Here is a 112742-nt window from a genome sequence, read left to right as displayed (position 1 = left end):
CGTCCTGCGTACTCCCTTCGCCACGCTGCCCGGCACCTACACCACGTGGCAGCGCTCGCTGGATCTGCTCAAAGACCGCGGCTTCCGCCTCATCTCGTTGACGCCGGCCGGTGATGAAACACTTGCCGACGCCCTCGCCGGCGCCGACAAGGTCGCACTCCTCTTCGGGGCCGAGGGGCCCGGGCTGACCGAACACGCCATGAAGGCCACCGACCACCGCGCCGCGATCCCGATGGCCGAGGGGACGGACTCGCTCAACATCGCGACCAGCGCGGCCGTGGCGTTTTATGAGCGGCTGCGGAGCAGCCACCCGTACGCCTAAACCCTAAGGCCGATCCGTGTGCCGCAACCGCTCGTTGAGCGCCCGGCCGAGCTTGACCCCGCGCCTTTTGACGCCGCGACCGACGCGTCGCAAAGCGGCACCTGCCGCCTCGGCGAGGCGGACGAACTCGTCGCCGTCACCGCGCGCCGGGGCGATCTCGTAGTCGTCGTAGGTGAGGATCTCCACCCCGGACTCCTCCGGCGGGGCGGGCTTGTGCTCGTCGAGCTTCGGCTCGGGGCGCCCGTCGACCGCGTAGCCCACCACCTGGATGTCCGGGCCGTCGGGGGAGACGTCGACGCCCACCCAGTGGCGCTCGGCGGCGCGGGCGATGTCCTGCGGCCAAAACGGCAGCGCCGGCCCGCCGAGCTTCTCAGTGGTCTCGCCGGCCCAGTAAGGCAGCTCGAAGGGCTCGGGCAGGCCGATGTCTTCCTGCAGCTGGTTGCGATCCCCACTGAGCGCCCGCTTGACCACGCCGCCGGAGTAGTGGACGAAGCCGCCGAAGTCGTTGCCGTCGCCGATCGCGATGACATAGACATCGGGTGCGGGGCGAGACGAGAGCATCTTCTCGTCGAGCTCGCTGAGCAGGCCGACATCTTCCACCCAGGTCTGCACCACCGTCACGCCGGGGTAGCCCGCGATATAAAACTCGCCCGCCGAGACCTCCGAGGAGCGGTTTAAGGGGAAAGAACCGATCGGGGTGATCGGCCACGCCGGATTGAGCTGCGCGAGATACTTGCGGCCGAAACCTCGATCGGCGCGCGGCTCGGAGCGCAACACCTTGCCCGGCTCCAGCGCGGTGACGAACCAGTACGTCAGTACTGCCGGTGTCTGCTGTGTGCTCGGTTCTTCCATCATCTACTTCCTGGGCCGCTTGGTGTTGGTACGTACTCCCAGCAGCACATCCTCCCAGTGCGGGGTGACGGCTTTACGGCGGCGTCGCGAAGCCTTCGCCGGGCGCTCCTCCTCGCCGGGGTGCTGCGGGAATTCTTCGGTGTCGCGGTCGTCGTTGTCGTCCGCGTCGGCGCCGTCGAGCTCCCCGTCGTACTCCAGCTCCTGGTCGAAGGGCTCATCGTCGGAGGTGCTTGTCGACGGCAGCGGCTCCTCGTAGCGCGTCCCTCGACTGACCGAGGTCAGCGAGCGGACAGGCTGGACGAAGTCGGGGTCGGTGAGGTCGGCGGCGACGGCGTTGCGGGGCTCAGCCGTCGAGCTGGAGGTGGAGTGGCGGTGGAAGGTCCACTCGGCCTCGTTCTCGCTGAGGCCGGCCTGCCAGCGCACGCGGATGACCCACTCGCCGTCAGGCTCCTTGAAGGCATCCCAGGTGGCCTCCGAGAGGCTGTGCCCGCGCGCGCCGAAGGCGGCGGCCAAGACCTCCGCCAGGGTCAGCTTCGCCGGCCCGTCCTCGCGCACCGGGTGCGAGCTGCGGGCCAGCTCCGTGATCTGGGCGCGCTCGAGCAGCACCGGGTGGGCATAAGGCTCCACGCGGGAGGCGGCCACACCCATGTCGGCGGCGAGCTCCTCCACGCTCGCGCCGGCGCGAATGCGCATCTGGATCTCGCGCGGGCGCATCGACAGCGGCGTGGACTGCAGTGGGTCCGGCTCCGGCAGCTGGCGGGGCGTGGCCGGATCCGCGTTCGGATCCGGCTGGCCGCTCACCCGCCTGGGGGTGGAGCCGTCGACGGGCTCCGCGGTGGGCTTGGACTCGCTGACCACGGTGACGGCGGAGTCCTGGGGCTCGGCGTCGGTGCCTGTGCTTGTTTCACGCGCGCCGAGCATCTCGCGGAGCGTATCCGTCACGGGCAGGACGAACTGCTCACCGGAGTCGGCCTCGAGTACCAGGGAGGTAGGCGTCGATCCATCCCGGACGAGTGTCAGCTCTCGCATGCGTGTCCCTTTCCTTGCCGGCAGGTGGCTATTACCACACCTTAACGCACATATGCGCCGGGCCCGTGAGGCTCGGCGCATATGTTTGGTTCGGTTTAGTAGTTCGGGTTTAGCACTTCAGGTTTAGCGCTTCGCGCCCACGCCCTCGTCGAGCAAGTAATCGATCGCCTGGGTCAGCTTTTCGACATCCGCCGTCTCGATCGCCGGGAACATACCGATACGCAGCTGGTTGCGGCCCAGCTTGCGGTAGGGCTCCACATCGAGGATGCCGTTGGCGCGCAGGGCCTTGGCGAGCTCGGCGGCGTCGATGGACTCGTCGAAATCAATGGTGCCGACGACCAACGAACGGGTGGTGTCGTCCTGCACATAGGTGCTCGCCTCCGGGCGCTGCGCGGCCCAGTCGTAGAGTGCCTGAGCGTTGGCGCGGGTGCGCTCGACCATGCCGTCGAGCCCGCCGTTGTCGTTCATCCAGCGCACCTGTGCGTCCAGCATGAGCAGGGTGGCTACGGCGGGGGTGTTGTAGGTCTGGTTCTTGCGCGAATTATCGACGGCCGTCTGCAGATCCAAAAACGCCGGGATGAAACGGCCGGACTCTTTGATCTTCGCGATGCGCTCGATTGCCGCCGGGGACATCGCGGCTATCCACAGCCCGCCGTCGGAGGCGAAGCACTTCTGCGGGGAGAAGTAGTAGATGTCGACCTCGCGGAGATCGACCGGCAGCCCTCCGGCACCCGAGGTGGCGTCGATGACGACGAGGGCGTCAGTATTCGGGCGCTTGACCGGCACCATGGCGCCGGTGGAGGTCTCGTTGTGGGCCCAGGCGACGACGTCGGCATCCACGCCGTCGAGCGCCGAGGTGGCCGGGGCGCTGCCGGGGGCAGCCTCGATGATCTCCGGGTCCTCGAGCCACGGGGCGAGCTTTGCAGTCTTGGCGAACTTCGAGGAGAACTCGCCGTAGCTCAAGTGCGCGGAGCGCTTCTCGATGAGACCGAAGGTCGCGGCATCCCAGAACGCGGTGGCACCTCCCAGCGACAGGATGATCTCGTAGTCCTCCGGCAGCTGGAAAAGCTGGGCGAGGCCCTCGCGCACCGAGCCGACTAAGTCCTTGACCGCCGGCTTGCGGTGCGAGGTGCCGATGACCGTGGTCGCGCCGTCGACAATGGCGTCGATCTGGGCGGGGCGCACCTTCGACGGGCCGCAGCCGAAACGCCCATCGGCGGGGATGAGTTCAGCGGGCAGGGTGGGGGTGGCAGCAGTCATGGTCGACTAGATCTCCTGGTTGGACGATGATGAACTGACTGGGACTTTAATGCGTTCGGACATTTTTGCGTCAGATAAATCTGGTTTTTGGGCCCAAACGGGGGTAAGGCGGCGATGTCGCGGGCGGGAAAATTCCTCTGGAGTGACTATCGCAACATTTGCTAGGCTGTGGAGTGGTCGACCAGTGCGACGGTTACTGTCGGGCGACAGTGCCCGTCGCATGGAGGTCCAGGATAGGCTTAGTGAAAGTTATCCGGTGCGAAATCGACCCTGGAGCGACTAGCGTCGCTCTTGAGATCGACGCCTGTACATCACGGGCCGAAGACCGGCCCCAACGTTCGAAAGGTTTTAACGTGGTAAGCGACAACAAGGGCAAGGCAGTACTTCACTACCCCGGTGGCGAGTATGAGATGGACATCGTCCGCGCCACCGAGGGCAACTCCGGTTTCGCCCTGGGCAAGATGCTCAACGAGACCGGCCTGGTCACCTTCGACCCCGGTTATGTCTCCACTGGCTCCACCGAGTCGAAGATCACCTACATCGATGGTGAAGAGGGCATCCTTCGTTACCGCGGCTACGACATTGCTGATCTCGCCAACAACGCCACCTTCAACGAGGTGTCCTACCTCCTGATCAACGGCGAGCTGCCGACCCAGGACGAGCTGGCGAAGTTCAACAATGAGATCCGTCGCCACACCCTGCTGGACGAGGACTTCAAGTCCCAGTTCAACGTCTTCCCGCGCAACGCCCACCCGATGAGCGTGCTGGCTTCCTCGGTCAACATTCTGTCGACCTACTACCAGGACCAGCTCAACCCGCTCAACGAGGAGCACATGCACAAGGCGACCGTCCGCCTCATGGCGAAGGTCCCGATGCTGGCGGCATACGCCTACCGTGCGTCCAAGGGCACCCCGTACATGTACCCGGACAACTCGCTGAACGCCCGCGAGAACTTCCTGCGCATGATGTTCGGTTACCCGACCGAGCCTTATGAGATCGACCCGGTCGTCGTCAAGGCCCTGGACAAGCTGCTCATCCTGCACGCCGACCACGAGCAGAACTGCTCCACCTCGACCGTGCGCATGATCGGCTCGGCGCAGGCCAACATGTTCGTCTCCATCGCCGGCGGCATCAACGCCCTGTCCGGCCCGCTGCACGGTGGTGCCAACCAGGCCGTCCTCGAGATGCTCGAGGACATCCAGAACAACCACGGCGGCGATGCCACCGACTTCATGAACCGCGTGAAGAACAAGGAAGACGGCGTCCGCCTGATGGGCTTCGGCCACCGCGTCTACAAGAACTACGACCCGCGCGCCGCCATCGTGAAGGACACCGCCCACGAGATCCTCGACCACCTCGGCGGCGACTCCATGCTGGATCTCGCCATGGAGCTGGAGGAGATCGCCCTCAAGGACGACTACTTCATCGAGCGCAAGCTCTACCCGAACGTCGACTTCTACACCGGCCTGATCTACCGCGCCATGGGCTTCAACACGGACTTCTTCACCGTCCTGTTCGCCATCGGCCGCCTGCCGGGCTGGATCGCTCACTACCGCGAGCAGCTTGAGCTCAACACCAAGATCAACCGCCCGCGCCAGATCTACACCGGCGCTACCAAGCGCGAGTTCGTCCCGCGCGACCAGCGCTAACGCAGGCGGTATGAACACGGCATAAGCGCCGCCTCAACGCCGGGATCTTCGCGAATCACCCTTCTGGTTCGCTAAGATCCCGGCTTTTTGCCTATCATGGCACCGTTAACCATTCCTGCGCACTTATAAGGAGTTCTTCCCCATGGAGAAGCCGACCGTCGAGATCCCGGATACCCCCGCTCCGGCAGAACTGGTGATCGAGGACCTGGTGGTCGGTGATGGCGCCGAGGCCCGCGTCGGGGGCATGGTCGAGGTCCACTACGTCGGCGTGGACTATGACACCGGCAAGGAGTTCGACTCTTCCTGGGATCGGGGCCAGTCCATCGAGTTCCCCCTCAACGGCCTCATCGCCGGCTGGCAGGAAGGCATCCCCGGCATGCACGTGGGAGGCCGACGTCGCCTGACCATCCCGCCGGAGCTCGCCTACGGCCCCGCCGGCGGGGGACACCCGCTGGCCGGGCTGACTCTCGTGTTCATTATCGACCTTTTGGACGCGAACTAGTACCCATCTGGGGCACAATGGGGATATGACCAACGCGCAGATCCCCACCGTGGAACTCAACGACGGCACCGAGATGCCCCTCGTGGGCATGGGCACCTACAAGCTGCACGGCGAAGAGCTGAAGGCCGCCGTGCGTGCCGCCCTCGAGGCGGGCTACCGCCACATCGACACCGCCTCCTTCTATGGCAACGAGGAAGATCTCGGGGCGGCGGTCAACGATGCTATCGCCGCCGGCGACGTCGAGCGCGAGGAGCTGTTTATCGCCACCAAGGCGTGGAACGACGAACAGGGAGCGGAGGAGATCCCGCAGGCGTTTCGCCGATCGCTGAAGCGCTTGGGCCTCGACTATCTCGATCTCTACCTGCTGCACTGGCCGTGGCCGCAAAACGGGACGTACAACGAGAGCTTCGAGGCGATAGCCCGCATCCAGGGCCTGGGTGATGTCCAGTCGATTGGCGTGTGCAACTTCTACGAAGAGGTGCTCGAGGATCTCGTATCAAAGACCGGCGTCACCCCCGCCGTCAACCAGGTGGAGATGCATGTCGGTTTCACCCAGCCGAAACTGCGCGCGCTGCACGACAAGCTCGGCATCGTCAGCCAGGCCTGGGCGCCGCTCGGCCGCGGGGTGCCGCTGAATGATCCGGACATCAAGGCGATCGGCGCGCGTCATGACGCCAGCTCCGCTCAGGTCGTGCTGAGCTACCTGCTACATCTCGGGGTCTCGGTGATTCCGAAGTCCGCTGATGCGCAGCGGGTGGTGAACAACCTCGGTGCCGCGGGGGTGGAGCTGGACCGTAAGGATCTCGACGTCCTCGATGCGCTGGAGGGTCGCGCGGAGTACGGAAGGCTCTCGAACGACCCGCGGACCTATCCGGGATAGCGTTTACAATCCCACGCAGAGCTGTGAAGCCCTGATTCGCAAACATTGCGAATCAGGGCTTTTGTTGAAGGTGGGGGTATGCGGTGCGGTCTTATTTATGCTGGATATAGAGGTTCAGGGGGTGGTGAACCTAGCTAATTTTCTGTTTGCAACTAGCCCGGTGGACCTTGCAATGTGGCGTAGGTTACTTTTACAACTGCACAAATTGAGTGTGTGCTGTCACATTCGTGTTGAGCATGCGACCAAGGCTTCACCGAGAAAGGAGGACCGCCATGGCAGAGAAAGCCGCGGCAGTCCCTGGGCGTCGGCGCCAGCCCACGCAAGATGAATTTATCGAGATGCAGGAGAGCTCGCAGTTTCAAGATCTGCGTAAAACCTTCCGGGGATTTACCTTCCCCGTGTTCATCGCCGCGATGATCTGGTTCCTCTTCTACATGATGGCCGCATTGTGGATGCAGGACTTCATGGCCCAGCCGCTCTGGGGCATGAACATCGGCCTGTGGCTGGGCGTGGCCCAGTTCGTCACCACGTTCGCGATTACGTGGGTATACATCGTCTACGCCAACAAGAATCTCGAGCCCCGCCAGGCTGCGATTCGTGAACAGATGGAGGGCTAGATCCCATGAATGATCCGATGATCCTCGCGCAGAGCCTGGATGCGGGTAACCCCATCCTGAACATTTCCGTCTTCATTGCCTTCATCGTGGTGACGATGTACTTCGTCACCCGCGCGGGCAAGACGACGAAGGAGGCCGGTGACTTCTACACCGGTGGTGGTCAGTTCTCCGGTACCCAAAATGGTCTGGCCATCGCCGGTGACTACCTCTCGGCGGCCTCGTTTCTGGGTATCGTCGGCGCGATCGCGCTGAACGGTTATGACGGCTTCTTGTACTCGATCGGCTTCTTCGTCGCCTGGCTGGCCGCCCTGTTGCTGGTCGCCGAGCCGATGCGTAACGTCGGCCGCTTCACCATGGCGGACGTGCTGTCTTTCCGCCTGAAGCAGAAGCCGGTGCGCGTGGCGGCGTCGATTACCACGCTGTTCGTCTCCCTGTTCTACCTCATCGCCCAGATGGCCGGCGCCGGTTCGCTGGTCTCCGTCCTGCTGGATATTCACGACTTCTTCTGGCAGGCCCTCGTCGTCGGCGTGGTCGGCATCATCATGGTGCTCTACGTCATCATCGGCGGTATGAAGGGCACCACCTATGTCCAGATGATCAAGGCCGTCCTGCTCGTCGCCGGCATCGTCGTCATGACCGCGCTCGTGTTCGTCGCCGTGCGTGGCGGCATGGGCGAGCTGCTGGAACGCGCCGTCGGCATGCACGCCGACTCCGAGTACCTCAGCGAGCAGGGCTACGCGGCGGGCGAGCTGCTGGAGCCGGGCCTGCAGTACGGCGGCACGCTTGTCGACGACCTCGCTTTCATCTCCCTCGGCATGTCCCTGGTGTTGGGCGTGTGTGGCCTTCCGCACGTGCTCATGCGCTTCTACACCGTGCCGACCGCCCAAGCCGCCCGTAAGTCCGTGACCTGGGCGATTATCCTGATCGGTTCCTTCTACCTGATGACCCTGGTCCTCGGCTACGGCGCCGCCGCCCTCGTCGGGCCGGATGCCATCCAGGACGCGCCGGGCGGCGCCAACGCGGCGGCGCCGCTGCTGGCCCTCGAGCTCGCCGGCCCGATCTTCATGGCCGTGATCGCCGCCGTCGCGTTCGCCACCGTGCTCGCCGTCGTCGCTGGCCTGGCCATCGCGGCCTCCGCCTCTGTGGCACACGACATCTACCACGCTGTGATCCGCAACGGCGAGTCCACCGAGGCCGAGCAGGTCCGCGTCTCGCGCATCACGGTCGTGGTCATCGGTGTGGCAGCCATCATCCTGGGCATCCTCGCGATGGAGCAGAACGTCGCCTTCCTGGTGTCGCTGGCCTTCGCCATCGCCGCGAGTGCCAACGTCCCGACGATCCTGTACTCCCTGTACTGGAAGCGCTTCAACACCACCGGTGCGGTGGCCTCCATGTACACGGGCCTGATCTCGGCGCTGGTGCTGATCTTCTTCTCCCCGTCGGTCTCCGGTTCGCCGACCGCCATGATCCCGGATGCCGACTGGGCGTGGTTCCCGATGACCAGCCCGGGCATCGTCTCGATCCCGCTGGGCTTCTTGGCTGGTATCGTCGGCACCTACCTGGGCAAGCCCGACAACCTGCGCGCCCTGCAGGCCGAGATGGAGGTTCGCTCCATGACCGGCGTCGGCGTGGAGGCGCCCGTCGACCACTAAGCGCGATCTAGCTATGAACGAATAGCCGTCGGTTCCAGCAGACTGGGCCGGCGGCTATTACGATGTGTACCCGTGTCCAGTAATCGCCGTTTCCGCAGCACCGCCCCCACGGTGCTGTTGAGCGTGCTGTTGATCGTCGCGCTGGCGCTCATCCCCGTCGCTTGGGTGCAGGGCAGCCAGAACGCGGAGGCGGAACCCTTCACCGAGCGCCCGGTGAGCACCACGACGTCGACCGTGACCTCCGAGGTGACGAAGACCGCGTCAAAGAAGTCTTACTCTGAAGGTTCAGAGGAATCCGGTGCTGGTGGCGCGGACGACAGCGTTGTCGATTTCGTCGAGAACGCCACCGGTTCCCAGGCGACCTTCGTGCGGCTCTCCGACGGCGAGCACATCGGTACCGCGACGGAGCGCTTCGCCCGCCCAGCGTTGAGCCTCATCAAGCTGTACATGGCCGAATACGTCCTCGAGCACGGCGACAAGGAGGATCGCTACGACGCCATCAAGATGATCAGCGACTCCAACGACCGCACCGCCGAGGAGCTCTACGATAAATACCCGGAGTCCATCGACCATGTCGCGGACGAATACAACCTGATCTCCACCCGGGGTGCTAAGCGCTGGGGCGAGTCGACGACCTCCACCTATGATGTCGTGCAGTTCATCGCCGCGCTGCTGGAGAAGGACCCCTCGCACCCGATCCTGGTGGCGATGACCCTTGCCGACGAAGTCGCCGCCGACGGCTACGACCAAAACTTCGGCACCACGGTCCTGCCCGGAGTGATCGGCACCAAGTGGGCCTGGTCGGATGACCGCAGCCTGCACTCCTCGGTGAGCTTCGGCGAGGGCTGGGTGGCGGCCGCCGCCGTGACCGGCTCCGCGGAGGATCTCACCGAGTTCGTCGAGGCCCAGATCGAGGAAGCAGCCTCCGACGACTAGTTCAGCCGGCTGGACAGCTGGCTGGCGATGTCCAGGCCACGCTGGATCTGCTCGCTGCTTATCGACGAGCCGTTAATCGTCACACTCGGAATCGAACTAGAGTTGCTCGGGTTGCTGGGCTGGCTTGGCGTGTTCGGCTGGCTTGGGGCGTTCGGCTGGCTTGGGGCGGGTGCTGCCGGCTGAGTATTCGTGCGCTTGCCGGGCTGCCACTGTCCCCAATCGGCCTGGTAGACGCGGTTGATATCGACGCCCACGCCGTCCACCTGGTCTTTGTCGATGCGCTCCTGGTGGAGGTGTACCTGCGGGTGCAGGCGCCCGTTGGAGCCCCAGTTGTGCTGCCAGTAGTACGCGCCGATACCGTCCTGGATCGCCCAGTTGATGGTGCTGTAGTTGCCGTAGATGCCGAGGCGGAGATCGGCCGCGGCGAGCCGCTCGCGGAAGGCCTGCAGGTAGGGGCGGATCTGCTGGTCGTACTGTGCGCGGGTGGGGTTGTCGTCGATGGCGACGTAGATCGGCACGCCCTTCGGCCCGCCAGCGGCTTCGTGCAGGGAAATCGCCTGCGGGGCGTGGGTGGCCGCTGCCGCCGCGCCGCCATGCCAGTCGGCGCTATCGGCCTTGCCGTACTGGTAGACGCTGGCGACCGACAGGCCGTGCTCGGCGAAGTCGCGCGTTTCCTTTAAGGTGACCGGCTTGCCGAGCATCCACGACTCCGCCCCCGGCCGCGGCCGAGAAACGTAGCGCACCGCGCCCATATGCCCGGCCCGCTTCACTGCGGCCGCCGAGGGCACGCCCGCCGCGTAATCGATCACGGTCCCCAACGCCCGGTTTTGCGCATAAGCCTGAGGCTGCACGCGGGTGGTCACAGCACCTGCGGCGACCGCAATCGCGGCGGCTTTCAACAGGCGCCGGCGGGAGAGAAACTGCTTATCGATGCTCACGGCGGGCTGACTCCTTTGCTGCATGGCAGGGGAGTGCCGTCTTGTCACATACTCCCCACTGATGACATCTCGTAACAATAGTCCCACGCGGTGGGCGATGCTAGGGGAGAGGCGATGCTTGGGGATTGTCTGGTGGCATGTGTGCTGGGTCTTATTCGAAAAGGAGTTCGTAAATGCTTGTAGGAAGAAGCTTGAAGGGGGCGTCCTTTAAGAATTTGTGCACGGAAAATGTCCCGAATTTCCGTCCCTCAAGGTTCTTCCTTTAAGCATCTGTGTTCGAGTGTGTCGGACGCGGTTTGTTGGTGGCGCTTCTCCGGGAAGGCGGTAGCCCTGGTTTCCGGGTAAGTGGTAGCAGCCATCCGGCCCTGTTTACTAAGCTCTAGGCCCTGGCGGCGCAGCAGGCTTTCCGCCCGCAGGGTCCGAGCGTGGTGGCATCGGTGCTCGCCGCACTGAAAAATCGGCAACGGGGACGCTCGCAAGGGGTAACCGACGGAGGTTTTTACGCACGTGCGTAAAATCCGGTCCGTACTATGCGGCGGCATAGCCGCGTAGGTGGGTTTCCTAGCTCAGCACCCCTAGTCGGCGGTCCTGTAATTCTTTTCCGCCCGCGTGTTCACGGGGGTCGATTTGCCGGCTCGGTGAATCAGGTCATCCCGGTAACTGCGAGGAGGGGCCATGTGATCCAACCCGGCACGCTAAGCAGGCAAGCGAGCAGGGTCATGAAGATCATGACGTTCGCTAAGTGGGCGGGCCTATTCCTTGCCCTCTTTCTCGTCTATCCGGCCTTTGCGAGTATTCAGGAAAGGATGGGAGATTCTACCGACAATCCACCCGCACCCTAAGAGATGTCCACGAGATCCGGCAGGGCAGGCATTCATACAGGAAGCGCACTGTAGGCGGGCTATCTTATAAGCGCCCCAGGCAGGATTCGAACCTGCGACACCCGCTTTAGGAGAATCGGGGTCACCTCACTGACTATCGGAAAACCGCAGGTCACCTAGATCACGTGGGCCATGACAGGCCATCCTGACCACGGGGACCGGCCCCGCCGGGACCACCACGGGACCACGCCAGGCATGAGAGGAACGGACATCTCATGTCATCCGCAAACCATTCTTACGACCGCGTCCGCGTCACCAACGCCGGCGTCGACCACGCCGCCGACAAGTTTATCCCCGCGCCGCCCACAAGCAGCGACGCGACCACAGCGACCAACGCGCAGCGCCGCGAAGGAGCGACCGCCGACGGAGGGTGCGGCGCGAACGGCCGTCAGGCCGCAGCGCAAGCCGCAAGTGCAACGACCCCGACCGGCAGCGACGCACGCGGCGCAAGCAACGGGAGCGACGGAAGCAGAGCGATCAGCGCAGTGGGCGTTCCCCCGAAGGGGGAGAAAGGCACCGGTGCTGGCAAGCTTGATAGTAATAGGAGTTACTGCGTGGAAACCGCTGGACCAGCGGAAACGAAAAGCAGTATTTCGGACATTCACCGACGCCGTCGAGTTCGTTATGTCGCTCGTGCCGCGCTTTGGGGAGCGAGCACAATGCGTGGAGTGCGACAGTGCGGACGGATGTTACGCCTGGACCCTGACAGTGGTGCGCCCGCTGCGGACCGGGTCGGTATCCGGCGTGGCCAGACTGGGGCAGGCTACTCGGGACTTCTGCACTGCGGTAGCGTCTGGGCCTGCCCACGATGTTCCGCGGTGATTGCCATGAGGCGTTCGTTGGAGATTGGCGCGGCGCTGGACCAAGTGCGACGAACCGGGGGACAGGCATGGATGGCTACACTTACGGTCCGCCATCACGCCAGCCACAGCCTGGACCAAGTCTGGGAGGCTGTTTCGGCAGGCTGGCGAGAAGTGGTGGGCACGCACGCCTGGACGGGAACTAAAGCGCGTACGAAGCGCGTGAAGGGCAAGTTGTACGAGTACCCGGAGAAACAGGGGGACCGGGACCGGCTTGGTATCGGTGGAACCATCCGTGCTGTGGAAGTTACATGGGGTGATCCGAAAGAAGGCGGCAGTGGTTGGCACGTCCACATTCACACGGTGATCTGTTCTTATCGCCCGATCTCTGAGGCCGTGACCTGCCGTGTCGTTGCCGACCTTCTGGACATTGACGTCGACGACGTCACTGACGTTCATCGTCAGTTTGTGGCGGGTGGATACCTCGGTTATAGCTGGTTTTATCGCTGGACCAAGGGGGTCGTCAAGGCCGGGATGCCGACCCCCGGTTCATCCGGTTTTGATCTACGTCCCGTTGACGACGGGGGAGCTGATTTTATCGGTAGCTATCTGCAGAAGGCGACGATGGACGTGGCCGCGAAGATTGGCGCGGAAGTCGCTGGAGGTGTGAACACTAAAGAAGCGCGGGGGAGAAACATCACTCCCTTCGAGTACCTCAACGACCTAGTGGAGAGTGACAACGTCCCGCGCTGGTTTTGGAAGAATCCGCGCACTTGGGATGCGTGGCTCGAAGATGATGGCCTCGCCGTCGCTGACATGGAAAACGGTGAGGTGAACACGGTGAGCATCCCCGCCCACTGGCGTATCTGGCTCGAATGGGAACAGGCCAGCAAAGGGAAGCGGCAAATTTTATGGTCTCAACGGACTGATGACGACGTAGCGACCGCCCGGCAAAAATGGTGGAATGAGGTCCTCGACGCCCGTGGACGAGAGCAGACCGATCAAGAGATCGCGGACCAAGAGCTTGATGGCGGTCTCGTCGCTGAAATCCACTCATCGACGTGGTGGCGTCACATGGTGCATCGCCCTAGAGCGTGTCTGACAATTTCCGCAGCCACATCATGACCGCGACGGCCATCACGCCCGCCCGGTAGACGAGTGCGAGTTTGTCGAACCTGGCGGCCAGGCCTCGCCACTGTTTGAGGTTGCCGAAGAACCGTTCCACCACGTTACGGCCCTTGTAGGACTCGGCGTCGAAGGAGGGCGGCCGCCCACCCTTCGAGCCTTTCCGCCTGCGGGCCGCGATGACGTTCTTCTTCTCCGGGATGGTTGCCGTGATTCTGTGTTCGCGCAGGTATCTGCGTACAGCCCGCGACGAGTAGGCCTTATCCGCCCGGAGTTCATCGGGCTGGGTGCGCGGGCGGCCCACTGTCCTGGGCACCCGCAGGCGTTCCAGCAATGGGATCAATACCGGGCAGTCACCGCGCTGACCTGCGGTCAGGATGATGGTCAGGGGTAGCCCGTGACCGTCGACCAGGGCGTGGATCTTGGTGGACAACCCACCCCGGGATCGGCCGACCGCGTGATCAGGCGGCTCGGCCAGGGGGTTGTTGTAATTCGACGAAGCCCCCTGTGACCCGCGTGATGTTGGTGGCGTGCTGGTGCGCCCGGTTGATCGTGGAATCCACCGACACCGACCAGTCGATTAGGCCTTCGGCGTCAGCCTGGGCGATCATACGCTCGAGGATGACATTCCAGGTGCCGTCTCTGGCCATCCGGTTGTGCCAGGTGTAGACCGTCTGCCAGGAACCGAAACAGTCCGGCAGATCCCGCCAGGGGATGCCCACCCGCAGGCGGTAGAGGATGCCTTCGAGCATCTGCCGGGGATCGGAGAAGGGTCGGACTTTTCTGCCCGTACGACGAGGTAGGAGGTCGGCGACCATCTCCCACTGGGCATCAGTCAACAATTGGAAACGCGACACGGGAGCCAGGATCCCATGCCGTGCTTTCCCTCAATTGTCAGACACGCCCTAAGTATCCGAGGCGTGCGCGCCGCCGTTTTCCCGCCCTGGGGGTCAGCCTTGCGCTGATCCTAACCGTGGCGACGGCCGCGATCCCGATTGTGTGGGCGCAGGGCGCGACCGCCAGTAGCGAGGACGAAGAACGCCCGTTGTCCGCGACCATCGTAACCGCGCCGGCGGCCGACGAGGAGGAACCCGTGCCCGCCCCGAAGCCGGATGTCCGCGAACCCGACGAGTTTGGCGGCGATCTGCCCGAGCTGGAGCCCACCGAGGTGGACTACGAGGAAAATTGGGACGGCGCCCAGGCGACGTTCATCAACTTGGAGACGGGCGAGATCACCGGAACCGCGACGCAGCGTTTCGCCCGCCCGGCGCTGAGCCTGATTAAGCTCTACCTGGCTAACTACGTCCTCGACCACGGAAAGCCGCAGGAGGCGACGAGCGCGCTGGAGATGGTCAGAGACTCCAGCGACCGCACCGCCGAGAAGTTGTTCCGCAAGTACCCCGACGCCATCGACCACGTCGCCGAGGAATACGGGTTGTCGTCGACCAAATCGGGAGACCGGTGGGGAGTGTCGCGGACCTCGACGTACGACGTGGCGATGTTCATCGCGGCGCTGCGCCAGGACAATCCGGCGCATCCCATCTTGTTGGCGATGGCGACGGCCGACTCAGTGGCGGCCGACGGTTACGCGCAGGACTTCGGCACGGTGGAACTCGACGGCGAGATCGGCTCGAAATGGGCGTGGTCGGACGCCCGCGACCTGCACGCCTCCGTCAGTTACGGCGACGGATGGGTGGCCGCCGCGGCCGTCAACGGCACCGCAGACGAGCTGACGGAGTTCGTCGACGCGCAGCTCGCCGGCAAGATGGACTAGCGGTTCTCGGCCGCAAGCTGGCTGCCGAGCGTTATGCCCCCCTCGGCTAGCGTAGGTGCTGCGCGAGCTGCGCGGCGATGTCGGCGCCCTGCTTGATTTGTTCGCCGGAGACGGACGAGCCGTTGATGTTGATGTCCGGGATGCTGGAACCGTCCGCGCCCGACCGGGTGCCGGTCGCCGGTGTCGGCGCCGGCCGGTTGTTTTCCTGCCGGGGCGGCGCGGGATGGGCTGCCGCGCCGGGCTGCCATTGGCCCCAGTTGGCCTGGTAGACGTTGTTGATGCCCACGCGCACGCCGCCGACGGTGTCTTTGTCGATGCGGACCTGGTGCAGGTGGATCTGCGGGTGGATGCGGCCGCCCGAGCCCCAGTTGTGCTGCCAGTAGAAGTCGCCGAGGCCGTCGGCGATCGCCCAGTCGATGGTGCTGTAGTTGCCGTAGATCCCCATGCTGTAGCCCGCGGCCGCGAGGGCTGTTTCGAAGGCGGCGAGGTACGGCTTGATCTGGTTGGTGTACTGAGTGCGCGTGGGGTTGTCGTCGACGGCGACGTAGATGGGCACTCCGGTCGGACCGCCGGCGGCGGCGTGCAGGGCGATGGCCTGCGGCGCGTGGACGGTCGCTCCGGCGGCACCGCGCAACCAGTCGGCGGTGTCCCTTTGCCGTACTGGTACACGCTGGCGGTGTAGAGCCCTTGGGCCGCGAAGTCGCGGGTTTCGTTCAGCTTCACGGGCTTGCCGGTCATCCAGCTTTCGGTGCCCGGCCGCGGCTGGGAGACGTAGCGGACGGCGCCCACGTGTCCGACCGCTTTCACGGACGCGGCACTGGGGACGCCGGCGGCGTAGTTGATCACGGTGCCCAGAACGCGGTTTTGCGCGTGGGCGCGGGGGAGGGCGCTGCTGCCGACGGCGCCGGCGGCGAGCGCGATGCCGGCGGCTTTCAAGATGGAACGGCGGGAAAGGATGTGCTTATCGTCGGTCACGGGCCTGTGGACTCCTGTCAGTGCTGGAGATGCAGGTAGAACACATGTATCCCAATCTAAACAACTGCTTACTCGAGTCTCACTGACAACAGCTGGCTAGGTGAGGGGGGAAGGAATCTGCCGGCAGCGATGCGCGGCGAATCGCCGAAGCGATGTTGCCGCCCGCCGCCGCGCTGGCCGGAGACGCGAAAAGCGCCTCCGCCCCTGGTTGGGCGGGAGGCGCTCGTCGGTGGCAACTGGTGTCACAGAGGGGCTTTCTCGGTTTAGGCGAGGAAGCGGCGCGCGGCGAAGGCTGCGGCGCCGATCAGTCCGGCGAAAGCGAGGGACGCCAGGCCGACGGCGAAGGCGTTGCTGCCGGTGTTGGCGCTGATGCCGCGCTCGTCGTCGTGGGCGGCATCGTCGTGGTCGGCGTGAACGGCTGCGTCGTGTCCGTCCTTGCCGGCCGGGGTGTCGGCGACGGGCTTGGCGTGCTCGGCGGTGTGCTCGTCCGGGGTTGCTTCGGCCTGCTTGATGACCTCGTCGGCGTTGTCTTCGAGCAGCTTGTCGGAGACGGTCTTTTCTTCCTCGGTCGGGGTCTTGTGGATGCGGTCCTCGGAGGAGACGTAGGTCGAGCCGTCCTGGTTCAGGAACCAGTAGCTGGAACCGATCAGGAGCAGCGCCGGCAGCAGGAGACCGGCGGAGGAGCGGTCGGTGCCGGTCTCGCCGTTGCCTTCGTCATCGTTGTCGTTGATTTCCTCTCCAGGGACGGTCACCATTGCACATTCGGCGTAGGCGCCGCTCCAGGGTCCTGGATGGAAGTAGCTGAGCACGTAGGTGCCAGGCTTGATCTCTTTGTTGAAGTTGAGGGTGTCACCTTCGACCGCTCCGAAGGCGTCGCTGATGAAGTAGGTGTTCTCGTACTCTTCATCTTCGGGGTCGAACAGCGTGACGGTTTGCCCCTCCTCCGGGTAGCAGTTTTCTGGCAGGGTGACAAGGCCATCCCGGGTGGCGGTAGTGGGGTGCGGGAAAAGTCGCTCCAGTTGTTTCCGAACTCGTACGGGCCGTCCTTATCGATTGGTTCGCGCTCGGGGCCAGTGCGTTCGACGCTACCGTCGTCGTTCACCGTGATCGTTTCCCAGTAGTAGTCGGCTGCTAGCTCGCCGCTGCCGTCACGTACTTCGATTCTGTAGTCGCCGGATTCGCTCGGCGGGGTGAAGGTTAGGCTCGCCCTGCGCTGATCACGCGTCAACTGTCCGTCTAGCGGGGTTGTTCTACCGGTTTCGTCGATGGTGACCCAAGATTTTCCGAAATCGCCGACGTAGTGGCTGTCGCAGGAAATGCGAAAAGTTGCCGTGTATTCGTCGGTCAGTGCGCCTGCTGCCGGTGCAACTGCGAGTGCGAGTGCGCCAGAGGTCAGCGCGGCAGTGGTTACCTTGCCGATGTGCTTCATGTGCTCTTCCTTCCAAGAGTATGAGAATGGTCTGGCGTACTCCTTGCGGTAAACACCAGTAGTCGCATTAGTCACATAGGAAACATTGGTTGTTTCTTATCGCGCGTGTCGCACAAGGTTTTCTGAACTGTTTCTCTGTCTCTTAAAGGCTTTATCACAGAGGCTGTCATTCGAGGTGGAGGTAACGATGGGACTTGCTGTGGGGGGATCGGCGGGGTAGCGGCATCGTTCAAGTGTTTGACCCTTCGGTGCGGGGATCAAAGGGGAGCGGTTTCGGGGAACTACGGGTTTGAATTTGGGGTCCCACGGTTGAAATGCTCGCTGTCATGTCTGGCTAGCGCTCACAGGTTCGCCGAACAATGTGTGCCGGTCGGGGCTCGACAGCTGTAATCCTGGTGGATTCTGGAGCTGAAATGACGACTGTGTGGCAGAGATTTTTCGAGCCCGATTTACTTTGAACGGAACTAGCGAGGGTCTGCCGTCGACACTCTTCACACTGGGGCAAGTCCACGCGGGTAAGCTCTTTGCGCCGGGAAATCAGGAGGTGAAACGCGAAAACGCCACCGCCCCGAGCGTGGGGAGGTGGCGTTTAGTTAGCGCCGGTTAGCGCCGCCGGATCTTTTTAGGCGAAGAAGCGGCGCGCTGCGAAAGCGGCGGAGCCGATCAGGCCGGCGAGAGCCAGCGCGGCGACACCGACTGCAACGGAGTTGTTACCGGTGTTGGCGCCGATACCACGGTCGGTGGTGGCGGCAACTTCGTCAGCGTGGTCGTGCTTCTCGGCGTGGTGGTGGTTCTCGGCGTGGTGGTGGTTCTCGGCGTGGTGGTGGTTCTCGGCGTGGTGGTGGTTCTCGGCGTGGTGGTGGTTCTCGGCGTGGTGGTGGTTCTCGGCGTGGTGGTGGTTCTCGGCGTGGTGGTGGTTCTCGGCGTGGTGGTGGTTCTCGGCGTGGTGGTGGTTCTCGTCGTGGTGGTGGTTCTCGTCGTGGTGGTGGTTCTCGTCGTGGTCGTTGTCCGGCTCGTCAATTATGACGGTGGCCTCGTCGCATTCAAAGGTCACGGCCTGGTACGCAGGGTTGTAGATTCCAAAGGTGTATTCTCCTGCTTCAGTACCTTTAGGAATGGTGAAGGTTACATCCCAAGGCCCCCGGTCGCCTTCGGCTTCGATGTCGATGTTAGACAGTTGGACTCGACCGTCTGATTCGTAAATATGGTCCAGTTCGTCCAGTTCGTGCAGGAGAAATCCAGTTCGGTCTTGGTGATGTACGATTCTATCCGGAAAGCAGCTGGGGGGAAGGGACAGCGTGTGCTTCTGGCCTGCAACCTGGGTGCCTGCTGCCGGTGCGACTGCAAGGGCGAGTGCGCCAGAGGTCAGCGCGGCGGTGGCTACCTTGCCGATGTGCTTCATGTACTCTTCCTTCCAAGAGGGTAAAAATGGTCTGGCGTACTCCTTGTGAGTAGCAACGCGTCTAACACTATACACATCGATGAAGAGTGCAAGGAAGTTACGAGCGGTTCTCAAATATTTTGAGTGAAGATAATTCCAAACAGATAACAGGTTGCTTATATGGAGGAAACGTCTGTCACGCGGCCACGTCGACGAGACCGGCATATTCCCAGCCCACGACGGCATTTTCGAGAGACGGGGCGAACGGGTTCAGCGGCTGCACACAGCTAATCGTCAGCAAGCGACCGGGTGTGGGTTCACTACCCCATATTTCGGTTGATTGTGCGAGCACTTCTTTCTGAGGTGTGTGCAAATCGGTGGCGCGGTAAGACAGCCATTGATCGCCGGAGGTAACTGTGCGAACGAGCAATTCGTCGCCGATTTCGACGGTGTGCTCGTCGGCGTCACCGTCGTAAAGATCGTCGAAGACACCGGGAACTCCTGCGCCGGTATGGCCTGCGAGGACCACGATATCCTCGGCGTCGCTACCCGGAAGAGAGTACGGCTTGTCGTCGGAGGTGTATGCGCAGGCTAGGTCCATGGTCACTGGATCGATCAGCCCGTCTTTTACCCGACAGGGACCCGACTCGAAGCCGGCGTGCATGTCGAGGCTGGGTATGTACATCTCCACAGGTGCGGAGGTGTCCACGTAGCCGCCGGCGGGCCCGACCTCCGGTTCTTCCGCGACGTTTTCCGGGGTGGCGGGAGGTTGTTCGGCGGCCTCTTCAGTCGGTGTGCTGGACTGCTGGAAGAGGGCAAACGCCGCGCCCACTGCGGCGATCACAGCGATCGTCGCAACAATCCACAGCATCGGACGTCGGGGCTGCGTGGTGTCGTCGTCGAGATCGGCATCGTCGACTGGTTGCGAATTAGTGTTCATTTCTCGCGGTTTTGTCCTCTCGAGCTAGGGTCCTGATCCGCGGTGGGCGGGGTGGTGAGTAGGTGCCAAAGCGTAGCAGAGGAGTCTGTGAACGCCTTCCAGATGGCTTTATTGAAAACAAAACCCGCCTGCGGAGGGTGTCGGTGGTGGCGGCCGGGGGTGCGATCGGGTGTGGCGTGGTCTGGTGGCTTCTGGTTTATGGCGGGCTGGTGTCCAGTGGTTCCCTGCGCTCTCGGCGGCGCCGCTCTGGGGGCTGTTTTGTATTGTTTTATTCCACGCAATACCGTGTTCTTCTGAATTGAAAGGTCATATTTTCAATAGAGGTTCGGGATAATTTTCCTTGAAAAGTGCTTAAAGGCAGAAACTAGTTTGTTGATTTGAGCACCTCTCGTGAAGGGGCATTGGTTGTCTCTTCGAGGGAGTTCGTGCTGACTGCCGATCTTGAAGGGCGTGGGTAGGAGAGAGTCGGGGCGGATAGCGTCGGGGAAGTCCGTCGTATAGACGGTTGCTGGACGCGGTGCCGAAACAATCGCAGCCAGGCCGGGTTAGTGGCGCCACGCCGATCGGCAAGGGGGCCGCACACGTTGTTCGAGGTTTATCTGCGCACGGCCGAGGTGAAGTTGGCGGCTGTGTACGTCGGCAAGCGGCAGCCGTCGGTGGGGTGGCAGGGGCGTGGATTCGGAAAATGGGTACTAGCCAGTGGGTGGAACCCCACTGTGCTTGCGTAGGTTCTCTGCTGAATCCACGTGTGATGGTGCCCAAAATGGTTCCCAACACCGGTAAGAGCGCTCGGCAGAGCAGTCTCCTCCGGCTGGCTGATGTCCAATCTGTCCACCGGGAGAACCGCGTGCCCGTGCTGTGTGAGTTCGGTAGGCCTTGGGCGGTGATCGCCGTTTTCGGCGTGCTCGAGATCGCGGGCGGGGCTGCGTCGAGAAGCTCTGGCGGTCCGTGAACTCGTTGGGGCGGGTCCAGTGCGAGGAAAGTGAAAACGCCACCGCCCCGAGGGAATGGGGAGGTGGCGTTTAGTTAGCGCCGGTTAGCGCCGCCGGATCTTCTTAGGCGAAGAGGCGGCGAGCTGCGAAAGCGGCGGAGCCGATCAGGCCTGCGAGAGCCAGCGCGGTGACATCGAGGGAGATGGAGCCGTTGCCGGTGTTGGCGCCGATACCGCGGTCGGTGGTGGCGGCAACCTCGTCAGCGTGGTCCTGCTCGTCGGCGTACTCGTGGACGGCCTTGGTAGCCGGGGTGTCGACGATCTTCTTGGCGTGAACCGGAGCCTCCTTGGCCGAGACCTCCTTGGCCTGCTTAGCCGGGGCTTCTTTGGCCTGCTTGACGACCTCGTCAGCGTGTTTCTCGAGGAGCTTGTCGGAGACTTTCTTCTCTTCCTTGGTCGGGGTCTCGTGGACGCGGTCCTCGGAGGAGACGTAGGTCGAGCCGTCCTGGTTCAGGAACCAGTAGCTGGAACCGAGGATGAGCAGACCCGGGAGCAGGAGGCCAAGACCGGAGGAACCCTTCGGCTCCTTCTTGTCCTTGTCCTTGTCGCCCTTGCCTTCGCGGTCCTTGTTCTTGTCCTTGCCGGAGTTGCCTTCGTTGCCCTGGTTGTCCTGGTTGCCCTGGTTGTTTTGAGCGGTGGTGCCGAACTGCTCGACGACGGCGCTGTCAACCGAAACCGCCGGTTCAGTGTGGGCTCCTGCTGCCGGTGCAACTGCGAGTGCGAGTGCGCCCGAGGTCAGTGTGGCGATGGCGACTTTTCAGATGTGCTTCATGTGCTCTTCCTTGCAGACGTATGAGAATGATCTGGCGCACTCCTTGTGAGTGGCACCTTGTCCAACACTAAATACATCGAAGAATTATGTAAGGGGGGGGTTACGGGCGACCCTCAGATATTTTGGACTAAAAATTAGTGTGGAAAAATGGAAGATACTTATGTAGGTAAAAGGGTTGCGCGCGCGAAACGCGGTGGCGTCTCGGGAATTCCAGTACACGGCCATATTTTCTAAGGGTGAGTGGATGGGCATCGTGGCTGCATGAACAGTCGTTTCCGCGTTTTCGGCCCGGGGGTAGGGCCTGCTACCTCTGTAGTTGCCGGTTACGCGGTAACTACTTTTGGGGGTAAATATTGAGTGCCGGGCCGATTAGCCAAACGCTACTTACCGGAGCAAACGGCGGGGTAACGGAAATTCGATGCTGACATGCGCCGTGTGTTCGGCGTCGCGACTTAAGCAAGACGTGCTTCGTCGTTGCACAAGAACACGAACGGCACACCCGCCGTTACCCGACCTCAGTGTCCGCTCTGAAGGATGTATGCGGGTGCTTTCCCGCAAGTGGGCGGGAACCGGGGCAGCTACACGTCGAAACTTAATCGCAAAAGGACGAGCGCCGAGGAGTCGACCGAATTCGAGGATGCCTCCGGCTCGATCCGTGTTTGACGGGCAACCGTTGTCTTCGCCCGGGTGCCCGTAATCCGGGCGTCCCATTGCGCCGGCAATCCTTCTCTGCCTCACCGGAGAAATTCTTTCCTCCGAGAAACGGGCGCGCCCCGTGGTGCGCGGGATCGGAGATTATCGAGCACAGATAATACTTCCAAGAGCTGCGCGAGGGCCCGGGCAGGATCACGTCGAAAAGCATCCGAACCCACGTAGATTATTCGCCGTATTCATGGGGCCGGACCACGTGCCGGCCGGTGGGCTAACTGTCAACCATGTCGCGACGGATAGTGTCAACAATATCCCGACTGATCGCAAAGCGCCCCAGGCAGGATTCGAACCTGCGACACCCGCTTTAGGAGAGCGGTGCTCTATCCCCTGAGCTACTGGGGCCGTGCTCGCTCAGGGTACCCGACGGATGCGCGTGAGCGAAAAACCACTAGTCTGGAAAGGTCAGTTACTTAGGGAAGTGAAAGGAACCCTCCCCATGAGCTCTCAGCCGACCTTCACCGATGTCCAGCGCCGCGAGATCTTTACCGAGATCATCACGAAGGATGGGGTGCCGGCTTTGGCCGTCGAGAAGCGCCTGCCCGGCGGTTCCTCGAAGCGCCTCCTGCTGCTCAACAAGGTTGATGCGCAGCAGATGATCACGAAGCTGGACAACTTCCTCAACGAGATTTACGCCCAGGAGCTCGCGGGCGTCAACGCCACGCTGTCGCCGGCCGACATGGTGGCGCTGTTCGGTGAGGATCCCGACGATTACGCCGTCTAAGAGCCGTCTAAGCGCCCTTTAAGCCTCTTCGAGCTCGGCGATCTTGCGGCGCACCGCGGAGGCTGCCGGGTTCGTGGCGTAGGTGCCGTCGGAGTACTTGACGGTGGGCACCACGCGGTTGCCGTCGTTGACCGACTCGACCCACTCGGCGGCCTCGGGGTTTTCCTCGACGTCGATGACGTCGTAGGCGTGCTCGGTGCGGTCGAGGCGCTTCTTCAGGTTCGCGCAGTGCGGGCACCAGCTGGTGGCGTAAATGGTCACGTGGGACATGACTTAATCGTCCTTCCTTAGGTAGGTCTCGAAGCGATACGTTACTTCTCCGGCGATCCCTTCCACACTACCTTTCGCGGAGCTCAGCGGTCCCGCCACCTCGGTGCGCTCAAATTCTGCGGGGATGGCTGGGGCGTAGACGGGATCGTCGATAAGCCCCGCCAACTCAGCTTCGATGACGGTGACCTCCAGGCGATCCACCAGATCCAGCGTCGCCGCGTAGAGCTGGCCGCCGCCCATGATCCAACCGGAGTAGTCGGCGACCTCGGACAGGCTGATCACTTCGGCACCCGCGGACCACTCGCCGGGAGCGCGTGAACTCACAATGAGATTTTGCCGGCCGGGCAGCGGACGGAAGCGCTCCGATAGAGAAAACCAGGTGTGGCGCCCCATGATCACGGGATGATCGAGGGTGGTCGTTTTGAAATGCGCGAGATCTTCCGGGATGTGCCAGGGCATCCCGGTGCCGTCGCCAATCACCCCGTCGGCGGACTGCACCCAGATAGCCCCCAGCACTAGACCGACACCTGCGCCTTGATCGTCGGGTGCGGGTCATAGCCTTCGACCGAAATGTCGTCGAAGGTGTAATCCAGAATCGAGGCCGCCTTGTTGAGCTTCAGCTGCGGATACGGGCGCACCTCGCGGGAAAGCTGCTCGCGGACCTGCTCGAGGTGGTTGTCGTAGATGTGGCAGTCACCGCCGGTCCAGATCAGCTCACCGACCTCGAGGTCGGCCTGCTGGGCGAACATGTGCGTCAGAAGCGCATAGGAGGCGATGTTGAAAGGCACGCCCAAGAACATGTCCGCCGAGCGCTGATAGACCTGCAGGCTGAGACGGCCGTCGACGACGTAGAGCTGGAACAGCAGGTGGCAGGGCAAAAGCGCCATCTCGTCGAGTTCCGAGACGTTCCACGCCGAGACCAGGTTCCGACGCGAATCCGGGTTCGTCTTCAAAGTCTCCACCGCGCGGGTGATCTGGTCAATGTGCTCGCCATCCGGGGTCGGCCAGGAACGCCACTGCACGCCGTAGATGGGGCCGAGCTCACCATCGTCATCAGCCCACTCGTTCCAGATGCGGATGCGGTTGTCCTGCAGCCACTGTACGTTCGACGAGCCGGATAAAAACCACAAAAGCTCGCCGACCACAGCGTGGAAGTAGACCTTCTTCGTGGTCAGCAGGGGAAAGGCCGAGGAGAGGTCGTAGCGGATCTGGCGGCCGAAGACGCTGCGGGTGCCAGTGCCGGTGCGGTCGCCCTTCTGTGCGCCGTTGGTGTAGACGTCACGCAGCAGGTCCTCGTAGGGGGAAAGGGTATCGCTCATGACTCTACACCTTATTCAAGACTGCTAGCGCAGGTAAGACTGCCTACTTCAGAAACGACCCGTGCTCATCCAAGTAGTCGGAGGCGAGGGAGAGGATGTCGTCGGCGAGTTCGGGGCGGCAGATGAGCAGGTCCGGGATGTAGGTGTCGCGGTTGTTGTAGCGCAGCTCCTCGCCGTTGAGGCGGGAGGCGTGCAGGCCCGAGGCCAGCGCCACGCCCACCGGCGCCGCCTGGTCCCACTCGTACTGGCCGCCGGCGTGGATGTAGGCGTCATGATCGCCCAAGAGTACGTGCATGGCCTTCGCGCCCGCGGAGCCGAAACCTTCGGAGGTAAAGCCCAGTTTCTCGGCGATGTGGTTGGCCACCTTCGGCGGGCGGTTACGCGAGGCGATGATCTTGCGGGCGAAGGGCCCCTCGACGTGGCGGGCGTCCGAGGAGGAGAACACCACACCTAGATCCGGCAGCCCCACCGCGGCGTGGGTGGGCCGGCCGTTTTCGACGAGCGCGATGTGCACCGCCCAGTCCTGGCGGCCGGTGGCGAACTCCTTCGTGCCGTCGAGCGGGTCGATGATCCAGACCCGGTCCTTGGACAAACGCTCCGGGTTATCGGCGGCCTCTTCGGACAAGAAGCCATCGTCGGGACGGTGCTGGGCGAGCACGCGGGCGATCCAGTTCTGGGCGAGGTCATCGCCGGCCTCGCCGAGGTCACGGCCGCGGAGCAAGCCCACCCCGCGGACACCCTTAAGAATCTCGCCGGTGCCCTGTGCGAGCAGGTCGGTCAGCCTGGAATCGGAGTACTGGGCGGTCATGAAAAACAGTCTAGCCACACCTATTAAGTTGGGCAGCATGACCGAACAGATCCTGGACCGCTTCCGCCCGCAGGTGGCCGGCTGGTTCCGGGACGTCTTCACCCAACCCACCGAGGTGCAGGCCCGTTCTTGGCAGGCGATCTCGAATGGCGAGAACGCTCTGGTGGTCGCGCCGACCGGCTCGGGCAAAACGCTCGCGGCGTTTTTGTGGTCGCTGAACTCGCTGGTCGAACGCGCCGGCCAGCAGGCGCTGCCGGTAGGCAGCCCGAGCGACGGCTCGGGCCCCGGTCGCAGTGGAGGTGGGGTCAAGGTGCTCTACATCTCGCCGTTGAAGGCTTTGGGTGTCGACGTCGAAAACAACCTGCGCGCCCCCTTGACCGGAATCGCGCGCACCGCGCAGCGGCTCGGCCTGGATCTGCCGGATGTGACGGTGGCGGTGCGTTCGGGGGATACGTCGGCGTCGGAACGCGCCCGCCAGCTGCGCCGCCCGCCGGATATCCTCATCACCACCCCGGAGTCGGCCTACCTGATTCTCACCTCGAAGGCGGCCGGCATCTTAGAGGACGTCGATACCGTGATCGTCGACGAGATCCATGCCCTAGCCGGCACGAAGCGCGGGGTGCATCTGTCTTTGACGCTGGAGCGCCTGGCGAAGGTCGCCGGCGAGTTCCAGCGCATCGGGCTCTCGGCCACCGTGCGCCCGCTGGATACCGTGGCGAAGTTCTTAGGCGGGGACCGGCCCGTCGAGATCATCGCCCCGCCGGCGCAGAAGCGCTGGGACCTCGCGGTGCGCGTGCCGGTCGAGGACATGGCGGATTTGCCGGTACCCGAGCAGGGCTCGACGATCGGCGAGGCGGTCATCGGCGACCCGCTCGGCCTCGCCGAGCCACTCGAGCAGGACCCTGCCGAAGGGCCCAGCAGAACCGATACCGCCGAGTCCGCGCTGCCACAGCAGTCGTCGATCTGGCCGTTTATCGAGGCCGACCTCTACGACGACGTCATGGCGCACAGCTCGACGCTCATCTTCGTCAACTCCCGGCGCACCGCCGAGCGCCTGACCAGCCGGCTCAACGAGATTTGGGCGCAGCAGAACGATCCGGAGGCGCTGTCGGCGCCGCTGCGTCGCGACCCGGCGCAGCTGATGAAGTCCATCGATGTCGCCGGCAAGGCCGACGCGGTCATCGCCCGGGCGCATCACGGGTCGGTGTCGAAGGATGAGCGCGCCGAGACCGAGCGCCTGCTCAAAGAGGGCGCGCTGAAGGCCGTGGTGGCCACGAGCTCGCTGGAACTCGGCATCGACATGGGCGCGATCGATCTGGTGGTCCAGGTCGAGGCGCCGCCGTCGGTGGCCTCCGGACTGCAGCGCGTCGGGCGCGCCGGGCACGAGGTCGGCGCCGTATCGCACGGGATCATGTACCCGAAGCACCGCTCGGATCTGGTGCAGTCGGCGGTCGTCGTCGAGCGCATGCGCGCCGGCGCGATCGAGGAGCTCAAGGTCCCGCAGAACCCGCTCGACGTGTTGGTGCAGCAGGTCGTCGCCACGGTGGCGGCCGGAGATATCACCGCTGACGACCTTTTTGATCTCGCCCGCCGCGCCTACGCCTATCGCGACCTGCCGCGCGAGGTCTTCGACTCCGTGATCGACTTAGCCAGCGGTGTCTACCCCTCGACGGACTTCTCCGATCTGAAACCCCGCGTCGTCTACGACCGCACCACGGGGTTGCTCAGCGCTCGGCCCGGTGCGCAGCGCGTCGCGGTGACTAACGCCGGCACGATTCCCGATCGCGGCATGTTCGGCGTCTTCCTCGTCGGCTCGACGGAGGAGGGCGCTGGGTCCGGCTCACCGCGCCGGGTGGGCGAGCTCGACGAGGAGATGGTCTATGAATCCCGAGTCGGCGACGTGTTCACCCTGGGCGCATCCAGCTGGCGCATCGAGCACATCACCCGCGACCAGGTCCAGGTCACCCCCGCCCCCGGTCACACCGGCCGCCTGCCGTTTTGGAGCGGCGACGGCCCGGGCAGGCCCTATGAGCTCGGCAAGGAGCTCGGCGCTTTTCGACGAGCCGCCCACGCCGGCACCGCCAACACCAACGATCTCGACGAGAAGGCCCGCACCAACCTTAGGCAGTTCTTGGATGAGCAAGCTGAGGCGACCGGGGTGCTGCCGGACGAGAAGACCCTCGTGCTTGAGCGCTTCCGCGACGAGCTCGGCGACTGGCGCGTCGTGTTGCACACCCCGTTCGGCAAAGGTGTCAACGCAGCGTGGGCGCTCGCCGTCGGCCACCGCGTCAACGAGACCACCGGCATGGACGCCCAGGCCGTCGCCGGCGATGACGGCATCGTCATCCGCCTCCCCGAGGCCGACCGGGAGCCGGATGCCTCGCTTTTTGTGTTCGACGCCGACGACATCGAGCAGATCGTCACCGAGCAAGTCGGCGGATCTGCGCTGTTCGCCTCCCGTTTCCGGGAGTGCGCGGCCCGCGCGCTGCTGTTGCCCCGGCGCAATCCCGGCAAACGTGCCCCGCTGTGGCAGCAGCGCCAGCGGGCGGAGCAGCTACTCGACGTCGCCAAGCACTACCCCAGCTTCCCGATCATCTTAGAAACCGTTCGCGAGTGCCTGCGCGATGTCTACGACCTGCCGGCGCTGACCGAGGTCATGCAGGAACTCAGCCTGCGGCGCATCCGCGTCGCCGAGGTCACCACCGACACCCCGAGCCCTTTCGCCTCGTCGCTGCTGTTCAACTACACCGGCGCGTTCATGTACGAAGGCGATACCCCCGCCGCGGAGAAGCGTGCCGCGGCGCTGGCGCTGGATCCGGCGTTGCTCGCGAAGCTGCTCGGCACCGTGGAACTGCGCGACCTGCTCGATCCCGGCATCATCGCCGAAGTCCACGACCAGCTGCAGTGGCGCCACCGAGCGCGCAACCCGGAGGAGGTCGCGGACCTTTTGCGTATCGTCGGCCCCGTCGAGGCCGCGAGGATTGGCGAACACACCGCCTTCGAGACCACGGCCGCAGAGCTCCTTAAGATCCTCGACGGCCGCATCATGAGCGTGCGCATTGGCGGGCGTGACCACCTCGCCCAGGTTCCCGACGCGCCGCTTCTGCGCGACGGCCTCGGCGTGCCCGTCCCGCCGGGCGTGCCGGCGCAGACCGCCACGATCACCGACGCCCTCGAGCAGCTCATCAGCCGCTGGGCGCGCACCCGCGGGCCTTTCGTGCTGCGCGAGCTCGCCGACGCCTTCGGTCTCGGCGCCGGCGCCGCCCACACCGCGCTGCGCCCGCTTCTCGACGCCGGCAAAATCGTCGAAGGCCGCTACCGCCAGGGCATCGACGAGCCCGAATACCTCGCCAGCGAGGTGCTCAAGGTCATCCGCTCGCGCTCGCTGGCGGCGGCGCGCTCGCAGACGCGGCCCGTGAGCCAGTCCGCGTTCGCCCGTTTCCTCACAGGGTGGCAGCAGGTGGCGGCCGTCGATACGCGTGCCGAACTCGCCGGCGCCGACGGCACCTTCCAAGCCATCGAACAACTCGCCGGGCTGCGCCTGCCGGCCAGCGCGTGGGAGACGCTGATCCTGCCGGCGCGCGTGGGCAATTACTCGCCCGCGCATCTCGACGAACTCACCGCCTCCGGCGAAGTCCTCGTCGTCGGTGCCGGCCAGGCCGGCAGCCGCGACCCCTGGATTATGCTGCTGCCCGCCGACATGGCGCCTTTCCTGCTGGATACCCCCGAAGAACCGACGCTGTCGATGACCCAGCACGCCATCCTCGAGCGCCTCAGCGGGGGAGGGGCGTTTCCCTTCCCGGACTTAAGCCGCGATCTCGCCGCCACCACCGACGAGGTGCGCGAAGCGCTTTGGGGGCTTATCGACGCCGGCCTCGTCGCCCTCGACAGCTTCGCCCCGGTGCGCGCCCGGCTCGCGGGCGGGAGTTCTAGCGGTGGGCGCACGGCGCATCGGGCGCGGCGCCGGCCGGCGCGCTCGCGGGTGCGCATGGGCCGCGCCGGGATCCCGCGCCAGCAGATCCCGCCGGATATGGTGGGCAGGTTCTCGCTGGTCGATACGCCTGCCGACGACGCCACCGAGCGCTCCCTCACCCGCGGCGAAAGCTGGCTCGAGCGCTACGGCGTGGTCACCCGCGGCTCCGTCGTCGCCGAGAACGTCCCCGGCGGCTTCGCCCTCGCCTACAAGGTGCTCAGCGAATTCGAGGCCGCCGGCAAGGCCCTGCGCGGCTACCTGATCGACGGTCTGGGCGCAGCGCAGTTTTCGACCCCCGCCATCATCGACAGGCTGCGCAGCTACTCCGACAGCCCGGAGGTGAGCGGGTGGCCGTCGGGAAGCCAGGACCCGGCCGTCTACGTCCTCGCCGCCACCGACCCCGCCAACCCCTATGGCGCCAGCCTGGCCTGGCCGGAGAAGGGGCCGAGCCGGGCGGCCGGCGCGCTGGTCGTGCTTATCGACGGACTCCTCGCCGCCCACCTCACCCGCGGCGGCAAGACACTGCGCACATTCTTCGACGGTCTGCCGGACGGCCTCCCCGTTGAGCGCGACGGGCTGCTGGCGATGGTGATCGCCGCCCTGCAGGCGGCGGTGGCGAAGAATGCGTTGTCGGCGCTGGTCATCGAGAAGATCGACGGTGAGGCGGTGCTGCAGTCCGCGAAGCTCGACGTCATGCGCCGCGCCGGCGCCACCATCACCCCGCGCGGGGTGCGGATCTCCGCGAAGTCCGCGGCTCCGCGGGTAAGCCGGCGCGGGCGAAGCGTCTCGGAGACTATCGAAAAGCTGGCGGATGCGGAGGCTTCGCGGGGCTTGAGCTTCGACGATTAGGAGCCGGTGTTGGGCTCGCACGCACTTGTTTCACAGGTACTGACCAGTTATACTGTGCGTTGACACCAATTAAAGCAGGGTTGTTACTTCCCTTTCAGGGAAGGCAAGACCTGGGGTGAAACACACACGTGCCTCGCTCCGGGTCTTTTGTCGTCTCTGGGGAAAACGATTTCTGCAAGAACAAGAAAGACACGGTCATGGCCACGAGGACTGATACGGCCCGGGAGATCGTCGAGAAGCTGGGCGGGCCCGGGAACATCAGCAGTTTTACGCATTGCGCCACCCGGTTGCGCCTGCAGCTGGTGGATGCCGGGGAGGTGGATACGAGTGCGCTCGACGAGATCCCCGAGGTCCTCGGCGTGCTCGACCAGGGTGGTAACCGCCTCCAGATCGTGATGGGCGGGGCGGTCGAATCGACCTACGCCGCCATCCGCAACCTCCCGGAGATGAAGGGCGCGCAGGAAAAGTCGGACGCTGACATCAAAGCCGAGCAGCGCGCCAAGGCGAAGGGGAAGAGCGCTTGGCTGGATAACTTCTTCGAATACCTCGCCGATTCCTTCCGCCCGATCATCGGCGTGCTCCTCGGAGCCTCGCTGATCATCGCGTTCGCCTCCTTCCTGGACGCCCTCGGCGCGATCGACTTCCGCGCCGACGACAAGGCCGCCGGCTGGGTGTTCGTCGACGCCATGTGGTCCAGCGTCTTCCACTTCCTGCCGATCCTGGTGGCGTATAACGCGGCCTCGAAACTCAAGGTCGACCCCTGGCTGGGCGGGGTGATCATGGCGGCGGTGATGACGCCGAACTTCGCGGATCTTAGCGACGCCGCCGGCACCGTCTGCACCCTCAACGAGCAACTGGGCACCGAGCAGTGCGTCGCCGACATCTTCGGTCTGCCGATGCAGCTCAACGACTACTCCGGCCAGGTCTTCGTGCCGTTGATCATGGTCGCGATCCTCGCGCTGCTCTACCGGGGGCTGAAGAGGATCATCCCGGAGATGGTGCACCTCGTCTTCGTGCCTTTTATCTCCATGGCGATCATGATCCCGGTCACCGCGTTCCTCATCGGCCCGCTGGGCATCTGGCTCGGCAACGGCCTGGGCGTGGGCCTGTCGTGGATGAACACCAACGCGCCTTTTGTCTTCGCGATCCTCATCCCGATGCTCTACCCGTTCCTCGTGCCGCTGGGCCTGCACTGGCCGCTGAACGCGCTGATGCTCATCAACCTCCAGACCCTGGGCTATGACTTCATCCAGGGCCCGATGGGCGCGTGGAACTTTGCTTGCTTCGGCGCCACCGCCGGCGTGCTGTTCATCTCCCTGCGCGAGCGGGACTTCCAGATGCGCCAGACCTCCTTCGGCGCCCTGGGCGCCGGCCTGTTCGGCGGCATCTCCGAACCCTCGCTCTATGGCATTCACCTGCGGTTTAAGCGTATCTATCCGCGCATGCTGCTTGGCTGCTTCGCCGGTGGTCTCACCATCGCGGTCCTGGGGCTGCCGAGCAACGGCGTGCAGACCGACGTCTTTGCCTTCACCTCGCTTCTGACCATCCCGGTCTTTAACCCGATGGCCACCTACGCCATCGCCATCGCCGTCGCTTTCTTCGTCGCCATGTTCGCGATCGTGCTTACCGACTACCGCACCCCCGAGGAGCGCGCTGAGTTCCGTGCTGCCCGCGACGCCCGCGAAGCCCGCGAGGCGCAGGCCGCTGCCGACGCCGACACCGACACCACCGCCACCGATGCCGTGGTGGCCGCACCGCTGGACGGCAACGTCGTCACGCTGGAGGAGACCGGCGATAAGGTCTTCGCCTCCCGCGCGCTGGGCGAAGGCGTCGGTATCGTGCCGGAGTCTCAAGGCACGGTCGATATTGTGGCGCCGGCGGCGGGCACGCTGATGACGGTCGTGAAGACTGGGCACGCTTTTGGCCTGCGCACCGACGACGGGATCGAGATCCTGGTGCACGTGGGCGTCGATACCGTCAAGATGGACGGGGAGGGCTTTGCGGTGGCCGTCGAGAAGAAGCAGCAGGTGGCCGCCGGCGAGAAGCTCGCGACGGTGGATCTGGCCGCGATTGCCCGCGCCGGCTACAGCCCGATTACGATCGTGACCGTCACCAACAGCAAGAAGCTGGGCACGGTCACCCCGATCACCGACGCACAGGTCGCCGCCGGGGACCCGGTCATCACCGTCGCCAAAGCCGAGGAGGCGGCCGAGGCCAACGCCTAGCACCTAAGGCGGTTCAGCGAAGCGGATGAAGATCCTGCGCGTATTCAACAACAATGTCGTGCTGGCCACGGGCGCCCGCGGCGAGGTCATCGCCACCGGGCGGGGCCTCGGCTTCGGCGCCCGTGCCGGAGACGTGCTTGACGACGCCAAAATCCACCGCCTCTTCATCCCCGCCGATGGCCGCGACCCCGATCATTTAGGCCAGCTGCTCGCCGAGATCCCCATCGAGCTGCTCACGCTGGCCGCCGATGCGTTGCGCGCCACCGACCTGCCGGAGGCGAGCCTGACCAGCCCGACGCTGCTCATGGGCCTGGCCGATCACCTCCACTTCGCGCTCGAGCGCGCGCAGACGCGCACCACCATCGCCTACCCGCTGCTGAGCGAGGTACAACACCTCTACGCCCGCGAATACGCCCAGGCGCGAACGATCGTGGCCTATGTCAACGACGTGATCGGCCGCCGCGGGCAGCGTGAGCTTCCGGAAGACGAGGCCGTCGCGATCACCCTGCACCTGGTCAACGCGGGTTTTTCCACCGGGGATCTGTCGTTTACCTACACCATGACCGGGGTGCTCCAGCAGCTCATCGACGCGGTGGGCAAAAGCTTCGGCATCGACTTGGAGACCTCGACGGTCAACGTCGGGCGCTTTATTACCCACCTGCGCTATCTGTTCGTGCGCATCCACCAGCATGCCCAGCTCGACTCCGAGCCGAGCACGATCGCCCACGCGATTCGCACCACCCACCCCGAGGCCTACCGGTGTGCCCGGGATCTGGCCACGCTCATCGAGATCCGGATGGGCGCCGAACTCACCGAGGATGAAATCACCTACCTCACCTTGCACGTGGCGCGGATTGTGGAGGTGGCGGGGCCGTCGCGAAGCGAGACCGCGCTGAGCCGCGAGGTAACCGTGCCCGCCGGCGATGGGCTGCAGGCGCGCGCCGCCGGGCTGCTCGCCGATACTGCCGCGGCCTCCGGGCTGCCCGTGCAGCTGAGCTACGGCTCGGCCACCGTCGATGCGACCAGCGCGCTCGCTGTCATGGGCCTGGGGGTGCCGGGGGAAGCGCGGGTGCGTTTGAGCTCGCCGGATCCCGCGGCGCGCCCGCTTATCGACGCCCTCGCTGCCCTCATCGCCGCCGGGGCGTAACCTCGCCGACATGCCCGAAGGAGATTCCGTCTATCAGCTCTCGCGCCGACTGCAGTTTTTAGTCGGCCGCGAGGTGCTCTCCACCTCGCTGCGAGTGCCGCGCTATGCCACCACGCGTTTCGACGGCAGTACCTGCGAGCGCATCTGGCCTTATGGCAAGCATTTGCATATGCAGTTCGGTACGCAGATTCTGCATACGCACCTCAAGATGGAGGGCACCTGGTCGATGCACCTCGCCGGCGATAAGTGGCGCAAACCCGGCCACACCGCCCGGGTGGTGCTGCGCTTCGAGGGCGCACCGAAGCCTAGGCCCATCGAGATCGTCGGCCATGAGCTCGGTCTCGTGGAGGTCTACCCGGTCAGCGAGTACGCCGAGCGCATCGCCTACTTAGGCCCCGACATCCTCGACCCGGCGTTTGATATCGACGACGGCGCCCGACGACTTGCCGCCGACCCCTTAAGGCCGGTGGGGCTGGCGCTTCTGGATCAACGCGTGATCGCCGGTCTCGGTAACGAATACCGCGCCGAGATCTGCTTTCTGGCCGGGGTGCATCCGGCGGTGCCCATGCGCGAGGTCGACGCCCGCGCGGTGGTGGAGCTGTCGCATAGGCTGATTACGGCGAATAGGAACTCGCCGATTCGCGTGACGACGGGTGTGCGCCGCGCCGGCGAAAACTCCTACGTCTTCGGCCGCAACCATCGTCCGTGCCGGCGCTGTGGCACGCTCATCGAGCAGTCTTTTCTCGGCTCGAGCGGAACGGAGCGCGTTATTTGGTGGTGTCCTCACTGTCAGCCGGCGCCTTCTTCTTTTTCCGCGAGCGGCGGATGAGATAGATCAGCACGCCGACGGCAATGAGCGCCAAGATGCTGTAGACGACGGTCGAGTACTGTCCGACATACTTCTCGACCACATCATAAGACTCACCCAGCCACATGCCGGCGCCGATGAGCAGGGCGTTCCACCCCGCCGAGCCGGCCGTGGTCCAGAGCGTGAACGTGAGAAGATTCATCCGGTCGATGCCGGCGGGAATCGAAATGAGCGAACGCACCCCGGGGATGAAACGCCCGATAAACACCGAGGCGCCGCCGTAGCGGTCGAACCACTTCAGCGACTTATCGACGTCTGAGACCTCCACCAGCCACATCCAGTCCGCGACGCGGCGCAGCCTCTCGGCGCCGACCAACGCGCCGATGGCATAGAGCAGCCACGCGCCGGCGACCGAACCGATGGTCGCCCAGATAAGCGTCGACCAGAAGTTCAGATCGCCCTGCGAGACCGTGAAGCCCGCCAAGGGCAGCACCACCTCCGAGGGGATCGGCGGGAAGACGTTCTCCAAGAAGATGGCGATGCCCACGGCCGGGGCGCCGAGGATTTCGGTGAGTCTGACGACCCAGTCAACAAGGGACTGCACTACAGAGTTGTCCTTTCCGAGGCGCTTGCGGTTCTACTCGTGGTTCTCATAACGCCGATAAGATTAATTGTATGAATCTACTCTTGAATCTCATCTGGCTGATATTCAGCGGCCTCTGGCTGGCGATTGCATATGTGTTTTTCGGCATCCTCGCCTGCATTCTCATCATCACGATACCGGCCGGCGTGGCCAGCTTCCGGATGGCGAAGTTCGCGTTGTGGCCCTTCGGGCGCAGCGTCGTCGAACCCGAGAAGGGGGCCGGCGGCTTGAGCACCCTCACCAACGTGATCTGGTTTATCATCGCCGGCCTGTGGCTGTCGATCGGGCATCTGACCACCGCGGCCGCGCAGGCCATCACGATTATCGGCATCCCGCTGGCTATCGCCAACATCCGCATGATTCCGGTGACGTGCTTCCCGTTCGGCCGGCGCATCGTGCCGAGCGATCGGATCCCCGCCGGGTGGCGGCCGATGATCCGTTTCTAAAAAAACTCTTAAGTTCTGTGAAGTCTGTTGACAGACGTCTGATGACCTCTTAGCTTTGAAAGTGGCCCGCATCACTTTGTGGGCCGGAAAGCTAAGGAGTCACATCGAATATGGGAAAACTGTATAAAGCTTGTGCCGGGATAGTTGCTACCTCGCTGGCGATCACCACGGCCGGGATGCCGATTGCTACCGCGCAGTCGAGCCTGAGCTCGTCGCTGGCGGGTGAGGCCACGTCGATCGTCGACGCGGATGCTGATCCCGCTGCTGAGCCGCGGGAGCCGGAGCTCACCCTCTTGCGCGATACCGGCGAGAACTACAACATCCGCATCCCCGCGATCGCGCTCGCACCCAACGGCGACCTGCTCGCCTCCTATGACTACCGCCCGCGCGACGGCATGACCGACGGGGGGAGACTCACCGAACGAGAACTCCGTCCACCAGCGCCGCTCCACAGACAATGGCGCCACCTGGGAGGAAGAAACCGTCGTCGCCCAAGGTGCGGTCAGCGACGAAGACCCGCGCGGTTTCTCCGATCCCTCCTACGTCGTCGACCGCGAAACCGGCACCATCTTCAACTTCTTCGTTGCCAGCCGGAAGTCCGGGATCTTCGCCAACAACCCGGCATACCCCCTGCGTGACGACGGCACCATCGACGAAGACAGCCCCCACGCCGTGAACTTCGGGCTCGCTGTCTCTCACGACAACGGGCACACCTGGGAGCAGCGCATTATCACCAATGAGGTGCTCGGGCCGCTCGTCGAAAAGCATAAGATCATATCGTGTTTCGCCACCTCCGGGGCGGGCACGCAGAAGAAAACCGAGCCGCACGCCGGGCGCCTGCTGCAGCAGGCCGCGTGCATCACCGATACCAACGGCAACGGCATCCCGGAGAACAACAACGACGACGTCATCGCGCTGACCCTGTACTCCGACGATCACGGCGAGACCTGGCAGGCCGGCAACCCCACCGACCCCCAGGGCATCGCCGGCGAGCGCATCCGCTTCGACGAGAACAAGGTCGCAGAGTTAAGCGACGGCTCGCTCATGCTCAACTCCCGCACCCAGGCCTGGCACGGCGCCGGGCACCGCATCGTCGCGATCTCCCGCGACGGCGGCGTGACCTGGGGCGACTACCGTATCGACGAGTCGCTCGTCGATCCTGCCAACAACGCCCAGCTCATCCGGGCGTTCCCGAACGCCGCGCCGGGCACGCTGCGCTCCAAGGTGCTGCTCTTCTCCAATACCGACACCACCGGCCAGCGCGTGAACGGAACGCTGCACATCTCCTATGACGACGGTGCGACCTGGGCGAAGAAGAAGACCTTCCGTGAGGAAGGCACCGGATACACCACGATGGCGATCCAGGAAGACGGCTCGATCGGCATCCTGCTCGAGCCCGCCGTGGCCAACCAGATCGGCTACATGAACACCACCTTGCGCTGGCTGGACCCGGACCTGCAGACGGAGCTGAAGGCGAAGGAGAACACCGAGGTTAGCGTGGCGGACGATGGGACGATCGAGACGCTTCAGCTCGTCGAGCTCTTCGAACGCAACGACCCCCTCCTCGAGGACACCTTCGAGGTCAAAGGCTTGCCGGAGGGGCTGGACTTCGACGCTTCGGCGGGCACGATCACTGGTGCTATAAGCGGTTCTGGCCGTGGGCCCGTCGAGGTCACCCTCACCGAGGCTGACGACGGCACCGGTCACCCGCGCACCGCCACGGCGACGGTTGTGTTTGAGGGCGGGCCGGAAGGCGCTGATGAGATTGATGCGGGCCTGGAGGGTTCTGCTGGTGGGAGCTCTAGCTCCGCGGGAGCAGGGGCCGGACTCGTCGCAGCTCTCGGGCTGGCGCTCGGCATCGGTGGGCTGATCCACAACCCGGCCGTGGTCCAGCAGGCGCGAGACTTCTTTGCCCAGTTCGGCATCCGGATCTAGGGTTCTCGTGAGCGTTGTGTAGAGGATGCTTTGGGCTCGGGAAACCGGAAAGGAAAATCCTGAGCCCGCACATCTAGTCGGAGAACTCCGCGCGGTCTATAGCAGGGCGTGTCTTTTTGGTAGTGATTCTTTGGCAAGACGGTTGGAGCGGTTTCCGGGTAGTTGGTAGCAGCCATCCGGTACCGGCTGCCACGTCTCGGCCTCGGCGGCGCAGCAGGCTCACCAGCTTGCAGTAAACCCCGAACGCGGCGGCATCAGTGCTCGCTGCACGGCGCAGGTGACGGTGTGTCTCGCGCGCCTATGAGTTACCCGAGATCCATTGATTTTCGATTACGCACGTGCGTAGAGCCGGAGATCTCAGGTGACAGTGTTCCTCGTGTACCTATGAGTTACCCGAGGTTTATCTATTCTCGATTACGCACGTGCGTAAAACCCGGCCCGCACTATGCCGCGACATAGGGATTCTGGGGCTGTTCTGCTTGCGGGGGCGACTCCGTGACTCCGATGGAGTCTCGTGTACCTATGAGTTACCCGGGATCCATTGATTTTCGATTACGCACGTGCGTAAAACCCGGTCCGCACTATGCCGCGGCATAGAGGGCCTAGGACTGTTCTGCTTGCGGAGCCGTTGCGGTGGGCCTGTTGGGGCGAAGAGTGAGGGGTCCGACCCTGTTTTACGCACGTGCGTAAAAACCCGAGGCCTTAGGCGACAGGCCTAGGTGACAGTGCGCCTCATGTACCTACGCCTGGGTAAAACCTCCGCATTCGCGGTGTGTGGACTCATTTTCTCGGGAGCTGGGCTTTTCGTATATTCGTTCAGCTCCAATACGTTTGGGTGACCACCCTGGCCGTGGTCGTGGGAACCGTTGCTCAAATCCTCACTGTTAAGGGACAGCAGGCGAAGGGCAGCGCCGGCCGCAGCCTGTGGCCGCAATGTGAAGGCCACAGACAGTTAGACCGATGGCCCCACAACCTAGCGCACCGACCGGTACCAGGTGATGGCTTCGTCGGTGGAGGAGTCGCCGGAGTTGGGGTCCTCGGCGCCGCTGACCGCCGGGGCGAGGTCGTTGGCCTGCTGCTTGCCCAGCTCGACGCCCCACTGGTCGAAGGAGTTGATGTCCCAGATGACGCCCTGGACGAACGTGATGTGCTCGTAGAGCGCGATCAGCGCGCCCACCACAGCCGGGGTGAGCTCCTCGGCGAGGATCGTGGTGGTCGGCCGGTTGCCCGGCATGACCTTGTGTGGGGCGAGGGTGGGGTCGACGCCTTCGTCGAGAATTTCGGCCTCGGTCTTGCCGAAGGCCAGCACCTTCGTCTGGGCGAAGAAGTTGCCCATGAGCAGGTCATGCATGGAGCCTTCGCCGGTGGCGGTGGGCAGGTCCTGCTTGGGGCGGGCGAAGCCGATGAAGTCGGCGGGGATGAGCTTGGTGCCCTGGTGCATGAGCTGGAAGAAGGCGTGCTGGCCGTTGGTGCCGGGCTCACCGAAGTAGATTTCGCCGGTGTCGTAGGAGACGCTGGTGCCGTCGTGACGCACGGACTTGCCGTTGGATTCCATGGTCAGCTGCTGCAGGTAGGCGGGGAAGCGGCCCAGATCCTCCGAGTAGGGGAGCACGGCGTGGGTATGTGCGCCGTGGAAGTTGGTGTACCAGATCCCCAGCAACCCCATGAGCACGGGGATGTTCTCGTGGAACGCGGCGGTGCGGAAGTGCTCGTCCATGGCGTGGAAGCCCTCGAGCATCCGCATGAAGTCCCAGGGGCCGATCACGGTCATCAGCGACAGGCCGATGGCGGAGTCGAGGGAGTAGCGGCCGCCGACCCATTCCCAGAAGCCGAACATGTTGTCAGTGTCGATGCCGAACTCGGCGACCTTCTCGGCGTTGGTGGACACGGCGACGAAGTGCTTGGCGACGGCCGATTCGTCCCCACCCATCTTCTCAATGAGCCAGCGCTTCGCGGCGTGGGCGTTGGCGAGGGTCTCCTGGGTGGTGAAGGTCTTCGAGGAGATGACAAACAGGGTGGACTCGGGATCTAGGCCCTCGAGGATAGAGGTCATGTCGGCGGGATCGACGTTGGAGACGAACTCGCCGGTAATGCCGGCGGTGGCGTAGGAGCGCAGCGCGCGCGTCGCCATCGCGGGCCCGAGATCGGAGCCGCCGATGCCGATGTTGACCACCTTCTTGATCGTGCGTCCCGTATGACCCAGCCATTCGCCGGAGCGCAACGCGGAGGCGAAGTCACGCATGCGGCCCAAGACTTCGTGGACGTCGGCGGCGATGTCCTGGCCGTCGACGGTGAGGTCCTTTTCCGCCGGCAGGCGCAGGGCGGTGTGCAGGACTGCCCGGTCTTCGGTGTTGTTAATGTGCGCGCCGGTGAACATCTTCTCGATGGCCTCGCCCAGCTGCGCGGTCTCGGCTAGCTCGATGAGGGCGGCCTGGACGTCGTCGTCGATGAGGTTCTTCGACAGGTCAACCCGCAGGCCTGCGGCCTTATGGGTGTAGCGGGTGGCGCGGGAGGCGTCGGCGTCGAAAAGCTCGCGCAAGTTGAGCGGGTGATCGTGCGACAGGGAGGACAGGCGCTCCCAGGCGGAAGAGTGGGTGATGTCGGACATGCGGGTTCGTGCTCCTTCGCGTCTCGCCAGTAGGAAAGGTCCCTGACAACGAATCTAATCAAAACCGGGTAGTAGTGGGGGCATGAGCGATACCGAGATTGATCTGCACGCACTGATCGATAACACCCCGAAACAGCTGTTTATCAACGGCGAGTTCGTCGACGCCGAAGGTGGAAAGACGTTTACGGTCCTCAACCCGTCGACAGGCCAGCCGCTTACCGAGGTCGCCTCGGCCTCCGAGGCGGATGCCCTAAAGGCCTTCGACGCCACCTGCGAGGCACAGAAAGAGTGGGCGGCGACCCCGGCGCGTGAGCGCAGCGAGATCCTGCGCCGCACCCACGATTACTTAAAGGAGCACACCGAGGAGCTGACGTATCTGCAGTCGGCAGAGCTCGGCCGGGCGCTGGGCGATTCGCGCGGCGAGGTCGCCTATGGCTCGGAGTTCTTCCGCTGGTTCGCGGAAGAAGCGACGCGGATTCGCGGCGATTATCGGCACGCGCCGGCCGGCTCAGGCCGCATCATCGTCCACCAGCAGCCGGTCGGGCCGTCGCTGGCGATTACCCCGTGGAACTTCCCGCTGGCGATGGGCGCGCGTAAGATCGCCGCTGCTCTGGCCGCCGGGTGCACGATGACGCTGAAGCCCGCCTCGAAAACCCCGCTGACCATGCTGTTTTTGGCGAAGGCGCTCAAGGAATCCGGGCTGCCGGACGGGGTGGTCTCCATCGTGCCGACGGGAAAGTCGAGCAACGTCTCGAAGCTTCTCGACGACGACCGCCTCCGCAAATTCACCTTCACCGGCTCCACCGAGGTCGGACAGATGCTCGGGGCGAAGGCCGCCGAGAAGTCCATCAAGACTTCCCTGGAGCTCGGCGGCAACGCCCCCTACATCGTGTTGGACGACGCCGATCTCGACACCGCCGCCGAAGCCGTGGCCACCGCGAAGATGCGCGGCGCCGGCCAGGTCTGCATTGCCGCCAACCGCTTCTTGGTGCACTCTGCGATCAAGGACGACTTCCTCAAGGCCGTCACCGAGAAGATCTCCGAGTTCACCCTCGGCGCCGGCACGGACCCGAACTCGGACTATGGTCCGCTCTCTGGCGAGGACCAGCTGGAGAAGGTCCGCCGGCTTGTCGACGACGCCATGGCCCACGGCGCCACCCGGCACTTGGGCGACGAGCTGCCCACGGGGCTGGCCGAGGGCGGTTACTACTTCCCGGCCACCGTGCTCTCTGACATCGGCGAGGGCGCCGCGATCCACTCCGAGGAGATCTTCGGCCCCGTGGTCGCCGTGTCCACCTTCGACAGTGACGACGAGGCGATCCGCCGCGCCAATGACACCCCGTTCGGCCTGGCCGCCTATGTCTTTTCGGAAAACCTCGAGCACGCGCTTAACGTCGCCGAGGGGGTGGAGACCGGTATGGTGGCGGTCAACAAGGGGGCGCTGTCCGATCCGGCTGCCCCGTTCGGCGGCGTCAAGCAGTCCGGCATCGGCCGCGAGGGCGGCTTCGAGGGCATCCACGAATACCTCGAGCCCAAGTTCATCGCCCTGCCTTAAAACCTGGATGATCACAAGGAGCACCCATGAGCATTGTGAAGATCAACGCGATTACCGTGCCCGCCGGTAAGGGGGAGGTTTTAGAGGAGAGGTTTCGGGCTCGTCGACAAGCGATCGATGAGCAACCCGGCTTCGAGGGCTTCCAGTTGCTGCGGCCGGTGAAGGGGGAGGAGCGCTACTTCGTTGTCACCCGCTGGGCCGATCAGGCATCCTACGACGCCTGGCGGGAAGGCGCCGGGCGCGCCGGGCACGCCGGCGGCGACCGGAAGCCCGTCGCTGAGCACGCGGAGCTGCTCGAGTTCGAGGTCGTGCTCGACTCGACGGAGAACGACGCCGAGAACTAGCCGAGGCGGCCGCGGCCCATCCGCAGCAAGACGTTGGCCAGCTCGGCGCCCTCCGGGCCGAGCTCGTCGCGGAACTGGTTGATGATCTGCACCTCGCGGGTGTGGACGAAACGAGTCCCGCCCGAGCCCATGCGCGTCTTGCCGACGGCCTTCGACACCAGCGAGCGGCGCTTGACCGCGTCGAGGATGACCCGGTCGAGGCGGTTGATCTCCTCCCGGTAGCGCTGGATTTCCGCATCCGACAGTGGATCGTCTGTGCCCGAGGGCACACGGATCTCGAACTCTTCACTCATGCGTCCCATCATTCCACGGGGAGCTCACGAGTGGGGTAGTAGGTTTAACAAGCGATATGAATTCTGAACGTGATTCCCTCACCCAAGGCCTGAACGAACAGCAGGCCGCCGCCGTCGAACACTCCGGATCACCCCTGCTCATCGTCGCCGGGGCGGGCTCCGGCAAAACCGCGGTGCTCACCCGGCGTATCGCGTATCTCATCGCCCACCGCGGCGTCGCGCCGTGGCAGGTGCTTGCGATCACCTTCACCAACAAAGCCGCCACGGAGATGCGCGAGCGCGTGAGCGAGCTCGTCGGGCCCGTCGCCGAGCGGATGTGGGTCTCCACGTTCCACTCGGTGTGCGTGCGGATTCTGCGCCAGCAGGCCCAGCTGGTGCCCGGGTTGAACTCGAACTTCACGATCTACGACGCCGACGACGCCCGCCGCCTGCTCACGATGATCGGCAAGGACATGGGCCTGGACCTGAAGAAGTTCACCGCCCGCTCGTTGGCGAATGCCATTTCCAACCACAAGAACGAGCTGGTCGGCCCGGACAGCGCCCGCGAGCAGGCGGCGCAGACGAAAAACCCCTTTGAGACCACCGTCGCCGACGTCTACGTTGAATACCAGCGTCGCCTGCGTGCGGCCAACGCCGTCGACTTCGACGACCTCATCGGCGAGGTCGTGCGCATCTTCCAGCAGCACCCGCAGGTCACGGACTACTACCGGCGCCGCTTCCGGCACGTGCTTATCGACGAATACCAGGACACCAACCACGCCCAGTACGCACTGGTGCGCTCGCTGGTGGGGGACGGGGAGGACGCCCCGGAGTTGTGCGTGGTCGGCGATTCGGACCAGTCCATCTACGCCTTCCGCGGCGCCACCATCCGCAACATCCTCGAGTTCGAGCGGGACTTCCCGCAGGCACGCACGATTTTGCTCGAGCAGAACTACCGCTCCACCCAGACTATTTTGTCGGCGGCCAATGCCGTGATCGCCCGCAACGAGGGGCGCCGGGTGAAGAACCTGTGGACCGATCACGGCGAGGGCGCAAAGATCATCGGCTACGTCGCGGATAACGAACATGACGAGGCCCGGTTCATCGCCAGCGAGATCGACCGGCTCGTCGACGAGGGCGCGAGCTACAACGACTTCGCGATCATGTATCGCACCAACAGCGCCTCGCGTGCGCTGGAGGACATCTTCATTCGCTCCGGCATCTCCTACAAGGTGGTCGGCGGCACGCGCTTCTACGAACGCCGCGAGATCCGCGACATCATCGCCTACCTGAGGGTTCTCGATAACCTGGACGACACGGTGAGCCTGCGGCGCATCATCAACACCCCGCGCCGCGGCATCGGCGACAAGGCGCAGGGCCAGGTGGCGCTGCACGCCGACAACCACGGCATCTCTTTCGGACGCGCGCTTCACGACGCCGCCGCCGACCAGATCAGCGCCCTCAACCCCCGCGCGAAGAACGCCATCGGACGCTTCACCGAGATGATGAGCGGCATCAGAGAACGCATGCCGTCGATGACCAACGAGGTCACCGGCATGCCTGATTTAGGCGAGCTCATCAACGACGTGCTCGATGCCACGGGCTACCGCGCGGAGCTCGAGGCCTCCAACGACCCGCAGGACGCCACGCGCCTGGATAACCTCAACGAGATGGTCTCGGTCGCCCGCGAGTTCTCCTCCGAGGCCGCCAACCAGATGGCCTATGCCGACATGGACGGTGACGAGATCGAACTCGAGGAAGGAGAGGCCCGCCCCGGCTCGCTGCAGGCGTTCCTCGAGCGCGTCTCCCTGGTGGCCGATGCGGATCAGATTCCCGACGAAGACCAAGGCGTGGTCACCCTGATGACCCTGCACACCGCCAAGGGACTCGAGTTCCCGGTGGTTTTCCTCATCGGTTTCGAAGACGGGCAGTTCCCGCACGTCCGCTCGCTGGGGAACCCAGACGAGCTTTCCGAGGAACGCCGCCTCGCCTACGTCGGCATCACGCGTGCCCGTCGGCAGCTTTACATCACGCGGGCGATGCTGCGCTCATCCTGGGGCCCGCCGGCGCAAAACCCGCCGAGCCGGTTCTTAGAAGAGATCCCGGAGGAGCTGATTGAGTGGCGTCGAGAAGAACCCCAGCGCACCTACTCGTCCGCGTGGGATTTACCGGAACCGCAGCCGATGACCCGGAACACGAAGCCCGCGCAGCGACGCCGGCGCACCCTACCGAAGGCCGGCGCGGGTGGTGCGACGCTCTCGCTGGAGATTGGCGACCGCGTTAATCACCAGAAATACGGCCTAGGCAAGGTCACGGAGGTGACCTCCATGGCGGGTAAACCCTTCGCCACGATCGACTTCGGGTCGAAGGGCATCGTGCGCCTGATGATCATGCCCGGCTTGCCGATGGACAAGCTCTAAATCTGTGGGATGGCTTCCCCTAGTGCTTTCCACCCCACGTGGTGAGCTACTGGCGTGCCTGGTCGACCGAAATACCCTGCTCAGCGAACCACGGCACGGGGTCGACGGCGCCGTCGCCGGTCGGATGGATCTCGAAGTGCAGGTGCGGGCCCGTAGAGCGGCCCTCGTTGCCGATCTCCGCGATCTTGTCGCCTGCGGAGACATACTGGCCCGGCACGACATCCCGGTTGGCCATGTGGCCGTAGATCGACTTCTCGCCGTGGTCGTGCTCGATGACAACCCAGTTGCCGTAGCCCTGCGCCGGGCCAGTGGCGATGACCTTGCCGTCCATCACCGCGCGGATCGGGGTGCCAATCGAGTTGGCGATATCAATGCCACGGTGGATGGTGCCCCAGCGCTCGCCGTACCCGGAGGTGAAACGTCCCTTGGTGGGGAAGTAGACGGTGCGGCCGTCGGCGGTCTCTCCCTTGTCAGAGGGGCGCTCGTTGGCGAGGTCGAGGGCCTCGATCTCGTCTTCGTACTCCGTGTACTGATCGCCGACGCCCTCGAGCTTGGTGCCCTGCGGGTCCACGACGGTGTCGGAGTTGGTCGTGTTGCTTGCGTCGCTCGCGTCGCTTGTGGATCGGCCGGCGTTGGCCTCGGCGGCGTCGTTTTCCGCCGCGGTGGCGGAGTTGGAGGAGCCGAGGTTGTTGCCGTTGACCGTGACGCTGCGGGCGGCCTTCATAAGGCCGTTGACGATCTCCTCGTTGGAGGATGACTCACCGCTGCCAGAGGAGCTTTCCTGCCCGATGGTGGCCAGGGTGCCGAGATCAATCGTGATCTCGTTGGCACCCGCGGTGGCCGGAACAGCGATGGTGCTTAAGCCTGCGGCGGTGGCGGCGACGCCTCCGAAGAGGCGCCGGGAAGTCCGTGACTTAGTCATGACGTGTTGAAGTCCTCATCAATCCGGGGTCGTTGGGCATCCTGCCGTTGCGGCGGACCGGATTTAACTTACCCGGTGTTACGAAAGTGACACAAGTGGATAAAGTGATAATTTACCTGGGAATTCTTCGAACACGGCAGGTCATCGATCGAAAACTGGAGTTACTGTAGAGTTTTCTGTGAATTTAGTGATTTCTGCGTTTCGTGTTGCATTTGGGGTTTTTGTGACACTTGCAGGGTTCTGGGGGTTGCTGCTGGCTGTGGGTTGCTTCTCGACGCCAACATCCCTCTCTGCGTCGGTGGTTACCTAGATCTTGTGGCTGTTTCAGTGTTGTGTGTCCCAGACTTTTAAGTAACTGCCGACGATAAACCTCGTTTCGGACTCAAACCCTCAAGATCGTCGGTAGTTACTCAAATCCTGGGCCCGTTTCGGCCAGAATCACCCAGAAAATTTAAGTAACTACCGACGATAAGCCCCGTTTCGGACTCAAACTCTCAAGATCGTCGGTAGTTACTCAAATCCCCGCCCCCGTTTCGGCGGTAAACCCCCCGCCTTACGTTGAAAGCGAAAAGGTGCAGCCAGCCAAAGCTGACTGCACCCCAAAGCCACCCGAGGACCGGTAAAGCTAAAGCTGAGCACGAGTTAGATAGAGATACCGCGCTCGGAGAACCACGGCACCGGGTCGACGGCCTCGTCGCCGGTCGGGTGGATCTCGAAGTGGAGGTGCGAGCCGGTGGAGAAGCCCTCGTTGCCCATGCCGGCGATGTTCTGGCCAGCGGAGACACGGTCGCCGACGCTGACGTTCAGCGAGACCATGTGGCCGTAGATGGAGATCGAGCCATCGTCGTGCTTGATGCGGATCCAGTTGCCGTAGCCGGAGGCCGGGCCGGCGTCGATGACGGTACCGTCCATGATCGCGAGGATCGGGGTACCGATGGCGTTGGCGATGTCGATGCCCTTGTGAATCGTGCCCCAGCGCGGGCCGAAGCCGGAGGTGAACACGCCCTCGGTCGGCTTGAATACCGGCGTGCCGTGCGAATCTTCACCCTTGGAAGGGTCAGTGGCTAGGTGAGCGGCCTCGGCCGCTTCCTCCGCGGCGGCGACGGCCTTGTCGAGCTGGTCGTCGAGGCCGATGACCGGCTTGTGCTCCGCGATCGCGAGCACCTGCGGGGAGGAAGACTCCGGGGCGACCGGATTGGCCGCAGCACTACCAGCACTACCCGCACTACCAGCGTCATGCTCCGGGGCTGGCATGAAGTTCGGGGCCGCGAAGGCGGCCGCGGTGCCCGAGACGCCGGCGCCCGAGACGGCGCTGACGGCGATGGTCGCCATCGCGATGCGCCCGCGGGCGGTCTGGGAGGAGGTGACCCGGCGGTGCTTGCCCGGGGTGCTTCGAGAGATGATGCTCATATTCGCTATACCCGTCCTGCTCTCACTAAGGGACTGGACGCCTCAAAGGGCCGTCATTGTAACCGTTTCGTGATGCATGACGGAAAGAATAGCGTTTTGGTAACGATTGGACAACTGATGTAGCACCCCCGAGCAGAAAGCAGATAGATGGGGCCGGGAATCCGGGGTCGTGTTGTGGACGGCAGTGGCGGTCAGGCGTGGCAAGCTAGATGGCGATGACTAAGAAGACCAGCCCCTCCTCCCGTCCCGCGCGCCGGCCGTTGCGGCCCCGCTTTGGGATGTCGCGCCGACCAGCGGAAACGGACGTCGATAAGCGTCCGACAACCTTTGGTGGCAAGCTGCGTCGATTCCTGCCGTCGATCGGTGTGGTGGCGGTGCTTGTCGCCTTGGTGCTGGCGGTGCTCGCGGTCGTCGTGGTGATGTTCAGCGACACCCCGCTGGGTGCCCTCGCCAGCCTCATCGCCGAAATGTGGATGATTTCACACCTTTCGCCGGTGATTTTCGAAGGCGTCACCGTCGGCTTGGTCCCGTTATTGCCGGCGCTCGGCGTCATTGCTCTGCTCGCCTCGCGCGTGCGTACGGTGGTGCGTCGCAAAGTGAGCGTCTATGACCTCGGCGTGATCCTCGGCGTGGCCCTCGTGGTGCCGATGATCCTCACCCTCATCGCCTGGCTCATCCTGTGGGACGCCGCGCGCGTCTACCCCGTCGGCGCCCCGCCGATTCTCATCGCGCTGGCAAACACGGCGTTGGTCCACCTCGTGGGCATGGTGATCGGCGTGGGGCCGAAGCTGTGGCGAGCGATCTTCCGTCGTTACGGGTTAAACCCGCAGCTTATCGACGGTGCCGGCCACGGCGTCCGCTTTCTCACCTACCTCGCCGCGGCCAGCGTCGCGGTGATGGTGGTGCTCGCCGTGGCGGGATGGGGCCGGCAGCAGGAGATGATCGCCGCGTACCCGGTGATCGATACCGCGGGCATAGCGGCGCTGGTGGCGCTGACAGTTCTGTACCTGCCGAACGCGGCGGTGGCGGGGATGTCGGTGCTCGTCGGTGGCGACGTCTGGTTTGGCGACGCCTCCGTCTCCCTCTTTTCCATCCACCTCGTGCCGCTGCCGCCGCTGCCGTTGACCGCACTCGTGCCGCCGACCGCGCAGAACTGGGCGCCGGTCGCCCTCGTGATCCCGGCGGCTATCGCGGTGTACCTGTGGGTGGAGGTGCGCCCCGGTGTCTGGCGCGTCCTCGGAGGCGCGCTGGCGGCGGGGATAACGATGCTCGTCGCCGTGTACTTCGCCAGCGGTTCGCTGGGGTGGTACGACTACGTCGGGCCGACCTGGTGGATCGCGCCGCTGCTCGTGCTGGTCTGGGTGGGCGCCGTCGGAGTGGTCACGGTGGTCGTCACGCTGGTGGTCAGACGGCGCGGCCAAGAGGAGGGGCCGGAGGAGGAGCCGGCGGAAGAGCCGGAGGAAGAGCCGGAGGAAGAAGAGCCCGAGGCACCGGAAGAGGAAGAAGAGGAAGAAGAGGAAGAAGAGGAAGAAGACCCTGATAAGTCCTCCCCGCGCCCGGCGGAGGACTAGTCTGGGACAAGTGACCACTACACCGACACCTCCCACTGAACCGAAGTCCGTGGTGGTCCTGGCCTCCGGGTCTGGGACCCTGCTGCAGTCGATCCTCGATCATCAGGATGAGCACTACCGGGTCACCCGGGTGGTCGCGGACGTGGACTGTCGCGCGCTCGAGCGCGCCGCGGCGGCCGGGGTGGCCACGCAGCTCGTGCAATTGGGTGATGATCGCGACGCGTGGAACGTCGCTCTAGCCGAGGCGGTCGCGGAAGGAGCGCCGGACATCGTGGTGTCCGCGGGGTTTATGAAGATCCTCGGCGCTGGCTTCCTCGAGCGTTTCGAAGGCATCACCATCAATACGCATCCGGCGCTTCTGCCGGCGTTTCCCGGTGCGCACGCCGTGCGCGACGCCCTCGATTATGGCGTGAAGGTCACTGGTTCGACCGTGCACTTTGTGGACGCGGGCGTCGATACCGGCCGCATCATCGCCCAAAAGGCGGTCACGGTGGCGCCGGAGGATACCGAAGAGAGCCTGCACGAGAAGATCAAAACCGTGGAACGGGCACTGATCGTGTCTGTTCTGCGCTCGGCACAAAAGGATAACCCCAGGAAGGTTGTATTCCATGAGCGATGACCGCAAGCCCATCAAGCGCGCGCTGATCAGCGTCTACGACAAGACCGGTATCGAGGATCTGGCCCGCACGCTGGGTGAGGCCGGCGTCGAAATCGTCTCCACCGGCTCCACCGCCCGCCGCATCGCAGACACCGGCGTCAAGGTCACCGAGGTCTCCGAGCTCACCGGCTTCCCCGAGTGCCTCGAAGGCCGCGTCAAGACCCTGCATCCGCGCGTGCACGCCGGCATCCTCGCCGACACCCGCAAGAACGACCACCTCGATCAGCTGGCGAAGCTAGAGATCGAGCCTTTCCAGTTGGTCGTCGTTAACCTGTATCCGTTCACCGAAACCGTCGCCTCGGGTGCGGGTTTCGACGAGTGCGTCGAGCAGATCGACATCGGCGGGCCGTCCATGGTGCGTGCCGCCGCCAAGAACCACCCGTCGGTCGCGGTGGTCACCGACCCGCAGCGTTATGACGACATCGCCGCCGCCGTGAAAAACGGTGGCTTCACCCGCCGCGAGCGCACAGAGCTGGCCGTCGAGGCGTTTCGCCACACCGCGTCTTATGACGTCGCGGTCGCCAGCTGGCTCGGCGCGCAGGAAGAGGCCGGTGCCGACGCACAGGCGCCGGCGTTTCCGGACTGGATCGGCAGCGCGCACACCAAGCGTGCGGACCTGCGCTACGGCGAGAACCCGCACCAGGCGGCAGCGGTCTACGCCGATGCCGGTGCCGGTGGGCTGGCGAATGCCACCCAGCTGCACGGCAAGGAGATGAGCTACAACAACTACCAGGATGCCGACGCCGCGTGGCGCGCCGCGCACGACCATGAACGCCCGACGGTCGCCATCATCAAGCACGCCAACCCCTGCGGCATCGGCACGGATGACGACATCGCTGCCGCCCACCGCAAGGCCTACGCCTGCGACCCGATGAGCGCGTATGGCGGTGTGATCGCCTCCAACCGCGAGGTCAGCTTCGAGATGGCCCAGACCGTCCGCGGCATCTTCACCGAGGTTATCATCGCTCCCTCGTTTGCCGACGACGCCCTCGAACTCCTCAAGGAAAAGAAGAACCTGCGCATCCTCGTGGCCGAGGCACCGCAGCGTGGCGGTCGCGAACTGCGCCAGATCTCCGGCGGCACGCTCATGCAGGAGGCCGACGCCCTGCAGGCCGACGGCGATGATCCCCGCACCTGGACCCTGGCAGCCGGGGAGGCGGCCGACGATGCGTTGCTGGCCGATCTGGAATTCGCCTGGCGATCGATCCGCTGTGTGAAGTCCAACGCCATCCTCATCGCCCACGAGGGCGCGACGGTCGGCGTCGGCATGGGGCAGGTCAACCGCGTGGATTCCGCGAAGCTGGCGGTCGAGCGCGCCAACACGCTTGCCGACGGTGCCAACCGCACCCGCGGCGCCGTCGCCGCCTCCGATGCCTTCTTCCCGTTCGCCGACGGTTTCGAGGTCCTGGCGGAGGCGGGCATTCGCGCCGTCGTCCAGCCGGGTGGATCCATTCGCGATGAGGAAGTCATCGCCGCCGCCCAGAAGGCCGGCGTGACGATGTATCTCACCGGCACCCGCCACTTCGCGCACTAAGCAGCTGCTAATGCTGGTCCAAGAGGGCGACGGTGTGGGCGATGCGGTCGTCGGGAAGCTCGGCGTGCAGGACGTCGAGCGCGGCGTCGGCCACCATGATCGCCTGCGCTAGAAGCGGCTGCTCAGGATCAATCTCCGGGGCGGTGCCGTCGTTGGCGCGCATCTCGACGACTGACTGCGCCAAGTAGAACGGAAGCTCCGCGCGCGGATCGTCGCCCACGATCTCGGTGGCGATCTCGCGGAAGATGCGGGCAAGATCCGCCTGCGCCTGGTGATAGGCGTTGTACTCCTCGGAGTTGGCCACCGGCAGCTGATACAGCCTGCCGACGTTCCAGCGCGGCACCAGCAGCGCTTGGGCCTCCGCGGCCACCAGCGACCACAGACGCTGGGGCGCACTGGCGGGGGAGTCGGCGAGCTTCTCGGCGAGCTCTAAAGAGGGCACCACCGTCGACTTCAGAAGCGTTAAGAAGATCTCCGTTTTCGAGGGAAAGTGATAGTACAACGAGGCCTGCCGCATGCCGACGGCCTCGGCGATTTCGTGGGTCGAGGTCGTCGCAAAGCCTTGGCGCGTAAACAGCTCGGCGGAGGCGTCAAGGATTTCCTCGCGGGCGGTGGCGCCGTGGCGTCGGGGCCGGTTCTTGCGTGGACGGCCGACGTGCTTGCCCATGTTCTTACGCGTCCTTCCCGGTCGCGCGCGGGCATAGGAGGGTGGGGTGGGAAAGTAGCATGCCACCTCCCGGATGCTCACAAGCGTTCAAGACTTTAAGTAGTGGGAATTTGATAGTACCCCACCGATGCGAAAAGACCCGCAACCGGCAAAGCGGTGGCGGGTCTTTTCGAGGATTGTTCTCTTTTGACCTGGTCACACAGCCAGAGGCAAAAGTACGCTGTTGCGTGCTCGACTCAAGCCTTTAGCGGCTGGTGAACGGCAGGAGAGCCATCTCGCGGGCGTTCTTGACCGCAGAGGCGACCTGGCGCTGCTGCTGCGGCGTCAGGCCGGTCACGCGGCGGGAACGGATCTTGTGACGATCGGAGATGAACAGGCGCAGGGTCTTGGTGTCCTTGTAATCGACACTCTGGATGCCCTCGGCCTTGAGCGGGTTCTTCTTCGGGCGGCGAGACTGCTCGACCCGGCCCTTCTTGTTGTTGCGCTTCATTTTCGCAGTCACTCCCTTTACCAGCTGGACTTACGAACGCCCGGAAGCTCACCGCGGTGAGCCATCTGGCGCATACGGACACGGGACAGGCCGAACCGGCGGAGGTAGCCGCGCGGGCGACCATCGTGGGAGTCGCGGTTGCGCACACGCGACGGGGAGGCGTCGCGGGGCTGACGGTTCAGCTCGAACTGAGCCTCGAGACGATCCTCGTCCGAGGTCTTCGGGTTCTTGATGATGGCCTTGAGCTCAGCGCGACGCTCCGCGTAGCGGGCGACGATCTCCTTGCGCTTCTCGTTCTTAGCGATCTTGGACTTCTTCGCCATATTTATCGCTCCTCGCGGAATTCGACGTGCTTACGCGCGACCGGGTCGTACTTCCGCATGGAGATGCGGTCCGGGTTGTTGCGCTTGTTCTTACGGGTGACGTAGGTGTAACCGGTGCCAGCCGTGGACTTCAGCTTGATGATCGGGCGAATGTCATTACGGGGCATTGCTTACACCTTCTCTCCGCGGGCACGGATCTTGGCGACGACAGACTCGATACCGTCGCGGTCAATGACCTTAAGACCCTTGGTGGACACGTTCAGGGTGATGGTACGGCCCTCGGAGGGCAGGTAGAACCGCTTGCGCTGAATGTTGGGGTTCCAACGGCGCGAGTGGCGGCGGTGCGAGTGTGAGACGGTCTTGCCGAACTTCGGCGAACGTCCCGTGGCCTGGCAAATAGCCGACATGGGTGCTTCTTTCTCCTTGCCGCCCACGACAGTCTCATTCATCGCGCCGCACCGAACGGAGTGTGAGGGAATGCTCGGGGCGCCGACGAAAGCCAGCTGACGGGGCGTAGACGATTACTTTCGACAACAGCAAGCATCTAATATACATTCCGCTTCCCACATCTCCTAATCCCATCTGACTAGGCGCGATTAGGAAAACCGGGACCCGGTGGCTAAACTCTCGGTGGTTGGCGATCGCTTCTAGCGGTCGCGTCGCAACGTTTTGTCGTACATCGCAAACCCAACTCAGGCACGATCACCCTAGGCTTCCGTTTCATTCGGCGAAGTCATGCGGGGTGAACCGACCTGAAGTGCAATCCTGAGGGAATCGATACCATGAAGAAGGATATTCACCCGGATTACCACCCGGTGGTCTTCCAGGACGCCGGCACTGGCTCCAAGTTCCTGACCCGTTCCACCGCCACCTCCGACCGCACGGTCACCTGGGAGGACGGCAACGAGTACCCGCTGATCGTCGTGGATGTCACCAGCGAGTCCCACCCGTTCTGGACCGGTGCGCAGCGCCTCATGGACACCGCTGGCCGCGTCGAGAAGTTCCAGCAGCGCTTCGGTGGCATGGCCCGCCGCAAGAAGAAGACCGACAACAAGTAATAAGGAGGGTAGAAGACAATGGCAACTCCCAAGTTCAAGAAGTCCCGCGCGAACACCCGCATGCGTCGTTCGCAGTGGAAGGCCGACAACGTCGCCCTCCAGGAGGTCACCATCAACGGTCAGAAGGTGCGCATCCCGCGCCGCCTCGTCCGCGCCGCCAAGGAAGGCCTGATCGACGTCGAGCAGTTCTAAAACTGCTTTTGGCCTTTCGGCGTCTGCGCCCCTGCTGTTAAGCGGGGGCGTTTTTGTTTGGGGTTTTGCCGCGGGAAAGGGCCCCAGGGGGGGGAGAGCGGAATAGCCCGACAAGGGAGTAGGGGATACCTCGTTGGAATAACGCGGTAGCGCTGGTCGAAAGCAGGGCTATAGAAAGGACTACTGGTTTCGACTTCGTGGGACTCGTTTATATAGGGGTGATTTCGACCAGCGTTAGCGCAATATGGGGGTTTGGGGGATAGAGGGTTGGTGTCGCCGGCCAGTCGTCTCATCCGTCTCATTGGTCTCTTCTGTGGGGCTCTTGCGGTCGGTTGGCTCCGCCTTGGCATGCAGCGCTACCGCTGTTCGAAAGCAATCACACCGAAAGGGCTATTCCTTTCGACCGCGCGGGACTCATTTCTGTCTTGCTGCTTTCGACCAGCGCAAGCGCGCCACGCCCACGGAAAGCGGCCGGCGCAAGCCGAAAAGCGTCCCGCGACCCCTCAAGCCCCAAACGCCCCGCCAGCATGCGTTGCGCCGCCGACAACCGTCAGACGACCGTCTGAATCTATATCTTTGCACCCACCCATAAGTCATGCACTATTGTGGGCAGGTAATCCCAGGTGAAGGTATACAGCAAACATTCAGACTGTGTGTTTAAGGTGGCCAGTCTGAAAACAGCGCAGTCACAGAGCAAAGGTACACAGTAGCCTCCATGAACGAAGACCAGAGACCGCGCCCAGAAGGCGGGCGCGACGGTTACGAATCCCATAGCTCGCCCTACGGCAGCTGGCCCGGCGCCGAAAGCCCCCAGAGCCCGCAGAGCCCCCAGGGCGACGGCGCCGGCACCACCTCGCCGTATCCAGGAAACCCGCAGAACCAGCCACCCCAAAACCAGCAGCCGGTATTCCAGCAGAGCCCCTCGAGCGACAACCCCAACCAGAAGCGCGGCCCGCGCAAGGTGGGGCTGGGCGCGGCGCTGGCACTGATGCTCGTGGGCGCCGTGGCGGCCGGCAGCATCGTCGGTGTTGTGGCCACGCAGTTCGGTCCTGGTTCGTCGTTTGCGCAGCAGGAGTCGGCGACGGAGGCGCTGCGTCAAGAAGCGAATGACATCCCGGAGCCCGCGGACGGCAGCGTTGCCCACGTCGCCGAGGAAGTCCTGCCGGCGGTGGTCTCCATCCAGGCGATCTCCCGGATTGGCGCCGGTGAGGGCTCTGGTTCGATTATCAGCCCCGACGGGCTGGTGCTCACGAACCACCACGTCGTTGCCGATGCGCGGGACGGTGGCCTGCAGGTCACGTTGAATAACGGCGAGCGCCACCCAGCGGAGTACGTCGCTTCGGATCCGAACACCGATATCGGCATCATCCAGATCCAGGGTGTCAGCGGCCTGCCCACTTTGGAGTTCGGCGACTCCGATCAGCTTGTGGTGGGCCAAGAGGTCGTGGCCATCGGCGCCCCGCTGGGCCTGTCTGGCACCGTGACCTCCGGTATCGTTTCCGCCCTCGAACGTCCGGTGCGCGCCGTCCAGGGCGGCGGGGAGTCCTCACTGATCGACGCCATCCAGACGGATGCCGCCATCAACCCCGGTAACTCGGGCGGCCCGCTGGTGGATATGAACGGCAACCTCGTGGGCATCAACTCGGTGATCGCCTCGCTGTCGACGGGAGATACCGCCGGCTCGATTGGTCTGGGCTTCGCCATCCCGTCGAACTTCGCGCAGCGCGTCTCGCAGCAGCTCGTCGAAGATGGCGAGGCCACCCAGCCGATGCTGGGCGTGTCCGTCGATGCCCGCGACCCGATCGAAGGCGGCGCGCTGGTGGCCTCCGTCCAGGGCGGCAGCCCTGCCGACGAGGCCGGCATCCGGGAAGGCGAGGTCATCACCCGGGTCAACGACCGGGTCATCGACACCGCGGATTCCCTCATCACCGCGGTACGTTCCCACGATTTCGGAGAGACCGTCACCCTGGAGGTTCTCGACCCCCAGACCGAAGACACCCGTGAAGTAGAAGTGACCCTGACGGACGAGTAGATTAACGGCCAACGAGGTCTAAAAACATTCCAGGAGACTAATAATGAAAGCTAGTGCGGAGGCCCTCGCCACAGGCTCCGGCAGCGAGCGGCTCGCCAACATCGCCGAACCAGATGCCGCGTACCTGATCGCCACCGAGCGTGAAACCAACGCGCCCCGCCGCCCCCGCGCGCTCGTCGTGCTGGTGGCGGACCGCGTGCTGGAATCGGGCGAAGACACCGACATGCTCGTCGCCGAGCTGCTGACCGAGGCGGGTTTCGATGTCGACGGCGCCGTCTCCGTGCGCTCGAAGAAGTCGCAGATCCGCAAGGCCATCGAGACCGCCGTGGTCGGGGGAGTGGACTTCGTGGTCACTGTCGGCGGCACCGGCGTCGGCCCGCGCGATAAGACCCCGGAGGCCACGAAGGACGTCCTCGACCAGCGAGTCCACGGCATCGCCCAGGCGCTGCGGGCCTCAGGTCAGGCGTGCGGCATCGTCGAGGCCACCTGCTCGCGCGGGGTGGCGGGGATTTCTGGTTCGACGGTCGTCGTCAACCTGCCGGCCTCCCGGGCGGCGCTTCGCGACGGCCTGGCCACCCTCCCGCCGCTGGTCCACCACCTGATCTCGCAACTGCAGAAGCACAGCGCCTAAATCATGGCCAGCCCGAGAAAGCTGCGCCGCGTGGTGCGGCGCAGCGCTGTCGATTATGACCGCAGCGCAGATACCCCTGGGAGCTGGGCCGATCGTGAGCCCAGCGTGTTGAACTTCCTCGACGGCGAAGAGGTTGCAGACGACACCCACGACACAGAGGAAGGGGCGGTCGATCGCCTTCTCGACGAACGACCGCCCCACTACGGCGGCGACTAAAAGCTCACCCGGCGTTAGTCCTCGGCCCGGTGCGCTCCGCCGGTGGAGGGGTTGTTGGCGGAGGCGCGCTCGTCGGCAAGCAAATCCCGAATCTCGGTGAGTAGCTGGGTCTCGGTCGGGTCCTCGGCCTCCTCCTCGACGCCGGAGCGGCGCTTCTGCAGCTCCTGGAGCTTGTTCATCGGCATGACGATGAAGAAGTAGACCACGGCGGCGATCAGCAAGAAGTTGATCACCGCGGTGATGATGGCGCTGAAGTCGATGGTGGTGGCGACGTCGTCGGCACGCAGCTGGATGGACAGGCCGCCGACCTCCGGGTCGCCGAGGACAGCGATGAGCGGGTAGATGAAGTTGTCCGTGAGAGCCGTGACGATGTTGGTGAAGGCGGCGCCGATGACCACGGCGACGGCCAGGTCGATGACGTTGCCGCGCATGATGAATTCTTTGAAGCCCTGCAGCGTGGTGGAGCCCTTTCTCAGAACAAAGCCGTGGACTGTCCACGGACACAGTGCGCACTGATTATAGGGGGAACTAATTCTGGGAGGCGAGCCCAGCCGCGGAAGTGAGAACAACGCCCAAAGGGGAAGTCAATGAGGCCGAGGCCACAGTCTGGGCGTCGTGCTCGGATAAAGCGATGAGCACGGTGTCGGGGTTGTCCTCATCAGCGACCACCACCCGCCCGCCGCGCGCCAGCACCGAGGAGGCGCCGTCCTCCTCGCTGGGGCTGGTGAGGATGGTGACGGTATCGCCATGGCTAAGCAGGTTCACCGTGGCGGGATCGGCCAGGCGCACCGGCACCACGGTGGTGACCTCGGGGGCGCCTTCGCCATTAGCAGCGTCGTTGAAAGACTGCACCAAGGCCGAGCCGGTGATGCGCACGTCGGTGACTATTTCGCCGCGCCCGGCCGCCGTGACGACGGTACGCCCCGCGGCGGCCTCGGGGTCGGTGATGGCGCCGTCGGGAATCGCCTCGGCCGGGATACTCACAAGCCGCAAATCCTCTACGGTGACCGTGTCCCCAGCGGCCAGCGCCCGGGAGAAGACGACCACCTGCGGATCGCTGCGCAGCGTACCACCGATAGCGACGAGTACGGCGACGATAACCAAGATAGCGGCGATGAAACGGCGAATCAGCAGGCTGCGCCGGTAGCCGGGGCGGGAGAAAAACGCGGGAAGCTGCATAACTCCCTTAGACCCGCGCCGGCGCCCCACGGTTCCCTCGGCACGCACTGCCTAGCGGAAGTCCGTAATTCCTTCCGGGGTAATGGCCATGTCGACGTGCTCGTCATGGTCCTCGGCGATGACTTTGTCTGTGATCTCGCCGGAAAACTGCAGGGCCACGGTCAGGGGCGTGCGCCCGTCGCCCGCCAGCGAACGCAGCTCCTGCAACGTGCGGTCGTAGTAGCCGCCGCCGCGGCCCAAGCGCACCCCTCGTTCAGAGACCGCCAGCGCGGGAACGAAGACCACCGAGCACTCGAGTAGCGCGGAGGTATCGCGATAAGGCTCCAACGGTTCGACGATGCCCAGCGAACCGGTGCGCGTGCGCTCGGGATCCTGGTAGCGGCCCCACTCCAGGCGGCCCTGAGGGCGGGTGACCGGCAGATAGAGGGTGTGTACCTCGCTGCGCAGCGTCTCGACGAGCAGGCGGCCACCCGGCTCGGTGGCCTGGGGATGATAGGTCGCCACGCGTACCGGATGCGCGGGTTGGGCGCGCACCAGGGCGACGGCGAAAGAGATCACGGCGGCCGATTGGCGGTCGATGTCGGCGGTGTTAAGGGCCCGGCGGGCGTCGGCAAGCTGGCGGCGCAGCTGGGTCTTCGCGTTCTTGTCCGCGTTAGCACTCATGGCTTCCAAGCCTAAAACACCGCAGTCTTCGCCCGCTTTCGGGCGGGTTAGTGCACCGATGCCGCGGCGGAGAACGGTAAGGTCAAACTATGGCTGAACCGACTGAGAAGTCCCGCAACGGTGTGCGCACCGTGGTTGTCCCCGCCGCCGGCATGGGCACCCGATTCCTGCCCGCGACCAAAACGGTCCCGAAGGAGCTGCTGCCGGTGGTCGACACCCCCGGTATCGAGCTGATCGCGGAAGAGGCTTCCCAGCTGGGGGCCAGCCGGCTCGCGGTGATCACCGCCCCGAACAAAGACGGCGTCCTCGATCACTTCGGTGAGTTCCCGGAACTCATCGCCACGCTCTCGGAGCGCGGTAAGGATACCCAGGTGGTCAAGGTGAAGCGGGCCGCGGAGCTGATCCACCCGGTCGCCGTCGTGCAAGACCGCCCGCTGGGCTTGGGTCATGCGGTCGGGCTGGGGGAGGAGGCCCTCGATGAGGACGAGGACGTCTTCGCGGTCATGCTCCCCGATGATCTGGTGTTGCCTTATGGGGTCGTTGAGAAGATGGCCCGCGTGCGCCAGGAGTTCGGCGGCTCCGTGCTCTGCGCCTTCGACGTCGCCCGCGAAGAGGTCTTCAACTACGGCGTCTTCGCGGTCGAGGACGTCGCCGGCGATGCCGGCGTGCCGGGCACCCGGGTGAAGAAGGTCACCGGCATGGTGGAGAAACCGGACCCGGAGGACGCGCCGTCGACGTTCGTCGCCGCCGGGCGCTACCTGCTCGACCGGGCGATCTTCGACGCACTCAAGCGCATCTCCCCGGGCAAGGGCGGTGAGCTGCAGCTGACCGACGCCATCGAGCTGCTCATCCAGGAGGGTCACCCGGTGCATGTCGTCGTCCACGAGGGCTCCCGCCACGATTTGGGCAACCCGGCCGGCTACATCCCCGCCAACGTCGACTTCGGTCTGCACCACGAGACCTATGGTCCTGCCCTCTACCGCGCGATTAAGCAGATCGTCACCGATTACGAGAAAGAAAACGGTCTCGCTTAACCTCGCTTATCCCCGTTATGCCTGAACGCTGATGGCCCCGGCGAGGGCTAGACTACGTTAGGCTCAACCGATTTCCGCTTGTCCGAAGCCTGTTAAAAGGAGTGCCGCATGAGGTCCGTCGAGGAACAGCTGGCGATCATGACCGATGCCGCCGTGACTCCGGAACCGGTGCGCACCACCATCGCGGAGGCCCTCGGTTTGCGCTCGGCGGAGGAGGTCCAGGCCACCCAGCCGCTGCCGAGCTTTGCGCAGGCGGCGGTCGACGGCTACGCGGTTCGCGCCGTCGACGTCGGCGGCGAGAAGTCGCTGACCCGCCGGGCACCGGAGACAGAGGGCGAGGAGGGCGATGAGCCCGTCGAGATCGAAGCCCCTCAGGTCACCACGTCGCTGCCGGTCGTCGGCGAGGTGCCGGCGGGATCCCGGCAGTCGTTGAAGCTGCACCCCAACCAGGCGGTGCGCGTGCACACGGGCGCGCCGATCCCGACGCTCGCTGATGCGGTCTTACCCCTGGAATGGACCGACCGCGGGCGCAAGCGCGTGACCGCCCACCGCCCGGTGCGCTCCGGGGACTTCGTGCGCCGCGTGGGCGATGACATCCAGCCCGGTGACGTCGCGGTGAGCGCCGGCACCATCTTGGGCCCTGCCCAGATCGCGCTGCTGGCCTCCGTGGGCCGCGCGAAGGTCTTGGCCTATCCGCGTCCGCGCGTGAGCGTTCTATCTTTCGGCCACGAACTCGTCGACATCGACCGTTCGCCGGAACTCGGCCAAGTCTATGACGTCAACTCGCACTCCCTGTCCGCCGCGGCGGCCGAGGCGGGTGCCGACGTCCAGCGCGTCGGCATCGCCGCCGGAGAGCCCCGCCGGCTGCGCGAGATCATCGAAAACCAGATGCAGCGCAGCGAGCTCATCGTCATCTCTGGTGGCGTCGGCGGCGCCGGGGCCGAGACCATCCGCGAGGTACTCGAAGAGCTCGGCGAGATCGACACCACCCGCGTGGCCATGCACCCTGGCTCCGTCCAAGGCTTCGGGCTTTTGGGCCGCGAGCGCATCCCGGTGATGCTTCTGCCGTCGAACCCGGTCTCCGCGCTCGTCAGCTTCGAGGTCTTCGCCCGGCCGCTTCTGCGCGCCTCCCAGGGCAAGCGGGCTACCGAACGTCGCGTCGTGCGGGCGCGCTCCGTCGGTCATGTGGATTCGATCGCCGGGCGCCGTGGCTTCGTGCGCGCCCGTCTCATGCGCGATGCCGATACCCAGGACTACCTCGTCGAGGGTCTCGGGGGTGCCACCGGCGCGCCCGCCCACCTGCTGGCCGGTCTCGCGGAGGCGAACTCCATGATCCGCATCCCCGAAGACGTCACCGAGATTCGCCCGGGCGACATCGTGGACGTCATCTTCTTAGCGCAGCGTTCGTGATGCTCGATCCTTTCCGCCGAGTAGGCACCATGCGGGGTCCAGCCACCGCCGAACCCGATGCCGTGCACCCCGGCTGGCCCGAGGCGACCGGCACCGTCGTCATGCCCAGCGGCGACGAGGTGCGCCTGCGGCCGCTGGTGGCGCGCGACGGGCAGGCGTGGGCGTCGACACGCGTGGTGGACAAGGCGTGGCTCAAGCCGGTCGAGCCCACCCAGCCGGGCACCTGGATCGAGGCGCATGACGACGCCGCGTGGCGCCGCAACTTCCGCAACCTGCGCGATCACGCCCAAAACGGGCGGGTCGTGCCCCTGGTTATCGAGGTCAACGGCGATTTCGCGGGGCAGGTGACCATCGGCAACATCCAGCACGGGTCGATTTCGGAGGCCTGGATCGGCTACTGGGTGTATTCCGCGCACATGGGCAAAGGGATCGCCACAGCCGCCTGTGGGTTGGGTACCGATCACGCCTTTCAGCGCATCGGGCTGCACCGGCTGACCGCCACCTACCTGCCGGATAACCCGGCCTCGGGGAGGGTGCTGGCGCACAACGGTTATCGCGAGGAGGGTTATCTCACCGGCAACCTGCATATCGACGGCCGGTGGCGCGATCACCACTTCGTCGCGCAGCTGGTGGATGAGTACCCGACGACCTGCATCGAAAGACTCATGGTGGCCGGCCGGGTCACGGCGTGGCGGTAAAAGAGCCGGGGGATCGCGGCTAAAATCGAGCAGACGGACACATCCCGATATTGATGCTGAAAAGGCATGAGAGAGGTCGTCGCAGAACATGTCCCCGACACTGATCATCATCCTGATCATCGTGGTCTGGTTGATCGTGCTCGCCCCGCTGCTGTTGCGCGGGCAGAAGCCGATCCACAAATCCGGCGAGGCTTTCGACGACACCCGCGTCCTCCACGAAGGCGGCACCGGTTCGCTGAGCTCGAGCCGCCGGCCGCGCGTGAGCCCCGCCGACGTGCGGGTGCGGGAAGACGAGGACTACGAACTCGTCGAGGCCGAGGCTGATCCCGTCGAGGACGAAGAGCAGTTGCTTATCGACGAACCGTCCCACCGCGTACGGCAGCAGGAGCAGCCGGCCGAGCAGGTGGTCGACGGGGAGGTCGTCGAGGCTGAGGCTGAGACTGAGACGGCTGCGGATACCGACGGTGTCGGCGGATCGACCGCGTATAGCGTGCTGAAGGCCCGCGAGGATGCCGACGCACAGGAGGCGGAAGGTGCCGATGAACTGCGCGGCGGCGAGTACCCGGTGGACGAGTCCTACACCAACCCCGGCGACCTGCTGCACCCCTACGCCCGCGCCGAGGCTGCCGACGATGCGCACGAAGAGGCGGCTGAGACGGGGGCCGAATACCAGAAATCCGCTGAGCGAGCCGCGGATGTGGAGGCCGAGGACCTCACCGACGACGATGTCGCCTTCGCCCGCTCCCGCAGCGGCCGCGGCGGCTGGGACCCGGAGCGCGATCAGAAGCGTTCCGACGACCTCTACGCCCGCCGTCGCCGCACCCTCGCCGGCCTGGCCGTGGCGGTGGTGCTGACCGTGGCGCTCGGCATCATCGTCGGCGGCTGGGCGTGGACGCCGGCCGTGGTGGCGCTCGTGCTCACCGGCGCCTACCTCGTGGCGCTGCGCAGCCAGGTCCGCTCCGAGAACGCGCTGCGCCGGAGGCGACTGCAGCATTTAAAGCGGGCGCGGCTGGGCGTTCGTCAGTCAGGAGTGCCCCGCCAGTTGCGCCGCCCCGGAGCCGTCGTGATGGAAATCGACGACGATAGCCCTGACTTCGACCACCTGCCCACCGCCCGTCCGGGCGACTTCTATGACGACGACGGCAACTCCTCGCGCCTGCATGCCGCCGGCTAGGTGAGCGCCTCAGCGGCTGAACCTCTTCTACTTCTTCGAGGACTTCTTCAAGGGCGGCTTCGTCTTCTGTGCGGTGGCCTGGTCGCTGCAGAAGAGGCGGCGACAGATTCGGGGTAGGTGGTAGCAGGTTTCCGGCTACGTGGTCGCCCCTTAGTTCCGGCGCATCTCTGGTGCGTGGCCCTGTAGTTCGGTGTTTTCTGTGTGATTAGTGAAGGGGATTCTTCTCCTTTTTGGGCGTACAGAGATTGCGGCGATACACTTGATTCCACGCTGTAATCGCACCCCGAAATATCTCATGTCGGAGTGTACTTACCGCAGTGTTCCTTGCATCTTGGTGATCGGAGTCTGAAAAGAATTGCGGGACCGCCGCCTTGGCTTACTGGCGGAGGTGAAGAAAACGAAACACACCTACGACTATGCCGCGGCATAGTGCGGAGCGGGTTTTACGCACGTGCGTAATCGGGAATTGATGAATCCCGGGGAATTCATAGGTGCACGAGACACATTGCCGCCTGAGGCTTTTGGTTTTACGCACGGTCGTAAAACAGGCGCTGGCTGTCGGCACCGCTCGTCCTTCGCCCGGGCAGGACTGTCGTAACGACCCCGTAACCACGGCAGCTCCAGAATTCCTCCAGAATTCCTATGCCGTGGCATAGGGTGGTCTCTGGTTTTTACGCACGTGCGTAATCGGGAATCAATGGATCGCTGGAAACTCATAGGAACACGAGTCACATCGCCGCCTGCGGCCTCTGGTTTTTACGACGTGCGTAAAACGGGCGCCGGCTGTCGGAGTCGCTCGTCCTTCGCCCGGGTAGGACGGCCGCAACGACCTCTTAACCACGGCAGCCTCAGAATTCCTATGCCGTGGCATAGGGTGGTCTCTAGTTTTTAACGCACGTGCGTAATCGGGAATTGATGAATCCCGGGGAATTCATAGGTGCACGAGACACATTGCCGCCTTAGGTCCCCGTAACCGAGGATGCCGTGCGGCGAGCACTAGTGCCGTCGCGCTCGGGGTCTGCGGAGGGGATCCTGGGAGAACTGCCGGGGCCTGGGCAGTGGCAGCCGAGCGTCGGACGGTTGCTACCAACTCCTCGGAAACCGCCGCTACCTTCTTAAATCACCGCGGCGAAGGAAGTATGGGATGCCGCCAGGCCGAGCGGCCGAATTATGCCATGGCATAGTTTTCCGCAAAGGGCGCTGGGCACTGACTGGTGTATTCACCATGCGGCACTGTCCCTAGATTTTTCGTACGTATTCGGAATACCGTGAGGTTATAGCCATAGGTACTGACCGACCTGACCGGATACGACGTTCTTCGGATTTGAGTAATTACCCGGCCGAAGTCTTTGCTAAGGCCGAAGACCACCCGGTAATGGCAACCCGCGGTGATGGGGAAGCGCCGGTACGCAGCCTCGAGAACTCGCAACACAGCGGATCACTGTCGCCACCACGAAGCACGGAACGCTCGTTGAGCGCATGATCGAGGCATTCTCCTGGATGCCCGCATTATCGCCGGTAGACCGTGAAGCATGCAGCGTACGAGCTTTTTGACACTGCGCGAGCATCGTTTTCGACTGGGAAGGCGCACTTAGTGTTGGCGGAATTGAATTCCTGGAGGGAAACAGCCGTGGCACTCGCCGCAGGCTTGGGTAGTGCGGAGCCCGAGTGGCTCGAGGACTCCGAGGAAGCAGAGCGGCCGTGACGTGATAGCCGCGTAGAAGCGCTTAATCCTCCTTATCCTTCGCCTCCTTCTTCCTCTGGCCCGGGTTGTTGGGGACGGGCGATCCGGGCCGGTTGGCGTGCCACTCCTTCACCTCGTTCGCATCCCACAGTGGCATCCGGGCACCGAGATTAGTTACAGGCTTCGGGGTGCGGCCCTGAGAGTTGTAATTACGCCAGGCAGAAGCGCTCACGTCGAGGTACGCGGCGCAGTCGACCACGCGCCAGAGCTCGTTTCCGGTGTTTTGTCATGGATGACGGGGGTGATGGTCATGGGGGCGTCCTTTTCTGTTGAAGTTTAAAGTAGAGTATAGCGCGATATCGCACTGCTTGTCAGGGGGAAACCAAAATCATCGACGTCCCCGAGGACCCCCACTGAGCTAGCCTGCGGCCTCCGCATCATCCCACACTCCGGAGCTGCCGCGCCGGTGCGAGTCCATCAGATGCGTATCGATCACCCCGATCGCCTCCATGAGCGCGAACATGATCGTCGGGCCGACGAAGGTGAAACCATACGACTTTAGCTCTTTGGCCAGCGCCTTCGATTCCTCGGAGCTCGAGGGGATCTCGTCGACAGTGGTGGGGTAGTAGTTCTCCTCCGGCTGGTAGGACCAGACGATGTCGGCGAGGCTCGTGCCCTCCTTTTGCAGCTGAAGCGTGGCCCGGGCGTTGGTGATCGCGGCGCGGATCTTCTTTTCGTTGCGGATGATCTCCGGATTATCCAGCAACCGGGCGACGTCATCCTCGCCGAATCTTGCCACTGTGTCGATATCGAAGTGGGCGAAGGCTTCCCGGAACGCCTCCCGCTTGGCCAAAATCGTGCGCCAGGACAGCCCGGCCTGGAAGCCCTCCAGGCACAGCCGCTCGAAAACGGACTGATCATCATAAACAGGCATGCCCCACTCGGTGTCGTAGTAGTAGCGCAGGAGCTCATCACGCGCGGCCCACGGCGGGCGGGCCAAGCCGTCCTCGCCGATGATGACCCCGGTGGCGGTCGTGGACTCTGTGCTCTCTGTGGTGTTTTCTCCCATGCCTTATCCGACTGCTCCTTCCTCCCTGCGGTTCCCGGCCTCGAAGTCGAGCAACCACCGCTTCTTAGCGATACCGCCGCGGTAGTTACCGAGGCTGCCATCCGAGCGCACAACCCGGTGACACGGCAGGATAATCGGCACCGGGTTTCTGGCACACGCGGTTCCGGCGGCGCGCACCGCCCGCGGCGCACCGGCGGCCTGCGCCAGTTCAAAGTAGCTGAGCGTGTCCCCATAAGGAATCTCCGCCAGCGCCTGCTGGGCCCGGGACATGAAACCTTCGCCCGGGATATCCACCGGCGTGCGGAAACGCCTCAAGCGGCCGGCGAAGTAGTCGGCGAGCTCTGTGGCCGCCTGCTGCGCGTAGCCACCAGCGGCCGCACCAGCCCCGGCTGCGGTGAGCCCGTGGGGCGTGGGGTCGTCGGCAAGCAATACAAAGCGCACCCCGAGGGGCGAGGCATAAAGGGTGAGCACGCCGATCGGGGTGTCGATGATGCGCTTCGCCAAGCTGCTCATAGGATTCCACGCTACCTGCGGGCCGGCGTGCCGAAAGCATGCCCAGCGATGTTGTACCCTTGCGACATGGACAAACCGGTGGTGAGGGATGCGAGCCTGCTGATTCTGCGCCTTGTCCTCGGGATCATCTTTGTCGCGCACGGCTACGACAAAATCTTTCTGACCGGATTAGTCGAGACCACCGGCCAGTTCTCCGCGTGGGGGGTCCCGCAGCCGCAGCTGTCGGCCTACCTCGTCGCCGGCGTCGAACTCATCGGCGGCGCGCTCATGGTGCTCGGGCTTCTGACCACGTTCGTCGCTGGGATTCTCCTGCTCGTGGTGGCGGCCGCAGGGTATTTCGTGCACCTGCCCAACGGGTTATTCGTGGCGGATAACGGTATCGAGTTCGTCGCTGTGCTCGCCGCGGCGCTGCTGGCCATCGTCGTGTTCGGCCCTGGGCGGGCGAGCGTGGACGGAGCGCTGGAGTAGATGGTCGATCACGAGCAGGTCCAGGCCGCGGTCTCGGCGCGTCTCGACGGCGAGCCCACCGGCCTCGACGACGACGTCATCGACGCCCACCTCGCGGGCTGCGCCGAATGCCGCCGCTTCGCCGAGCAGGCTGCCCGCATGTCCGGTTCGCTGCGCTATGTCGAACCGCGTGACGACGGCATGTCTCCACCCCACGACCTCTCCGAAACGATCCTCGCCCAGGTGGAGCCGGAGTGGCGCCGGCGCGACTCGAACCGCCGGGCGGGCCTCGCTATCGGCCGGGTGGTGCTCACCGTGCTGGCGCTGCTGCACGGGTTGTGGGCGGTCGGGGCGCTGATCTCTACCGGCGGCCTGGCCCCGGTGAGTAGCGACGGCACCGTCCTCGCCCCCGCGGCAGAGCCGGAGCTGATGCGCCTCCTCGTCGAATCCGCCGGGCTGCGCTTCGCCCTGGCCGTGGCGCTGGCCTTCGGCGCTTGGAAACCCGGGCTGATCGCCGGCATCGCGATCATCCCCGCGACACTAACGGCCTTCCTCATCGGTTTTACGGCGCGCGATCTGGTGCTGGGCACCGTCGGCACCCCACAGTTGGCGTTGCTGGCGCTGCTGGTCGTCACTGTCCTGGCTCTGGCGGGGACCTGGCTGGCCGATCGCGGGGTGGCTTTAAAGCGCGCGTGGCGCACCCTCGGCGCCGACCCGCGCTAAGTGCTCGCTGTGCGTCTACAACCAGCTCGGCAGCCACATGATCTGCTGGAAGTACCAGTCCGGGATGATTACTCCGTAAAGGATCGGGGAGAAGTAGGCGAACATCGCCACGACCGCCGAGAGGTAGATGATCACCACGAACGTGCCCGAGGTGATCGGTGTCAGCGAGATCCAGTGCAGGAAGCGCAGCCTACGTCCGCCGCCGACCATGTGCCCTAAAGCGAGGGCGAGTAGGACGATCGTAAACGGCACGAGCGCGGTGGCGTAGAAGAAATACATCTGGCGGTCGAAGTTGATCAGCCAGGGGATGAACCCGGCGCCGAAGGCCACGAGCGGGATCACGAAGCGCCGGTCGCGGCCGATGGTGACTCGCCACAGTCCCCAGAGCAGCACCGGGACGGTGAGCCACCAGATGATCGGGGTCCCGAAGAGATAGATCATCGACCGGCAGCTGCCGGCCGCGCAGTCGATGCCGGTCGAGGAGTAGTAGAGGACCGGGCGCGTGGCCGCCAGCCAGGACCACGGCTTCGAATCCCAGGGGTGGGAGTGCCCGCCGGAGCTGGTGAGCTCGCTATGAAACTCCAGCACCGAGAGGTGGTAATACAGCCAGCCGGCCACGGCATCCGGAAAAAGCTGCAGCACAGAATCGGAGGCGATGGTGCCATCGGTGGCTGCGTGCCGGTAGACGGAGGTCTCGGAGGCGAACCACGCGCGGTAGGAAAAGATGTAGAGCAGCGCGGGGACGAGCACCAGCGATGCCAGCGCCGGCAGCGTATCGCGCACGAGGGTGCCCACGACATAGCGGCGCACCCCGTAGCGGCGGCGGAGATACAGATCCTGCAGCACGCTCATCAACCCGAAGAACGCGATGTAATACAGCCCGGACCACTTCACCGCCAGCGCCAGGCCCAGCAGCACGCCCGCGCCGAAGCGCCACCATCGAAACCCCAGCCGGGGCCCGAAGTCGCTGGTGTGGATGAGGCGGGCGAGGTAGGCGTCGTGAAGCCGGTGGCGCATCTGCTCGTGGTCCCGCGCGAGGCACACCGCCGCGGCGACCACCAGCATCACCTGGAAGGCGTCGAGCATGCCGAACTTCGCGGAGACCAACAGCACCCCGTCGCAGACGGCGATGATGCCGGCGAACGCCGCGACCTGCCAGGAGTGTGAGAGCCGGCGCGTCAGCTCCATGATGAGAACGACCGTGGCCACCCCGGCGAGCGCGACTATAAAGCGCCAGCCCAGCGGCGTATATCCGAACAGCGCCTCGCCGAGCGCGATGAGTTGCTTACCCAGCGGGGGATGCACCACGAGTCCGTAGCCGGGGTTCGATTCGATGCCGCCGAGGAAGGGGTTCTCGAAGCTTTCCACCATGTCGTAGGCCTGTGGGGCGTAGTGCTTCTCGTCGAAGACGGGGGTGCCGCTGACCTCGGGGTTCGTCAGGCCTACGAAACGGGTGATCAGCGCGGCCAGCGCGATGAGGGCGGTGGAGAGATAGTCGGCACGCCCCCACGCGTAACGACGCGGCGTCGGCGGGGGTGGGGCCGGGCGCGAACGTCGCGCGGTGGCCATCGTGCGGGTACTCACCACGACGAGTCTAGGGCAGAAGTGTGTCATGCTGGGGGACATGACTCACGCCTCTTCGCACCTGCCGCGCGGCGTCATCGTCGCCGCCACGCCCCTAGGCAACATCGAGGATGCCTCGCCCCGGCTCAAGCAGGCGCTCTCGCAGGCGGAGGTCATCGCCGCGGAGGACACCCGGCGCACGCGCGCGCTCGCGGCGGCGCTCGGCGTCGAGATCACCGGCCGGGTGGTGTCCAACTTCGATCACAACGAGGAGGCGCGCGTCGCCAAGCTTCTCGACGACGCACGCGCCGGCTCCGTCGTCATCGTCACCGACGCCGGCATGCCGCTGGTCTCCGACCCGGGCCTGGCGCTGGTCGACGCCGCTCACGACGCCGGCATCCCCGTCACCTGTCTGCCGGGCCCCTCGGCGGTGCCGACCGCTTTGGCCCTGTCAGGCTTGAACGTCGGGCAGTTCATCTTCGACGGCTTCGCCCCGCGCAAGGCCGGCGCGAAGCGGAGCTGGCTGGAATCGCTGGTGGGGCAGCCGCGGGCGGTGTGCTTCTTCGAATCCCCGCACCGGATCGCCGATACCCTCACCGTCGCCGCCGAGGTGTTGGGCGCGCGCCGGGCGGCGGTGTGCCGGGAGCTGACGAAGACGTTCGAGGAGGTCGTGCGCGGCGATCTGGCGGAGTTGGCGCAGTGGGCGGCCGAGGGTGCTAAGGGGGAGATCACGGTCGTCATCGAAGGCGCGCGCGAGCAAGAGACCACGCTGGATATCGCGGATCTGGTGGAAAACGTCGAGGCCCAAGTCGCCGCGGGAGTGCGGCTGCGTGACGCCTGCAAACAGGCGGCGGCGGGCACCGGGGTGAAGAAGCGGGAGCTTTATGACGCCGTCATCCACGCCCGCGATGACAAGCGCTAAACTAGATCGTTACAGAATTGTAATAAATAAAGTCCGGGTTACTGGCGTAGCCAGCCCTTTTGTTGCCTCGTTGTTATCGCGGTCACGCCGCTGATCAGCGCTTTCGATCAATGAATCTGTGAGTAAACGAAAGCTGAGCTTGATATATCCCGGGAGTCCGCCACAATAGGTTGACATGTCGACGCCTCAGGAAGATCTCACCTACGGCAAAGGTGGGCCAAATACCACCGAGGCCGGTACCGACGAGTATCGGCCGATCAAGGAAGGGCTCGCCGCGACGAGTGCGACCTCGCAGCTGGCCGCGATGCTGCACGATTCCGATGCGCTCGACGCCGCCGATACCGGCGAGCAGAGGGTCGTTCTCGCGTCGGAGGACAAGACCGCGAGCATCGACTGGAAGATTGTCGTCCCGGCCGCCGTCCTGGCCCTGACCGTCGTGCTCTGGGGCCTGGTGGGCGCCGAGAGCTTCGGCAACTTCGCCACCGACGCCTTCAACTGGGTCTTGGGCAACGTCGGCTGGGCCTTCGTGCTGTTCGGCACCATCTTCGTCGCCTTCGTCTTGGTGATCGCGTTCAGCCGCTTCGGCACGATCAAGCTCGGCGCCGTCGACGAGGAACCGGAGTTCCGGACCGCCTCGTGGGTCGCCATGATGTTCGCCGCCGGCATGGGCATCGGCCTGATGTTCTACGGTGCCTCCGAGCCGCTGGCCTTCTACAACGACGGCGTGCCCGGTTCCGGTACCGAGGACGTCGGCGCCTCCATGGCGCAGGCGATGTTCCACTGGACGCTGCACCCGTGGGCGATCTACGCGATCGTCGGCTTGGCCATCGCCTACTCCACCTTCCGTATCGGTCGCCGCCAGCTCATCTCCTCGGCGTTCGTCCCGCTGATCGGTGAGCGCAACGCCAATGGCGTCGTCGGCAAGGTCATCGACATCCTGTCGGTGTTCACCACCATCTTCGGTACCGCCTGCTCGCTGGGCCTCGGCGCCCTGCAGATCCGCTCCGGTCTGGAGTCCTCCGGCTTCGTCGATAACCCGGGCAACGCGGTCATCATCACCATCGTCGCCATCCTCACCCTGGCGTTCGTGCTCTCCGCGATCTCGGGCGTGGGCAAGGGCATTCAGTACCTGTCCAACCTGAACATGGTCCTGGCCGCCCTGCTGGCGATCTTCGTGTTCGTCGTCGGGCCCACCATCGTCCAGCTCAACCTCATCCCGACCGCCGTCGGCTCCTACATCCAGGACTTCTTCAAGATGGCCAGCATGACGGCCGACGCCGATGCCTCCGGCTTTACCGAGGAATTCCTCTCCGGCTGGACCATCTTCTACTGGGCATGGTGGATCTCCTGGTCGCCGTTCGTCGGCATGTTCCTGGCACGTATCTCCCGCGGCCGCTCCATCCGTGAGTTCTGCTTGGGCGTCACCCTCGTCCCGGCGGGCCTGTCCACCGTGTGGTTCGCCATCTTCGGTGGCACCGCCATCCAGATGGAGCAGGACGGCCAGTCCATCGTCGGCGGCGGCACCACCGAGGAGCAGCTGTTCAACCTTCTGGCCAACCTGCCGCTGGGTGAGGTCGTCGCGGTGGTTGCGATCATCCTGCTGGGTACCTTCTTCATCACCTCCGCCGACTCCGCGTCGACGGTCATGGGCTCGATGTCCCAGCGCGGACGCTCCGATGCCAACCCGTTCCTCTCGGCGACCTGGGGTGTCATCGCTGCGCTCGTCGGCATGACCCTGCTCATCGCCGGCGGTGACGATGCTCTCAACGCCCTGCAGAACGTCACCATCGTCGCGTCCACCCCGTTCCTGTTAATCATCATCTTGCTGATGATCAGCATCGTGAAGGATCTCTCCAACGATGTGATCTACCAGGACTACCGCGAGAGCCAGCGCTTCCAGCGCCAGATGGCCATCGAGCGCCGCCTGCACCGCGAGAAGACCTACCGCGAGGCTCAGAAGGTCCGCCACGACAGCATCATGCGCCGCCGCCGCGAAGACGAAGAGCAGCGAGAGCGCACCAACAACTAGCCTTCGGCTGTCATTCACGAGGCGCTACATAACCGCCGCATCCCGTTGAAGGGGGCGGCGGTTTTCTCATCTCTTGTCCTTCCTTCCGGGGCCGTCGGTTGCCCCGGGGGCCGGCTAAATTAAGCTGGTGGCCATGACTGAGCCTGACACCACCAACCCCGTACTCGTGTGCGTGGCGTGGCCCTATGCCAACGGCCCCCGCCACATCGGACACGTCGCCGGCTTCGGCGTCCCCTCCGACGTCTTCGCCCGCTTCCAGCGCATGCAGGGTCGCGACGTGCTGATGATCTCGGGTACCGACGAGCACGGCACCCCACTTTTGGTGCAGGCCGACAAGGAGGGCGTGCCGGTGACCGAGATGGCGGATCGCTACAGCCGCCAGATCGTCGAGGACCTGGCCGGGCTGTGCCTGTCCTATGACCTCTTTACCCGCACCACCACGCGCAACCACTACGCCGTGGTCCAGGAGCTCTTCCGCGGTCTCTACGACAACGGCTACATGATCCGCCAGACCACCTTGGGCGCGATCTCCCCGTCGACCGGGCGCACCCTGCCGGATCGCTACATCGAGGGCGAGTGCCCCATCTGCCACGCCGACGGCGCCCGCGGCGATCAGTGCGATGACTGCGGCAACCAGCTCGACCCGGCGGATCTGATCAACCCCGTCTCGAAGATCAACGGCGAGACCCCGAAGTTCGTCGAGACCGAGCACTTCCTTCTGGACCTCCCAGCACTCGCCGAGGCCCTGAAGTCCTGGCTGGAAACCCGCACCGACTGGCGCCCGAACGTGCTGAAGTTCTCGCTCAACCTGCTCGAGGACCTACGCCCGCGCGCCATGACCCGCGACATCGACTGGGGCATTCCCATCCCCGTCGAGGGCTGGCAGGACAACGGGGCGAAGAAGCTCTACGTCTGGTTCGACGCGGTGGTGGGCTATCTGTCCGCCTCCATCGAGTGGGCGCATCGCTCCGGCGACCCGGAGGCCTGGCGCAAGTTCTGGCAGGATCCCGATACCCCGGGCTATTACTTCATGGGCAAGGACAACATCACGTTCCACTCCCAGATCTGGCCCGGCGAGCTTTTGGGCTATGCCGGCAAGGGCGCCCACGGCGGCCAGAAGCATCGCTACGGCGAGCTGAACCTGCCCACCGAGGTCGTCTCCTCGGAGTTTCTCACCATGAGTGGCTCGAAGTTCTCCTCCTCGAAGGGCGTGGTCATCTACGTCAAGGACTTCCTGCGCGACTTCGGCCCCGACGCCCTGCGCTACTTCATCAGCGTTGCCGGCCCGGAGACCACGGACACCGACTTCACCTGGGACGAGTTCGTCCGCCGCATCAACAACGAGCTCGCCAACGGCTGGGGCAACCTGGTCAACCGCACCGTGTCCATGGCGTACAAGAACTACGGCGCCGTGCCCACCCCGGGCGAGCTCGAGGATTCCGATCGTCGCCTGCTGGATCTGGCGAAGGCATCCCTCGACGAGGTCGCCGGTTTCCTCGCCGCGGCAAAGTTCAAAAACGGCATCAACGCCGCCATGCGCGTCGTCGGCGAGGCGAACGCGTATATCGCCGAGCAGGAGCCCTGGAAGCTCGCGAAGGATGACGCACAGCGCGATCGCTTGGCGACGGTTTTGTGGACCGCCCTCCAGGTGGTCAGCGATTGCAACGTCATGCTCACCCCCTACCTTCCGAAGATGGCCCAGGCCGTCCACGAAACGCTGGGGCGCGACGGGGTGTGGGCCGCGATGCCCGAGGTCCGCGAGGTCACCGACGACTCCCCGGAGGAGCCCGTCGGCGTCGGCCTGCCGGAAGCTCACCGTTCCTATGCCATCATCACCGGCGATTACACCCAGCAGCAGGCGGTGTGGGAGCGCGTCGAGGTGAGACCCGGCACCGAGCTGGCCAAGCCGAAGCCGCTGGTGACCAAGCTGGATCTCGAACTCGCCGAGACCGGCCCCGAGTGGGCCCCGGTGCACTAGTGGCTACGAAGCGCTACCTTCCTGTCGCGCTCGTGTTCGTCGCGGTCATCACCGCGGCGATGAATCTGCGCGCCGGCATCGCGGGCCTAGGCCCCGTGCTCGGTGACGTCCTCGCCTCCTTCAACGCCTCCGGCAATCTAGCCGGCATCATTACCGCGATGCCGGGCGCCTTCTTCGCGGTGATGGGCTTATCCGCCGTCCCGATCGCGCGCCGGGTGGGCCTGTCGCGCACCCTGTGGCTCGGCATGGCGATGACGCTCATCGGCACCGCCTTCCGCCCGTGGGTGAACTCCGCGTGGCCGTTCATGGCGCTGACGGCGTTCGTCGTCGCGGGCATCGCGTTGTCGAACGTGTTGCTGCCCGCCTGGATCAAGCTGCACGGCGGGCGCAACATCGTCACGCTCATGACGTTGAATACGACGTTGCTGGGAGCCTCCGGCGCGGTGGGGCCCTTGAGCGCGCTCTTTGTCGACGGCGACGACGGCTGGCGCCACGCCCTGTTCTTCTGGGTGTGGATCGCGATCGCCCAGGTAGCGGTCTGGGCCATCGTCGCGCTGCGCACCGGCTTCGACTTCCCGGACTCCGCTCAGCAGCCGGAGGCAGAGCCCGGCAAGAAGAAACGCCGCCCGGCGTCGCTGTTCAGCTCGCCGACGGCGATCTTCCTCATGGTCTTCTTCGGCCTGCAGTCGATGAACGCCTACATCCAGATGGGCTTTCTGCCCCAGATCCTCATCGACGCCGGAACCAGCCAGGCTAAGGCCTCGATCGCTCTGGCCGTGGTCGGCGCTATGAACATCCTCGGTGGCATCGTCATGCCGCCGCTGATCGATAAGGTGGCCTCGCTGGCGCCGTACATCCTGGCGATCGCGGGCTTCGCCGTGATCGGCTATCTCGGGATCCTTTTAGCGCCGACGAGCGGCACGCTCATCTGGTCGGCCATTCTGGGCTTAGGTGGCTGGGCGTTTCCCGGCGCGCTCGCCCTGATCGTGGCGCGCTCGCGGGAGCCGGAGGTCACCGCCCGGCTGTCCGGATTCGTCCAGCCGGTCGGCTATCTCTTCCCGATGGTCGGTCCCCTGATCGTCGGCGCGGTCTACACCCCGCAGGCCCCGAACTGGGCCGGCATCATCATCGCGTTGATTATCGCCTCGGTGATCCAGGGGCTGGTCGGTGCCCGCGCGGCGCGGCGCTTTTTTGTCGACGACGAGCTCGCCCGCCGCTAGAGGTATCGCCGTTAGAGCTGCTTGGCGGAGCTCCGGCGCGGGGTCTCGGCGGCTTCGGGGGAGTGGACGTCGATCTGCATGATCGTGACATCCAGGGGCTTGCCGAACTTGTAGCCGACGCCGGTGAGCGTGCCGACCTCCCAGAAGCCGACCTTCTTGTGCAGCGCGAGCGAGGCCTCGTTGGTGGCCTCGATGAACCCGATCAAGACCTTGACGTTCTTGGCCTGCCGGGCGCGCTCGACCAGGGCGGTCAGGAGCGCGGAGCCCACCCCCTTGGCGTGGATGTGGGGATTGACGTAGATGGAGTGCTCCATCGTGTGGCGATACCCGGAGGCCTCCCGGAACTGGGCGTAGGACGAGTAGCCGAGGAACTCCCCGTCGTCGCCTTCGGCGACCAACACGGGCAGTCCCTTCTGCTGCCTGCCCTTGAGCCAGGCGCGCCTTTGTTCCTCGTCATCCGGATCGCGGGCGAAGCTGGCGAGGGTGTTTTCCACCGCCCATTTGTTGATCTCCGTCAGTTGGGCGACATCGCCGTCGACTGCGTCTCGAATCAGCATGCCCACCAGGATAGGCCACTGAGTTACAGTGGGGAACCATGTCGAAAAAGAAGCCGCGTCCCACGCCCGTACCTGCGGAAACCATTGCCGGACTCATCGACGCTCACACGCACCTGGCCTCGGCCGGGGCCCGCAGCCGCGAGGAGATCGACGCCATGGTGGCCCGCGCGAAGGAAGCCGGGGTGGAAAAGATCTGCACGGTCGGCGACGGTTTGGCGGAGGCCGAGGAGGCACTCGCGGCCGCGCAGCATCATGACGCGGTCTACGCGGCGTGCGCGATCCACCCGACCCGCGCTGACGAGCTGGACGATAACGCCCGTGAGCGCCTGCGCGAGCTCGCGAGCGATGAGCGCTGCGTGGCGGTGGGAGAGGCCGGTATCGACACCTACTGGATTACCCACGAACCCGAGCGCACCGCCTCGCTCGAGCAGCAGGAGGAATCGCTGCGTTTCCACGTCGATCTCGCCTGCGAGACCGGCAAGGCGCTGATGATCCACAACCGCGAAGGCGACGAGGATCTGATGAGGATCCTGGCGGATGCACCCCAGCCCAAGGATGTCATCTTGCACTGCTTCTCCTCGCCGCTCGCCGTTGCTGAGCAGGCGCTCGAGCGTGGCTACTACCTGAGTTTCGCCGGGAATGTGACCTTCAAGCGCAACGATGAGCTGCGCGAGGCCGCCCGCATCGCCCCGGCGGAGAAGATCCTCATCGAGACCGACGCGCCCTATATGACGCCGGAGCCTTTCCGCGGTACGAAGAACTCCCCGGCGCTGATCGGGCACACCGCGAAGGTCGTCGCCGCCGCCCGGGGTGTGGAGGTCACCGAGCTCACCGCGCAGTTAAGCCGGAACTTCGATACGGTCTACGGGCTTTAAGAGCACCTCTACACCCCGTGGGGTGGTAAATATCACTCGTGCCGTTTGTGCAGGCCGGGTGTGACGGCTGGGGGACGGGTGACTTTTGTGACACTAATGTCGAGTTTTTCGCCGAAATGTTGGAAAAACGAGGCTCGTTACCTTATTGTTACGAACAGCCGCATGCCGCAGAGTGTGCACAGAAATCATCACAGTGAGTCCGGGTGGCGCCGAGCAATCGATGCGACAACCCGGGCCGGTCGAGTTGAGAACTGGAATAAATTCTTAGATGGCACAGCACAACACCCGCATCGTTTCCCCCAAGTCCACCCCGGCACGCCTGATCGCCGGCGGTGCACTGGGCGCTCTCGCGATCGGCGGCGTCGCTGCCGCTGGCTCCGATAAGGACGTCACGGTCGACTACAACGGCGAGACCCTCGCCCTGTCGACCTACGCCAAGGACGTCGCCGGTGCGCTGGAGAAGGCCGGCGTGGAGGTCAGCGCGGACGATCTCGTCTCCCCGGCCCCGGTCGAGCCGCTTGCCGACGGCGACACCATCACCGTTCACACCGTCAAGCCGGTCGCCGTCTCCATCGACGGCGCCGAGCAGACCCTGCGCTCGGCGGCCGCCACCGTCGGCGACTTGGTCAAGGAACTCGGCAACGTTCCGGCGTCCTCGGCTGTGTCCGCGGATTATGACGCCCCGCTGACCGAGGGCATGCAGGTCGATGTGACCACCCCGAAGATCGTTGCCATCAACGACGGCGGCACCGTCACCTACACCGAGATCGCCGCCGGCACCGTCGGCGATGTCCTGAAGACCCGCGGCGTGACCGTCGACTCCTTCGACCGCGTCAGCCCCTCGCTGGACACCCCGCTGACCACCAACACCGAAATCTCCATCGAGCGCGTCGATGTCAGCGAGGACTCCGAGCGCGAGGCCATCGAGGCCCCAGTCAACTATGTCGACGACCCGGAGGCCGACGCCGGCACCGAGCGCGTCGTCGAGGAGGGCACCCCCGGCGAGCGCCAGGTGCTCACCCGCACCACCTACGTCAACGGTGAGCTCGAGGGCACCGAGGTCGTCTCCGAGAAGACGATCACCGAGGCCACCCCGACCACCATCGCCCGCGGCACCCGCGTGGTGGAGGAAGACACCTCCGAGCAGGCCACCCCGGCGGCCGAGCAGGACCACGGCGGCAACACCGGCGCACCCGCACCGGCCGTGGCCAACGGCGGCGTCTGGGATCGCCTCGCCCAGTGCGAGTCCGGCGGCAACTGGTCCATCGACACCGGCAACGGTTTCTCCGGCGGCCTGCAGTTCCACCCGCAGACCTGGGCTGCCTACGGCGGTACCGCATATGCCCCGACCGCCGCGCAGGCATCGCGCGAGCAGCAGATCGCCGTCGCCGAGAAGGTCCAGGCCGGCCAGGGCTGGGGCGCCTGGCCCGCCTGCACCGCCTCCATGGGCATCCGCTAAAAAGCGCTTAGTCGACGCTTTCATCCGGCAAGAACCACCGCGTGCACAGTGGTTCTGCCGGATTTTTCTCTTGCTCCTATGCTGGGCGAGCACAAGGCACTCGAGAGATCCGGAAAGGGGTTTCACACAATGGCCGAGAACTTGAACGGAAAGACCATCGCAGTTATCGCCACCGACGGCTTCGAGGACTCCGAGCTGTCCAGCCCGGTGGAGGCGGTACGCAAGGCCGGTGCCGACGTCGTCGTCCTCTCCACCGAGGCCGGCACCATCAGCGGCAAGAACGGCACCGAGGTGAGCGTCGATAAGACCACCGCCGACGCCCGCGGCGAAGACTTCCACGGCATCATCCTGCCGGGCGGTACCGGCAATGCCGACAAGATCCGCATGGACGAGGCGGCCGTCGAGATCGTCAAGAAGCACGTGGGCGCCGACAAACCGCTCGGCGTCATCTGCCACGGCGCCTGGATCCTCACCGACGCCGACGTGCTGCGCGATCGCACCCTGACCTCCTACCCGTCGCTGAAGACCGACCTGCGAAACGCCGGTGCGACCTGGGTCGACGAGGAGGTTCACTGCGACCAGGGCCTGGTGTCTTCGCGCACCCCGGATGACCTGCCGGCGTTCAACGACAAGATCGTCGAGGAATTCGCCGAGGGGCAGCACTAACGCCTCCGGCCCGCCGGGTACTTTGGGAGCATGACCAACCCGGAGGCCCACCTACTAGGCCCAGCTGATATCCGGGCACTCGCCGACGAGCTCGGCGTGGTGCCCACGAAGAAGCTGGGCCAGAACTTTGTCCACGACCCGAACACCGTGCGCCGCATCGTCGCCGCCGCCGAGCTCTCCCGCGACGATCACGTCGTCGAGATCGGCCCCGGGCTCGGTTCCCTGACCCTCGGGCTTTTGGAGGCCGCCGACCGTGTTACCGCCGTGGAGATCGACGAAAGGCTCGCCGCCCGCCTCGAGCTGACGGCGCGGGAGCGGGCGGCGGGGCTCGCCGATAAGCTCACCGTGCTCCACCGCAACGCCTTAGAGGTTGCGGCCGAAGAGATTGATACCCCCACCGCCCTGGTGGCGAATCTGCCCTATAACGTCTCGGTGCCGGTGTTGCTGCACTTTTTGCAGACGTTTCCCACGATCACCCGGGTGCTCGTGATGGTCCAGGCCGAGGTCGCTGACCGGTTGGCCGCCGCGCCGGGATCGAAGATCTACGGCGTGCCCAGCGTGAAGGCCGCCTTCTACGGGCGGGTGCGCAAAGCTGGCGCGATCGGGCGCAACGTGTTCTGGCCCGCGCCGAACATCGACTCCGGGCTGGTGCGCATCGACATACCGGATCCGAAGGCTTCGTGGGAGGTCAGCGAAAAACTTCGCAGCCGGTTGTTCCCGCTTATCGACGCCGCTTTCGCCCAGCGTCGCAAAACCCTGCGCGCCGCGCTGGCCGGCCACTACGGCTCAGCCCCAGCGGCAGAAGAAGCCCTGGCCGCCGCCGGCATCGATCCACGCCAGCGCGGCGAGAAGCTTTCCATTAGCGATTTCGTCCGCCTCGCCCGCACGAGCACCGACCACGAAGAGAACGACTCATGAGCACGCATCCTTTCCTGCCCGTCGCCGCCACGGTGCACGCGAAGATCAACCTGTATCTAGCCGTCGGCGCCGAACGCCCCGATGGTTACCACGATCTGACCACGGTGTTTCAGTCCGTCAGCGCCCGCGATGAGGTGTCTTTAAACGTCGCGGAACAAGCGGCGCCGGGGGAGGACGTGGTGCGGGGTTTGAGCGTCGATAAGCGCCTGCCCGGTGAGGTACCCACCCATGCCGGCAACCTCGCCTGGCAGGCCGTGCGCCTCGTCGTGCAGGCCTACCGGGATCGCCATGGGCCCCGCCTGCTTCCGGGTGTGAAGATCCACATTGATAAGAAGATTCCCGTCGCCGGGGGCATGGCCGGGGGCTCGGCCGACGCCGCCGCGGCACTTGTGGCGGCCGATGCGTGGCTGGCTGTCGCCTATGGGCGTGAGCCGCTGGGGGCTCGCGGCCTTTATCCGCTGGCCCGTCAGCTGGGCGCGGATGTGCCCTTCGTGCTGGCCGGGCAGACCGCTTTTGGTACTGGTAGGGGAGATGAGTTGGTCACGATGCTCACGCGTGGTCAGTTCCACTGGGCGGTGGTGACCTCGCCGCAGGGGCTGTCCACTCCGGAGGTCTTCCAGCGTTTGGATGCGATGCGTGCCGCCGGGGATGTCGAGTGCCGAGAGCCCGACACCCAGCCGGTGGCCGAGGCGCTGGCGGCCGGGGATGTCGAGTGCCGAGAGCCCGACACCCAGCCGGTGGCCGAGGCGCTGGCGGCCGGGGATACCGAGAAACTCGCCGGCGCGCTGCACAACGATTTGCAGGCTGCGGCGCTGTCGCTGCGCCCGGAGCTGCGCAAGATCTTGCGGGTGGGCGTTTCCGAAGGCGCACTCGCCGGGCTCGTCTCCGGGTCGGGGCCGACGTGCGTGTTTTTATGCCCCGACGCACACGCCGCGGACGAAGTCGCGCAGGCTGTCGCGGCGGATAATCCCGGTACGAGGGGCATGGCGGTAACCGGTCCCGCACCGGGAGCCGAGCTCGTGAGCGCAACCCGCGCGGACTAGACTGCGAATAACCATGGCGAACCTCATCAACCTGGAGAATGTCTCTAAGTCCTACGGACTCAAAACGCTTCTCGACGGCGTCAGCCTCGGCGTGCAGACCGGCGATCGCATCGGCGTCGTCGGCCTCAACGGCGGCGGCAAGACCACCCTCTTAGAGGTCATGTCCGGCATCGAACCGCCGGATTCCGGGCGCGTGACCCACACCGGGGATCTGCGCTTGGCGGTGGTCACTCAGCGCGCCGAGCTCGACGACGATGCCACCATCGGCCACGTCGTCGTCGAACCGCTGGGCCTGCAGACCTTCGAGTGGGCCTCGAACGCGCGGGTGCGCGACGTGCTCGGCGGCCTAGGCATCGTCGAGCTGGGACTGGATACCCGTGTCGGCTCGCTCTCCGGCGGCGAGCGCCGCCGCGTCAACCTCGCCGCGGCCCTCGTGCAGGATCTCGACTTAGTCGCTCTGGACGAGCCGACCAACCACCTCGATGTCGAGGGCGTGCAGTGGTTGGCCGAGCACCTGCTGGCACGCAAGGTCGCGCTCATCGTGGTCACCCACGACCGCTGGTTTTTGGACACGGTGGCCAACCGCACCTGGGAGGTGCACGACGGCACTGTCGACTTCTACGAAGGCGGCTACAACGACTGGACCTTCGCCCGCGCCGAGCGGGCCCGCCAGGCGGAGGCGATGGAACAGCGGCGTCGGAACCTGGCCCGCAAGGAGCTGGCCTGGCTGCGCCGCGGTGCCCCCGCGCGCACCTCGAAGCCGCGCTACCGGGTCGAGGCGGCCGAAGCTCTCATCAAGGACGTGCCGCCGCCGCGCGATACCGTCGAGCTCATGGCGTTTTCGCGCCAGCGCCAGGGCAACGTGGTCGTCGAGCTGGAAGACGCCCGCATCGATTCGCCCGACGGGCGCACGCTCGTCGATCACCTGACCTGGCGACTCGCGCCGGGCGAGCGCATCGGCCTGGTCGGCGTCAACGGCTCCGGCAAGACGACGCTGCTGCGCACCATCGCCGGCGCGCACGCATTGGCCGCGGGCCGGCGGATCGAAGGCCAGACAGTGCGCCTGGGGTGGTTGCGCCAGGAACTCGACGACCTCGACGGTGATCGCCGGCTCATCGACGCCGTCGAAGACGTCGCCAGCCGAGTCCAGATGGGCACAAAGGAGCTCACGGCCTCGCAACTCGCCGAGCGCCTCGGGTTCAACGCCAAGCGCCAGCGCGACTTCATCCGCAATCTCTCCGGCGGCGAGCGGCGCCGGCTGCAGCTGACGCGCGTGCTCATGGCGGAGCCGAACTTCTTGCTTCTCGACGAGCCCACCAACGACCTCGACATCGATACGCTGCAGGAACTCGAATCGCTGCTGGACAGCTGGCCGGGCACGCTCATCGTGATCTCACACGACCGCTACCTCATCGAACGCATTGCGGATAACACCTACGCCTTATTCGGTGACGGGAAGCTCACCCACCTGCCCGGCGGCATCGAGGAATACCTCGAGCGGCGCAAGCAGGCAGAAGGCGGAAGCGGGCCGGTGGATCTGGGCGGCTACGACGAGGCTGGTTCTTCTGGGTCCTCTGAGTCTTCTGGTTCTTCGGGGAAGAAGCTCAGCTCCGCGGAAGAACACGCGCTGCAGAAGAAGATGAACTCCACCGAGCGGAAGATGGCGAAGCTCGACGAGAAAATCGCCGCGCTGGAGGCAGAGATGGCTGAAGCTTCCGCGACCACCGAGCCGGACTACGAAGAGCTTAAACGCCTGGATACCCAGCTCAGCGACGTGCGCGTCCAGCACGAGGAGCTCGAGATGCATTGGTTGGAGCTAGGAGAGCAACTCGAACGGTAGGGTGGGGGCATGATTCTGATCAATGTGAAGTTCCGCCCGAAGAAGGAATACGTCAAGACCTTCATGGACAAGGTCTCTGAATTCACCGAGAAGACCCGCGCCGAGGACGGCTGCCTGTTCTTCGACTGGTACCGCTCTACCGAGGAAGACGGCCTGTTCATCCTCGTCGAGGGCTTCAAGGACGACGCCGCCGAGGCCCACGTCAACTCCCAGCACTTCCAGGACGCCGGGGAGCTGTTCCCGGAGATCCTCACCGAGACTCCGGAGATTATCAACACCCTCATCGAGGGCAAGACCGAGTGGGATCGGATGGCCGAGTTCCAGGTCGACTAGCGGCTCCTGGTGGTGTTGGCTGCCTGGGATCGCTGAGTTCATGCCGCGCTAGCGCTGGTCGAAAGCAGGGCTATAGAAAGGAGTTTCGCGCGGTCGAAAGGAGGACTCCTTTAGGGGCACCTCCTTTCGACCAGCGGTAGCGCTTTATGTCCGGGAGGGTGCGGGCAGGCCGTGAAGATTGTCCGGGGAGGTTGATGGGAAGGATGGGTCTGGTGTGGCCAGGCGTCGGGTAGCTCGCCTCACATCCCGGCCGGGCGCTCGTGTTGCGATAGCGCTGGTCGAAATTACCCCTATATAAAGGAGTGTTCCTTTCGACCTCGCGGGACTCGTTTAGGACCGACTCCTTTCGACCGCGCGTTCGGAGTACCGAACCAAACCCACCCAAACCCCATTTCCCTGGCAGGCGGGCTACAAGTAGCATCATGGTTATGGGGAAGAAGTCCGAAAAAGCCGGAGAGACCGGCCATAACAAGCCACCGAAGCTGCATAAGAAGGCCTACGAGAAGGAGTTGCGCCGTCTGCAGGCGGATCTGGTGGATCTGCAGCAGTGGGTCGTCGAGACGGGCGCCCGCGTCGTCCTCGTGATGGAGGGCCGCGACGCCGCCGGCAAAGGCTCGGCGATTAGTCGCATCACCCAGTACCTGAACCCGCGCCAGTGCCGCGTCGAGGCGCTGCCGAAGCCGAACGACCGCGAGAAAGGCCAGTGGTACTTCCAGCGCTACATCGAGCGCCTGCCCACCGCCGGGGAGATCGTCATCTTTGACCGCTCCTGGTACAACCGCGCCGGCGTCGAGCGCGTCATGGGATTCTGCACCACCCGCGAATACCGCCGCTTCCTCGCCCAGGCTCCGACCTTCGAGCGCATGCTCGTCGAGGACGGGATCCTGCTGCGTAAGTACTGGTTCTCGGTTTCGGCGGAGGAGCAGTTGCGGCGTTTCCACTCGCGCGTCGATGACCCCCTGCGTCGCTGGAAGCTCTCGCCGATGGATGTCGAGTCGATCAACCGCTGGGACGATTACTCGAAGGCGAAGGACGAGATGTTCGTCCACACTGACACCATCACGGCGCCGTGGTACATCGTGGAAAGCGAGGACAAGAAGCGTTCGCGCATCAACGTGATTCGTCACATCCTCGACACGATCCCTTATGTCTCCACGGAGCCTTACGTCCCGGAGCTGCCGGAGCGCACCGTCCACGATGAGATCGATCGCCCCTCGCGCGGCGAGTTCCACTACGTGCCGGATTATGCCGCCGAGCTAGAGCGCGACAAGATCGCCGCGAAGAAGAAAAAGAACGACTAGCCGAGCATCTTCTCGAACTCAGTGATCACCGCGTGCTCCGCGTTCGAGCCGATGACATGATCGGCGATCTCCTTGATGCCGGGGTGCGCGTTGGCCATCGCATAGGCGGTGCCGGCGGCTTGGAGTAGCTCGTAGTCGTTGAAGTAGTCGCCGAACGCGGCTGTCTCGGCCTGTTCCACTCCGAGCGCGCCGGCGAGGTTATTCAGCGCGATACCCTTGTTGGCCTGCGGGTTCATCACGTCCACCCAGTGCGCCCCGGAGACCGAGACATTCAGCTGACCCGCGGCAGCACGCAGCACGGGCGCGACGGTCTCCTCCACGTCGGTCTCGCTATAGAGGGCAAGCTTGACGACGCCACCACCCAGCGCCTCACCCAAATCAGACACGGTGCGGCGCGAGCGGTAGTACTTCGCGATCTCGCGGGCGATAGCCTCGTCGTCGGTGGGCCGCACATAGGCAACTTCGGGCTGGCAGACCACCGTCACCGCCGGGGTCTGGTTGGCGGCGTGAAGGAGGCGGGCGACGTCGTCGTCGGCGATCGGGGTGGTGGAGACCACCTCGTCGCAATGTGCGACCACCGGGCCGTTTTCCGCGATATAGGCCTCCGGCGGGCACTGGCGAAACAGCGCCTTGAGTGTGCCGAGCTGGCGTCCAGAGGCCGGCGCGATCACCACCCCGCCTCCCGTGCCCGCCGGTTGATGTCCCAGAAGGCGTCGGGGATGCGGCCGGTGTCGTCGAGAAGCGTGCCGTCCATGTCGACGGCGATGAGCCGGGGTGCCACTGACTTGAAGATCCTTCCCACGCACTGGTGATCTGTGCAACACTGGGGGCCATGGACACACCAGTGATCACATCAATCAGCAATGCTACCGGAGTCATCGCGCTGAATCGCCCTCGCGCGCTGAACTCCCTCAACCCCGAGATGGTGGAGATCATCGCCGAAGCCCTGGAGAGCTGGCGTGACGACGACACCGTCGAACAAGTACTCATCCACGCCCCGGAGCGCGGATTCTGCGCGGGCGGGGACGTCCGTGCGGCCCGCGAGGCGGTGCTCGAGGGCAAATCCGACGAGGCCGATCAGTTCTTCGCCGGCGAATACCGGCTCAACAACCTGCTCGCGGAGTACCCGAAGCCTTTCGCCGCGCTCGCCGATGGGGTCATCATGGGTGGTGGCCAGGGCATTTCCATGCACGGCAGCCACCGGATCGTGACGGAGAACGCGTTCGCCTCCATGCCGGAGATGGCGATTGGGTATATCACGGACGTCGGTATGTCCTATGCCCTGCAGGCGATTACCGGTAAGGCGACCGGGCGCTTCCTCGCCCTGACCGGTTACCGCTTAAAGGCAGAGGACATGCTGCATACCGGGCTGGCCACCCACGTCGTGGACAGCCCCGATATTGAGGCGCTGACCCGGCAGAGCTTCGACGACGTGCTGGCCGATGCCCGCACCACCGCCATCGACCCGCCGATCGCGCGTGTCGCCGAAGACATCGAGGCGGTCTTTCGCTACGGCAGCTGGGAAGAGATCGATAAAGCCCTGCGCAGCCACGATAACCAGGAGTTCGTCGAGCTGGTCGACGAACTCATCGCCGGCGCCAGCAAGGCCTCCCTGGTCGCCACCGCGGAGCTGCTGGCGGTCAACGCCGAGCGCAATCTCTCCGAGGCGCTCGACAACGAACTGCGCCTCGGCAGCTTCATGATCCGCCAGCCCGACTTCGCTGAGGGGGTGCGGGCGGTGCTCGTCGATAAGACGAAGGACGCCAGCTTCGGCGACCCGCTGCCGGCTAGCGAGTACCGTCAGTATCTACGCTAACCTTGCGGCCCTCGATAAGAATCCGCAGTGTGCGCCCGGTATCCGGGGCGTGTAGGGAGCCTTCGTGAAGCGCCAGGCCGCGGTAGTCGCAATAGCGGGCCACGGCGCGCTGCGGATCGACCCCGGCCGGGAGCTCGCGCGCGAGGGTGGCCCTAAGCGCGGATTCACTCGGTGGGGGAAGGCGCAGGCTGTCGTGTTCTAAAAGCACCACTGCGACGCTATCGCCCAAGTGCACGAAGCCGTGGGTAAAACGCCCCGTGATCGGCTTGCACAGCTCGATCAACCACTTATGCCACGACAGGCGCGGGGACTGCAGCACGGGCAGTCCCTTGTCCTGGCCGAAGGCGCGCACGCGCAGCGACAGCGCCGCCGACTCGTGGCCGCCGGTGCGCGGATCCGCCCACGCCCAGCGCCACTGATCGGCCTCGATGAACCCCATGACGTGGGCCTTCAGCTCCATCTCGCCGGCGGCGGTGGCCAGGCGCGCCCTGCCGCTAGCCAGGTCGCAGACGAGGGTGTGGTGGGGGAAGCGGCCGTCGAGAAGCAGCTGGTGTTCGACCGAGGGGAAGAACGCGTCGGCGCGGATCTCGGAAAAGCGGGGTCCGCCCAGGCCGTAGATGTCGGTGACGAGGCCGTCGTGAAGCCCCAGCCGGGTGCCGTCGCTGAAGTCGATCGCCTCCTCGCCGTGGCGCACCCCGAGCCCGCGGGTGGCGGCGAAGCTGTCGATCGCGCGGCGCAGGTGAGCAGAGGGGACGCGGGGAAGTCCGGTGGCCAGGGCCTCGCGGGTCGGCAGGGTCTCCGGGCGGCCGTGCGGGATGACGACGGAGGCCGTCGCCTCGTCATGCGGGATCACGAAGGCGGGGGCGTTGCCGAAGAGGGTGCGGGCGGCGTCGATAAGCTCGTCGCTCGCCGGTATTGGCCCGCGGAACTCCGGCAAGTCAAAGCCCTCGATGCGCTGCGTGAGCCACGTCCACGTGCCGTCGCTGATCCGGGCCACGCGGGTGGCAGTGAGGGTGCGGCGTGCGGGATCGAGGCGGATCTCGCAGGCGGCATCTTTTTCGTCGCTCAGTGGGGCGAGTCCGTTGCACTCGAGATGCTTGATGCGTGGGGAGGCGGCGTCGATCGCGGCCTGCTCGATGGTGCCGTCGGCGACGACCTCCGCGAGGGAGCGGGGAGAGGGAAGCTGCATGAAATAGGCCTCTGACAGTAGGAAACGAGAGGTCTCCCCCGGGGCGAAGCCCGCGGAAGGTGAAACATACAATGAAAGGGAAACCACCCGTACGTTAACGCCTACCCGGCGAAACGTCGAGACCCCTTCGTACCACGAGGATGATCAAGCATGACCGATGACCACAACGTCCAGCAGGACTGGAACCACCGACTGGCGCTCGCGCAGGAGATGCTGCCTTTGATTTCCCGGCTGCACCGGGAGAAGAACGTGGTCACCTCGATCTTCGGCCGCCTGCTTGTCGGGGTGACCGATATCGACATCATCAAGGCCCACCGGTATGCCCGCCGCATCGCGAAGAAGGAGCTGCCGCTCGAGCAGACCCTGCCGGTGCTCAAGGAGCTCGTGGAACTCGACCTCGGCACCGCGTCCATCGACCTCGGTGCGCTGGCCGTGCAGTTCTCCAAGTCTGATGAAAAGGATCTGCGTAGCTTCGTCGAAGGCCACCTCACCGAGGTCATCGGCACCGAGAAGGAACTCACGCCGCGCGATGTCGTGCTCTACGGCTTCGGGCGCATCGGCCGGCTGCTCGCTCGCATCCTCATCGCCCGCGAGGCGACCTACGGCGGTGTGCGCCTGCGCGCCGTCGTGGTGCGCAAGAAGGGCGACGAAGACATCGTCAAACGCGCCTCCCTGCTGCGGCGTGACTCGGTGCACGGGCCTTTCGACGGCACCATCACCGTCGACCACGACAATGACCGCATCATCGCCAACGGCACGGCCATCCAGATGATCTACGCCGACGACCCGGCCAGCATCGACTACACGGCCTACGGGATCAACGATGCGATCGTCGTCGACAACACCGGCCGCTGGCGCGATCGCGAGGGGCTGAGCCAGCACCTCAAGTCCCAGGGCGTGGCCAAGGCGCTGCTCACCGCGCCGGGCAAGGGGGACATCAAGAACATCGTCTACGGCATCAACGAAGCCATGATCGACGACGGCGACGACATCCTGTCCGCCGCCTCGTGCACCACCAACGGCATCACCCCGGTGCTGAAGGTCATCAACGATCGCTACGGCATCGAACACGGCCACGTCGAGACCGTCCACTCCTACACCAACGACCAGAACCTGGCGGATAACTACCACAAGGGCCCGCGCCGCGGCCGCGCCGCCGGGCTGAACATGGTGCTCACCGAGACCGGCGCGGCGAAGGCCGTTGCCAAGGCCGTGCCGGAGATGCAGGGCAAGCTCACCGGCAACGCCATCCGCGTGCCCACCCCGGATGTCTCCATGGCGGTGCTCAACCTGACGCTGAACACCGAGGTCGAGCGCGAGGAAGTCAACGAGTTTTTGCGCGACGTCACGCTGCACTCGAGCCTGCGCCAGCAGGTCGACTACATCAACTCCCCGGATGTGGTCTCCACTGACTTCGTCGGCTCCACGCACGCCGGCGTGGTCGACGGTTTGGCCACCATCGCGAACGGACGCCACCTGGTGCTCTATGTCTGGTACGACAACGAGTATGGCTACTCCAACCAGGTCATCCGCATCGTCGAGCACATCGCAGGCGTGCGCCCCTCCGTCTACCCGCGGCGCCTCGATCCGAGTGAACTGAAGTAGGTGGCTTAGCAGCGGGTAGCATGTCGTTCATGCTCTCCGCCGTCAGCTTCGCGCTTATCGACTCGGTCAATGCGCTGCTCATCGCCGTTGTCGTGGCGATCGGCATCATCCTGCCGAAGGGGGCCTACCGCAAAGTCGCGCCCCTTCTGATCGCCGGCGACTGGCTCGGGGTCTTCCTGCTGGCCATCTTGGTGATGTTCGTCTTCGACGGGCTCGAAGACTTTGTCACCCGGCTTGTCGACGGCCCCGTCTTCGGCCTCATCCTCATCGCGGTGGGGCTCGTCGCCCTGATTGGCACTTGGCGGGCGAAGCCGGGCGGCAACCGCAAGATCATCAACACGATCCTGTCGTTCGTACGCACCCCCTCTATCTGGACGGTGGTCGCCGGCTTCGTCTTAGGCGCGGTGCAATCCCTGACATCGGGGCCCTTTTTCGCTGGCATCGCGGTGCTCTCCGCGGGCGATTACTCTGTGGCCGCCCGCTACGGGGGCATGCTCTGGTACGCCAGCCTCGCCCTGAGCTTGCCGACGCTCGTCGCCCTCGCCGTCGGCCTCGTGCGCCGGTACCCGCACTCGCGGCTGGGGCAGTGGTTCCAGAAAGCCCGCGACAACTCTGAGGCCGTGAGCCGGATGGGTGGCTACCTCGTTGCCGCGGTGCTCATCGTTTTAGGTGTGGTGCATCTGTGAGGCGTGTGGGGTGGCGTTTGCGCTAGGTCGGTCGGGGGAGTTGTTTGCAAACGCTTGAAGGAAGATGCTTGAAGGGCGCTTCCTTCAAGCGTTTGTGCACTCACTATTGGCTCGCTCGTTGGATGCGCCTGGGCATGCGGTCTGTGTCGATGCGCAGAGAGGGCTTGGAGTAGGGGACTTGTTGGCAACAAGTCAATAGTTTTGTACTGTGGGCCCTGACAGCTATTTGTTTCGAATCTAGAGGTCAATCGAGGCGTTGCCCACCGCGGCAGCTACCTCAGGAATTGTGAACACCTCAAGAAGAGGAAGATAGCTTAGCGTGAGAAGATTCTGCTGGGCATGGCCCTGTTTGGGTTGGTCGTCGGTGTCGGAGTCTTTACCTTCAACATCGCTTTTCCGGACCCCTCACGAGGACTTCTGGTCAGCTCGGGCTTGTGCGCTCTCCTTGGCGCTTTCAGTACTTACCTCGCCGCCGATAATTACCGCAACAAACGCGAGCGCTAGGCTGGGCTAGGGTACTGTGCCCTGCCTGCTGCTGTTTTCGAAAGAGCTCCTCGAGTGTAGCGGTCATCATAACCCCAGGTCACACCTCAGGCAGGGCAAACCCCGATGTGTAGCCATAGGGCCGGACTACGTTGGGTCCCAAAGCCACGCCGATAAGAAGAACGTCATTCTTTAAGGGTTGATCGGTATATGTGAGGTTTTGGGAGCCGGGTTCCAGTTCGACAACGCGGAGAGACGCGATTGGCTCTTCCGCGATATAGACTTCCAGATCCCCGAAGGGGAATGTGTCGCACTCATGGGGCCGTCGGGAACAGGAAAAACAACCTTGCTTCACGGGCTTGCTGGCATCGCTCAGCTTTCCGAAGGAACAAGTAAGCTCAACGGAACACAGATTTCGGGTATTTCGCAACGCGAGGTGCGCGAGCACCTGCGTGAATCGGTCGCGATCATTTTCCAAGAACACCTTTTAATCCCAAGTCTTATTTTGTTCGAAAATGTAGAGCTTTCGTGGGCTTTGGCAGGCAAGCCGAAAAACATCACACCCACTACCGTTCTTGACCGCCTAGCCATCGGGGATGAGCGGGATTCACTGCCCGAGGCCGTCTCGGGTGGGCAAGCCCAACGCGTAGCCATCGCTCGGGCCTTAGCCGGTGGGCCGAAACTTCTGTTCGCGGACGAGCCCACGGGCAGCCTTGATGAAGACAACGCGCGGCGCGCCATGGGTGAGATCACGGACTGGTGCTCCGCGCAGGATGCTCATGCGCTCATCGTGACTCATGATCCTGGCATCGCGGAACTCTGTGATCGCATTGTTCGTCTCGACGAAGGAACGATCAATGCTTAGGTCTATCGCCACGAAGATTATGGTGTCCTACGTGCGGGCGTCGATGGGCGCCAACGTGGCAGCCATCGTTGCGGTGAGCGTGGCTATCGGTGTTCTTGCAGCCGTCATTAACACCCGAAGCGCGGTCCAAGGCACCGAGGTCGGTGAGGCTGTGACGGTGAACCTCGCTACCAACGCCGCGATCTCGTGGACGATCGCCTCGTTATTCTGTATCCCGCAGATCGTGGGCCGTGCGTTTAGAAAATTCGACTATTTCCTCGGTTGCCTCCACCTCGTCGGCTGGCCCGCGCGGCGCTCTTGTCAGATGCTGTCCATGTAGCTTTTGCTCATCATGGCTTGTGCGCTAGGGCTTTCCTACCCGGTAGCAGCGCTCCTTCAGCGCGTGGTGATGCAGATACCCCGCAGAGATTCCAACGAGTGAAGCGTCCTGGGTTTAGTTCCTACCTCAGCTAAGGAAGGATTGAACTATGCCTAGAAAGTATTCCGTCGAGTTCAAGGAGAAGGCAGTCCATCAGATCATCGAAATGGTCCGCCTGGAGTCTTGCTCACTGCAACGCGCCTACACGCAGGTCGGTGAGCTGCTTGGAGTATCCCACCACACGTTGCGGGCTTGGTACCGTGACAGCGCCTGCGTACGCGATAATTCTGACGCTTCAGGCGGCGAAGAAATGGAAGAAGAACTCAGGCGTCTGCGTCGAGAAAACCGCGAACTGAAACGAGCAAACGGGATTCTTAAGACAGCCTCGGCTTTTTTCGCAGCGGAACTCGACCGACCCACGACCAAATGATCTCCTACATCGACGCGTACGAAGATCAATGTGGGGTCGAGGCCATCTGCAGAGTTCTAAAACAGGCAGATCGTGGATTCATCACCTCTCGTGGCTACCGCAAGGCGACCACTCGTGTTCCCAGCGCAAGGGCCTTAAGCGATAGCCTGCTCATCCCAGAGATACAGCGTGTGCATGCGGAGAATTTCTCGGTCTACGGCATCCGCAAAATGTGGCACGCGATGAACCGTGAAGGCTTTCATATCGGCCGCGACAAGACCGCACGTCTGATGAAACTCGCTGGCGTTTCTGGCCGCAGACGTGGGCGAAGCCCACTAACAACGATCAGCCCGAAGACACCGGATCATCGCCCGGACCTTGTGCGCCGAAACTTCCGTGCGCAGGCACCAGGCAGGCTTTGGGTTGCTGACATTACCTACGTTCGCACCCTGTCAGGATTCGCCTATACCGCGTTTGTCGTGGATGTATTCAGCCGAAAAATTGTTGGTGTCGCTACACGCTCGACAATGCGCACCGACGCGCTGCCGATGGAGGCTTTGGAGCATGCGTTAACGACTGCAGGGCGAATCCATGGAAACCAGCTAATTCACCACAGCGATCGGGGCAGCCAGTATGTGTCACTGAAGTATTCCACTGCGCTAGCTGAGTCAGGAATCCGCCCGAGTGTGGGAACAGTCGGCGATTCTTACGACAATGCACTAGCCGAAACAGTCAACGGTCTCTACAGGGCTGAACTGATTCATGCCCAGGGCCCGTGGACGTCGGTCGGAGAAGTCGAACTGGCCACCTTGCGGTGGGTGCATTGGTGGAACACTAAGCGATTTCACGAAGCATTGGACTACGCTACCCCACAGGAAATAGAAACCGAGTACTATCTCACCGAGCCCATCAACACAGGGCCGTAAAAGAAGCGGAACTAAACCCAGGACGCTGCACTACGGCGCATTAGCACTCCCTACGTGACCTAGACGGCGTTGCACTCTGGTGCATCATCTCCTCCGTCCAGCTAGTCTGGGGGCCCACCATGGTCGCCGACTACGTACTGAGCCTTTCCGCCCCGCACGCGGTGGCGGTGGAGCTTATCGGCTATAACGACGCCGGCACTGAGATCCTCCGCCGGCCGCTGACACGCGGAGACGACAGCACCTTTAGCCTCGCCCTGAGCAGCGCATATACCGGGCTACGCTACCGGCTACGCCATACTGACCGCAACGGCTGCGTCACCGAGTTTACCGATCCTCACGCCACGGCCGTCACCGCCAACGGCACCCACGGCGTACTGCTACCGCGGCGCCGCTGGAACGGCCAGCGCCCGTCGGCGCCGAAGCCGGGTACGGAAATCATCTACGAGATACACATCCGGGATCTCACGATCGCCCCGTCGGCCGGTATCGAGTCGACCGGAACCTTCGCCGGCCTCAGCCAACCGGGGCGCCGCACGGCGAAGGGCAACCCCAGCGGCCTCGATTACCTGCGTAGCCTCGGGGTCACCCACGTCCAGCTCATGCCGGTCTTCGACTTCGCCACCGTCGACGAGACCGGCGACTTGAGTTTCAACGCGCAGTACAACTGGGGCTACGACCCCGACCACCACAACGCCGTCGAGGGCTCTTATGCCACCGACCCCACAGACCCCTCTACGCGCATCGAGGAGTTCGCCGCCTGCATCGACGCCCTGCACAGCGCGGGCTTAAGGGTGATCATGGATGTCGTCTACAACCACGTCTACGATGCCGGCACTCACGCCTTTTTCCCTCTGGGATACTTCCGCACCGACGGCGGCGAGCTTTACGACGCTACCGGCTGCGGCAACGAGGTCGCCACAGAACAACCGGCGGTGCGCGAGTTCATCGTCGATTCTGTGGCCTATTGGGCCCAGGCCTTCGGTATCGATGGCTTCCGTTTCGATCTCATGGGCACCCACGATGTGGAGACCATGCAGGCCATCCGCCGGCGCCTCGACGAGATCGACCCAGAGATCCTGCTGCTCGGCGAGGGGTGGGAGATGGGGAACCACCTCGAGGCCGTCACACCGGCCGATCTTCTCCATGCGGACGAGATCCCCCGGATCCGGATGTTTAACGATCAAGCCCGCGATGCGATCCGCGGCGATAACTTTGACGCTGAAGTCCCCGGTTTCGTCGCCGGTCACGGTGGCACGGAGTGCTCGCTCGAGCTCTTCTGCGCCCTCACCTCCACGCGCTATCCCTTTTTAAAGCCGGAACAGTCCGTTCTCTACGTCGAGGCGCATGACAACCTCACGATGCATGACAAGCTCTGCGCCGTCGCCGGACTGGATCCCGCCAGCACGAAAGCGGCAGATGACGAGGAGTTGCTGCGTCGTCACCTGCTGGCGATGACGCTGCCGTATCTCGGCGTCGGGACCGTCTTTGTACACGCCGGGATGGAGCACCGGCGCACCAAACACGGCGATGAGAACTCCTATCGCTCACCGGATCGCATCAACGCCTTCGACTATGACCGCGGGTGGGATCCTCGCCACGCCCGGGTACGCGAGTTATTCATCGCCCTGAATCGGTGGCGGAGGCAGCCCGGCTGGCCGCAGCCGTCAAGCTACGCCGAGGTCGATGAGCGCTACCAGCTCCTCCACGCCGAGCCGGGAAGGCTGTCTTTTCTTATCGACGGCGGCGAGCAACGAGAAATCTACGTAGCGATCAACGCCCGGGACCGCGACTGGGAGATAGGCCCGCTTGCCGAGGACAAGCGCTGGGTGCACCGTTTACATGACCACGAGATCGACCACACAACTGTCGAAGGCCAGGTCGTCGTACCGGCGATCTCCGCGAGCGTGCTGGAATCTTGAGGCACGTGCTAATCGCGGGTGGGGTGGCCTTCGATCGCTAAGTCGTAGAAGCGCACGAGGCGCTCGGTGGCAGACCGCCAGCCGTGGCGCTCCGCCTCCTTGCGGGCGGTGGCCCCCATCTCGCGGCGACGCTCGGGGTTCTGCAGCAGCCCGATGATCCTTTCGGCCCAGGTATCCAGGTCTTCGGGTTCCACGAGGTAGCCGGTGACGTCGTCGTCGATAACAAAGGGGATGCCGCCGGCCCGAGCGCCGACCACCGGCACCCCGGAGGCGAAGGACTCCAGCGCCACCAACCCGAGGGTCTCGGTGGTCGAGGGGAAAGCGAAAACGTCGCCGGAGGCGAACGCGCCGGCCAGCTCCGCGCCGGAGAGATACCCGGTGAAGGTGGTGAAGGCGGGATCGAGGAGTTTCTTCAGCTCGTCGATTTGGGGGCCGGAGCCCACCATCGCCAACCGGGCGCCGGGGACCTGCTCGCGCACGCGGCGCATGATCGGGGCGAGGCGGTCGAGGTTTTTCTCCAGCGACATACGCCCGACGTAGACGACGAGTGGGGCGTCGGGGTGTCCGTCGCTAAGCTTCTCCCGCATCGCCTCAGAGCGGCGATCGGGGTGGTAACCGGTGGTGTCCACGGCCTTCGGCCACAGCTCGACGTTACGAAAGCCCTGGTTGATGGCCTTGTCCACCATCGGCCCGGAGGTGCACAGGTTGACCGCCGCCATGTTGTGCAGCATGCGGATCCAGGTGGCCACCGGCTGGCGGGCCCACCCGATGCGCAGGCTTTCGACGTACTCAGGCACGTCGGTATGGAAACTGCAGACCAAAGGGACGTCGTGCGTCTTCGCCTCGAAGACACCGTAGGCGGCCAGCCAGACGGGGTTGACGGCATGCAGGACGTCGGGTTGGAATTCCCGCACCGCCCGATGGATGCGCGGGGTGGGCATGCCGACGGTGATCTCGGGGTAGATGGGGCGCAGGCGCACCCCGCGCACGGGGATGACCTCGAAGCCGGCGTATTCCGCGGGCGGATCACCCGGGGCGAACAGCTGGACCTCATGACCTAAGTCGCGCAGCTGTTCGAGGGTGCGGGTCACGCGGGTGACCACTCCGTCGATCTTCGGTAAGAAGACCTCCGTGAACATCGAGATCCGCATGCGGGACTCGCCTACTTCTGGAGCTCGGGCTCGCCGGCCGCGTTCTGCTTGGTCCACAGCGAGCGGGCCGGGATCTTAGAGGTATCGGCGCGATCGGCGTACTTCTTGGCGATGTCCTCAACCTCGTGCAAAAGCCCCTCGGCCAGCGTGGTCGGCTGGAGCCCGAGGTCCAAGAACGTCTCGTTAACGACGTGGAGCTCGTTCTCCGCGGACTCCTTGCGCGGATTCGGCACGTAGGCGACCTCGGCGCCGGAAATCTTGCCGATCAATTCAGCCAGATCGCGCACGCGGTGAGTCTCGGTCATCTGGTTGAAGATCTTCACCCGATCGCCGCGCTCCGGCGGGTTCTCCAGGGCGATCTCGATGCAGCGGACCATGTCGCGGATGTGGATGAACGCGCGGGTCTGGCCACCGGTGCCGTGGACGGTCAGCGGGTAGCCCACCGCCGACTGCATGAGGAAACGGTTGAGCACCGTGCCGTAGTCGCCGTCGTAGTCGAAGCGGTTGATGAGGCGCTCATCGCGGGCGGTCTGCTCGGTAGTGGTGCCCCAGATGATGCCCTGGTGCAGGTCAGTGATGCGCAGCTCGTCGTTCTTCGCGAAGAACGCGAACAGCGTCTGATCCAGCACCTTCGTCATGTGATACATCGAGCCCGGATTGGTGGGGTAGAGGATCTCCAGATCGATCGGGTGCGGCTTCGTGGCGTTGCCGTTCTCGTCCTCGTCGGAGGTGACCTGGATCTTCAGGTAGCCCTCCGGGATCTTCATCCCGGCGGTGCCGTAGCCGTAGACACCCATGGTGCCCAGGTGCACGACGTGGATATCCAGCCCCGACTCGACGATCGCGGTGAGCAGGTTATTCGTGGCGTTGGTGTTGTTATCGACGGTGTAGCGCTTCGTCGTCGAATTCTTCATGGAGTACGGCGCGGCGCGCTGCTCGGCGAAATGCACGACGGCATCCGGGCGCTGCGTGTTTAAGAAGTCCAGCAGCGCGTCATAGTCCTTCGCGACATTCAGGTTCACAAACCCGATCTCCTTGCCGCTGACTTCCTTCCACGCGGCCAGGCGCTCATCGATGGATGCGATCGGGGTGAGAGATTCCGCACCGAGTTCGGCATCGATAGCACGGCGAGACAGGTTGTCGACGATCGTGACATCATGGCCCTGGTCCGACAGGTACAAAGAGGCAGGCCAACCGCAGAAGCCGTCGCCGCCGAGAATCGCAACCTTCACTGCTCATACTCCCAACATTGTGAATTAGGTCCGAATTTTCATGGTAGCGAATAACTACAAACTTCACCGGATGAACAGCGAAGCCACCTTCGCTACTCGACGACCACAGCCAGCGAGCCCAGCTGATGCTCCGAAGGTGCGACCTCCCACGTGGCGATGTCCGCACACGCCTCAGGCACCAGCGGGATGATCCACCCGTGATCCGGGTCCAACACGATCTTCTGGACCTTCGTGACCGGCACGAACGTCGTGCGCCGGCCGGGTCCGCGCAGTTGGAGGGGGATGCGGTCGGCGGCGGCGTCGATAAGCGCCCGCAGCCCGGTGGTATCCATGCTGCACACCACGAGCTCGCCGGCGGTGCGCACGTGCAGGGCGTCGACGTCGGCGATCCGGGCGGTCTTCGGCAGGCGGGGCAGGCGCTCACCGGCGAAAAGGCGGTCGAAAAGTCCCATATCTGTAGGGTAGGGGGTGTGATGGACGCTCGCGATACAGCCCTGGTGATCGAAGGAGGGGGACTGCGCGGCGCCTATATCGCGCCGGTGATCGCCCGCCTCATCGAAGAAGACGTGCAGTTCGGGTGGGTCGGCGGGGTCTCGGCCGGGGCGAGCCACACCATCAACATACTCAGCCGGGACGCCGGGCGCGCCGAGGCGTCGTTTACCACCCTCGCCGCGCACCGCGAGTTCGGCGGGTGGGGATCTTTTCTGCGCGGGCGCGGTTACTTCAACGGCGAGTTCATCTACGAACGCTCCCACGAGAGCGCGCTTCCCCTAGATGAGCAGGCGTTTTATGAGAACCCCGCGGAGATGCACATCGAGACGGTGCGCTCCGATACCGCCGAGACCATCGCCTTCAACCGTGCCGATGTCACCGAGACGACAAAACTCATGAAGATGGTGCGCGCCTCGTCCACCCTGCCGGGGTTCATGCGCCCGCTCGTGCGCGACGGGGTGCGCTACTTCGACGGCGCGCTGGGCTATTCGGGAGGCTTGCTTATCGACGCCGCCCGCCGCGCCGGATACGACAAAATCTGCGTGATCGCCACCCGCCCGCGCGAGTATGCGAAAAGCCCGGTCAAATACCCCCAATTGGTGCGTCGCGTGCTGCGCCGGGAACCGGCGATCGCGCAGGCGGTGATCGATCGTCCGGCCCGCTACAACCAGTCGAAACGCCAGGTCTTAGACCTCGAGGAGAAGGGCATCGCGCAGGTGTTCTTCCCGGAGTCGATGCCGATTACTTCGGGGGAGAAGAAGCTCGCCCGCCTGCAGGCCGCCTACCGCCAGGGCCGCGCGCAGTTCGAGCGCGAGTGGCCGCAGTGGCGGGAGTTTCTGGGCGGTTAGTTAGGTTAGCTTAGTCCGCGATCAGCGGTTCGATGGTGAGATCGGGGTTTTCGCGCTCGATGAAGGCGAGCTTCCACTTGTCGCCGAAGAGGGCGATGAGCTCGCCGTCGGTACGCGTGAAGATCTCGACGCCGCGCTGACGCCCCAGCTCCGCGGCCGAATCGGCATCCGTACGCCGGGCCACGGAGTAGGGGATCGGTTCGGTGACGGTCTCGACGTTGTACTCGACCTCCATGCGGGCCTGCATGACGTCGAACTGCATCGGGCCGACCGCCGCCATGACGGGGTTGGCGTCGCCGCGGGCGTCGTTACGCAAAATCTGCACGACGCCTTCGGCATCCAGCTGCTCGAGGGCCTTGCGGAACTGCTTGTACTTACCCAGCGACTGCGCGCGCAGCACCCGGAAGTGCTCGGGCGCGAACTGCGGCATGGGCGGGAACTGGATTTTGCGGCCGGCGTAGATCGTATCGCCCGGGGCTAAGGCGCCCGCGTTGACGAGGCCAATGATGTCGCCGGGGTATGCGATCTCGACGGTGTCGCGGGTGCGGCCGAAGACGGTGAGGGCGTATTTCGTCGAGAAGCTGCGTCCCGACTGCGCGTGCGTGACCTGCATGCCGCGCTCGAACTCGCCGGAGACCACGCGCATGAACGCCAGCGTGTCGCGGTGCTTACGGTCCATGCCCGCCTGCACCTTGAACACCACGCCGGAGAACTCGGAGTCGAGGGCGCGCTCGGTATCCATGGCGGTGGTAGAGGCCTCGACGGCCTTCGGGTCCGCCTCCCGCGGGCGCGGCGGCGGGGCGATGGCACACAAGGTATCCAGGATCTGGTGCACGCCGAAGTTGAGCATCGCGGAGGCGAAGATTAGCGGGGAGGACTCGCAGCTTTCGAAGAGCTCCTCGTCGTGCAGCGCTCCATCGGCGGCGAGCAACTCGGCCTCCTCGACGGCGGTCTCCCACGCATCTTCCTCGCGCTCGGCGGCCTCGTCGGGGGTGTAGTGCTCCTCCCCGGCGATGGTGGCGCCGCCGGCGGTGCGCTCGAAGTGTATGTAGCTGTCGACCTCGCCGTCGTCATCGACATGCGCGAGGCCCCGGAAATCGCCAGCCTCACCGACCGGCCAGTACAGCGGGGTGGGCTGGAGGCCGATCTCGGTGACGATCTCGTCGACCAGCTCCAGCGGCTCCCGGCCGACGCGGTCCCACTTGTTGATCACCGTGATAATCGGCAGACCGCGCGCCTTGCACACGCGGAACAGCTTCAGCGTTTGCGGCTCGAGGCCCTTGGCGGCGTCGATAAGCATGACCGCCGCATCCACCGCCGAGAGCACGCGGTAGGTGTCCTCGGAGAAGTCGGAGTGGCCCGGGGTATCGACGAGGTTAATCATGTACGGCTCACCCTCGTGGCCGTCTGGCTGGTACTCGAACTGCAGCGCCGAGGACGCGATGGAGATGCCGCGGTCTTTCTCCATGTCCATCCAGTCCGAGACCGTCGATTTCCGGCCCGCCTTGCCGTGCGTGGCGCCCGCCTCGGTGATGATGTGGGCGTGCAGCGCCAACGCCTCCGTCAGGGTGGACTTACCGGCATCCGGGTGGGCGATGACGGCGAAGGTGCGGCGGCGGGCGGCTTCGGTGGCGGTGCTCATAAGCCCCTTATCGTAGCGCCGCAAGGTGGCTGCGGGGCAATCGGTTTGCTTCGCGACGGGTATCCGTCTCTCCAATTTAAAAAGGAAGACGAAAAGAAAAAGACCCCGCGCGAGGCGGGGCCGGTGGTGCTTCCTTAATTATCGAAGTCCTTCTGCAGGATGTCGCCGGAGACAGCGTCGATGTCGTACTCGTACTCAGACTGGTTGACGTCGAACTCGATCTCCCACATCTGGACTCCGTCATCCTGGTCGAGCTCGGAGCGATCCCACTGGGTGACATCCTCGCGGGTCACACCGGCATCGTCCAGGGCGATCTGCTCAGCCTCGTCCTGGCTGAGGGTCTCGGCAGAGCTCTGGTCCTGGCTCTGATCCTGCGTCTGGTCCTGGTTCTGATCCTGGGGCTGGCTCTGCTCGTTGGTCTGCTGGTTGGACTGCTCATTCTGTGCCGGGGCGTTGTCCTGGCCCCCGCAGGCGACGAGCGCGAAGCCAGCGGCCGCGGCGACAGCGGTCATAGTGAGCTTGCGGTTGAGCATTGTGTTGCTACTCCTTACTCGGCACGTCTTCTCTGTGACGCACCGTTCGCGGGAGCCGGTTAGGTGGTCATGTTCACCGCGTCCGGCAGGTACGTCATCCACTATAAAGGTTGAAGTTGCACGTAGAAAAGCGTGTGTGGCCTGTAGGAATAAGAAAAATCTTCTCTACAGCCGTTATGAGCAGAGGATGAACGGATGATGAAGGAAGTTTAATCTGGCCGCGTATCGGTAGGGTGGGCTCACCAAGAAGCACTGTCTACAGAAAGGTTGAGCCATGACGGAGTCGACCATCGGAGTTTTCGTCGGCAGCGTGCGCGAAGGCCGCGCCGGTGAGCAGGTACGCGACTGGATCGTCGAGGCCGCCAAGGAGCGCGATATTGAATACCGCGTGATTGACCTCGTGGATCACGTCCTGCCGCTGATGTCGGCGGCGATCCCGCCGGCAGCCGCGAACAAGACCTACGACGACGAGCACGTCACCCGCTTCTCCCAGGCGATCGACGAGTGCGACGGCTTCTTGTTCGTCACCCCGGAGTACAACCACAGTGTTCCAGGCCCGATGAAGAACGCGTTTGACTCACTCGGCGGCGAGTGGGTGGGCAAGCCCGTCGCCTTTGTCAGCTATGGCGCAGAGGGCGGCGTGCGCGCGGTGGAGGCGTGGCGGCCGGCCGTCGCCAACCTGTACATGCCGCAGGCCCGTGCGCAGATCGCCCTGCGTTTGGCCACTGACTTCGGTGACAACGGGCTCGAGCCCGAGGCGCACCAGGGCGAGCAGCTCACCAAGACGCTCGACGAGCTGGAAAAGCTGGTCGGTAACCACTAGGGGTTCTGGGCGTGGCGGGTGTACCTGCTGCGCGAACTGCTTGAGGCGTCGGTTGGGGGTCCGTATTCGTATGGTGCGGTAGCGCTGGTCGAAAGCAGGGCTATAGAAAGGAGTGTTCGTTTCGACCGCGCGAGACTCGTTTATATGGGGGTGATTTCGACCAGGCGTGCGAACGCAATACCGCTGTATGTCGACTAGGCTGCCTATCCCTCCGCGACCTGCTGTGCAGCGCGCGTCCCCGAAGCGCCCGCCCAAGAAAACACCCACGAAAACACCTCCCCCTCACCCGGAGGCCTGGACCAGCATCCGGATAAGGGGGAGGTGCGAAAACTCAAGACGGCAGACGATGCCAGAAGGGATTAGTCTTCCCAGTCGTCCCGATCGTCGTCGTAGCCGAAAGAGTCATCGGTGGTGTCGGCGATGGTGTTGTTGATGGGCAGCGAGGAACCGCGCGGGGCGACGCCACCGAAGAAGGCGGTCACCGCGGCAATCACGGAGGCGATAATGGGCTGGATGTTCATGGTGTTCTCTGTTCGGAGTAGGGGAGGGGGTTGTGGCACCTGCGGGATCAAGTATCGGTACCGAAACTAAGTGCATACCCCGCACCTGCTCCTGGCAAGCGCCCACACAACCCGCCTACGAACAGTCATCCCACCGGGCAGCGCGAATGACGCCTCCGTGGACTGGGCATGAGGTTTTCTCATTTACGGCGTCCGTGAATCTGATTCTGAGCTCTCGATAAGCCCTCCGTAACTACGAGATGGGCACCTTCCGCCGCGTTCTCGAAGGCCTGCTCGAAGCGTTCCTTCTCATTGCCCAGCGGGGAGAGGACGTAGTCGGGAACCTTCATCCCCTTAGGTGGCCGGGAGATGCCAATGCGCACCCGCACATAATCCCGCGTGCCGAGGTGCTGCGTAATCGACTTCAACCCGTTATGTCCGTTTTCATTGCCGCCCTTCTTCAGTCGCACGGTCCCGGCGGGCAGGTCCAGCTCGTCGTGGATGACCACCACGTGCTCCGGGGCGATGCCGTACTTCTCGACGACCGCCCGCACCGCCTCGCCCGAGAGGTTCATAAACGTCTGTGGCTTAATCACCACGGCTTCCTCCGTTGCGGCCGCCTCGGCCTGAAATCCCGGCACGGCAGAAAACTCGCCGGCCAGCCGGTCGGCCGCGAGAAAACCCACGTTATGACGCGTCAACTCATACTGGGGTCCTGGATTGCCCAAGCCCACAATTAGCCACGACGCCTCCTCGGGTAAAGCCGCAGCCGAGTGGGAAGACTGCTCGGATGAACGGTGGAAAACACGGCGCAGAATATCCGGAAGTCGAAACACAAACCCCAGTCTGGCACATACCATGGCCCTATGAATGCGCTCAGCAAACTGGCCGCCGGCAGACTCGGGTTTCTCGCCGCGTAAAAACCGCTGAGCTCGTTGAAGTCGGCGGCGGAGATCGTCGACAAGCTTGTCCACCAGCTATGAGTCCTACCTAACACTGACATGTCCCCGGTGGCCTGAGGCATTGACGGCGCGGAACTCTGCGCGCTACGCTTGTGCAAACGATTGCAGCAAACGATTGCACGTGCGTTGACCACGTCATTCTCAACGAGCCGCAAAGGCGGAATCATGGACAGAGATGCGCAGCGCGCCACGCTCAAAGACGTCGCCGAGGCTGCCGGCACGTCCATCTCCACGGCCTCGCGGGCGCTGTCGGGAAACCCAGCGGTGGCGCCGGCCACCCGCGCACGCATCCAACGCATCGCCACCGAGATGGGGTATCGGCCGAACGCTCAAGCCCAAGCGCTGCGCAGGTCCTTTACGAACACCATCGGGGTCGTCGTGCCCAGCCTCATCAACTACTACTTCGCCTCCATGGTCACCGCGATCCAGCGCGAAGCTAGCGCGGCGGGGCTTTCCACGATCATCGCCAACAGTCAGGAACGCTCGGACACCCTCGCCGATGCACTCCAAGTATTCGCCGACCAACGCGTCGACGGCATCATCTGCGTGCCACACGAGGGTTGCTCTCGCCGGCTGCTCGGGATGTATCGCTCGGGTATGCCGATCGTGCTCATCGACCGCGAGCTCGAAGGTTCCACCATCCCCACGATCACATCCGATGCCGCCGCCTCCATCGCCGAGGCCGTCGGCATATTCAGCGATGCAGGCGCACAGCCCATCGGGTATCTCTCTGGGCCCATGGAAACCTCCACGGGGCGTAGCCGCCTCGAGGCTTTCCGCCGCGCCTGCGCGGAGCTCGGCATAGGCGAACAACGCGTGTTTCTCGGCGGCTATACCCAAGAGCGTGGCCGGTGCGGCGCCAGCGAACTTATCGACGCCGGATGCCGAGCGCTGCTGGCCGGGGATTCCATGATGACCATCGGCGTCATCGAGGAGTGTCACCGCCGCGGACTCGTCATCGGCCACGACCTCGAGGTCATCGGGTTCGATACGCAACCACTCTTTCAGCTACAACCGCGACCGATCATGGTCATCGACCAGCACGTCGACGAAATGGCCACCCGCGCCTTTCACGCCTTAGACGGCATGATCCACGGCAAAACCCCAAAACCTCTGCGCGGTTTTAGTGCCACGACGCTTTTTACACCCGCAGCGCACAACCCCACCCACCCTGGAGGTGAACCATGAGTCAGAAGCCGATCCTGGAGCTGAAACACGTCAGCAAGTCCTTCGGCCCGGTCAACGTCATCGACGATGTCTCCGTCGCGGTGTATCCGGGCTCCGTGCAGGCCTTGCTCGGCGAAAACGGCGCCGGCAAGTCCACCATCATCAAAATGATGGCCGGCGTCCACCAGCCCGATTCCGGCGAGATCCTCATCGACGGCCAACCCACCAAGCTAGCGACGACCCGGGATGCCGAAGCCCACGGCATCGCCACCATCTACCAGGAACTCAACCTGGTTCCCTCGCTCTCGGTGGCGGAGAACATCATGCTGGGCCGAACCCCGCACACCGGGGGAATCGTCAACTTCTCCCAGCTGCGCGAGAAAGCCCAAAAAGCACTCGATTTCATCGGCCTGGACGTGGACCTCGACGCCACGGTCGGCGAGCTCGGCCTGGCTCGCCAACAGCTCGTCGAGATCGCCAAGGCCCTGAGCATGGATGCCCGCCTGTTGATCCTCGACGAGCCCACCGCAGCACTCACCGGCAACGAGATCGACCAGCTCTTCCGCGTCGTCGACGACCTCAAGGCCCGCGGCGTGGGCATGGTCTTCATCTCCCACCACCTCGACGAGATCGCCCGCATTGCCGATTCCGTCAGCGTGCTTCGCGACGGCCACTTCGTCGCCGAAGTCAGCGCCGACACCGCCGAAGACGAGTTCGTGCGCCTCATGGTCGGCCGGGACATCGACGACAGATACCCGCGTAAGGCCAGTGCCCCCGGAGGGGTGCTGTTGAACGTCGATAAGCTCTCGAGCGCCGGGAAGTTCCGCGATATTTCTTTGCAGGTGCGCGCCGGTGAGGTCGTCGGCATCGCCGGGCTGGTCGGCGCGGGACGCACGGAGGTTATCCGTGCCATTGTCGGCGCCGATCCTTATGACTCCGGCACGATCACCGTGCGCGATAAGCAGTTGCGCAAGGGTGATGTCGCCGCCGGTATCCGCGCCGGCATCGGGCATGTGCCGGAAGACCGCAAGAACCAAGGGCTCATCCTGGATGCGAGCGTCAGCGACAATATCGGACTTGCCACCCTGCGCTCTTCGGCGCGCGCCGGGCTCGCCGACCGGAAGGGGCAGCGCCGGCGTGCCGAGACCGTCGCCGAGCGACTCCGCATCCGCATGGCTGACAGCGCCCAGCTCATCCGCAACTTATCCGGCGGCAACCAACAAAAGGCCGTGTTCGGCAAATGGGTGATGGCCGAGTCCACGGTGTTGCTTCTCGACGAACCCACCCGCGGCGTCGACGTCGGCGCCAAAGTCGAGATCTACACCATCATCAACGACATCACCGCCCAGGGAGGCGCGGTGCTCATGGCCTCGTCGGATCTGCCGGAGGTACTCGGCATGTCGGACCGGGTCCTGGTCATGTCCGGCGGGCGGATCGCCGGCGAGCTTGACCCGACCGCTACCCAGGACGACGTGATGTCCCTGGCTGTCTCGAAGGAACGTTAGTTCATGTCTACTGCTCAGAAGTCTTTCAGCCCCCGCAGCATCGGAAACTGGATGCTCAACAACGGGGCACTGGTCGGCCTGATCGTGCTGGTGATCATCCTGGCGATCGCCGCGCCGGCGTTTTTGACCATCGACAACGTCATCAACGTTGGCGTGCAGGCCGCCGCGATCGCGATTATCGCCTTCGGCATGACCTTCGTCATCGTCACCGGCGGCATTGACCTCTCCGTCGGCGCGGTGGCCGCGCTCGGCGGCATGGTCTCCGCCTTCATGTGGGCCGAGGCCGGACTGCCCGGCTGGGTGACTTTGATCCTCGGGCTGCTCGTCGGTGTGCTCTCGGGCGCGATCGTGGGGCTATCGATCGCCTATGGGAAGCTCCCGGCCTTCATCGCTACGTTGGCGATGATGTCGATCACCCGCGGGCTCACCCTGGTGATCTCCGAAGGCTCGCCCATCGCAAGCTCCAGCGGTGTCAACTGGATGGGCGCCGACTTCGGGCCAGTGCCGGTGCCCATCATCATGATGGTGCTCGCGGGGCTTTTGTGCTGGTTCATCCTCTCGCGCACCGTGCTGGGGCGGTCGATGTATGCCCTCGGCGGCAACATGGAAGCCGCCCGCCTGTCGGGGCTGCCGGTGCGCCGCATCCTCATCAGCGTCTATGCGCTCTCCGGGCTTTTCGCCGCGTGGGCTGGCCTCGTCATGACGGCTCGGCTCTCGTCCGCGCAGCCCAATACCGGCATGGGCTACGAGCTCGACGCGATCGCCGCCGTGGTCATCGGCGGCGCCTCCCTGGCCGGCGGGCGCGGCGGGGCCTGGGGCACGTTTGTTGGTGCGATTTTGCTCGCGGTCATCCGCAACGGGTTGAACCTGCTCAACGTCTCTTCCTTCTGGCAGCAGATCGTCATCGGCCTCGTCATCGCCGCCGCGGTGGGCTTCGATGTCATCCGCAACAAGACCCTGTCGCAGTAGGAGGACGCCGGTCATGAAACTCAGGAAAACGGTCGCCATCGCCGCGCTGGCAGCCACCGCGTTCACCGCTTCTGCCTGCGGCCAGGCGGGCACCGGGGAAGACGAGATCACCCTCGCGCTGTCGACCCAGACGAATCCCTTCTTCGTCCAGGTTCGCGACGGTGCGCGCGAGCGTGCCGAAGAACTCGGCGTCCAGCTCAACGTCCAAGACGCCGGCGATGACGCCCTGATGCAGGCCGACCAGCTGGGCAACGCCGCCGCTATGGGTGCGGGTGTCGTGGTGGTCAACCCCGTGGATTCCGACGCCGTCGGCAACTCCGTGATCGCCTTAAACCAGGAGGACATCCCGGTTATCGCCGTCGACCGCACGTCGAATGGCGGCGAGCTGACCTCTTATGTGGCCAGCGACAACATCGACGGCGGCCAGCAGGCCGCCGATGTACTGGCGGAGGCGATCGGCGAGCAGGGCAAGGTCATTATCCTGCAGGGCATCCCGGGTTCGTCCTCCTCGCGCGATAGGGGAGAGGGCTTTCGCAGCCGCATCGCCGAGTACCCGGGCATCGAGGTCGTGGCCCAGCAGACCGCGAGCTTCGATCGGACGGAAGGCCTCGACGTGGCCACCAACCTGCTGCAGGCTCATCCGGACGTCGACGCTATCTTCGCGGAAAACGACGAGATGGCGCTCGGCGCGATCGAGGCTGCCGGGGCCCGCGCGGGCGAGGAGATCGCGATCGTCGGCTTCGATGGCACCGACGAAGGCCTCGCCGCCGTCGAGGAGGGCACCATGACCGCCACCATCGCCCAGCAGCCTTGGCAGCTCGGGGTCCAGGCAGTCGAGCAGGGCAAAAGGCTTCTCGACGGCCTACCCGTCGCCGACGTCGTGCCCGTCGCCGTGGTGCCCGTGACCGCACAGAACGTCGCGGAGTTCCTTCCCAAGGACTAAAACCCGTGACGTGGGACACAATGCTGCGGTAGGTTGAAAACCATGAGCGAAGCGGATGTCATCATTGTCGGTGCCGGACTCGCCGGACTCGTCGCGGCCTACGAGGCGGCGAAGGGCGGCCGGCGCGTCACCGTGCTGGATCAGGAAAACCGGGCCAACCTGGGCGGCCAGGCGTTCTGGTCGCTCGGCGGGCTCTTCCTCGTCGGCTCCCCGGAGCAGAAGCTCATGGGGGTCAAAGACACCGAGGAGCTCGCCTGGCGCGACTGGGCCAACTCGGCCGATTATGATGACGCCGACAACGACAACTGGCCAAAGAAATGGGGCCACGAATACGTGCGCTTCGCCGCCAACGAGAAGCGCGACTACCTCAGGGAGCTGGGGCTACGGTTGGTGCCCACAGTCGGCTGGGCCGAACGCGGCTCCGGCGACGCCTCCGGCCACGGCAACACCGTGCCGCGCTTCCACCTCACCTGGGGCACCGGCCCGGAGGTCGTGCGCATCTTCCGTGAGCCCCTGGAGAAGTTCGAGGCCGAAGGTCGCGTCGAGTTCCGCTTCCGGCACCGCGTCGATGAGTTAAAGCTTGTCGACGGCCACGTCACCGGCGTCACCGGGGCCGTCTTAAAACCCAGTGATGCGGTGCGCGGGGCGGAGTCGTCACGCGAGGTCGTCGACGCCTTCGACCTAGACGGCCGCGCCGTGGTGGTGACCTCGGGCGGCATCGGCGGCAACCTGGATTTGGTGCGCCGCAGCTGGCCGACCGAGCGGTGGGGTGATGCGCCCGAGGACCTCGTGATCGGGGTGCCCAATTATGTCGACGGGCGCATGCTGGAGATCTCGCAGGATGCCGGAGCGAACCTGGTCAACACTGATCGGATGTGGCACTACCCGGAGGGCATGCAGAACTGGGACAGCATCTGGCCGACGCATGGTATCCGCATCATCCCGGGGCCGTCGTCGCTGTGGCTCGATGCCGAAGGCCAGCGCCTTCCCACCCACCTCATCCCGGGCGGCGACAACCTGGCGGCGCTCTCTCACATCGGCCGCACCGGGTACGGGTACTCCTGGTTCCTGCTCAACCAGACGATCGCGTCGAAGGAATTCATGTTCTCCGGCTCGGAGCAGAACCCAGATCTGACGGATAAGTCGTGGCGGAAACTCGCCAGCAAGGTCGGCCCAGGCCTGCACCCAGCGGTGCAGAACTTCATGGACTACGGCGAAGACTGGGTGGTGGCCGATTCCTTCGACGAGCTGGTCGCCGGCATGAACGAGCTGGTGGGCGACGACGCCCCGCAGATCGACGCCGAGGCGCTGCGCAGAACCGTCGAGGACCGCGATATGCAGCTAGACAACAAGTTCTCGAAGGGCGCCCAGATCAACTACATCCGTACCGCGCGCAACTACTTAGGCGATCGCATCGTGCGCTGCGCGCCGCCGCATAAGCTTCTCGATCCCAAGCACGGCCCGCTCATCGCCGTTCGCCTGCGGGCGCTGACCCGCAAGACTCTCGGCGGTATCGAAACGGATCTCTCCGGCCAGGCGCTGCGCAGCGACGGTACCCCGCTGCCGGGCCTGTACGCTGCCGGTGAGGTGTCCGGATTTGGTGGCGGAGGCATGCACGGCAAGAACGCGCTGGAAGGGACGTTCCTCGGTGGATGTATCCACTCGGGCAAGCGCGTCGGGGAGGCGCTGGCGCGCGAGCGTGGGTGAAACGGCGCCACACCACCGTCACGATGATGGATTCCGCTGCCGGGGCCTCTATCACCCCAGCCCGCCTTTCCGCTCATCGCTAAGCACCCCGCAAAGAAAAACCCCGGCAGGAGCCTACAGGCGTCCCACCGGGAGTGTTTTCGTATTTAGAGCCAGCGCGGTGGCTCGGGGGCATCGGCGTTGACGCCGGCGCCGCCACGCCCGGAAGCCCAGCGGGCAAGCCCCGTCAATGTGCCGGTGACCTCGGTTTCTTCGTGGCCCTCCGTGACGGCCCAGCGTTCGCCGGTCTCGGAGTTGACGAGGACGAGGCCGTCGCCAAGCTCTCTCTTGCGCCACTTGCCCACGATCTCCGGCACCAAAGTCGCCAGCACCACGTGCGGGATGTCGGAGAAACGGCCGTTGACGTCGAGGTCGACTGCGTGCAGCCACACCTCGCGGGTGCGCATCCACAGCGTCTCAGACATCGGGACCGTGCGCCCCTGCGCCGTTTTCACCTCGGCGTCCCAGGCCTCCCGCGGGCAGTCCCGCCACGCGACGTTCAGCTGGACGACGGAGTGGCTGTGCAGGTTGCGCAGCGCCCCCGGCGGCAGGGTCGCGCCGCGGGCGATCTCCTCACCGCGCGCCTTCGGCGAGGAATACATCGGGGTTTCCACGCCGGTGCTTGCCCAGTTGACCAAGTTCACCAAGGCGCGCGCGTTGTAGCCGACATGCGCCACGAGGTAGAAGCGATCCCAGTCGGGCAGCAGCGTGGGCTCGCCGAAGTCCTCGTTGTCGATGTGGGCAAGCTGCCCGGAAAAGTACGAGGTGCCCCGGTTGACGATCTGTAGCCGCTCGTCAATGGACAGGTCGTGAAAGGACTGTGCGGTTTCCGCCATTACTCGAACACCGTCTTGTTGGCGATGTGGCCCAGGCCGTCGATCTCCACCTTCACGGTCTCGCCATCGCCGATGTAGCGCTTCGGGTCGCGGGCATGGCCCACCCCGCCCGGGGTGCCGGTGACGATTACGTCGCCCGCATCCAGCGGGTAGATGCGCGAGATGTACTCGATGAGCTGCTCGGGGCCGAAGACGAGATCGTCGGTCGGGGTGGACTGGACCTTCTCGTCCTCCAGGTAGGTGGCCAGCTCGCCGCCGAAGGTGAAGTCCTCCTTGGTGGTCAGCCACGGGCCGAAGCCGGCGGACTTCTCGAAGGACTTGCCCTGGTGCCACTGCAGGGTGCGGTACTGGTAGTCGCGCATGGTGTAGTCGTTCATGACGGCGTAGCCGGCGATGTGCTCACCGGCATCAGCGGCCTTGACGCGGCGGGCGCGCTTGGAGATGACGACGGCCAGCTCACCCTCCCAATCCAGCGCGGAGTTCGCGTACTCAGGGACCACGACGTCGTCATAAGGGCCGACCAGCGCGTCCGGGAACTTGATGAACAGGGTCGGAACCTCCGGCAGGTTGCGGCCCATCTCCTTGATGTGGTTGGCGTAGTTCAAGCCCACGCAGATGATCTTCTTCGGCGCGGGGACGACGGCATCCAGGTCCTCCTTGGCAAATTCCACGGCCTCGCCTGCAGCCTTCTCGGCGATCTCCTGCCAGTTGTCCTCCTGCAGGAGCTCACCGACGTTGGCGTAGCCGTCGATGGCGACGGCGGAGTTCTCGGATTCGACGCGGGCGGCGACGGTGGAGCCGTCGACACGAAGAGTTGCAAGACGCATAGTTTCTAAATTCCTTCCGGGGTAAAAGTACGTGCAAGACCGAGTTTCTCGAAGATCGGGTGATCCGAGAAACAGAATAGATCGACGCCGTCAGCGCCAGCCACGATGTGCCACTGCTGCCACGACGGCACGACCGTCATGTCGCCCTGGCTGAGCTCGAAGACCTTCTCACCGATGGTGATGGTGGCCGTGCCTTCGAAGACCTGGAAGACCCGGGAGCCGACCTCCTGCACCGGGATGGTTTGGGCCTCAGGCCGCAGGCGGTGGAACTCGGCGCGCACCGTGTTCATCACGTCCGCGCCGTTGGTCGGGTTGGAGTAGCGAATAGCGGCATGGCCTGGGCTGACAACCCCTGGGTAGCCCTCGTTTTCGAGAGCGAGCTGTTCGTTGAGCGCGGCATCGGTGTGCTCCCAGGCGAAGCGGCCGATCGGGGAGAACTCCGACTCGCCCGGGTAGGAGACGGGGCGCAAGCTCGGGTGCGCCCACAGCCGCTCCATGCGGGAGTAGTCGGGGGTGCCGTCGTCGGTAATCTTCTCCGAGCCATACTCGAAGAAACCGGTGTCCATGACGTGCTGGAACGGGATATCCAAACCGTCGATCCAGATCATCGGCTCCGTCGCGATGTTATGGTGGCCGTGATAAGCCCAGCCCGGGGTGATGAGGAAGTCACCACGCTTCATGGGCACCGCGTCGCCATTGACGACGGTCCACACGCCCTCGCCTTCGGTGACAAAGCGGAAGGCGTTCTGCGAGTGGCGGTGCTCCGGAGCGTTCTCCCCGGGGCCGAGGTACTGGATCGCCGCCCACAGGGTCGGAGAGACGTACGGGTTGCCTCCGAGGCCCGGGTTACACCGGCCGATGGCGCGCCGCTCGCCGCCGCGGCCGACGGGAACCAGCTCGCCGGCCTGCTCGGCGACCTTCGACAGCTGCGACCAATCCCACTTGTGTGCCACGGCCTCTGGGGTGGGCTCGTTGGGCATCAGGTTCCCGATGGTGCGCCATAAGGGGAGGGTGTGCAGGCCCTCCATCTCCTTATACATCTCATCGAGGCGTGCCTGTTCTTCCGGAGTGGGCTCCGGAACCTCAAACTCGACGTGTTTGTTTGAGTAGTCAGTCTCACTCATGGACTAAACCTCCTGTAGGGGTGTCAACGACAACCTGGGGTTGTGAGGACGACCATAACTGCGGCCGCAGCGTGACTCAAAGAACTTCCGTTATGTGGAATATGCTTGCCGACGGGGGCAGCGCTACCCCCTCCCGGGTGAGTGCGGGGCTAGGAAAAGGTGGTGGGTCGGAAATTCTGTAGCGAGCGATTGAGGTCTCTGACGTGCCGCATCAGAACCTCGGCGCAGCGGTGATAGACGCGGTTGAAGCGGTTCGTCGGGGCCGTCACCGTCACCGCGCCGAGCGTGTCGCCGAGATCGTTGCGCAGGCAGGCGCCTACACCCGAGACGTCGGCTTCGTACTGGCCGTTGTTGATCGCGAACCCGTGCTGGCGCGAACGGTTCAGCGTCCGGCGCAGGTCATCGAACTCGTGATCCGGCAGCGCAGGGTATAAAGCGCGCAGCTCGCTGGCGGAATGCTCCGCCAACATGATGAGCCCGCCGGAATTTTGATGGGCCGGCAGCACCTGGCCGCGCCGCGAACCCACCCGCACCGACTGGGTGCCGTCGACCGTATGCAAGAAGTGGGTCTTGTTCTCCACGAGCACGGTCAGATGCGAGGTCTCCTCGGTCTCGGTGGACAGTGCCTGCATAAACGGTTCCGCGGTGGCGATGAGCTCGTGTCCTACACCGGGGCGCAAACTCGAGGTGGTCAGCGATGGTCCCGGCAAATATGCGCGCGCTTCACTACGGATGGCGAAGCCGCGATAGACGAGCATGGCCAGCGAGCGATGCGCCGTGGACTGGGAGACGCCGAGCATCTCTGCGGCGCGGGAGACGGTGAGCGTGCCTTCGTCGCGAAGCAGCAACGCAAGCATCAGTGCCATGTCGACCGACTGTAAGTAATCCCGCGGCGGAGGCCCGTGGGTGGGTCCGATATGGATCATGATCACACCTTCCGCTATGTGGAATACTTTTGATTGTAACCCCGGTCACGCAGAAGATGTGAATATGGCTGGAACAACAATTACTGGATGGGCGCCGCCCACGCCCGTCATGCCAGAAGGCAGTTGCCGAATCCTGGGTATCTCCGGGCGGCGGCTCTATGCAGTACTTTTGGGCTGGTTCTTCATCGTCTTCGACGGCTACGACCTCATCGTCTACGGCACCGTGCAGTCGGAGCTCATGGAGGAATGGAATCTCACGAGCGCCTCCGCCGGCACGATCGGCTCGATGGCGTTCGTCGGCATGGTCATCGGTGCTGTTGGCATCGGCAGGCTCTCCGACCGCATCGGGAGAAAGACCGCCGTGATCGGCTCGGTGGTTATCCTCTCGATGTTTACCGTGCTCTGCGGCCTGGCCACGAGCGCAGTCACGTTCGGGCTCTACCGTCTGATCGCCGGAATCGGCCTCGGTGGGCTCGTGCCCAGCGTCAACGCCCTGTGC

106 protein-coding genes, 1 tRNA gene and 2 pseudogenes (2 of these 109 only partly in view) are annotated in these 112742 nt (G+C 64.5%); 62 read left to right on the top strand and 47 right to left on the bottom strand.

Features of this window, described 5'->3' with window-relative positions:
* Positions 1–322, top strand: partial view of a TrmH family RNA methyltransferase gene (locus C3B44_RS08290; protein WP_108431967.1) — the end only. The gene continues 512 nt to the left of window position 1, outside the view; only the last 322 of its 834 coding nucleotides appear in the window; the start codon falls outside the window, past its left edge; the stop codon is at positions 320–322.
* 3 nt (positions 323–325) lie between these two features.
* On the opposite strand, the gene C3B44_RS08285 is transcribed toward C3B44_RS08290, so the two are convergent.
* The 3 genes from C3B44_RS08285 to serC all read right to left on the bottom strand — a co-directional run bounded on the left by C3B44_RS08285 (position 326) and on the right by serC (position 3463).
* Positions 326–1177 (bottom strand): DUF6928 family protein, encoded by an 852-nt coding sequence (locus tag C3B44_RS08285; protein ID WP_108431966.1) that lies wholly within the window; start codon positions 1175–1177, stop codon positions 326–328.
* A complete protein-coding gene (gene sepH, locus C3B44_RS08280; RefSeq protein ID WP_108431965.1) occupies positions 1178–2203 on the bottom strand; it encodes a septation protein SepH in 1026 nt (341 codons plus the stop codon).
* A 123-nt stretch (positions 2204–2326) separates the two neighbouring features.
* Positions 2327–3463 carry a phosphoserine transaminase gene (gene serC / locus C3B44_RS08275; RefSeq protein ID WP_108431964.1) on the bottom strand — a complete coding sequence of 379 codons (1137 nt, stop codon included), beginning with the start codon at positions 3461–3463 and terminating at the stop codon, positions 2327–2329.
* A gap of 353 nt (positions 3464–3816) precedes the next feature.
* On the opposite strand from serC, the gene C3B44_RS08270 reads away from it, so the two are divergent.
* The 6 genes from C3B44_RS08270 (at position 3817) to C3B44_RS08245 (ending at position 9699) form a co-directional block, all read left to right on the top strand.
* Positions 3817–5112, top strand: coding sequence for a citrate synthase (locus C3B44_RS08270; protein WP_108431963.1), 1296 nt, complete (start codon positions 3817–3819; stop codon positions 5110–5112).
* Positions 5113–5254: 142 nt separating this feature from the next.
* Positions 5255–5614, top strand: coding sequence for an FKBP-type peptidyl-prolyl cis-trans isomerase (locus C3B44_RS08265; protein WP_108431962.1), 360 nt, complete (start codon positions 5255–5257; stop codon positions 5612–5614).
* Between the two features lie 25 nt (positions 5615–5639).
* Positions 5640–6494 carry an aldo/keto reductase gene (locus tag C3B44_RS08260; protein ID WP_108431961.1) on the top strand — a complete coding sequence of 285 codons (855 nt, stop codon included), beginning with the start codon at positions 5640–5642 and terminating at the stop codon, positions 6492–6494.
* Between the two features lie 272 nt (positions 6495–6766).
* Entirely contained in the window at positions 6767–7111 is a 345-nt protein-coding gene (locus C3B44_RS08255; RefSeq protein ID WP_108431960.1) for a DUF485 domain-containing protein, read from the top strand.
* A 5-nt stretch (positions 7112–7116) separates the two neighbouring features.
* The gene (locus C3B44_RS08250; protein ID WP_108431959.1) at positions 7117–8763 is read left to right on the top strand and encodes a solute symporter family protein; all 1647 of its coding nucleotides are present in this window, start codon (positions 7117–7119) and stop codon (positions 8761–8763) included.
* Positions 8764–8835: 72 nt separating this feature from the next.
* Positions 8836–9699: a phosphoheptose isomerase family protein gene (locus C3B44_RS08245; RefSeq protein ID WP_108431958.1), complete on the top strand. Its 864-nt coding sequence runs from the start codon at positions 8836–8838 to the stop codon at positions 9697–9699.
* Here C3B44_RS08245 and C3B44_RS08240 read toward each other — a convergent pair.
* A complete protein-coding gene (locus tag C3B44_RS08240) occupies positions 9696–10661 on the bottom strand; it encodes a DUF1906 domain-containing protein (protein ID WP_108431957.1) in 966 nt (321 codons plus the stop codon). The two genes, C3B44_RS08245 and C3B44_RS08240, sit on opposite strands and share 4 nt — an antisense overlap.
* A gap of 1750 nt (positions 10662–12411) precedes the next feature.
* Between C3B44_RS08240 and C3B44_RS08235 the strand changes: the two genes are divergently transcribed.
* On the top strand, positions 12412–13443 hold the full coding sequence (locus C3B44_RS08235) for a hypothetical protein (RefSeq protein WP_146183461.1): 1032 nt from the start codon (positions 12412–12414) through the stop codon (positions 13441–13443).
* On the opposite strand, the gene C3B44_RS12085 is transcribed toward C3B44_RS08235, so the two are convergent.
* Both C3B44_RS12085 and C3B44_RS12080 read right to left on the bottom strand, forming a co-directional pair.
* Positions 13406–13921 (bottom strand): IS5 family transposase, encoded by a 516-nt coding sequence (locus C3B44_RS12085; protein ID WP_235840418.1) that lies wholly within the window; start codon positions 13919–13921, stop codon positions 13406–13408. The genes C3B44_RS08235 and C3B44_RS12085 overlap by 38 nt on opposite strands.
* Complete coding sequence (locus tag C3B44_RS12080) at positions 13905–14300, bottom strand: IS5 family transposase (RefSeq protein WP_235840412.1); 396 nt, start codon at positions 14298–14300, stop codon at positions 13905–13907. The genes C3B44_RS12085 and C3B44_RS12080 overlap by 17 nt, the downstream gene beginning before the upstream one ends.
* 116 nt (positions 14301–14416) lie before the next feature.
* Between C3B44_RS12080 and C3B44_RS08225 the strand changes: the two genes are divergently transcribed.
* Complete coding sequence (locus C3B44_RS08225) at positions 14417–15217, top strand: hypothetical protein (protein WP_235840413.1); 801 nt, start codon at positions 14417–14419, stop codon at positions 15215–15217.
* A 46-nt stretch (positions 15218–15263) separates the two neighbouring features.
* Here C3B44_RS08225 and C3B44_RS08220 read toward each other — a convergent pair.
* Positions 15264–16192 (bottom strand): annotated as a pseudogene (locus tag C3B44_RS08220) (DUF1906 domain-containing protein).
* 263 nt (positions 16193–16455) lie between these two features.
* Positions 16456–16947, bottom strand: coding sequence for a hypothetical protein (locus C3B44_RS08215; protein WP_108431954.1), 492 nt, complete (start codon positions 16945–16947; stop codon positions 16456–16458).
* Positions 16948–16983: 36 nt separating this feature from the next.
* Here C3B44_RS08215 and C3B44_RS08210 point away from each other — a divergent pair, with 36 nt between their 5' ends.
* Positions 16984–17313: a hypothetical protein gene (locus tag C3B44_RS08210; RefSeq protein WP_108431953.1), complete on the top strand. Its 330-nt coding sequence runs from the start codon at positions 16984–16986 to the stop codon at positions 17311–17313.
* A gap of 930 nt (positions 17314–18243) precedes the next feature.
* On the opposite strand, the gene C3B44_RS11680 is transcribed toward C3B44_RS08210, so the two are convergent.
* Together C3B44_RS11680 and C3B44_RS08200 are read right to left on the bottom strand one after the other, a co-directional pair.
* Positions 18244–18675 (bottom strand): hypothetical protein, encoded by a 432-nt coding sequence (locus C3B44_RS11680; protein WP_159077384.1) that lies wholly within the window; start codon positions 18673–18675, stop codon positions 18244–18246.
* Positions 18676–19198: 523 nt separating this feature from the next.
* Positions 19199–19942: a sortase family protein gene (locus C3B44_RS08200; protein WP_108431952.1), complete on the bottom strand. Its 744-nt coding sequence runs from the start codon at positions 19940–19942 to the stop codon at positions 19199–19201.
* 1196 nt (positions 19943–21138) lie between these two features.
* On the opposite strand from C3B44_RS08200, the gene C3B44_RS08195 reads away from it, so the two are divergent.
* Positions 21139–21729, top strand: a complete 591-nt coding sequence (locus C3B44_RS08195; RefSeq protein ID WP_108431951.1) for a hypothetical protein — start codon at positions 21139–21141, stop codon at positions 21727–21729.
* A gap of 956 nt (positions 21730–22685) precedes the next feature.
* On the opposite strand, the gene C3B44_RS08190 is transcribed toward C3B44_RS08195, so the two are convergent.
* Positions 22686–22758, bottom strand: a tRNA-Arg gene (locus C3B44_RS08190).
* Between the two features lie 94 nt (positions 22759–22852).
* Here C3B44_RS08190 and C3B44_RS08185 point away from each other — a divergent pair.
* Positions 22853–23137, top strand: coding sequence for a cg0963 family protein (locus C3B44_RS08185; RefSeq protein WP_108431950.1), 285 nt, complete (start codon positions 22853–22855; stop codon positions 23135–23137).
* Between the two features lie 18 nt (positions 23138–23155).
* Here C3B44_RS08185 and C3B44_RS08180 read toward each other — a convergent pair whose 3' ends face one another.
* The 4 genes from C3B44_RS08180 to C3B44_RS08165 are packed head-to-tail and all read right to left on the bottom strand — an operon-like array spanning position 23156 to position 25534.
* Positions 23156–23407: a mycoredoxin gene (locus C3B44_RS08180; protein WP_108431949.1), complete on the bottom strand. Its 252-nt coding sequence runs from the start codon at positions 23405–23407 to the stop codon at positions 23156–23158.
* Positions 23408–23410: 3 nt separating this feature from the next.
* Positions 23411–23923 carry a dihydrofolate reductase gene (locus C3B44_RS08175; protein WP_108431948.1) on the bottom strand — a complete coding sequence of 171 codons (513 nt, stop codon included), beginning with the start codon at positions 23921–23923 and terminating at the stop codon, positions 23411–23413.
* Positions 23923–24726 carry a thymidylate synthase gene (locus C3B44_RS08170; RefSeq protein WP_108431947.1) on the bottom strand — a complete coding sequence of 268 codons (804 nt, stop codon included), beginning with the start codon at positions 24724–24726 and terminating at the stop codon, positions 23923–23925. The genes C3B44_RS08175 and C3B44_RS08170 overlap by 1 nt, the downstream gene beginning before the upstream one ends.
* 43 nt (positions 24727–24769) lie before the next feature.
* On the bottom strand, positions 24770–25534 hold the full coding sequence (locus C3B44_RS08165; RefSeq protein WP_108431946.1) for a 3'(2'),5'-bisphosphate nucleotidase CysQ: 765 nt from the start codon (positions 25532–25534) through the stop codon (positions 24770–24772).
* A 37-nt stretch (positions 25535–25571) separates the two neighbouring features.
* Here C3B44_RS08165 and C3B44_RS08160 point away from each other — a divergent pair, with 37 nt between their 5' ends.
* The 4 genes from C3B44_RS08160 (at position 25572) to C3B44_RS08145 (ending at position 34557) form a co-directional block, all read left to right on the top strand.
* The gene (locus C3B44_RS08160) at positions 25572–30356 is read left to right on the top strand and encodes an Lhr family ATP-dependent helicase (RefSeq protein WP_108431945.1); all 4785 of its coding nucleotides are present in this window, start codon (positions 25572–25574) and stop codon (positions 30354–30356) included.
* A gap of 197 nt (positions 30357–30553) precedes the next feature.
* The gene (locus C3B44_RS08155) at positions 30554–32581 is read left to right on the top strand and encodes a glucose PTS transporter subunit IIA (protein ID WP_108431944.1); all 2028 of its coding nucleotides are present in this window, start codon (positions 30554–30556) and stop codon (positions 32579–32581) included.
* 25 nt (positions 32582–32606) lie between these two features.
* Positions 32607–33728 carry a PRD domain-containing protein gene (locus tag C3B44_RS08150; RefSeq protein ID WP_108431943.1) on the top strand — a complete coding sequence of 374 codons (1122 nt, stop codon included), beginning with the start codon at positions 32607–32609 and terminating at the stop codon, positions 33726–33728.
* Between the two features lie 10 nt (positions 33729–33738).
* Positions 33739–34557 (top strand): DNA-formamidopyrimidine glycosylase family protein, encoded by an 819-nt coding sequence (locus tag C3B44_RS08145; RefSeq protein ID WP_108431942.1) that lies wholly within the window; start codon positions 33739–33741, stop codon positions 34555–34557.
* Here C3B44_RS08145 and C3B44_RS08140 read toward each other — a convergent pair.
* Positions 34496–35140, bottom strand: a complete 645-nt coding sequence (locus C3B44_RS08140; RefSeq protein ID WP_108431941.1) for a DedA family protein — start codon at positions 35138–35140, stop codon at positions 34496–34498. The genes C3B44_RS08145 and C3B44_RS08140 overlap by 62 nt on opposite strands.
* Before the next feature lie 71 nt (positions 35141–35211).
* On the opposite strand from C3B44_RS08140, the gene C3B44_RS08135 reads away from it, so the two are divergent.
* Both C3B44_RS08135 and C3B44_RS08125 read left to right on the top strand, forming a co-directional pair.
* A complete protein-coding gene (locus C3B44_RS08135) occupies positions 35212–35625 on the top strand; it encodes a YccF domain-containing protein (protein ID WP_108431940.1) in 414 nt (137 codons plus the stop codon).
* 429 nt (positions 35626–36054) lie between these two features.
* Positions 36055–37560, top strand: a pseudogene (locus C3B44_RS08125) (sialidase family protein); the annotation flags it as partial.
* A 973-nt stretch (positions 37561–38533) separates the two neighbouring features.
* Here C3B44_RS08125 and pgi read toward each other — a convergent pair.
* Positions 38534–40168 carry a glucose-6-phosphate isomerase gene (gene pgi / locus C3B44_RS08120; RefSeq protein WP_108431937.1) on the bottom strand — a complete coding sequence of 545 codons (1635 nt, stop codon included), beginning with the start codon at positions 40166–40168 and terminating at the stop codon, positions 38534–38536.
* An 82-nt stretch (positions 40169–40250) separates the two neighbouring features.
* On the opposite strand from pgi, the gene C3B44_RS08115 reads away from it, so the two are divergent.
* Positions 40251–41723: an NAD-dependent succinate-semialdehyde dehydrogenase gene (locus C3B44_RS08115; protein WP_108431936.1), complete on the top strand. Its 1473-nt coding sequence runs from the start codon at positions 40251–40253 to the stop codon at positions 41721–41723.
* Between the two features lie 26 nt (positions 41724–41749).
* Positions 41750–42067: an antibiotic biosynthesis monooxygenase family protein gene (locus C3B44_RS08110; RefSeq protein WP_108431935.1), complete on the top strand. Its 318-nt coding sequence runs from the start codon at positions 41750–41752 to the stop codon at positions 42065–42067.
* On the opposite strand, the gene C3B44_RS08105 is transcribed toward C3B44_RS08110, so the two are convergent.
* Entirely contained in the window at positions 42064–42360 is a 297-nt protein-coding gene (locus C3B44_RS08105; protein ID WP_108431934.1) for a chorismate mutase, read from the bottom strand. The genes C3B44_RS08110 and C3B44_RS08105 overlap by 4 nt on opposite strands.
* Before the next feature lie 56 nt (positions 42361–42416).
* On the opposite strand from C3B44_RS08105, the gene pcrA reads away from it, so the two are divergent.
* On the top strand, positions 42417–44759 hold the full coding sequence (gene pcrA, locus C3B44_RS08100) for a DNA helicase PcrA (protein WP_108431933.1): 2343 nt from the start codon (positions 42417–42419) through the stop codon (positions 44757–44759).
* A 46-nt stretch (positions 44760–44805) separates the two neighbouring features.
* Here pcrA and C3B44_RS08095 read toward each other — a convergent pair whose 3' ends face one another.
* Both C3B44_RS08095 and C3B44_RS08090 read right to left on the bottom strand, forming a co-directional pair.
* On the bottom strand, positions 44806–45681 hold the full coding sequence (locus tag C3B44_RS08095; RefSeq protein WP_108431932.1) for a M23 family metallopeptidase: 876 nt from the start codon (positions 45679–45681) through the stop codon (positions 44806–44808).
* Between the two features lie 642 nt (positions 45682–46323).
* Positions 46324–47091, bottom strand: a complete 768-nt coding sequence (locus C3B44_RS08090) for a M23 family metallopeptidase (protein ID WP_108431931.1) — start codon at positions 47089–47091, stop codon at positions 46324–46326.
* A gap of 215 nt (positions 47092–47306) precedes the next feature.
* Between C3B44_RS08090 and C3B44_RS11675 the strand changes: the two genes are divergently transcribed.
* Genes C3B44_RS11675 through purH form a run of 3 tightly spaced genes read left to right on the top strand, consistent with a single transcriptional unit; the run spans position 47307 to position 50854 of the window.
* Positions 47307–48662, top strand: a complete 1356-nt coding sequence (locus C3B44_RS11675; RefSeq protein WP_158268636.1) for a cell division protein PerM — start codon at positions 47307–47309, stop codon at positions 48660–48662.
* Positions 48663–48672: 10 nt separating this feature from the next.
* On the top strand, positions 48673–49281 hold the full coding sequence (gene purN / locus C3B44_RS08080) for a phosphoribosylglycinamide formyltransferase (RefSeq protein WP_108431930.1): 609 nt from the start codon (positions 48673–48675) through the stop codon (positions 49279–49281).
* On the top strand, positions 49271–50854 hold the full coding sequence (gene purH, locus C3B44_RS08075; protein ID WP_108431929.1) for a bifunctional phosphoribosylaminoimidazolecarboxamide formyltransferase/IMP cyclohydrolase: 1584 nt from the start codon (positions 49271–49273) through the stop codon (positions 50852–50854). Before purN ends, purH begins: the two co-directional genes overlap by 11 nt.
* A gap of 7 nt (positions 50855–50861) precedes the next feature.
* Here purH and C3B44_RS08070 read toward each other — a convergent pair whose 3' ends face one another.
* The 5 genes from C3B44_RS08070 to rpmB form a co-directional block, all read right to left on the bottom strand.
* A complete protein-coding gene (locus tag C3B44_RS08070; RefSeq protein WP_108431928.1) occupies positions 50862–51521 on the bottom strand; it encodes a TetR/AcrR family transcriptional regulator in 660 nt (219 codons plus the stop codon).
* Between the two features lie 244 nt (positions 51522–51765).
* On the bottom strand, positions 51766–52011 hold the full coding sequence (rpsR, locus tag C3B44_RS08065; RefSeq protein WP_108431927.1) for a 30S ribosomal protein S18: 246 nt from the start codon (positions 52009–52011) through the stop codon (positions 51766–51768).
* A gap of 17 nt (positions 52012–52028) precedes the next feature.
* The gene (gene rpsN / locus C3B44_RS08060; RefSeq protein ID WP_108431926.1) at positions 52029–52334 is read right to left on the bottom strand and encodes a 30S ribosomal protein S14; all 306 of its coding nucleotides are present in this window, start codon (positions 52332–52334) and stop codon (positions 52029–52031) included.
* 2 nt (positions 52335–52336) lie between these two features.
* A complete protein-coding gene (gene rpmG / locus C3B44_RS08055; RefSeq protein WP_108431925.1) occupies positions 52337–52501 on the bottom strand; it encodes a 50S ribosomal protein L33 in 165 nt (54 codons plus the stop codon).
* A 3-nt stretch (positions 52502–52504) separates the two neighbouring features.
* On the bottom strand, positions 52505–52741 hold the full coding sequence (rpmB, locus tag C3B44_RS08050) for a 50S ribosomal protein L28 (protein ID WP_108431924.1): 237 nt from the start codon (positions 52739–52741) through the stop codon (positions 52505–52507).
* Between the two features lie 375 nt (positions 52742–53116).
* On the opposite strand from rpmB, the gene C3B44_RS08045 reads away from it, so the two are divergent.
* From C3B44_RS08045 to C3B44_RS08025, 5 genes are all read left to right on the top strand, one after another.
* The gene (locus C3B44_RS08045; RefSeq protein ID WP_108431923.1) at positions 53117–53392 is read left to right on the top strand and encodes a type B 50S ribosomal protein L31; all 276 of its coding nucleotides are present in this window, start codon (positions 53117–53119) and stop codon (positions 53390–53392) included.
* Positions 53393–53410: 18 nt separating this feature from the next.
* Positions 53411–53584: a 50S ribosomal protein L32 gene (gene rpmF, locus C3B44_RS08040; RefSeq protein ID WP_108431922.1), complete on the top strand. Its 174-nt coding sequence runs from the start codon at positions 53411–53413 to the stop codon at positions 53582–53584.
* Between the two features lie 715 nt (positions 53585–54299).
* Positions 54300–55616: a S1C family serine protease gene (locus tag C3B44_RS08035; RefSeq protein ID WP_108431921.1), complete on the top strand. Its 1317-nt coding sequence runs from the start codon at positions 54300–54302 to the stop codon at positions 55614–55616.
* A gap of 43 nt (positions 55617–55659) precedes the next feature.
* Positions 55660–56247, top strand: a complete 588-nt coding sequence (locus C3B44_RS08030; protein ID WP_108431920.1) for a MogA/MoaB family molybdenum cofactor biosynthesis protein — start codon at positions 55660–55662, stop codon at positions 56245–56247.
* A gap of 3 nt (positions 56248–56250) precedes the next feature.
* On the top strand, positions 56251–56463 hold the full coding sequence (locus C3B44_RS08025; RefSeq protein WP_108431919.1) for a hypothetical protein: 213 nt from the start codon (positions 56251–56253) through the stop codon (positions 56461–56463).
* Between the two features lie 14 nt (positions 56464–56477).
* Here the strand turns inward: C3B44_RS08025 and mscL are convergent, their stop codons facing one another.
* Genes mscL through C3B44_RS08010 form a run of 3 tightly spaced genes read right to left on the bottom strand, consistent with a single transcriptional unit; the run spans position 56478 to position 58305 of the window.
* Complete coding sequence (gene mscL / locus C3B44_RS08020) at positions 56478–56939, bottom strand: large-conductance mechanosensitive channel protein MscL (RefSeq protein WP_412841950.1); 462 nt, start codon at positions 56937–56939, stop codon at positions 56478–56480.
* A 52-nt stretch (positions 56940–56991) separates the two neighbouring features.
* Positions 56992–57642 (bottom strand): SAF domain-containing protein, encoded by a 651-nt coding sequence (locus C3B44_RS08015; protein WP_108431917.1) that lies wholly within the window; start codon positions 57640–57642, stop codon positions 56992–56994.
* 51 nt (positions 57643–57693) lie between these two features.
* The gene (locus C3B44_RS08010; RefSeq protein WP_108431916.1) at positions 57694–58305 is read right to left on the bottom strand and encodes a 5-formyltetrahydrofolate cyclo-ligase; all 612 of its coding nucleotides are present in this window, start codon (positions 58303–58305) and stop codon (positions 57694–57696) included.
* An 89-nt stretch (positions 58306–58394) separates the two neighbouring features.
* Between C3B44_RS08010 and C3B44_RS08005 the strand changes: the two genes are divergently transcribed.
* The 4 genes from C3B44_RS08005 to sepX all read left to right on the top strand — a co-directional run bounded on the left by C3B44_RS08005 (position 58395) and on the right by sepX (position 62621).
* Positions 58395–59339 carry a UTP--glucose-1-phosphate uridylyltransferase gene (locus C3B44_RS08005; RefSeq protein ID WP_108431915.1) on the top strand — a complete coding sequence of 315 codons (945 nt, stop codon included), beginning with the start codon at positions 58395–58397 and terminating at the stop codon, positions 59337–59339.
* Between the two features lie 108 nt (positions 59340–59447).
* The gene (gene glp, locus C3B44_RS08000) at positions 59448–60749 is read left to right on the top strand and encodes a molybdotransferase-like divisome protein Glp (protein WP_108431914.1); all 1302 of its coding nucleotides are present in this window, start codon (positions 59448–59450) and stop codon (positions 60747–60749) included.
* A gap of 29 nt (positions 60750–60778) precedes the next feature.
* A complete protein-coding gene (locus C3B44_RS07995; RefSeq protein WP_235840414.1) occupies positions 60779–61447 on the top strand; it encodes a GNAT family N-acetyltransferase in 669 nt (222 codons plus the stop codon).
* An 88-nt stretch (positions 61448–61535) separates the two neighbouring features.
* Positions 61536–62621 (top strand): divisome protein SepX/GlpR, encoded by a 1086-nt coding sequence (gene sepX, locus C3B44_RS07990; protein WP_108431912.1) that lies wholly within the window; start codon positions 61536–61538, stop codon positions 62619–62621.
* A 1727-nt stretch (positions 62622–64348) separates the two neighbouring features.
* Here sepX and C3B44_RS07980 read toward each other — a convergent pair.
* The 3 genes from C3B44_RS07980 to C3B44_RS07970 form a co-directional block, all read right to left on the bottom strand.
* Positions 64349–64537, bottom strand: a complete 189-nt coding sequence (locus C3B44_RS07980) for a hypothetical protein (RefSeq protein ID WP_242979238.1) — start codon at positions 64535–64537, stop codon at positions 64349–64351.
* 186 nt (positions 64538–64723) lie between these two features.
* Positions 64724–65374: a DNA-3-methyladenine glycosylase I gene (locus C3B44_RS07975; RefSeq protein ID WP_108431910.1), complete on the bottom strand. Its 651-nt coding sequence runs from the start codon at positions 65372–65374 to the stop codon at positions 64724–64726.
* Between the two features lie 3 nt (positions 65375–65377).
* A complete protein-coding gene (locus C3B44_RS07970) occupies positions 65378–65887 on the bottom strand; it encodes a methylated-DNA--[protein]-cysteine S-methyltransferase (RefSeq protein WP_108431909.1) in 510 nt (169 codons plus the stop codon).
* A gap of 66 nt (positions 65888–65953) precedes the next feature.
* Between C3B44_RS07970 and C3B44_RS07965 the strand changes: the two genes are divergently transcribed.
* Together C3B44_RS07965 and C3B44_RS07960 are read left to right on the top strand one after the other, a co-directional pair.
* Positions 65954–66355 carry a DoxX family protein gene (locus C3B44_RS07965; protein ID WP_108431908.1) on the top strand — a complete coding sequence of 134 codons (402 nt, stop codon included), beginning with the start codon at positions 65954–65956 and terminating at the stop codon, positions 66353–66355.
* Positions 66356–67057, top strand: a complete 702-nt coding sequence (locus C3B44_RS07960) for a zf-HC2 domain-containing protein (RefSeq protein ID WP_108431907.1) — start codon at positions 66356–66358, stop codon at positions 67055–67057.
* 15 nt (positions 67058–67072) lie between these two features.
* Here the strand turns inward: C3B44_RS07960 and C3B44_RS07955 are convergent, their stop codons facing one another.
* A complete protein-coding gene (locus C3B44_RS07955) occupies positions 67073–68626 on the bottom strand; it encodes a dolichyl-phosphate-mannose--protein mannosyltransferase (RefSeq protein ID WP_108431906.1) in 1554 nt (517 codons plus the stop codon).
* 55 nt (positions 68627–68681) lie between these two features.
* Here C3B44_RS07955 and rsmI point away from each other — a divergent pair, with 55 nt between their 5' ends.
* From rsmI to C3B44_RS07935, 4 genes are all read left to right on the top strand, one after another.
* On the top strand, positions 68682–69542 hold the full coding sequence (rsmI, locus tag C3B44_RS07950) for a 16S rRNA (cytidine(1402)-2'-O)-methyltransferase (protein ID WP_108432618.1): 861 nt from the start codon (positions 68682–68684) through the stop codon (positions 69540–69542).
* Positions 69543–69717: 175 nt separating this feature from the next.
* Entirely contained in the window at positions 69718–71571 is a 1854-nt protein-coding gene (locus C3B44_RS07945; protein ID WP_108431905.1) for a BCCT family transporter, read from the top strand.
* Positions 71572–71704: 133 nt separating this feature from the next.
* Complete coding sequence (gene metG, locus C3B44_RS07940) at positions 71705–73549, top strand: methionine--tRNA ligase (RefSeq protein WP_108431904.1); 1845 nt, start codon at positions 71705–71707, stop codon at positions 73547–73549.
* Complete coding sequence (locus C3B44_RS07935) at positions 73549–74769, top strand: MFS transporter (protein ID WP_235840415.1); 1221 nt, start codon at positions 73549–73551, stop codon at positions 74767–74769. Before metG ends, C3B44_RS07935 begins: the two co-directional genes overlap by 1 nt.
* A gap of 11 nt (positions 74770–74780) precedes the next feature.
* On the opposite strand, the gene C3B44_RS07930 is transcribed toward C3B44_RS07935, so the two are convergent.
* The gene (locus C3B44_RS07930) at positions 74781–75326 is read right to left on the bottom strand and encodes a GNAT family N-acetyltransferase (RefSeq protein WP_108432616.1); all 546 of its coding nucleotides are present in this window, start codon (positions 75324–75326) and stop codon (positions 74781–74783) included.
* Between the two features lie 38 nt (positions 75327–75364).
* Here C3B44_RS07930 and C3B44_RS07925 point away from each other — a divergent pair, with 38 nt between their 5' ends.
* The 8 genes from C3B44_RS07925 (at position 75365) to ppk2 (ending at position 83761) form a co-directional block, all read left to right on the top strand.
* A complete protein-coding gene (locus tag C3B44_RS07925) occupies positions 75365–76201 on the top strand; it encodes a TatD family hydrolase (RefSeq protein WP_108431903.1) in 837 nt (278 codons plus the stop codon).
* A 268-nt stretch (positions 76202–76469) separates the two neighbouring features.
* Entirely contained in the window at positions 76470–77660 is a 1191-nt protein-coding gene (locus C3B44_RS07920; RefSeq protein ID WP_108431902.1) for a resuscitation-promoting factor, read from the top strand.
* Between the two features lie 129 nt (positions 77661–77789).
* Positions 77790–78326, top strand: coding sequence for a type 1 glutamine amidotransferase domain-containing protein (locus C3B44_RS07915; RefSeq protein ID WP_108431901.1), 537 nt, complete (start codon positions 77790–77792; stop codon positions 78324–78326).
* 30 nt (positions 78327–78356) lie between these two features.
* Entirely contained in the window at positions 78357–79244 is an 888-nt protein-coding gene (rsmA, locus tag C3B44_RS07910; protein ID WP_108431900.1) for a 16S rRNA (adenine(1518)-N(6)/adenine(1519)-N(6))-dimethyltransferase RsmA, read from the top strand.
* The gene (locus tag C3B44_RS07905; RefSeq protein ID WP_108431899.1) at positions 79241–80287 is read left to right on the top strand and encodes a 4-(cytidine 5'-diphospho)-2-C-methyl-D-erythritol kinase; all 1047 of its coding nucleotides are present in this window, start codon (positions 79241–79243) and stop codon (positions 80285–80287) included. Before rsmA ends, C3B44_RS07905 begins: the two co-directional genes overlap by 4 nt.
* A gap of 13 nt (positions 80288–80300) precedes the next feature.
* On the top strand, positions 80301–82127 hold the full coding sequence (locus C3B44_RS07900; protein ID WP_108431898.1) for an ABC-F family ATP-binding cassette domain-containing protein: 1827 nt from the start codon (positions 80301–80303) through the stop codon (positions 82125–82127).
* Between the two features lie 9 nt (positions 82128–82136).
* Positions 82137–82460 carry a putative quinol monooxygenase gene (locus C3B44_RS07895; RefSeq protein WP_108431897.1) on the top strand — a complete coding sequence of 108 codons (324 nt, stop codon included), beginning with the start codon at positions 82137–82139 and terminating at the stop codon, positions 82458–82460.
* 428 nt (positions 82461–82888) lie between these two features.
* Entirely contained in the window at positions 82889–83761 is an 873-nt protein-coding gene (ppk2, locus tag C3B44_RS07890) for a polyphosphate kinase 2 (RefSeq protein ID WP_108431896.1), read from the top strand.
* Here ppk2 and C3B44_RS07885 read toward each other — a convergent pair.
* Together C3B44_RS07885 and C3B44_RS12130 are read right to left on the bottom strand one after the other, a co-directional pair.
* Positions 83758–84435, bottom strand: a complete 678-nt coding sequence (locus C3B44_RS07885; protein ID WP_341458499.1) for an HAD-IIB family hydrolase — start codon at positions 84433–84435, stop codon at positions 83758–83760. The two genes, ppk2 and C3B44_RS07885, sit on opposite strands and share 4 nt — an antisense overlap.
* Positions 84429–84542, bottom strand: a complete 114-nt coding sequence (locus tag C3B44_RS12130) for an HAD hydrolase family protein (RefSeq protein WP_328588283.1) — start codon at positions 84540–84542, stop codon at positions 84429–84431. The genes C3B44_RS07885 and C3B44_RS12130 overlap by 7 nt, the downstream gene beginning before the upstream one ends.
* A gap of 51 nt (positions 84543–84593) precedes the next feature.
* Here C3B44_RS12130 and C3B44_RS07880 point away from each other — a divergent pair, with 51 nt between their 5' ends.
* Positions 84594–85577, top strand: a complete 984-nt coding sequence (locus C3B44_RS07880; protein WP_108431895.1) for a 3-hydroxyisobutyryl-CoA hydrolase — start codon at positions 84594–84596, stop codon at positions 85575–85577.
* Here C3B44_RS07880 and C3B44_RS07875 read toward each other — a convergent pair.
* Positions 85549–86766, bottom strand: a complete 1218-nt coding sequence (locus C3B44_RS07875) for a DUF6882 domain-containing protein (protein ID WP_108431894.1) — start codon at positions 86764–86766, stop codon at positions 85549–85551. The genes C3B44_RS07880 and C3B44_RS07875 overlap by 29 nt on opposite strands.
* 150 nt (positions 86767–86916) lie before the next feature.
* On the opposite strand from C3B44_RS07875, the gene C3B44_RS07870 reads away from it, so the two are divergent.
* The 6 genes from C3B44_RS07870 (at position 86917) to C3B44_RS07845 (ending at position 94017) form a co-directional block, all read left to right on the top strand.
* Entirely contained in the window at positions 86917–88371 is a 1455-nt protein-coding gene (locus tag C3B44_RS07870) for a glyceraldehyde-3-phosphate dehydrogenase (protein WP_108431893.1), read from the top strand.
* A gap of 29 nt (positions 88372–88400) precedes the next feature.
* Entirely contained in the window at positions 88401–89057 is a 657-nt protein-coding gene (locus C3B44_RS07865; protein WP_108432615.1) for a hypothetical protein, read from the top strand.
* A gap of 703 nt (positions 89058–89760) precedes the next feature.
* Complete coding sequence (locus C3B44_RS07860; protein ID WP_146183463.1) at positions 89761–90405, top strand: ATP-binding cassette domain-containing protein; 645 nt, start codon at positions 89761–89763, stop codon at positions 90403–90405.
* Positions 90398–90724 carry a hypothetical protein gene (locus C3B44_RS07855; RefSeq protein WP_108431891.1) on the top strand — a complete coding sequence of 109 codons (327 nt, stop codon included), beginning with the start codon at positions 90398–90400 and terminating at the stop codon, positions 90722–90724. Before C3B44_RS07860 ends, C3B44_RS07855 begins: the two co-directional genes overlap by 8 nt.
* A 148-nt stretch (positions 90725–90872) precedes the next feature.
* A protein-coding gene (locus tag C3B44_RS07850; RefSeq protein ID WP_108431797.1) for an IS3 family transposase occupies positions 90873–92098 on the top strand; the annotation gives its coding sequence in 2 pieces (ribosomal slippage) (positions 90873–91152 and positions 91152–92098; 1227 coding nt in all).
* 119 nt (positions 92099–92217) lie between these two features.
* Entirely contained in the window at positions 92218–94017 is a 1800-nt protein-coding gene (locus C3B44_RS07845) for an alpha-amylase family glycosyl hydrolase (protein WP_108431890.1), read from the top strand.
* A gap of 8 nt (positions 94018–94025) precedes the next feature.
* Here C3B44_RS07845 and C3B44_RS07840 read toward each other — a convergent pair whose 3' ends face one another.
* The 3 genes from C3B44_RS07840 to C3B44_RS07830 form a co-directional block, all read right to left on the bottom strand.
* On the bottom strand, positions 94026–95168 hold the full coding sequence (locus tag C3B44_RS07840) for a glycosyltransferase family 4 protein (protein WP_108431889.1): 1143 nt from the start codon (positions 95166–95168) through the stop codon (positions 94026–94028).
* Between the two features lie 11 nt (positions 95169–95179).
* A complete protein-coding gene (locus C3B44_RS07835; RefSeq protein WP_108431888.1) occupies positions 95180–96400 on the bottom strand; it encodes an NAD-dependent epimerase/dehydratase family protein in 1221 nt (406 codons plus the stop codon).
* Between the two features lie 92 nt (positions 96401–96492).
* Positions 96493–96852 carry a hypothetical protein gene (locus C3B44_RS07830; RefSeq protein ID WP_108431887.1) on the bottom strand — a complete coding sequence of 120 codons (360 nt, stop codon included), beginning with the start codon at positions 96850–96852 and terminating at the stop codon, positions 96493–96495.
* A gap of 18 nt (positions 96853–96870) precedes the next feature.
* Between C3B44_RS07830 and C3B44_RS07825 the strand changes: the two genes are divergently transcribed.
* Positions 96871–97740: a patatin-like phospholipase family protein gene (locus C3B44_RS07825; RefSeq protein ID WP_108431886.1), complete on the top strand. Its 870-nt coding sequence runs from the start codon at positions 96871–96873 to the stop codon at positions 97738–97740.
* A 10-nt stretch (positions 97741–97750) separates the two neighbouring features.
* Here C3B44_RS07825 and C3B44_RS07820 read toward each other — a convergent pair whose 3' ends face one another.
* Positions 97751–99382, bottom strand: coding sequence for a peptide chain release factor 3 (locus C3B44_RS07820; RefSeq protein ID WP_108431885.1), 1632 nt, complete (start codon positions 99380–99382; stop codon positions 97751–97753).
* A 134-nt stretch (positions 99383–99516) separates the two neighbouring features.
* Positions 99517–99915, bottom strand: a complete 399-nt coding sequence (locus C3B44_RS07815) for a PepSY domain-containing protein (protein ID WP_108431884.1) — start codon at positions 99913–99915, stop codon at positions 99517–99519.
* Between the two features lie 274 nt (positions 99916–100189).
* On the opposite strand from C3B44_RS07815, the gene C3B44_RS07810 reads away from it, so the two are divergent.
* Positions 100190–100738: an NADPH-dependent FMN reductase gene (locus C3B44_RS07810; RefSeq protein WP_108431883.1), complete on the top strand. Its 549-nt coding sequence runs from the start codon at positions 100190–100192 to the stop codon at positions 100736–100738.
* Between the two features lie 359 nt (positions 100739–101097).
* Here the strand turns inward: C3B44_RS07810 and C3B44_RS11670 are convergent, their stop codons facing one another.
* Together C3B44_RS11670 and pth are read right to left on the bottom strand one after the other, a co-directional pair.
* Positions 101098–101259 carry a hypothetical protein gene (locus C3B44_RS11670; RefSeq protein WP_158268648.1) on the bottom strand — a complete coding sequence of 54 codons (162 nt, stop codon included), beginning with the start codon at positions 101257–101259 and terminating at the stop codon, positions 101098–101100.
* A gap of 179 nt (positions 101260–101438) precedes the next feature.
* Positions 101439–102083 carry an aminoacyl-tRNA hydrolase gene (pth, locus tag C3B44_RS07805; protein WP_412841955.1) on the bottom strand — a complete coding sequence of 215 codons (645 nt, stop codon included), beginning with the start codon at positions 102081–102083 and terminating at the stop codon, positions 101439–101441.
* A gap of 282 nt (positions 102084–102365) precedes the next feature.
* Here pth and uriR point away from each other — a divergent pair, with 282 nt between their 5' ends.
* Genes uriR through C3B44_RS07780 form a run of 5 tightly spaced genes read left to right on the top strand, consistent with a single transcriptional unit; the run spans position 102366 to position 108491 of the window.
* On the top strand, positions 102366–103388 hold the full coding sequence (gene uriR, locus C3B44_RS07800; RefSeq protein WP_108431882.1) for a transcriptional regulator UriR: 1023 nt from the start codon (positions 102366–102368) through the stop codon (positions 103386–103388).
* On the top strand, positions 103385–104872 hold the full coding sequence (locus tag C3B44_RS07795; RefSeq protein WP_108431881.1) for a sugar ABC transporter ATP-binding protein: 1488 nt from the start codon (positions 103385–103387) through the stop codon (positions 104870–104872). The genes uriR and C3B44_RS07795 overlap by 4 nt, the downstream gene beginning before the upstream one ends.
* A gap of 3 nt (positions 104873–104875) precedes the next feature.
* Positions 104876–105841 carry an ABC transporter permease gene (locus C3B44_RS07790; protein ID WP_199222423.1) on the top strand — a complete coding sequence of 322 codons (966 nt, stop codon included), beginning with the start codon at positions 104876–104878 and terminating at the stop codon, positions 105839–105841.
* Positions 105842–105854: 13 nt separating this feature from the next.
* Positions 105855–106784 carry a substrate-binding domain-containing protein gene (locus tag C3B44_RS07785; RefSeq protein ID WP_108431880.1) on the top strand — a complete coding sequence of 310 codons (930 nt, stop codon included), beginning with the start codon at positions 105855–105857 and terminating at the stop codon, positions 106782–106784.
* Between the two features lie 42 nt (positions 106785–106826).
* Complete coding sequence (locus C3B44_RS07780) at positions 106827–108491, top strand: FAD-binding dehydrogenase (RefSeq protein WP_108431879.1); 1665 nt, start codon at positions 106827–106829, stop codon at positions 108489–108491.
* Between the two features lie 146 nt (positions 108492–108637).
* Here the strand turns inward: C3B44_RS07780 and C3B44_RS07775 are convergent, their stop codons facing one another.
* The 4 genes from C3B44_RS07775 to C3B44_RS07760 all read right to left on the bottom strand — a co-directional run bounded on the left by C3B44_RS07775 (position 108638) and on the right by C3B44_RS07760 (position 112243).
* Positions 108638–109366, bottom strand: coding sequence for a maleylpyruvate isomerase family mycothiol-dependent enzyme (locus C3B44_RS07775; protein WP_108431878.1), 729 nt, complete (start codon positions 109364–109366; stop codon positions 108638–108640).
* Positions 109366–110193, bottom strand: coding sequence for a fumarylacetoacetate hydrolase family protein (locus C3B44_RS07770; RefSeq protein ID WP_108431877.1), 828 nt, complete (start codon positions 110191–110193; stop codon positions 109366–109368). The genes C3B44_RS07775 and C3B44_RS07770 overlap by 1 nt, the downstream gene beginning before the upstream one ends.
* 5 nt (positions 110194–110198) lie before the next feature.
* Positions 110199–111317: a cupin domain-containing protein gene (locus C3B44_RS07765; protein WP_108431876.1), complete on the bottom strand. Its 1119-nt coding sequence runs from the start codon at positions 111315–111317 to the stop codon at positions 110199–110201.
* Positions 111318–111466: 149 nt separating this feature from the next.
* The gene (locus tag C3B44_RS07760) at positions 111467–112243 is read right to left on the bottom strand and encodes an IclR family transcriptional regulator (protein ID WP_108432612.1); all 777 of its coding nucleotides are present in this window, start codon (positions 112241–112243) and stop codon (positions 111467–111469) included.
* Positions 112244–112352: 109 nt separating this feature from the next.
* Between C3B44_RS07760 and C3B44_RS07755 the strand changes: the two genes are divergently transcribed.
* Positions 112353–112742 carry the 5' end (the start) of an MFS transporter gene (locus C3B44_RS07755; RefSeq protein WP_235840443.1) on the top strand. The gene runs 780 nt beyond the window's last position, so only the first 390 of its 1170 coding nucleotides appear in the window; its start codon is at positions 112353–112355; its stop codon lies beyond the right edge, outside the window.

Source organism: Corynebacterium yudongzhengii (assembly GCF_003065405.1).
Classification (GTDB): Bacteria; Actinomycetota; Actinomycetes; order Mycobacteriales; family Mycobacteriaceae; genus Corynebacterium; species Corynebacterium yudongzhengii.
The sequence above is the reverse complement of the archived record's forward strand: the minus strand, read 5'-3'. Positions and strand labels throughout refer to the sequence as shown.

What these genes read in the sequence shown, in the direction of transcription:
- C3B44_RS08285 (WP_108431966.1), bottom strand. Translation starts at nt 1,177, where the DNA reads ATGATGGAAGAACCGAGCACACAGCAGACACCGGCAGTACTGACGTAC.
- sepH (WP_108431965.1), bottom strand. Translation starts at nt 2,203, where the DNA reads ATGCGAGAGCTGACACTCGTCCGGGATGGATCGACGCCTACCTCCCTG.
- serC (WP_108431964.1), bottom strand. Translation starts at nt 3,463, where the DNA reads ATGACTGCTGCCACCCCCACCCTGCCCGCTGAACTCATCCCCGCCGAT.
- C3B44_RS08265 (WP_108431962.1), top strand. Translation starts at nt 5,255, where the DNA reads ATGGAGAAGCCGACCGTCGAGATCCCGGATACCCCCGCTCCGGCAGAA.
- C3B44_RS08260 (WP_108431961.1), top strand. Translation starts at nt 5,640, where the DNA reads ATGACCAACGCGCAGATCCCCACCGTGGAACTCAACGACGGCACCGAG.
- C3B44_RS08255 (WP_108431960.1), top strand. Translation starts at nt 6,767, where the DNA reads ATGGCAGAGAAAGCCGCGGCAGTCCCTGGGCGTCGGCGCCAGCCCACG.
- C3B44_RS08250 (WP_108431959.1), top strand. Translation starts at nt 7,117, where the DNA reads ATGAATGATCCGATGATCCTCGCGCAGAGCCTGGATGCGGGTAACCCC.
- C3B44_RS08240 (WP_108431957.1), bottom strand. Translation starts at nt 10,661, where the DNA reads ATGCAGCAAAGGAGTCAGCCCGCCGTGAGCATCGATAAGCAGTTTCTC.
- C3B44_RS08235 (WP_146183461.1), top strand. Translation starts at nt 12,412, where the DNA reads ATGGCTACACTTACGGTCCGCCATCACGCCAGCCACAGCCTGGACCAA.
- C3B44_RS08215 (WP_108431954.1), bottom strand. Translation starts at nt 16,947, where the DNA reads ATGGTGACCGTCCCTGGAGAGGAAATCAACGACAACGATGACGAAGGC.
- C3B44_RS08210 (WP_108431953.1), top strand. Translation starts at nt 16,984, where the DNA reads ATGGAAGTAGCTGAGCACGTAGGTGCCAGGCTTGATCTCTTTGTTGAA.
- C3B44_RS08200 (WP_108431952.1), bottom strand. Translation starts at nt 19,942, where the DNA reads ATGAACACTAATTCGCAACCAGTCGACGATGCCGATCTCGACGACGAC.
- C3B44_RS08185 (WP_108431950.1), top strand. Translation starts at nt 22,853, where the DNA reads ATGAGCTCTCAGCCGACCTTCACCGATGTCCAGCGCCGCGAGATCTTT.
- C3B44_RS08180 (WP_108431949.1), bottom strand. Translation starts at nt 23,407, where the DNA reads ATGTCCCACGTGACCATTTACGCCACCAGCTGGTGCCCGCACTGCGCG.
- C3B44_RS08170 (WP_108431947.1), bottom strand. Translation starts at nt 24,726, where the DNA reads ATGAGCGATACCCTTTCCCCCTACGAGGACCTGCTGCGTGACGTCTAC.
- C3B44_RS08165 (WP_108431946.1), bottom strand. Translation starts at nt 25,534, where the DNA reads ATGACCGCCCAGTACTCCGATTCCAGGCTGACCGACCTGCTCGCACAG.
- C3B44_RS08160 (WP_108431945.1), top strand. Translation starts at nt 25,572, where the DNA reads ATGACCGAACAGATCCTGGACCGCTTCCGCCCGCAGGTGGCCGGCTGG.
- C3B44_RS08155 (WP_108431944.1), top strand. Translation starts at nt 30,554, where the DNA reads ATGGCCACGAGGACTGATACGGCCCGGGAGATCGTCGAGAAGCTGGGC.
- C3B44_RS08150 (WP_108431943.1), top strand. Translation starts at nt 32,607, where the DNA reads ATGAAGATCCTGCGCGTATTCAACAACAATGTCGTGCTGGCCACGGGC.
- C3B44_RS08145 (WP_108431942.1), top strand. Translation starts at nt 33,739, where the DNA reads ATGCCCGAAGGAGATTCCGTCTATCAGCTCTCGCGCCGACTGCAGTTT.
- C3B44_RS08135 (WP_108431940.1), top strand. Translation starts at nt 35,212, where the DNA reads ATGAATCTACTCTTGAATCTCATCTGGCTGATATTCAGCGGCCTCTGG.
- pgi (WP_108431937.1), bottom strand. Translation starts at nt 40,168, where the DNA reads ATGTCCGACATCACCCACTCTTCCGCCTGGGAGCGCCTGTCCTCCCTG.
- C3B44_RS08115 (WP_108431936.1), top strand. Translation starts at nt 40,251, where the DNA reads ATGAGCGATACCGAGATTGATCTGCACGCACTGATCGATAACACCCCG.
- C3B44_RS08110 (WP_108431935.1), top strand. Translation starts at nt 41,750, where the DNA reads ATGAGCATTGTGAAGATCAACGCGATTACCGTGCCCGCCGGTAAGGGG.
- C3B44_RS08105 (WP_108431934.1), bottom strand. Translation starts at nt 42,360, where the DNA reads ATGAGTGAAGAGTTCGAGATCCGTGTGCCCTCGGGCACAGACGATCCA.
- pcrA (WP_108431933.1), top strand. Translation starts at nt 42,417, where the DNA reads ATGAATTCTGAACGTGATTCCCTCACCCAAGGCCTGAACGAACAGCAG.
- C3B44_RS08095 (WP_108431932.1), bottom strand. Translation starts at nt 45,681, where the DNA reads ATGACTAAGTCACGGACTTCCCGGCGCCTCTTCGGAGGCGTCGCCGCC.
- C3B44_RS08090 (WP_108431931.1), bottom strand. Translation starts at nt 47,091, where the DNA reads ATGAGCATCATCTCTCGAAGCACCCCGGGCAAGCACCGCCGGGTCACC.
- C3B44_RS11675 (WP_158268636.1), top strand. Translation starts at nt 47,307, where the DNA reads ATGACTAAGAAGACCAGCCCCTCCTCCCGTCCCGCGCGCCGGCCGTTG.
- purH (WP_108431929.1), top strand. Translation starts at nt 49,271, where the DNA reads ATGAGCGATGACCGCAAGCCCATCAAGCGCGCGCTGATCAGCGTCTAC.
- C3B44_RS08070 (WP_108431928.1), bottom strand. Translation starts at nt 51,521, where the DNA reads ATGGGCAAGCACGTCGGCCGTCCACGCAAGAACCGGCCCCGACGCCAC.
- rpsR (WP_108431927.1), bottom strand. Translation starts at nt 52,011, where the DNA reads ATGAAGCGCAACAACAAGAAGGGCCGGGTCGAGCAGTCTCGCCGCCCG.
- rpsN (WP_108431926.1), bottom strand. Translation starts at nt 52,334, where the DNA reads ATGGCGAAGAAGTCCAAGATCGCTAAGAACGAGAAGCGCAAGGAGATC.
- rpmG (WP_108431925.1), bottom strand. Translation starts at nt 52,501, where the DNA reads ATGCCCCGTAATGACATTCGCCCGATCATCAAGCTGAAGTCCACGGCT.
- rpmB (WP_108431924.1), bottom strand. Translation starts at nt 52,741, where the DNA reads ATGTCGGCTATTTGCCAGGCCACGGGACGTTCGCCGAAGTTCGGCAAG.
- C3B44_RS08045 (WP_108431923.1), top strand. Translation starts at nt 53,117, where the DNA reads ATGAAGAAGGATATTCACCCGGATTACCACCCGGTGGTCTTCCAGGAC.
- rpmF (WP_108431922.1), top strand. Translation starts at nt 53,411, where the DNA reads ATGGCAACTCCCAAGTTCAAGAAGTCCCGCGCGAACACCCGCATGCGT.
- C3B44_RS08035 (WP_108431921.1), top strand. Translation starts at nt 54,300, where the DNA reads ATGAACGAAGACCAGAGACCGCGCCCAGAAGGCGGGCGCGACGGTTAC.
- C3B44_RS08030 (WP_108431920.1), top strand. Translation starts at nt 55,660, where the DNA reads ATGAAAGCTAGTGCGGAGGCCCTCGCCACAGGCTCCGGCAGCGAGCGG.
- C3B44_RS08025 (WP_108431919.1), top strand. Translation starts at nt 56,251, where the DNA reads ATGGCCAGCCCGAGAAAGCTGCGCCGCGTGGTGCGGCGCAGCGCTGTC.
- C3B44_RS08015 (WP_108431917.1), bottom strand. Translation starts at nt 57,642, where the DNA reads ATGCAGCTTCCCGCGTTTTTCTCCCGCCCCGGCTACCGGCGCAGCCTG.
- C3B44_RS08010 (WP_108431916.1), bottom strand. Translation starts at nt 58,305, where the DNA reads ATGAGTGCTAACGCGGACAAGAACGCGAAGACCCAGCTGCGCCGCCAG.
- C3B44_RS08005 (WP_108431915.1), top strand. Translation starts at nt 58,395, where the DNA reads ATGGCTGAACCGACTGAGAAGTCCCGCAACGGTGTGCGCACCGTGGTT.
- glp (WP_108431914.1), top strand. Translation starts at nt 59,448, where the DNA reads ATGAGGTCCGTCGAGGAACAGCTGGCGATCATGACCGATGCCGCCGTG.
- C3B44_RS07995 (WP_235840414.1), top strand. Translation starts at nt 60,779, where the DNA reads ATGCGGGGTCCAGCCACCGCCGAACCCGATGCCGTGCACCCCGGCTGG.
- sepX (WP_108431912.1), top strand. Translation starts at nt 61,536, where the DNA reads ATGTCCCCGACACTGATCATCATCCTGATCATCGTGGTCTGGTTGATC.
- C3B44_RS07975 (WP_108431910.1), bottom strand. Translation starts at nt 65,374, where the DNA reads ATGGGAGAAAACACCACAGAGAGCACAGAGTCCACGACCGCCACCGGG.
- C3B44_RS07970 (WP_108431909.1), bottom strand. Translation starts at nt 65,887, where the DNA reads ATGAGCAGCTTGGCGAAGCGCATCATCGACACCCCGATCGGCGTGCTC.
- C3B44_RS07965 (WP_108431908.1), top strand. Translation starts at nt 65,954, where the DNA reads ATGGACAAACCGGTGGTGAGGGATGCGAGCCTGCTGATTCTGCGCCTT.
- C3B44_RS07960 (WP_108431907.1), top strand. Translation starts at nt 66,356, where the DNA reads ATGGTCGATCACGAGCAGGTCCAGGCCGCGGTCTCGGCGCGTCTCGAC.
- C3B44_RS07955 (WP_108431906.1), bottom strand. Translation starts at nt 68,626, where the DNA reads ATGGCCACCGCGCGACGTTCGCGCCCGGCCCCACCCCCGCCGACGCCG.
- rsmI (WP_108432618.1), top strand. Translation starts at nt 68,682, where the DNA reads ATGACTCACGCCTCTTCGCACCTGCCGCGCGGCGTCATCGTCGCCGCC.
- C3B44_RS07945 (WP_108431905.1), top strand. Translation starts at nt 69,718, where the DNA reads ATGTCGACGCCTCAGGAAGATCTCACCTACGGCAAAGGTGGGCCAAAT.
- metG (WP_108431904.1), top strand. Translation starts at nt 71,705, where the DNA reads ATGACTGAGCCTGACACCACCAACCCCGTACTCGTGTGCGTGGCGTGG.
- C3B44_RS07930 (WP_108432616.1), bottom strand. Translation starts at nt 75,326, where the DNA reads ATGCTGATTCGAGACGCAGTCGACGGCGATGTCGCCCAACTGACGGAG.
- C3B44_RS07925 (WP_108431903.1), top strand. Translation starts at nt 75,365, where the DNA reads ATGTCGAAAAAGAAGCCGCGTCCCACGCCCGTACCTGCGGAAACCATT.
- C3B44_RS07920 (WP_108431902.1), top strand. Translation starts at nt 76,470, where the DNA reads ATGGCACAGCACAACACCCGCATCGTTTCCCCCAAGTCCACCCCGGCA.
- C3B44_RS07915 (WP_108431901.1), top strand. Translation starts at nt 77,790, where the DNA reads ATGGCCGAGAACTTGAACGGAAAGACCATCGCAGTTATCGCCACCGAC.
- rsmA (WP_108431900.1), top strand. Translation starts at nt 78,357, where the DNA reads ATGACCAACCCGGAGGCCCACCTACTAGGCCCAGCTGATATCCGGGCA.
- C3B44_RS07905 (WP_108431899.1), top strand. Translation starts at nt 79,241, where the DNA reads ATGAGCACGCATCCTTTCCTGCCCGTCGCCGCCACGGTGCACGCGAAG.
- C3B44_RS07900 (WP_108431898.1), top strand. Translation starts at nt 80,301, where the DNA reads ATGGCGAACCTCATCAACCTGGAGAATGTCTCTAAGTCCTACGGACTC.
- C3B44_RS07895 (WP_108431897.1), top strand. Translation starts at nt 82,137, where the DNA reads ATGATTCTGATCAATGTGAAGTTCCGCCCGAAGAAGGAATACGTCAAG.
- ppk2 (WP_108431896.1), top strand. Translation starts at nt 82,889, where the DNA reads ATGGGGAAGAAGTCCGAAAAAGCCGGAGAGACCGGCCATAACAAGCCA.
- C3B44_RS07880 (WP_108431895.1), top strand. Translation starts at nt 84,594, where the DNA reads ATGGACACACCAGTGATCACATCAATCAGCAATGCTACCGGAGTCATC.
- C3B44_RS07875 (WP_108431894.1), bottom strand. Translation starts at nt 86,766, where the DNA reads ATGCAGCTTCCCTCTCCCCGCTCCCTCGCGGAGGTCGTCGCCGACGGC.
- C3B44_RS07870 (WP_108431893.1), top strand. Translation starts at nt 86,917, where the DNA reads ATGACCGATGACCACAACGTCCAGCAGGACTGGAACCACCGACTGGCG.
- C3B44_RS07865 (WP_108432615.1), top strand. Translation starts at nt 88,401, where the DNA reads ATGCTCTCCGCCGTCAGCTTCGCGCTTATCGACTCGGTCAATGCGCTG.
- C3B44_RS07855 (WP_108431891.1), top strand. Translation starts at nt 90,398, where the DNA reads ATGCTTAGGTCTATCGCCACGAAGATTATGGTGTCCTACGTGCGGGCG.
- C3B44_RS07845 (WP_108431890.1), top strand. Translation starts at nt 92,218, where the DNA reads ATGGTCGCCGACTACGTACTGAGCCTTTCCGCCCCGCACGCGGTGGCG.
- C3B44_RS07840 (WP_108431889.1), bottom strand. Translation starts at nt 95,168, where the DNA reads ATGCGGATCTCGATGTTCACGGAGGTCTTCTTACCGAAGATCGACGGA.
- C3B44_RS07830 (WP_108431887.1), bottom strand. Translation starts at nt 96,852, where the DNA reads ATGGGACTTTTCGACCGCCTTTTCGCCGGTGAGCGCCTGCCCCGCCTG.
- C3B44_RS07820 (WP_108431885.1), bottom strand. Translation starts at nt 99,382, where the DNA reads ATGAGCACCGCCACCGAAGCCGCCCGCCGCCGCACCTTCGCCGTCATC.
- C3B44_RS07815 (WP_108431884.1), bottom strand. Translation starts at nt 99,915, where the DNA reads ATGCTCAACCGCAAGCTCACTATGACCGCTGTCGCCGCGGCCGCTGGC.
- C3B44_RS07810 (WP_108431883.1), top strand. Translation starts at nt 100,190, where the DNA reads ATGACGGAGTCGACCATCGGAGTTTTCGTCGGCAGCGTGCGCGAAGGC.
- C3B44_RS11670 (WP_158268648.1), bottom strand. Translation starts at nt 101,259, where the DNA reads ATGAACATCCAGCCCATTATCGCCTCCGTGATTGCCGCGGTGACCGCC.
- uriR (WP_108431882.1), top strand. Translation starts at nt 102,366, where the DNA reads ATGGACAGAGATGCGCAGCGCGCCACGCTCAAAGACGTCGCCGAGGCT.
- C3B44_RS07795 (WP_108431881.1), top strand. Translation starts at nt 103,385, where the DNA reads ATGAGTCAGAAGCCGATCCTGGAGCTGAAACACGTCAGCAAGTCCTTC.
- C3B44_RS07790 (WP_199222423.1), top strand. Translation starts at nt 104,876, where the DNA reads ATGTCTACTGCTCAGAAGTCTTTCAGCCCCCGCAGCATCGGAAACTGG.
- C3B44_RS07785 (WP_108431880.1), top strand. Translation starts at nt 105,855, where the DNA reads ATGAAACTCAGGAAAACGGTCGCCATCGCCGCGCTGGCAGCCACCGCG.
- C3B44_RS07780 (WP_108431879.1), top strand. Translation starts at nt 106,827, where the DNA reads ATGAGCGAAGCGGATGTCATCATTGTCGGTGCCGGACTCGCCGGACTC.
- C3B44_RS07775 (WP_108431878.1), bottom strand. Translation starts at nt 109,366, where the DNA reads ATGGCGGAAACCGCACAGTCCTTTCACGACCTGTCCATTGACGAGCGG.
- C3B44_RS07770 (WP_108431877.1), bottom strand. Translation starts at nt 110,193, where the DNA reads ATGCGTCTTGCAACTCTTCGTGTCGACGGCTCCACCGTCGCCGCCCGC.
- C3B44_RS07765 (WP_108431876.1), bottom strand. Translation starts at nt 111,317, where the DNA reads ATGAGTGAGACTGACTACTCAAACAAACACGTCGAGTTTGAGGTTCCG.
- C3B44_RS07760 (WP_108432612.1), bottom strand. Translation starts at nt 112,243, where the DNA reads ATGATCCATATCGGACCCACCCACGGGCCTCCGCCGCGGGATTACTTA.